The organism is Mesonia sp. K7 (genome assembly GCF_003233725.1).
Taxonomy (GTDB): domain Bacteria; phylum Bacteroidota; class Bacteroidia; order Flavobacteriales; family Flavobacteriaceae; genus Mesonia.
Genome location: NZ_QKQV01000008.1, coordinates 1 through 111,383 on the forward strand (window position 1 = coordinate 1; position 111,383 = coordinate 111,383).

At 35.1% G+C, this 111,383-nt stretch carries 109 protein-coding genes, 3 tRNA genes and 1 riboswitch; of the genes, 79 read left to right on the forward strand and 33 right to left on the reverse strand.

Going from position 1 to position 111,383, the window contains the following annotated elements:
- The first annotated feature begins 88 nt into the window (after positions 1-88).
- The 3 genes from DNG35_RS07015 to DNG35_RS07020 all read left to right on the forward strand — a co-directional run bounded on the left by DNG35_RS07015 (position 89) and on the right by DNG35_RS07020 (position 1,734).
- Positions 89-595, forward strand: a complete 507-nt coding sequence (locus DNG35_RS07015; RefSeq protein WP_111127309.1) for a hypothetical protein — start codon at positions 89-91, stop codon at positions 593-595.
- Positions 596-623: 28 nt separating this feature from the next.
- Entirely contained in the window at positions 624-800 is a 177-nt protein-coding gene (locus DNG35_RS12170; RefSeq protein WP_158524879.1) for a hypothetical protein, read from the forward strand.
- 421 nt (positions 801-1,221) lie between these two features.
- The gene (locus tag DNG35_RS07020; protein ID WP_111127311.1) at positions 1,222-1,734 is read left to right on the forward strand and encodes a hypothetical protein; all 513 of its coding nucleotides are present in this window, start codon (positions 1,222-1,224) and stop codon (positions 1,732-1,734) included.
- Between the two features lie 131 nt (positions 1,735-1,865).
- Here the strand turns inward: DNG35_RS07020 and DNG35_RS07025 are convergent, their stop codons facing one another.
- Complete coding sequence (locus DNG35_RS07025) at positions 1,866-3,218, reverse strand: T9SS type A sorting domain-containing protein (RefSeq protein WP_111127313.1); 1,353 nt, start codon at positions 3,216-3,218, stop codon at positions 1,866-1,868.
- A 160-nt stretch (positions 3,219-3,378) separates the two neighbouring features.
- On the opposite strand from DNG35_RS07025, the gene DNG35_RS07030 reads away from it, so the two are divergent.
- Complete coding sequence (locus tag DNG35_RS07030; RefSeq protein ID WP_111127315.1) at positions 3,379-4,083, forward strand: DUF2490 domain-containing protein; 705 nt, start codon at positions 3,379-3,381, stop codon at positions 4,081-4,083.
- Here DNG35_RS07030 and DNG35_RS07035 read toward each other — a convergent pair.
- Positions 4,080-4,652: a DUF922 domain-containing protein gene (locus DNG35_RS07035; RefSeq protein WP_111127317.1), complete on the reverse strand. Its 573-nt coding sequence runs from the start codon at positions 4,650-4,652 to the stop codon at positions 4,080-4,082. The genes DNG35_RS07030 and DNG35_RS07035 overlap by 4 nt on opposite strands.
- A gap of 65 nt (positions 4,653-4,717) precedes the next feature.
- Here DNG35_RS07035 and DNG35_RS07040 point away from each other — a divergent pair, with 65 nt between their 5' ends.
- The 12 genes from DNG35_RS07040 to DNG35_RS07095 all read left to right on the forward strand — a co-directional run bounded on the left by DNG35_RS07040 (position 4,718) and on the right by DNG35_RS07095 (position 14,526).
- Positions 4,718-6,019 (forward strand): deoxyribodipyrimidine photo-lyase, encoded by a 1,302-nt coding sequence (locus DNG35_RS07040; RefSeq protein ID WP_111127319.1) that lies wholly within the window; start codon positions 4,718-4,720, stop codon positions 6,017-6,019.
- Between the two features lie 34 nt (positions 6,020-6,053).
- The gene (locus DNG35_RS07045) at positions 6,054-6,644 is read left to right on the forward strand and encodes a Crp/Fnr family transcriptional regulator (RefSeq protein WP_111127321.1); all 591 of its coding nucleotides are present in this window, start codon (positions 6,054-6,056) and stop codon (positions 6,642-6,644) included.
- An 81-nt stretch (positions 6,645-6,725) separates the two neighbouring features.
- Complete coding sequence (locus DNG35_RS07050) at positions 6,726-7,082, forward strand: hypothetical protein (protein WP_111127323.1); 357 nt, start codon at positions 6,726-6,728, stop codon at positions 7,080-7,082.
- Positions 7,083-7,095: 13 nt separating this feature from the next.
- On the forward strand, positions 7,096-7,965 hold the full coding sequence (locus DNG35_RS07055; protein ID WP_111127324.1) for a pirin family protein: 870 nt from the start codon (positions 7,096-7,098) through the stop codon (positions 7,963-7,965).
- Positions 7,966-8,154: 189 nt separating this feature from the next.
- A complete protein-coding gene (gene katG / locus DNG35_RS07060; protein ID WP_111127326.1) occupies positions 8,155-10,350 on the forward strand; it encodes a catalase/peroxidase HPI in 2,196 nt (731 codons plus the stop codon).
- A gap of 91 nt (positions 10,351-10,441) precedes the next feature.
- Positions 10,442-10,750 (forward strand): phosphoribosylpyrophosphate synthetase, encoded by a 309-nt coding sequence (locus DNG35_RS07065; protein WP_111127479.1) that lies wholly within the window; start codon positions 10,442-10,444, stop codon positions 10,748-10,750.
- 3 nt (positions 10,751-10,753) lie between these two features.
- Positions 10,754-11,644, forward strand: a complete 891-nt coding sequence (locus tag DNG35_RS07070) for a pirin family protein (protein ID WP_111127328.1) — start codon at positions 10,754-10,756, stop codon at positions 11,642-11,644.
- Between the two features lie 5 nt (positions 11,645-11,649).
- Complete coding sequence (locus DNG35_RS07075; protein ID WP_111127330.1) at positions 11,650-12,633, forward strand: bestrophin family protein; 984 nt, start codon at positions 11,650-11,652, stop codon at positions 12,631-12,633.
- A 9-nt stretch (positions 12,634-12,642) separates the two neighbouring features.
- Positions 12,643-13,164, forward strand: a complete 522-nt coding sequence (locus tag DNG35_RS07080; protein WP_111127332.1) for a hypothetical protein — start codon at positions 12,643-12,645, stop codon at positions 13,162-13,164.
- Between the two features lie 14 nt (positions 13,165-13,178).
- A complete protein-coding gene (locus DNG35_RS07085; protein WP_158524880.1) occupies positions 13,179-13,493 on the forward strand; it encodes a GNAT family N-acetyltransferase in 315 nt (104 codons plus the stop codon).
- Between the two features lie 112 nt (positions 13,494-13,605).
- Positions 13,606-13,887, forward strand: a complete 282-nt coding sequence (locus tag DNG35_RS07090) for a bestrophin family ion channel (protein ID WP_199489104.1) — start codon at positions 13,606-13,608, stop codon at positions 13,885-13,887.
- A 66-nt stretch (positions 13,888-13,953) separates the two neighbouring features.
- Entirely contained in the window at positions 13,954-14,526 is a 573-nt protein-coding gene (locus DNG35_RS07095; protein ID WP_111127336.1) for a hypothetical protein, read from the forward strand.
- Between the two features lie 21 nt (positions 14,527-14,547).
- On the opposite strand, the gene DNG35_RS07100 is transcribed toward DNG35_RS07095, so the two are convergent.
- Positions 14,548-15,942, reverse strand: a complete 1,395-nt coding sequence (locus tag DNG35_RS07100; protein WP_111127338.1) for a fasciclin domain-containing protein — start codon at positions 15,940-15,942, stop codon at positions 14,548-14,550.
- 26 nt (positions 15,943-15,968) lie between these two features.
- Here DNG35_RS07100 and DNG35_RS07105 point away from each other — a divergent pair, with 26 nt between their 5' ends.
- Genes DNG35_RS07105 through DNG35_RS07115 form a run of 3 tightly spaced genes read left to right on the forward strand, consistent with a single transcriptional unit; the run spans position 15,969 to position 18,886 of the window.
- Positions 15,969-16,712 (forward strand): toxin-antitoxin system YwqK family antitoxin, encoded by a 744-nt coding sequence (locus DNG35_RS07105; protein ID WP_111127340.1) that lies wholly within the window; start codon positions 15,969-15,971, stop codon positions 16,710-16,712.
- 37 nt (positions 16,713-16,749) lie between these two features.
- A complete protein-coding gene (gene mnmA, locus DNG35_RS07110; protein WP_111127342.1) occupies positions 16,750-17,931 on the forward strand; it encodes a tRNA 2-thiouridine(34) synthase MnmA in 1,182 nt (393 codons plus the stop codon).
- A 10-nt stretch (positions 17,932-17,941) separates the two neighbouring features.
- Positions 17,942-18,886 (forward strand): nitronate monooxygenase family protein, encoded by a 945-nt coding sequence (locus DNG35_RS07115; protein ID WP_111127344.1) that lies wholly within the window; start codon positions 17,942-17,944, stop codon positions 18,884-18,886.
- A 91-nt stretch (positions 18,887-18,977) separates the two neighbouring features.
- On the opposite strand, the gene rpsA is transcribed toward DNG35_RS07115, so the two are convergent.
- The 5 genes from rpsA to DNG35_RS07140 form a co-directional block, all read right to left on the reverse strand.
- The gene (gene rpsA / locus DNG35_RS07120; protein ID WP_199489105.1) at positions 18,978-20,810 is read right to left on the reverse strand and encodes a 30S ribosomal protein S1; all 1,833 of its coding nucleotides are present in this window, start codon (positions 20,808-20,810) and stop codon (positions 18,978-18,980) included.
- 198 nt (positions 20,811-21,008) lie between these two features.
- Entirely contained in the window at positions 21,009-21,566 is a 558-nt protein-coding gene (locus DNG35_RS07125) for a DUF4256 domain-containing protein (RefSeq protein ID WP_111127346.1), read from the reverse strand.
- Entirely contained in the window at positions 21,559-22,257 is a 699-nt protein-coding gene (gene cmk / locus DNG35_RS07130) for a (d)CMP kinase (RefSeq protein WP_111127348.1), read from the reverse strand. The genes DNG35_RS07125 and cmk overlap by 8 nt, the downstream gene beginning before the upstream one ends.
- A 43-nt stretch (positions 22,258-22,300) precedes the next feature.
- Positions 22,301-23,320 (reverse strand): type IX secretion system protein PorQ, encoded by a 1,020-nt coding sequence (gene porQ, locus DNG35_RS07135; RefSeq protein WP_111127350.1) that lies wholly within the window; start codon positions 23,318-23,320, stop codon positions 22,301-22,303.
- Positions 23,321-23,380: 60 nt separating this feature from the next.
- Positions 23,381-24,334, reverse strand: coding sequence for an FKBP-type peptidyl-prolyl cis-trans isomerase (locus tag DNG35_RS07140; protein ID WP_233494466.1), 954 nt, complete (start codon positions 24,332-24,334; stop codon positions 23,381-23,383).
- 77 nt (positions 24,335-24,411) lie between these two features.
- Here DNG35_RS07140 and DNG35_RS07145 point away from each other — a divergent pair, with 77 nt between their 5' ends.
- Together DNG35_RS07145 and DNG35_RS07150 are read left to right on the forward strand one after the other, a co-directional pair.
- Entirely contained in the window at positions 24,412-24,792 is a 381-nt protein-coding gene (locus DNG35_RS07145; protein WP_111127354.1) for an RNA-binding S4 domain-containing protein, read from the forward strand.
- 1 nt (position 24,793) lies between these two features.
- Positions 24,794-25,291 carry a phosphoribosyltransferase family protein gene (locus DNG35_RS07150; protein ID WP_111127356.1) on the forward strand — a complete coding sequence of 166 codons (498 nt, stop codon included), beginning with the start codon at positions 24,794-24,796 and terminating at the stop codon, positions 25,289-25,291.
- Here DNG35_RS07150 and DNG35_RS07155 read toward each other — a convergent pair.
- Positions 25,283-25,813, reverse strand: a complete 531-nt coding sequence (locus tag DNG35_RS07155; protein ID WP_111127358.1) for a shikimate kinase — start codon at positions 25,811-25,813, stop codon at positions 25,283-25,285. The two genes, DNG35_RS07150 and DNG35_RS07155, sit on opposite strands and share 9 nt — an antisense overlap.
- Before the next feature lie 116 nt (positions 25,814-25,929).
- On the opposite strand from DNG35_RS07155, the gene DNG35_RS07160 reads away from it, so the two are divergent.
- The 8 genes from DNG35_RS07160 to DNG35_RS07195 all read left to right on the forward strand — a co-directional run bounded on the left by DNG35_RS07160 (position 25,930) and on the right by DNG35_RS07195 (position 31,201).
- Positions 25,930-26,002, forward strand: a tRNA-Lys gene (locus tag DNG35_RS07160).
- Positions 26,003-26,025: 23 nt separating this feature from the next.
- Positions 26,026-26,098, forward strand: a tRNA-Lys gene (locus DNG35_RS07165).
- Between the two features lie 9 nt (positions 26,099-26,107).
- Positions 26,108-26,191: transfer RNA gene (locus DNG35_RS07170), tRNA-Leu, on the forward strand.
- A 202-nt stretch (positions 26,192-26,393) separates the two neighbouring features.
- Positions 26,394-27,290: a MerR family transcriptional regulator gene (locus DNG35_RS07175; protein WP_111127360.1), complete on the forward strand. Its 897-nt coding sequence runs from the start codon at positions 26,394-26,396 to the stop codon at positions 27,288-27,290.
- Positions 27,287-28,753 (forward strand): NAD(P)/FAD-dependent oxidoreductase, encoded by a 1,467-nt coding sequence (locus DNG35_RS07180; RefSeq protein WP_111127362.1) that lies wholly within the window; start codon positions 27,287-27,289, stop codon positions 28,751-28,753. Before DNG35_RS07175 ends, DNG35_RS07180 begins: the two co-directional genes overlap by 4 nt.
- Positions 28,750-29,589 (forward strand): phytoene/squalene synthase family protein, encoded by an 840-nt coding sequence (locus tag DNG35_RS07185; protein ID WP_111127364.1) that lies wholly within the window; start codon positions 28,750-28,752, stop codon positions 29,587-29,589. The genes DNG35_RS07180 and DNG35_RS07185 overlap by 4 nt, the downstream gene beginning before the upstream one ends.
- Position 29,590: 1 nt before the next feature.
- Positions 29,591-30,040 (forward strand): sterol desaturase family protein, encoded by a 450-nt coding sequence (locus DNG35_RS07190; protein ID WP_111127366.1) that lies wholly within the window; start codon positions 29,591-29,593, stop codon positions 30,038-30,040.
- A 6-nt stretch (positions 30,041-30,046) separates the two neighbouring features.
- A complete protein-coding gene (locus tag DNG35_RS07195) occupies positions 30,047-31,201 on the forward strand; it encodes a lycopene cyclase family protein (RefSeq protein ID WP_111127368.1) in 1,155 nt (384 codons plus the stop codon).
- Between the two features lie 54 nt (positions 31,202-31,255).
- On the opposite strand, the gene DNG35_RS07200 is transcribed toward DNG35_RS07195, so the two are convergent.
- On the reverse strand, positions 31,256-33,523 hold the full coding sequence (locus DNG35_RS07200) for an aconitate hydratase (RefSeq protein WP_111127370.1): 2,268 nt from the start codon (positions 33,521-33,523) through the stop codon (positions 31,256-31,258).
- 465 nt (positions 33,524-33,988) lie between these two features.
- Positions 33,989-34,576 carry a TetR/AcrR family transcriptional regulator gene (locus DNG35_RS07205; protein ID WP_111127372.1) on the reverse strand — a complete coding sequence of 196 codons (588 nt, stop codon included), beginning with the start codon at positions 34,574-34,576 and terminating at the stop codon, positions 33,989-33,991.
- 72 nt (positions 34,577-34,648) lie between these two features.
- On the opposite strand from DNG35_RS07205, the gene DNG35_RS07210 reads away from it, so the two are divergent.
- Positions 34,649-35,083 carry a cupin domain-containing protein gene (locus tag DNG35_RS07210; protein ID WP_111127374.1) on the forward strand — a complete coding sequence of 145 codons (435 nt, stop codon included), beginning with the start codon at positions 34,649-34,651 and terminating at the stop codon, positions 35,081-35,083.
- A 3-nt stretch (positions 35,084-35,086) separates the two neighbouring features.
- On the opposite strand, the gene DNG35_RS07215 is transcribed toward DNG35_RS07210, so the two are convergent.
- The 6 genes from DNG35_RS07215 to DNG35_RS07240 form a co-directional block, all read right to left on the reverse strand.
- Positions 35,087-36,040, reverse strand: coding sequence for a MoxR family ATPase (locus DNG35_RS07215; protein ID WP_111127376.1), 954 nt, complete (start codon positions 36,038-36,040; stop codon positions 35,087-35,089).
- Between the two features lie 5 nt (positions 36,041-36,045).
- Positions 36,046-37,503, reverse strand: a complete 1,458-nt coding sequence (locus DNG35_RS07220) for a peptidylprolyl isomerase (protein WP_233494467.1) — start codon at positions 37,501-37,503, stop codon at positions 36,046-36,048.
- The gene (locus tag DNG35_RS07225) at positions 37,487-38,362 is read right to left on the reverse strand and encodes a peptidyl-prolyl cis-trans isomerase (protein WP_111127378.1); all 876 of its coding nucleotides are present in this window, start codon (positions 38,360-38,362) and stop codon (positions 37,487-37,489) included. Before DNG35_RS07225 ends, DNG35_RS07220 begins: the two co-directional genes overlap by 17 nt.
- Positions 38,349-40,292, reverse strand: a complete 1,944-nt coding sequence (locus tag DNG35_RS07230; protein ID WP_111127380.1) for a peptidylprolyl isomerase — start codon at positions 40,290-40,292, stop codon at positions 38,349-38,351. Before DNG35_RS07230 ends, DNG35_RS07225 begins: the two co-directional genes overlap by 14 nt.
- Positions 40,293-40,462: 170 nt before the next feature.
- Positions 40,463-41,500, reverse strand: coding sequence for a quinoprotein amine dehydrogenase (locus tag DNG35_RS07235; RefSeq protein ID WP_146228842.1), 1,038 nt, complete (start codon positions 41,498-41,500; stop codon positions 40,463-40,465).
- Positions 41,501-41,505: 5 nt separating this feature from the next.
- Entirely contained in the window at positions 41,506-43,332 is a 1,827-nt protein-coding gene (locus DNG35_RS07240; protein ID WP_111127384.1) for a TonB-dependent siderophore receptor, read from the reverse strand.
- A gap of 30 nt (positions 43,333-43,362) precedes the next feature.
- Positions 43,363-43,551, reverse strand: a riboswitch (cobalamin riboswitch).
- Between the two features lie 68 nt (positions 43,552-43,619).
- On the opposite strand from DNG35_RS07240, the gene DNG35_RS07245 reads away from it, so the two are divergent.
- The 13 genes from DNG35_RS07245 (at position 43,620) to DNG35_RS07305 (ending at position 53,004) form a co-directional block, all read left to right on the forward strand.
- Positions 43,620-44,759, forward strand: coding sequence for an ABC transporter substrate-binding protein (locus DNG35_RS07245; RefSeq protein WP_111127386.1), 1,140 nt, complete (start codon positions 43,620-43,622; stop codon positions 44,757-44,759).
- A complete protein-coding gene (locus DNG35_RS07250; protein ID WP_111127388.1) occupies positions 44,760-45,767 on the forward strand; it encodes an iron ABC transporter permease in 1,008 nt (335 codons plus the stop codon).
- A gap of 1 nt (position 45,768) precedes the next feature.
- The gene (locus tag DNG35_RS07255; RefSeq protein WP_111127390.1) at positions 45,769-46,548 is read left to right on the forward strand and encodes an ABC transporter ATP-binding protein; all 780 of its coding nucleotides are present in this window, start codon (positions 45,769-45,771) and stop codon (positions 46,546-46,548) included.
- Between the two features lie 39 nt (positions 46,549-46,587).
- Positions 46,588-47,964 carry a DNA recombination protein RmuC gene (gene rmuC / locus DNG35_RS07260; RefSeq protein WP_111127392.1) on the forward strand — a complete coding sequence of 459 codons (1,377 nt, stop codon included), beginning with the start codon at positions 46,588-46,590 and terminating at the stop codon, positions 47,962-47,964.
- A 4-nt stretch (positions 47,965-47,968) separates the two neighbouring features.
- The gene (locus tag DNG35_RS07265; protein ID WP_111127394.1) at positions 47,969-48,334 is read left to right on the forward strand and encodes a 6-phosphogluconate dehydrogenase; all 366 of its coding nucleotides are present in this window, start codon (positions 47,969-47,971) and stop codon (positions 48,332-48,334) included.
- 3 nt (positions 48,335-48,337) lie between these two features.
- Positions 48,338-48,880 carry an acyl-CoA thioesterase gene (locus DNG35_RS07270; RefSeq protein ID WP_111127396.1) on the forward strand — a complete coding sequence of 181 codons (543 nt, stop codon included), beginning with the start codon at positions 48,338-48,340 and terminating at the stop codon, positions 48,878-48,880.
- Between the two features lie 103 nt (positions 48,881-48,983).
- Positions 48,984-49,379, forward strand: coding sequence for a lipocalin family protein (locus tag DNG35_RS07275; RefSeq protein ID WP_111127398.1), 396 nt, complete (start codon positions 48,984-48,986; stop codon positions 49,377-49,379).
- A 105-nt stretch (positions 49,380-49,484) separates the two neighbouring features.
- The gene (locus DNG35_RS07280; protein WP_111127400.1) at positions 49,485-50,099 is read left to right on the forward strand and encodes a SatD family protein; all 615 of its coding nucleotides are present in this window, start codon (positions 49,485-49,487) and stop codon (positions 50,097-50,099) included.
- A 1-nt stretch (position 50,100) separates the two neighbouring features.
- Positions 50,101-50,817 (forward strand): DUF3307 domain-containing protein, encoded by a 717-nt coding sequence (locus DNG35_RS07285; RefSeq protein ID WP_111127402.1) that lies wholly within the window; start codon positions 50,101-50,103, stop codon positions 50,815-50,817.
- Positions 50,818-50,849: 32 nt separating this feature from the next.
- The gene (locus tag DNG35_RS07290) at positions 50,850-51,233 is read left to right on the forward strand and encodes a hypothetical protein (protein ID WP_111127404.1); all 384 of its coding nucleotides are present in this window, start codon (positions 50,850-50,852) and stop codon (positions 51,231-51,233) included.
- 3 nt (positions 51,234-51,236) lie between these two features.
- Positions 51,237-52,085, forward strand: a complete 849-nt coding sequence (locus tag DNG35_RS07295; RefSeq protein WP_111127406.1) for a DUF5777 family beta-barrel protein — start codon at positions 51,237-51,239, stop codon at positions 52,083-52,085.
- Positions 52,086-52,095: 10 nt separating this feature from the next.
- Positions 52,096-52,455 (forward strand): hypothetical protein, encoded by a 360-nt coding sequence (locus DNG35_RS07300; RefSeq protein WP_111127407.1) that lies wholly within the window; start codon positions 52,096-52,098, stop codon positions 52,453-52,455.
- A 12-nt stretch (positions 52,456-52,467) separates the two neighbouring features.
- Complete coding sequence (locus DNG35_RS07305) at positions 52,468-53,004, forward strand: YceI family protein (protein ID WP_111127409.1); 537 nt, start codon at positions 52,468-52,470, stop codon at positions 53,002-53,004.
- A 49-nt stretch (positions 53,005-53,053) separates the two neighbouring features.
- Here DNG35_RS07305 and DNG35_RS07310 read toward each other — a convergent pair whose 3' ends face one another.
- The 3 genes from DNG35_RS07310 to rpmH form a co-directional block, all read right to left on the reverse strand.
- A complete protein-coding gene (locus DNG35_RS07310) occupies positions 53,054-53,680 on the reverse strand; it encodes a T9SS type A sorting domain-containing protein (protein ID WP_111127410.1) in 627 nt (208 codons plus the stop codon).
- An 82-nt stretch (positions 53,681-53,762) separates the two neighbouring features.
- Positions 53,763-56,618, reverse strand: a complete 2,856-nt coding sequence (gene carB / locus DNG35_RS07315; protein ID WP_111127412.1) for a carbamoyl-phosphate synthase large subunit — start codon at positions 56,616-56,618, stop codon at positions 53,763-53,765.
- A 104-nt stretch (positions 56,619-56,722) separates the two neighbouring features.
- Positions 56,723-56,881, reverse strand: coding sequence for a 50S ribosomal protein L34 (gene rpmH / locus DNG35_RS07320; RefSeq protein WP_111127413.1), 159 nt, complete (start codon positions 56,879-56,881; stop codon positions 56,723-56,725).
- Between the two features lie 167 nt (positions 56,882-57,048).
- Here rpmH and DNG35_RS07325 point away from each other — a divergent pair, with 167 nt between their 5' ends.
- Both DNG35_RS07325 and DNG35_RS07330 read left to right on the forward strand, forming a co-directional pair.
- The gene (locus DNG35_RS07325; protein WP_111127415.1) at positions 57,049-57,564 is read left to right on the forward strand and encodes a type IV pilus biogenesis/stability protein PilW; all 516 of its coding nucleotides are present in this window, start codon (positions 57,049-57,051) and stop codon (positions 57,562-57,564) included.
- A gap of 391 nt (positions 57,565-57,955) precedes the next feature.
- Positions 57,956-58,318: a hypothetical protein gene (locus tag DNG35_RS07330; RefSeq protein ID WP_111127416.1), complete on the forward strand. Its 363-nt coding sequence runs from the start codon at positions 57,956-57,958 to the stop codon at positions 58,316-58,318.
- A 186-nt stretch (positions 58,319-58,504) separates the two neighbouring features.
- Here DNG35_RS07330 and cls read toward each other — a convergent pair whose 3' ends face one another.
- From cls to DNG35_RS07345, 3 genes are read right to left on the reverse strand one after another with little or no spacing between them, the layout of a single operon-like run.
- Positions 58,505-59,959: a cardiolipin synthase gene (cls, locus tag DNG35_RS07335; RefSeq protein WP_111127418.1), complete on the reverse strand. Its 1,455-nt coding sequence runs from the start codon at positions 59,957-59,959 to the stop codon at positions 58,505-58,507.
- A gap of 2 nt (positions 59,960-59,961) precedes the next feature.
- A complete protein-coding gene (locus DNG35_RS07340) occupies positions 59,962-60,921 on the reverse strand; it encodes a lytic transglycosylase domain-containing protein (RefSeq protein ID WP_111127419.1) in 960 nt (319 codons plus the stop codon).
- 33 nt (positions 60,922-60,954) lie between these two features.
- Positions 60,955-61,638, reverse strand: coding sequence for an alpha/beta hydrolase (locus DNG35_RS07345; RefSeq protein WP_199489106.1), 684 nt, complete (start codon positions 61,636-61,638; stop codon positions 60,955-60,957).
- 105 nt (positions 61,639-61,743) lie between these two features.
- Between DNG35_RS07345 and DNG35_RS07350 the strand changes: the two genes are divergently transcribed.
- Positions 61,744-62,049, forward strand: coding sequence for an N-acetyltransferase (locus DNG35_RS07350; RefSeq protein WP_111127421.1), 306 nt, complete (start codon positions 61,744-61,746; stop codon positions 62,047-62,049).
- Here the strand turns inward: DNG35_RS07350 and mtaB are convergent.
- Entirely contained in the window at positions 62,046-63,374 is a 1,329-nt protein-coding gene (mtaB, locus tag DNG35_RS07355; RefSeq protein WP_111127485.1) for a tRNA (N(6)-L-threonylcarbamoyladenosine(37)-C(2))-methylthiotransferase MtaB, read from the reverse strand. The genes DNG35_RS07350 and mtaB overlap by 4 nt on opposite strands.
- A 71-nt stretch (positions 63,375-63,445) precedes the next feature.
- Here mtaB and DNG35_RS07360 point away from each other — a divergent pair, with 71 nt between their 5' ends.
- Complete coding sequence (locus DNG35_RS07360) at positions 63,446-65,104, forward strand: ABC transporter substrate-binding protein (RefSeq protein WP_369908062.1); 1,659 nt, start codon at positions 63,446-63,448, stop codon at positions 65,102-65,104.
- Here the strand turns inward: DNG35_RS07360 and mltG are convergent.
- Genes mltG through dapF form a run of 3 tightly spaced genes read right to left on the reverse strand, consistent with a single transcriptional unit; the run spans position 65,094 to position 67,427 of the window.
- Complete coding sequence (mltG, locus tag DNG35_RS07365; RefSeq protein WP_111127424.1) at positions 65,094-66,137, reverse strand: endolytic transglycosylase MltG; 1,044 nt, start codon at positions 66,135-66,137, stop codon at positions 65,094-65,096. The genes DNG35_RS07360 and mltG overlap by 11 nt on opposite strands.
- Entirely contained in the window at positions 66,127-66,654 is a 528-nt protein-coding gene (locus DNG35_RS07370) for a GNAT family N-acetyltransferase (protein WP_111127425.1), read from the reverse strand. The genes mltG and DNG35_RS07370 overlap by 11 nt, the downstream gene beginning before the upstream one ends.
- Complete coding sequence (dapF, locus tag DNG35_RS07375) at positions 66,648-67,427, reverse strand: diaminopimelate epimerase (protein ID WP_111127427.1); 780 nt, start codon at positions 67,425-67,427, stop codon at positions 66,648-66,650. Before dapF ends, DNG35_RS07370 begins: the two co-directional genes overlap by 7 nt.
- Positions 67,428-67,522: 95 nt before the next feature.
- On the opposite strand from dapF, the gene DNG35_RS07380 reads away from it, so the two are divergent.
- The 6 genes from DNG35_RS07380 (at position 67,523) to DNG35_RS07405 (ending at position 74,720) form a co-directional block, all read left to right on the forward strand.
- Complete coding sequence (locus tag DNG35_RS07380) at positions 67,523-68,914, forward strand: S1C family serine protease (protein ID WP_111127428.1); 1,392 nt, start codon at positions 67,523-67,525, stop codon at positions 68,912-68,914.
- 125 nt (positions 68,915-69,039) lie between these two features.
- Positions 69,040-70,482, forward strand: a complete 1,443-nt coding sequence (locus tag DNG35_RS07385; RefSeq protein ID WP_111127430.1) for a glyceraldehyde-3-phosphate dehydrogenase — start codon at positions 69,040-69,042, stop codon at positions 70,480-70,482.
- A 135-nt stretch (positions 70,483-70,617) separates the two neighbouring features.
- Positions 70,618-71,208: a tRNA (guanine-N1)-methyltransferase gene (locus tag DNG35_RS07390; RefSeq protein WP_111127431.1), complete on the forward strand. Its 591-nt coding sequence runs from the start codon at positions 70,618-70,620 to the stop codon at positions 71,206-71,208.
- A gap of 7 nt (positions 71,209-71,215) precedes the next feature.
- Positions 71,216-71,893: a tRNA (guanosine(37)-N1)-methyltransferase TrmD gene (trmD, locus tag DNG35_RS07395; RefSeq protein ID WP_111127486.1), complete on the forward strand. Its 678-nt coding sequence runs from the start codon at positions 71,216-71,218 to the stop codon at positions 71,891-71,893.
- A 105-nt stretch (positions 71,894-71,998) separates the two neighbouring features.
- Complete coding sequence (gene rplS / locus DNG35_RS07400) at positions 71,999-72,352, forward strand: 50S ribosomal protein L19 (protein WP_111127432.1); 354 nt, start codon at positions 71,999-72,001, stop codon at positions 72,350-72,352.
- A gap of 151 nt (positions 72,353-72,503) precedes the next feature.
- The gene (locus DNG35_RS07405; protein WP_111127434.1) at positions 72,504-74,720 is read left to right on the forward strand and encodes an NADP-dependent isocitrate dehydrogenase; all 2,217 of its coding nucleotides are present in this window, start codon (positions 72,504-72,506) and stop codon (positions 74,718-74,720) included.
- A gap of 152 nt (positions 74,721-74,872) precedes the next feature.
- Here the strand turns inward: DNG35_RS07405 and DNG35_RS07410 are convergent, their stop codons facing one another.
- Entirely contained in the window at positions 74,873-75,124 is a 252-nt protein-coding gene (locus DNG35_RS07410) for a type B 50S ribosomal protein L31 (RefSeq protein ID WP_111127435.1), read from the reverse strand.
- Positions 75,125-75,296: 172 nt separating this feature from the next.
- Between DNG35_RS07410 and DNG35_RS07415 the strand changes: the two genes are divergently transcribed.
- Genes DNG35_RS07415 through DNG35_RS07445 form a run of 7 tightly spaced genes read left to right on the forward strand, consistent with a single transcriptional unit; the run spans position 75,297 to position 81,923 of the window.
- Entirely contained in the window at positions 75,297-75,824 is a 528-nt protein-coding gene (locus DNG35_RS07415) for a DUF4199 domain-containing protein (RefSeq protein ID WP_111127437.1), read from the forward strand.
- A gap of 10 nt (positions 75,825-75,834) precedes the next feature.
- Positions 75,835-76,788: a glycosyltransferase family 2 protein gene (locus DNG35_RS07420; RefSeq protein WP_111127438.1), complete on the forward strand. Its 954-nt coding sequence runs from the start codon at positions 75,835-75,837 to the stop codon at positions 76,786-76,788.
- 46 nt (positions 76,789-76,834) lie between these two features.
- Complete coding sequence (locus tag DNG35_RS07425; RefSeq protein WP_111127439.1) at positions 76,835-78,550, forward strand: phospho-sugar mutase; 1,716 nt, start codon at positions 76,835-76,837, stop codon at positions 78,548-78,550.
- A gap of 9 nt (positions 78,551-78,559) precedes the next feature.
- Entirely contained in the window at positions 78,560-80,386 is a 1,827-nt protein-coding gene (locus DNG35_RS07430; RefSeq protein WP_111127441.1) for an ABC transporter ATP-binding protein, read from the forward strand.
- A 1-nt stretch (position 80,387) separates the two neighbouring features.
- Positions 80,388-80,951, forward strand: coding sequence for an RNA polymerase sigma factor (locus DNG35_RS07435; RefSeq protein WP_111127442.1), 564 nt, complete (start codon positions 80,388-80,390; stop codon positions 80,949-80,951).
- 18 nt (positions 80,952-80,969) lie between these two features.
- Complete coding sequence (locus DNG35_RS07440; protein ID WP_111127444.1) at positions 80,970-81,473, forward strand: hypothetical protein; 504 nt, start codon at positions 80,970-80,972, stop codon at positions 81,471-81,473.
- Positions 81,474-81,476: 3 nt separating this feature from the next.
- The gene (locus DNG35_RS07445; RefSeq protein ID WP_111127445.1) at positions 81,477-81,923 is read left to right on the forward strand and encodes a sensor of ECF-type sigma factor; all 447 of its coding nucleotides are present in this window, start codon (positions 81,477-81,479) and stop codon (positions 81,921-81,923) included.
- On the opposite strand, the gene DNG35_RS07450 is transcribed toward DNG35_RS07445, so the two are convergent.
- Complete coding sequence (locus DNG35_RS07450; RefSeq protein ID WP_111127446.1) at positions 81,920-83,002, reverse strand: oxidoreductase; 1,083 nt, start codon at positions 83,000-83,002, stop codon at positions 81,920-81,922. The two genes, DNG35_RS07445 and DNG35_RS07450, sit on opposite strands and share 4 nt — an antisense overlap.
- Before the next feature lie 71 nt (positions 83,003-83,073).
- Here DNG35_RS07450 and DNG35_RS07455 point away from each other — a divergent pair, with 71 nt between their 5' ends.
- The 13 genes from DNG35_RS07455 to DNG35_RS07515 all read left to right on the forward strand — a co-directional run bounded on the left by DNG35_RS07455 (position 83,074) and on the right by DNG35_RS07515 (position 102,579).
- Entirely contained in the window at positions 83,074-84,285 is a 1,212-nt protein-coding gene (locus DNG35_RS07455; RefSeq protein ID WP_111127448.1) for an RsmB/NOP family class I SAM-dependent RNA methyltransferase, read from the forward strand.
- Position 84,286: 1 nt separating this feature from the next.
- On the forward strand, positions 84,287-85,384 hold the full coding sequence (locus DNG35_RS07460; protein ID WP_111127449.1) for an endonuclease: 1,098 nt from the start codon (positions 84,287-84,289) through the stop codon (positions 85,382-85,384).
- 102 nt (positions 85,385-85,486) lie between these two features.
- Positions 85,487-89,152, forward strand: coding sequence for a phosphoribosylformylglycinamidine synthase (gene purL, locus DNG35_RS07465; RefSeq protein WP_111127450.1), 3,666 nt, complete (start codon positions 85,487-85,489; stop codon positions 89,150-89,152).
- Positions 89,153-89,241: 89 nt separating this feature from the next.
- Positions 89,242-91,020, forward strand: a complete 1,779-nt coding sequence (locus DNG35_RS07470) for a long-chain fatty acid--CoA ligase (protein WP_111127452.1) — start codon at positions 89,242-89,244, stop codon at positions 91,018-91,020.
- A 113-nt stretch (positions 91,021-91,133) separates the two neighbouring features.
- Positions 91,134-92,570 carry a BspA family leucine-rich repeat surface protein gene (locus DNG35_RS07475; RefSeq protein ID WP_111127453.1) on the forward strand — a complete coding sequence of 479 codons (1,437 nt, stop codon included), beginning with the start codon at positions 91,134-91,136 and terminating at the stop codon, positions 92,568-92,570.
- 87 nt (positions 92,571-92,657) lie between these two features.
- Entirely contained in the window at positions 92,658-93,095 is a 438-nt protein-coding gene (locus DNG35_RS07480; RefSeq protein ID WP_111127454.1) for a MarR family winged helix-turn-helix transcriptional regulator, read from the forward strand.
- Between the two features lie 8 nt (positions 93,096-93,103).
- Positions 93,104-95,512, forward strand: coding sequence for a 3-hydroxyacyl-CoA dehydrogenase/enoyl-CoA hydratase family protein (locus DNG35_RS07485; RefSeq protein WP_111127456.1), 2,409 nt, complete (start codon positions 93,104-93,106; stop codon positions 95,510-95,512).
- Between the two features lie 49 nt (positions 95,513-95,561).
- Entirely contained in the window at positions 95,562-95,909 is a 348-nt protein-coding gene (locus DNG35_RS07490) for a four helix bundle protein (protein ID WP_111127457.1), read from the forward strand.
- Between the two features lie 41 nt (positions 95,910-95,950).
- Positions 95,951-97,138 (forward strand): acetyl-CoA C-acyltransferase, encoded by a 1,188-nt coding sequence (locus tag DNG35_RS07495; RefSeq protein ID WP_111127458.1) that lies wholly within the window; start codon positions 95,951-95,953, stop codon positions 97,136-97,138.
- A gap of 16 nt (positions 97,139-97,154) precedes the next feature.
- The gene (locus DNG35_RS07500; protein ID WP_111127460.1) at positions 97,155-98,966 is read left to right on the forward strand and encodes an acyl-CoA dehydrogenase family protein; all 1,812 of its coding nucleotides are present in this window, start codon (positions 97,155-97,157) and stop codon (positions 98,964-98,966) included.
- 124 nt (positions 98,967-99,090) lie between these two features.
- Complete coding sequence (locus DNG35_RS07505) at positions 99,091-100,824, forward strand: mechanosensitive ion channel family protein (RefSeq protein WP_111127461.1); 1,734 nt, start codon at positions 99,091-99,093, stop codon at positions 100,822-100,824.
- A gap of 5 nt (positions 100,825-100,829) precedes the next feature.
- Complete coding sequence (locus DNG35_RS07510; protein WP_111127463.1) at positions 100,830-102,176, forward strand: M28 family metallopeptidase; 1,347 nt, start codon at positions 100,830-100,832, stop codon at positions 102,174-102,176.
- 118 nt (positions 102,177-102,294) lie between these two features.
- Positions 102,295-102,579, forward strand: coding sequence for a YtxH domain-containing protein (locus tag DNG35_RS07515; RefSeq protein WP_111127488.1), 285 nt, complete (start codon positions 102,295-102,297; stop codon positions 102,577-102,579).
- Positions 102,580-102,622: 43 nt separating this feature from the next.
- On the opposite strand, the gene DNG35_RS07520 is transcribed toward DNG35_RS07515, so the two are convergent.
- On the reverse strand, positions 102,623-103,588 hold the full coding sequence (locus DNG35_RS07520; protein WP_111127464.1) for an App1 family protein: 966 nt from the start codon (positions 103,586-103,588) through the stop codon (positions 102,623-102,625).
- Between the two features lie 69 nt (positions 103,589-103,657).
- On the opposite strand from DNG35_RS07520, the gene DNG35_RS07525 reads away from it, so the two are divergent.
- The 5 genes from DNG35_RS07525 to DNG35_RS07545 all read left to right on the forward strand — a co-directional run bounded on the left by DNG35_RS07525 (position 103,658) and on the right by DNG35_RS07545 (position 108,171).
- Positions 103,658-104,509, forward strand: a complete 852-nt coding sequence (locus DNG35_RS07525; protein ID WP_111127466.1) for a diacylglycerol kinase family protein — start codon at positions 103,658-103,660, stop codon at positions 104,507-104,509.
- A gap of 67 nt (positions 104,510-104,576) precedes the next feature.
- Positions 104,577-105,395, forward strand: a complete 819-nt coding sequence (locus tag DNG35_RS07530; protein WP_111127467.1) for a hypothetical protein — start codon at positions 104,577-104,579, stop codon at positions 105,393-105,395.
- Between the two features lie 93 nt (positions 105,396-105,488).
- Positions 105,489-106,025, forward strand: a complete 537-nt coding sequence (locus tag DNG35_RS07535) for an RNA polymerase sigma factor (protein WP_111127469.1) — start codon at positions 105,489-105,491, stop codon at positions 106,023-106,025.
- Entirely contained in the window at positions 106,022-106,825 is an 804-nt protein-coding gene (locus DNG35_RS07540; protein WP_111127470.1) for an anti-sigma factor domain-containing protein, read from the forward strand. Before DNG35_RS07535 ends, DNG35_RS07540 begins: the two co-directional genes overlap by 4 nt.
- A 167-nt stretch (positions 106,826-106,992) precedes the next feature.
- Entirely contained in the window at positions 106,993-108,171 is a 1,179-nt protein-coding gene (locus tag DNG35_RS07545) for an LETM1-related biofilm-associated protein (RefSeq protein WP_111127472.1), read from the forward strand.
- Between the two features lies 1 nt (position 108,172).
- Here the strand turns inward: DNG35_RS07545 and DNG35_RS07550 are convergent, their stop codons facing one another.
- The 3 genes from DNG35_RS07550 to DNG35_RS07560 are packed head-to-tail and all read right to left on the reverse strand — an operon-like array spanning position 108,173 to position 110,587.
- Positions 108,173-108,916, reverse strand: a complete 744-nt coding sequence (locus tag DNG35_RS07550) for a LytTR family DNA-binding domain-containing protein (protein WP_111127473.1) — start codon at positions 108,914-108,916, stop codon at positions 108,173-108,175.
- 10 nt (positions 108,917-108,926) lie between these two features.
- A complete protein-coding gene (locus DNG35_RS07555) occupies positions 108,927-109,232 on the reverse strand; it encodes a 2TM domain-containing protein (protein ID WP_111127474.1) in 306 nt (101 codons plus the stop codon).
- A 2-nt stretch (positions 109,233-109,234) separates the two neighbouring features.
- Positions 109,235-110,587 carry a 2TM domain-containing protein gene (locus DNG35_RS07560; protein WP_111127476.1) on the reverse strand — a complete coding sequence of 451 codons (1,353 nt, stop codon included), beginning with the start codon at positions 110,585-110,587 and terminating at the stop codon, positions 109,235-109,237.
- Between the two features lie 301 nt (positions 110,588-110,888).
- On the opposite strand from DNG35_RS07560, the gene DNG35_RS07565 reads away from it, so the two are divergent.
- Entirely contained in the window at positions 110,889-111,311 is a 423-nt protein-coding gene (locus tag DNG35_RS07565; RefSeq protein ID WP_111127477.1) for a hypothetical protein, read from the forward strand.
- Positions 111,312-111,383: the final 72 nt, after the last annotated feature.

A 111,383-nucleotide genomic window follows, 5' to 3' on the forward strand; every position in this document is an offset into this window, starting at 1 on the left:
AATGTAAATTTACACCAACTCAACATCTAAATATTAAAATATAGCTATCAAAAAAGAGTCAACCTATATCAGTATAATACACTAACCAATGTCAGCAGATAAAACAAAGGACTTTTCCCATATTAAATTCGGATTTCGAGGAGAAGGAATTATATACAAACTGAATGGAAAAGAATATGAATTAAATTCTACGTGGATAAATGGAATTAGAATTCAGTTTGACGATTTGACAAATACGGACTTAAACGAAAAGCAGAAAACTAAAATGTTTGCGGAAATTATTCAGTTCGTTAACCAAAGTGATAATGAAAAACCAATAATCTGTTATAATTCGGACTACAAAGACGCGGAATTGTGGAAAAGACTCTCGACTGAATTTAGCTCTGAAATTAAAAATGTAGAGATAAGCGATGTTGAAAAAGACAATATTGCATTATATAAAACAATGTCCGAAGATTTAAAAACTGGAATGACAGAAATCAATATTAGAGGTCTGAAATTAAAAACAGTTAAGGACTTAGACAAACATTGGAACAAAACAAAGTTCACAAAAGATGGAGAATCTAACGAAAAAGTCATCTTTTGGGACAAATAAAAAACATTAACTTAAAACAACTGACTAAATGAAAAAAATTGGACTTATTAAACTTGCAGGAATTCTTCTTATGACATTTGGAATTACAGATTTGAATTTCGAAAACCTAAATATTGATGCTAATTATAAAGCATATGCTTCAATAATAAGTGGACTAATTATAGCTATAATATCATTTTTTATGCCTGAAAAGTTGAAAGATTAATTTCTGAAAGCTCATTTTTAGTTCATTTATTGAATTAGAAACTGAACTAAAAACCAAAAATGGAACTGTATGTGCAATTAAGGAAATTAAGGAAATGCTCATTCAATCAGAATTAAAAAAGCCTGAGAATAAAATGCTGATTGAGTTTACTCAAACTCTGAAAAAACAACGAAATAGCAACAATGTATAACCGCAATTACGGCGGAATTCCTTATCGGAATTCACACCTTTTTACTAACTTTAAACCGTCAGCGGAAAAATCACTGCTGATTTTCCCGTAACTGACGGTTATACCAGACCGTTGCCCACAATATGAAAAAAGAACTTTCCTGAAAATCCTCGCGGATTTTCTATTCGGTTTTTATTTGCTAAATTCCGTGCTTAAACACGCAACAAAATCTTACCGTTAGCTACAATATTTATGAAGAAATATATATTAACTATTATTACATTCATTCTATTTATTTCTTGTTCTACAACTAAGAAAAACAACTTCAGAAAAATTGGTTTTACTGAATTAAATTCTTATAAATCCAGCAGCTATGCAACTCCAAAAAGTATTAAATTTATTCTCGTTGGCAAATCTCAATATGAAGAATATTTCAATGATCTAAAAGAAAAAATTATTCAGACCTTTTCACATACCAACATAGAATTATCTTTTAAGAATTCGAAGTCAAGTATTGCGTATTATAGACAGCATCAGGAAAAAAATGAATATTTATTTTACATAGAAGTTTCTGGTATAAGAACTAAAAAAGTTGATGAGGATTCGAATGTTCGCCTGAGTTATTACTTAAAAGGTTACCTTCAAAAAGATGAAAAATCCGAATCAATCTTCTTTTTTAATGGTGAAGTATTTGCTATTAATGATGTAACTAGCCAAAACAATGAAGTCGTAAAATATCTATTCACAAAAATATTTTTAAACTAACTATTCAACAAATACAGTAGCCAACAACGTATATCGCAAATTACTGTCTTCGATTTACGCTGGAGCCCCAAAGTCAGGGCTCGTAATAAATTGCATTCCGAATACACATAAAGCTTACAATAGAACCCTTCTTAACGTTTTTGTACTTTTAGCGTCTGCTGAACCGTATTGCTAAAAAGTTTTATAAAATACAATCCAGCCTTTAAATGCGTAACATCAAGTGCTTGATTTGGTTGTAAATCTGTTTCTATCAAGAGTTTTGCTGATATATCATAAACCTTAAGTCTAACATCATCTTCTAAATGACTAAAATACAAATGTTGCTCCATCGGATTAGGGTAAGTCTCTACCCTATTATTATCTTTTTGATCCATTTTTAGACTTGTGCTCTTTTGATAAGCAATGGTATTTGCTGGTGAACACCAAATAAATTCTTTATCTGACTGATTATCAATATCCGCGACAGCGACATTATCTACAAACAAACTAGAGTTGTTATCCAAAATTATTTCTTGGGAAAAGTCAGAATTATTTCCTTGTATAAAAACTCTCGGGTTACCAGAAAAAGCGGTATAAATATCTTTAAGTCCATCGTTGTTTACCTCTATTACAGCAAGTCTTTTTATACTGTTTGGTGTTGCGCTAAACAGATCACTGTGATGAGTAAAGGATGTTCCTGTATTGTTGTTGTTAAGGTAAAGGCTTGCATCACCGGTCGCACTTGTAAAAATAAGATCTAACAAATTATCACCATCAATTTCTTCGAGTGCAAGGCTGGTAATGGTAGTATGATTGGTTTGGGTAACAGTATGTGGTGTAAAGTTACCGTTTCCATTATTAAGATAAACCACCGCACCTATGGTTTCCCCAGTTACAATATCCATATTTCCATCTGCATTTACGTCTGCTTTGGTAATGGTCCAACACTCTAAAATATTAGGAGAACCACTCGTCGTTAGAATGGCAGTTTTAGAGAAAGTACCAGTACCATCATTTTCGTAATAATTAATAGCATGTTGCCAAATCGCAACTATATCCTGATCTCCATCATTATCAAAGTCATCAATCACCAATCCTTTTCCAAAAGTACTTTCGGTATCAATAACTGTTCTTGTGACAAAACTTCCATTGTTATTCATTCGCAATATCAAATCGCCATTGCTTTGGGTCATAAGCAGTAAATCTTTAGCACCATCACCATTAATGTCTCGTGCGTCTACATAGATAGGGTCACTTTCTACGGCAATGATTTGTTGATCAAAGCTACCATTACCTTCATTAAAATAAATGGTAATGTTATCTGCTGCATATGCTTTGCTCACTAAGACATCAAGAAGTGCGTCATTGTTGATATCTGCAGTAGTAATGTAGGAAGTATCTCCTGAATCACTATCATTATCAATGTATTGAACAGGGCCAAACTGAGCATACATAAAGCTTTGGCAACACATGTAGATTAGAATTAGTATTTTTTTAATTTCCATCAACTACTAGTTATATGATTTTTAATACTTTAAATTTATCATTTACACTGGAATACAAAAAACTTTTAGCAAAGCATCTTGTATTCTTTTTAAAATTGAATTTTTTAAACCTTTAAAAATCCTTAAATTCGCAACTATTTTTAAATAAATCTAAATTTTAATGAAAATCCAATTTCGCTTTTTACTCCTCTTAGCCCTATTTTGTTCAATTTCATTTCAAGCTAAAGCCCAAGTTGACGAAGACAAATTAGGAGCTTGGTATATGTATTTTTTTGATACCACTTTTGGTGAAAGTAATTTTGGAGTTCAGGGTGATATTCAATACCGAAACTGGAATCTCATAGGCGATTTAGAACAACTTTTGCTTCGCGGTGGTTTTACTTACAAGCCTACAAATAGCAATATCAAATTTACATTGGGTTATGCTCATATCACCACAGGTGCTTTTGGTGAAGATAACTCAAACACTTCTAATGAAAGTAGAATTTACCAAGAGATACTTTTTCCTACTAAAGTTGGAAGTAGGTTTTATTTTAACCATCGTTTACGATACGAACAACGTTTTGTAGAAAACCAAGATTTCAGAACACGTTATCGCTATAATCTTTTTCTAAATATTCCGCTAAATAATAGCTCTTTATCTGCTAAAACTGTCTATTTGGCCTTATACGATGAGATTTTTATCAACGGGCAACGCGAAATTGGCAATGGTGCTGAAGTAGAAATTTTCGATAGAAATCGTTTTTATGCAGCTTTTGGCTACCTTATCAAAGACGGCTTAAAAGTGCAATTGGGTGTGATGCGACAATCTACCGATAATTGGAGCAAAAATCAGTTACAATTGAGCTTACACCACTCTTTTTAATTCTTTTGAAGTGTTGGATTATATTTAAAGTCGTCCAATTCGGTTAGTTCCTGAGCAATTTTAGCTGACCACCTTTCTTGTATCTCAATTAAAATACCGTGTTTGGTTTCTCGATCGTAAAGATTTTGATAGATTCTACTTTCAGAAAATAGCTTTTTCATTTCCTTAATATATACAGATATTTTTGTCTCATTAGTTGCCCTTAATTCATCAAAACGCTTTCTCATTTTTCGTGCAAAAAGTTCAGAAATATCAAAATGCAATTGCTCATGTGCTAAAAGTGATTCTGATTCAACACGGTTCCAAGATTCGAGTTTAGAAAAAATAGCGTAAGCTGTTAATCTTCCGTAATCTGTTGCATAAAAGTATTCCGGAAAAGTAAAAAACCGACTTGCCGTGATGGCTCCAGAACGTTTTCCTGCAGCTGGTTGGCCTTTAAAGTCATCCCATGATAGCTTTCTAGTTTCACTCCAAGTCAAAATACTATCATTATCGATGTAATCTAAATCAGCTTGAGAAAAACCAACCAAATAAAAACCGAAAATAATGAAGAAAAGAACTTTTTTCATGATAAACAATTGTAACAAATTTATAACATCAAAAACATAAATTTTATTATACCTTTAAGCAAAATATGGCTCAACCTATACATTTATTTTGGTTTCGCAGAGATTTACGCCTCGAAGATAATCATGGTCTTTACCAAGCGCTTTCGAGCGAAAATAGGGTTTTTCCCATTTTTATTTTTGATGAAAATATTCTCGAAAGTTTACCCAAAAATGATGCCCGAATAACTTTTATCTATCTACAATTAGAAGAAATAAAAAAACAGCTTCAAAAATTAGGTTCTAGTCTTGCCGTTTATCACGGAAAACCAATGACAATTTTTAAAAGCTTAGTGAAAGAATACAATATTCAAAAAGTTTTTACCAACCACGATTATGAACCCTATGCTAAAGAACGTGACAAACAGATCGAAGAATTTTTAACATCAAAAGAAATAGAATTCTTCACTTTTAAAGACCAAGTCATTTTCGAAAAAAACGAAATTACCAAAAAAGACGGAGATCCATACGTGGTGTTCACGCCTTACGCTAAAGTTTGGATGGAGGAATATGCTAATAGTAGGATAGAAAAATACGATTCCGCAGAATTACAGAAAAAATTTTTACAAGATAAAAAACTGCCTTTTTTAAGTCTTGAAGCTATTGGGTTTAAGAAATCGGACATCTTGATTGAAGCTTATGATTTAACTACAGACCTCATCAGCGATTATAAAAAAACTAGAGACTTTCCGGCTAAAAATGGCACCTCAAGACTGAGTCCGCACTTACGTTTTGGTACCATTAGCATAAGAGAAGTTGTAAAAAAAGCTAACCAATTTAAAGATAAAACTTTCCTAAAAGAACTCATTTGGCGGGAGTTTTTTATGCAGATTTTATGGCATTTTCCGGAAACGGTTACCAAAAGTTTTAAACCAAAATATGATAATATTAAATGGCGAAACAATCCTAAAGAATTTGAATTATGGTGTGAAGGAAAAACAGGTTATCCGTTGGTGGATGCAGGAATGCGACAGCTAAATAAAACGGGCTTTATGCACAATCGCGTGAGAATGTTAGTGGCCAGTTTTCTCTGTAAACACTTACTGGTAGATTGGCGATGGGGTGAAGCTTATTTCGCTGAAAAGCTTAACGATTACGAGATGTCTAGTAATATAGGAAACTGGCAATGGGCCGCAGGAAGTGGTGTTGATGCAGCTCCTTATTTTAGAATTTTTAATCCAACTACACAAATAGAGAAATTCGACAAAAATTACACTTATATCAAAAAATGGGTTCTTGAGTTTGAAAGCGATAGTTATTCTGAAAAAATGGTTGACCACAAAGAAGCAAGAGAGCGTTGCTTAAAAGTTTATAAAAAGGCTATTTCTTAAAAAAGAGTATATTTAATACTTGTGAAATTTTCCTATGAAAAATTTTAGACTGACTACTTTTCTCACTTCCAATGTTACTGGTATCGATAATGAGAGCCTAAACTTATTATTTGATAAATGCTCGCTAAAAAAATATAAAGGAGGAGAATATCTTATACAACCTGACGAGAATTGTCAACATTCTTTCTTTGTAGAAAAAGGACTTCTAAGACAATATGCTATCGATAAAAAAGGTAAAGAGCACACCATACAATTTGCTCCCGAAGGTTGGTTGATGACCGATAGGGAAAGTGTCTTTTTTAGTGAACCCTCAAAATATTACATTCAAGCTATTGAAGACAGTACTGTTTTGATGATAGAACCTAAAGTTTTTGAGGCTCTAGCAAAAGAAAATAAAAGTTTCCAGCGTTTTAACAACCGATTACTTCAAAACCACATCCGACAATTACAGTACCGCATCAATCTATTGTTGAGTGCTACAGCAGAAGAACGTTACTTAGATTTCATCAAAACCTATCCTGATATTTTACTACGTGTACCACAAACCATGGTGGCTACTTATTTGGGTATTGCTCCCGAAAGTTTAAGCCGTGTTCGTAAAAACTTAGCCAACAAAAGCAGCTAATTTTTCTTTCTTAACATACATCAATGCGCAACAATTCTTGAACACCTAATTTTGGCATGTAAAAAAGAAAGGAGTATAAAAATGAGAAAGTTAAGCGCAATGCTCGTAAGCACAAAACCAGTTACAAAAACTGTACTCAATTGGCAAATCGAAACCGTTGAAAACACCGAAAAAGCCATCAAAAAAATTATCTGTAAACCTTATAAAGTATTAGCCATTTCTTCAGAAGTTCCTGAAAGTGATTTCGCGAAAGCTAAAAAAATGATTGCTGTGCTACAACCAGAAACTGTAGTGATTAGCATCGCAGGTCAAGAAGATTTAGGAACTCAACTTAATACCGCTTTTTTCCAAAATAAGTATAGAAATAAAGCGTATAAAGTTCTTGATAACTCATTTGAAATCGCTTTGTCGAATGCTTTAAAAAATAGTAATAATTAAAAAATAAAATAAGATGAAAACAAAACATATAGAGAAAATCGTACAACCGGGAATTCCTCATTTTGTAGGAGACGGTTTTAGAGTGCACAATTTTATACCTGGCACTTCGACCATGCAACGTATGGATCCGTTTATCATGTTAGACTACAATTCGAAATATAATTTTCCGCCCAGTAAAATCCCAAAAGGGGTTGGCGTTCATCCGCACAAAGGTTTTGAGACAGTCACTATTGCCTACAAAGGTCGCGTAGAACATGCCGATAGTTCTGGCGGTGGTGGGATTATTGGAGAAGGCGATGTACAATGGATGACTGCTGCAAATGGAGTACTTCACAAAGAATTTCACGAAACCGAATGGAGTAAAAAAGGAGGTGAATTTCAGATGGTACAATTGTGGGTAAACTTGCCAGCAAAAGACAAAGTGAGTCCGCCAAAATACCAAGCAATTGCTCATAAAGATATCACTAAAGTGGAATTAGAAAACAAGGTTGGAATTATTGAAGTAATTGCTGGAGAGTTTCAAGGTAATAAAGGTCCAGCCTCTACTTTTTCACCCATAAATATGTATAATGTTAAACTGAAAAGTAAAGGAAAAACCGAATTGAGTTTTCCTGAAAATTATACCACAGCTTTAGTGGTGATCGAAGGAAGCGTGAAAGTGAATCAAGAAGAAATCTCACAAGATCACTTTGTGTTATTTAAAAATGAGGGTGAAAACTTTTCCTTAGAAGCCAATGAAAACGCAATCGTTTTAGTGTTAAGTGGTGAACCAATCAAAGAACCAATCGCTGCACACGGACCTTTTGTAATGAATACCCAACAAGAACTGATTGAAGCTTTTCAGGATTTTAATGCAGGGAAGTTTGGATATTTAGAAGATTAATTGTTTACCATTTACTATATAAAAAAGACTATCTTAATAGGTGGTCTTTTTTTATTACTAAAAATTATACAAATGGGTGTTTTCATAATTATTACCTATATCATAATTAAAAGTAATAATTAGGAAATAAAAAAATCATTATCTTTTATCTCTAAATTTGAGAAAGCAAACAAACTAAAACATAAAATTATGGATCATGACTCAAACGACATCAGCAAATGCCCATTTCACAATGGTAAAAACACAAAAAAATCAATGTTAGGAACCACCAATAAAGATTGGTGGCCAAACTCCTTAGATTTAGATATTCTTCATCAGCATGATAGAAAATCAAATCCATTGGATGAAGATTTTGATTACGTAAAAGAATTTGCCAAACTAGATTTAGAGGCTGTAAAAAGTGATTTAAGAAAACTGATGACAGATAGCCAAGATTGGTGGCCTGCAGACTGGGGTTATTATGGCGGACTCATGGTAAGAACCGCATGGCATTTGGCAGGAACCTACAGAAAAGCCGATGGCCGAGGTGGCTCTAACACGGGAAATCAACGATTTGCACCGCTCAATAGTTGGCCGGACAATATCAATACTGATAAAGGCCGCAGGTTACTTTGGCCCATCAAAAAGAAATACGGAAATAAAATTTCTTGGGGAGATTTAATCATCCTTGCAGGAAATATCGCTTATGAGGAAGCCGGGCTTAAAACTTTTGGTTTTGGTGGAGGTCGCGAAGATATTTGGCACCCAGAAAAAGATATTTATTGGGGCGAAGAGAAAGAGTGGTTAGCAGAAACCAAAAACAGATATGGTGATGTTGAAAACCGTGAAAGTCTAGATAATCCGTTGGCTGCGGTTCAAATGGGCTTGATCTACGTAAACCCAGAAGGTGTCGATGGAAATCCTGATCCGTTAAGAACAGCAAAAGATATTCGTACTACTTTCGAGAGAATGGCGATGAATGATGAAGAAACTGTTGCACTTACGGCTGGTGGTCACACTATTGGTAAATGCCACGGAAATGCACAAGCAGATAGTTTAGGCGGTGATCCCGAAGCAGCTCACCCAGAGTATCAAGGTTTAGGCTGGTTTAACTCAGAAGGAACAGGAAATGCTGGGCATTCTATGACCAGTGGGATTGAAGGAGCTTGGACGACCCAACCTACTAAATGGGATAACGGTTACTTTGATTTATTGCTTAATCATGATTGGGAACTCAAAAAAAGCCCTGCTGGAGCTTGGCAATACGAACCTATAAACATGGAGGAGTCTAAAAAACCATTGGATGCCCATGATCCAACCAAAAGAAGAAACCCTATTATGACCGATGCCGATATGGCAATGAAAATGGACCCTACCTATAGAAAGATTTCTGAAAAATTTTATAATGATTTTGATTATTTCTCTGAAGTATTTGCCAGAGCTTGGTTTAAATTAACACATCGTGATTTAGGTCCAAAATCCCGTTACTTAGGCGCTGATGTCCCTCAAGAAGATTTGTTATGGCAAGATCCGATACCACAAGTAGATTACACTTTAAGTGAAAGTGAAATTGAAGATTTAAAATCAAAATTACTAAATAGCGGACTTAGCCGACAAGAACTTATCAACACTGCTTGGGATAGCGCTAGAACTTACAGAGGTTCCGACTTTAGAGGTGGCGCAAATGGTGCTAGAATTCGTTTGGAACCGCAAAAAAATTGGGAAGGAAACGAACCAGAGCGTCTTCAAAGAGTTCTTAGTAAGCTAGAAGAAATTCAAAACACGCTCGACAAAAAAGTAAGCATAGCCGATTTGATTGTGCTTGGCGGAAGTGCTGCCGTTGAAGCTGCAATAAAAGATGCTGGTTACAACATTAAAGTACCTTTCTCTGCTGGAAGAGGTGATGCCACGCAAGAAGATACCGATATCGATTCTTTTAATGACTTAGAGCCTATTCATGACGGTTTTAGAAACTATTTAAAGCAAGACTATACAGTTAACGCAGAAGAATTACTCCTAGACAGAACTCAACTAATGGGTCTTACTGCTCCCGAAATGACTGTGCTCATAGGCGGAATGAGAGTTCTCGGAACTAACTATGGTAATTCCAAACAAGGTGTTTTTACCGATAACGTAGGTGTTTTAACCAACGATTTTTTTGTGAATATCACCGACATGAGTAACCAGTGGAAACCCACCGACAACAAAAATTATACGATTATTTTTCGTGAAAAAGGAACGGAGAAATGGACTGCCTCACGTGTAGATTTGGTTTTTGGTTCTAACTCTATTTTGCGTTCTTATGCCGAATTTTATGCACAAGATGACAATAAAGAAAAATTTATCAAAGATTTTGTAAAGGCTTGGACAAAAGTAATGAATGCAGATCGCTATGATTTAAAATAGTTTTAACGAGTTTAGTTCATAGTTTTTACTGAAAATGTTTAACTTTAAGGTTGTAGAGAATATTCTCCACAACCTTTTTAATTTTTTTATTATGAAATCATACGACAATCTCGTTGAAGCATTACAAGGCTTAAAAAAACAAGGCTATACCGAAGATTTTAACCTCAAAGAAAACTGTCTGGAATGCAGTAAAGGAAAATATAAGATTTTTCATAACGAATTTGAAATCGATAAAACATTTAGGTTTGAAGACGATACTTCCAGCCCAGAAGGTTCCTCTATTTTATACGCTATTTCATCAGATAAATTCAATATTAAAGGAACAATGGTCAATTCTTACGGAATCTATTCTGATGACATTGCCGATGAGATGCTTGATAAACTAAATTTCTCTGATTAATATATGTCGAACACTCAACTAATTATTGAAGAACGAGCTGCCAATATTGGTAATTTTCTGGTTGGTAGACTCCTACCCTTTCGTCAGAAAAGAATGGTGGGTCCTTTTATTTTTATCGATCATATGGGGCCAGTAGAGCTCAATGAAAATCAAAATTTAGATATCGCTATGCATCCGCATATCGGGCTTTCTACACTTACCTTTTTGTTTGAAGGTGCTATTTTCCACCGAGATAGTTTAGGCACTGCCGTGGAAATAAAACCTGGAGCGGTCAATTGGATGACTGCCGGAAAAGGGGTGGTTCACACCGAACGCACGCCTGAAAATATCCGCGGAAGCAAAAAAAAACTACACGGACTACAAATTTGGGTGGCACTTCCCAAAGTTCTTGAAGAATGCGAACCTTCTTTTACACACATTGAAGCAAAAGACATCCCGTCTTGGAAAGAAAAAGACGTAAGCTACAAACTTATTGCAGGTGAAGCTTTTGGAAAGAAATCACCAGTACCTGTAAATAGCAAACTTTATTTTATTGAAATAAAAAGCGACACAAAGACAACTATCGAAATCGGTAAAGATTTATATGGTGAAAGTGCTTTGTATATTTTAGAAGGTGAAATCAAAAACGATGGTCATTCTTACGGGCCAAAACAAATTTTAATTGCTAAAGATGCTACACTCTGTACTTTTGAAATAGAAGCCAATACGACCGTTTATATTTTTGGTGGTGAACCTTTTCCGGAAGAACGTTTTATCGAATGGAATTTTGTTTCTTCGGATAAAAAACTCATCGAAAAAGCTAAGCAAGGTTGGGAAGCAAATAAATTTCCTCAGGTTCCTGAAGAAACTGAACGTATTCCCTTACCTCAAAAGAACAATTTTAAGAAAAAATAAAATCTATGTATATAAAAAGACGCTATAGCTTCTGGATGGTTATCAATTGGTCAAAATGGCCATTTATTATTGGCGTAATTTATAGTTACCTTATTTGCACACTTTCCGTACTTCTGGAGGCAAAACTATCGCTGCCTTGGGGGCCGCTTACCGTAATTGGAATTGCGGTAGCTTTTTATTTGGGTTTTAAAAATAATAGCTCTTACGAGCGAACTTGGGAAGCCCGTAAAATTTGGGGAGCTATCGTAAACAACAGTAGAACTTTTGGAGCTGCAGTTTTGGCATTTGTACAGGGTGAAAATACAAAAGAAATTCAACAGGAATTGATCTACAGGCACATTGCTTGGATGACTGCCCTAAGACACCAACTTCGATTGCCTCGAACATGGGAACATCAAAAAAACCGAGTAAAACTTTATGCTCCATCGACTTCTGAAGACTTTCACCATAAAATGGAAAGTGAGTTAAAAGAATTGATATCCAACAACGAAGTCAATTATCTCAAAAAGAAAACGAATCAAGCTACACAAATTTTAAAAATACAATCCGAAAAATTACAGAAATACAGAGATCAAGGATATTTTGAAGATTTTAGGCATATGGAGCTTCATCAACTCATTAAATCTTTTTATGAAGATCAAGGCAAGGCAGAACGTATCAAAAACTTTCCGTTTCCGAGGCAATATGCTTCTGTTGCCTTTTGGATAACCTTAATATTCAGTATTTTTATTCCTTTTGGAATGAACGAAATTATGGACGGTAAACAAGATGGTTTACTTTGGTTTGCCCCGTTTATGAGCGGACTCATTATCTGGGTTTTCTTCTTGATGGAAAAAATAGGTGATTATTCTGAAAATCCTTTTGAAGGAACGTACAATGATGTACCTATTACCAATATTTCGCGAGGTATAGAAATTGATCTTCGCCAAATGCTGGACGAAGAAAATACGCCACCACCAACTTCTGACGAAAACGGTTTTTTGATGTAATTTTAACCTATGAAAAAAAGTATTTCCCTCCTACTCTTTGTTTTTTTACTCGTTGCTTGTGCCACAACAAAACAACAAACTTGCAGTAATGTTTATCAAAACAATTATTCCAGTGTAAGCTACACTAAATTCAAAAATACTAATGGTGAATCAGACTATTACGAAGTAAGTTTTAATTGTGTTGCTTCGTCATTTTATTCACGTAAAGTGCTTTTTGACAATTTCGGAATATGGGGAAGATCTTATTTTGTGGGCGACAACATCCATCCTATTTTGATTTGGGAAAACGTAAATTTGTTTGAAGACGGTAAAAAGTATTTTATTTATGCTGGCGGAACCGAAAAATACCAATACACCAATACTACTTTTATGGTTTTTGACGAAAACTACAAAGATATGCTAGCAGAAAAAACACCCGAAAGAGCTAAAATCATTCAATTCTTAGGTGATTTGATTAAAAAAAATAACCCTGAGAATAAAAAATTTCAAGAAAAATACAACAAGCTGTTCAACCGAGAAATAGCTTTGTAAAATCAATCATGCTTATGGAAAATTTAGCAGCAATACCTATCTTCAAAAATGAGGATAAAAAAAGATTTGAATTGAAAGTGGATAAGCATTTGGCTTTTATCGATTATAAAGAAACTCCAAATCAAGTTGCTTTAACACACACAGAAGTTCCTGAAGAGCTTTCAGGTAAAGGAGTCGCCTCTATGATGGCAAGAAAAGTGTTTGATGAAATCGCACCTACGAACAAAAAAATCATTCCGATATGCCCATTTATTATCACTTTTGTGAAAAGAAATAACGAGTTTAAACCTCAGATAGACGAAAGATTTGCAGGTTACAAATCACTTTAAAATTCAAATTTTATGATTTTTACCATTATGCACATGGGTAAAAGCGTTTCAGAAGCCGAATTATACAAAATTAAAAACGACTTATATACAGACATATTGCTTGAATGCTTATATGAATGTAATTTTCGTGCTAATATTTAATAGTATTATTCCCGAAATGATGAAACTTGGCAATTGGGGTTATTGGTTATCGGCTCCATTAACTGTTTTAATTGGTTGGGTTTATATTGTAATGGAACATATTGGTGATTATTCAGAAAATCCTTTTCAGGGAATGGCTCACGATATCCCAATGCTCTCGTTATGTAGAATAATAGAAATAGACTTACGCGAAATGCTCGGCGAAACCAATTTACCACCAAACATTGAAGCAGTCAACGGAGTTTTGATGTAAATGTTAAGAAATATATAATTTTAAACAATAAATTATTATATTAGCACCTATCAAAAAACAAATTTTATGAAAAAATTGCCCTTATTATTAGTTGCTTTTTTAAGTTTAGTTTTAACTACTTCTTGTGAAAATGAACCTTTAGATCCTAATATTGTTGCAGAAAACCCAAATACAAATCCTAACACAGATTTTCACGGAACATTAACTTATGAAAATGAAAGTTATGATATTCCTAGAATAACCATAGCCAAACAAACATTGGGTGAAGAAGAGTCTTTTATAAGTTATACGCTTTCTTCTGTAAGACAAGTATCAACATCAACTATCAACAATGTACAAATAATATTAATGACTGAAGATACAGAGTTAGATGCTCAGATGTACACACTTGCAAATTATGTAAATTATGGCGGGTCATTAACAACCATAACCGTAAACCCTGATCAAAGTGTAGACACTTCTCAAGAGTATATTTTTAATTTTATAGATGAAGATAAATATTTAGAGGTCGGAGATTTTGAAGTGATAAATATTACTGATAATAATGTAGAACTTGATTTTACATTTACTAATGTTAGTGGTGTTACCATAAGTGGTACTTATAGTGGGCCATATGACTATGTTGAACAAAATCTATAATTTGTCTTATTCAAAAATCATCTATTCAGGTAGTAAAACGGTATCTATTTTATGCATTACACCGTTTATTGCCTGAATATTTATTTTTGTAGATACACCTTGTCTTCCTAAAAAGTCTGTCGCTGTAAAGGTCATATTCTCTGTATCTTTTGTAATACTTATATTTCCCGAAGTATTTGTAATCGTAGCTGGTAAACTTTCGTAACGGTACTCATTATTTTCCATAAAATGATAGTTTAGAATATTGGTCATTTTTTGATCATCTACATCTTCTATCGTAGCAGTTTGATTAGGGAAAAGTTCTAAAATTAGATTATCAAAAGCTATATTATCTGGAGCAAAAACTGTGTAAGGCTCTTGTGAAAAAGGGCCAGTAGCTCCTAACCACAACATATAATTATTTGCAGCCTGACCATCGAGCTTAAAGGCCATTTCTAAAGTTTCAATTTCTGTGTCAGCAACAACAAAAGTAGCTAAAGTTGGTAACTCGAGTACGTCATTAAGAATATGAATGATTCCATTAGTAGTTACTATATCTTGTGAAGTAAGTGAAACTTCTCCATTAATAAAAAAGCCCAAATCTCGGTTAAAATAAGTATCTAAAGTTTGACCAGTGTTAGACAGTGCTAAGTTTTTCTCATAACCAGTCAAAATCTTCTCAGAATGTAAATTTTTATCAAACCAATGATTTTTTAAGATATTTTCTTCAAATCCTTGTTGCAAAGAAAGGTAGTTTTGCAGCGAATCTTTTTGTGCTACAAACAAGGTTTGCCATTCTTTTTCATTCAATTCTGTCGTGAGGTTTGCATTCGCTAATTCTTGATAAAAGGGCTCTGTTTCTGCACTTATCTGTAACATCGATGCCATTGTTGGCAATTCCATCACACGATCTATTTGGTGTATCAGTCCGTTATCGGCCTCAATATCTGGTGTAAGAATTCTGGTTGTTGCGTTAAAAGTAAGTTCAGTATCGTTAAAAACATACATATCCATCGTATAACTCAACGAATCGTTTACAGCAGCTTCTGCATAACTTTTTAGGTAACCCGTATTGAAGTTTTCTTCAAAAACAATATTCGGCAACAAGTGATAATCGATAAGCTGTTGTAAATTTTCTACAGGGATATCATTTACCGAAGCCAAGCTATTTTCTTGTAAATAAACATTCATTGCATCGTTATCTGGCGCAAAAAAAGTATACGAGCCCGAATTTCCGTCTAAACGAGAACTGTATTCTGCTCTTTCTATAGCACTTGCGATTATCGAGTAATTTTCATTTTTTTGTACAAAATCGGTAATCGAATTATTACCTTCAATCACATTACCGTTATCGTCATCATCAACACAGGAGGTGACAAAAAAGAAAATAAAAAGAATTGGCAATATTTTTGCAACGAATGAAATAAAATTTTTCATTTAAAGTTTTTAGATTAAAATTTGATATGAGCAATATACAAAAACCACTTTTTATGGTTATCAATAAAAACACAATATTTAGCATTTTTATTGTATTGGTTAGCATTTTTGGTTACAGTCAGAACGGTGTCAACCAACACGATGCTAATGGTAAAAAAAATGGAAAATGGATAAAGTATTTTGAAGAAGAAGAACCAAAGCAAGTACGTTACGAGGGTACTTTTGAGCACGGTCAAGAAATTGGTGTTTTCAAGTTTTATGAACCCAAAAGCGGGAAGCAGCCAGTTGCTACTAAAGAATATACCAAAGGTAGTAATAAAGTGCTAGTAACCTTTTACAACAAAGCTGGTAAAGTGGTGAGCAAAGGACATATGGTTGACAAAAAAAGAGAAGGAAAATGGGAAATATTTCATAAAAATGGAACACAGTTAATGCTTATCGAAACTTATAAAAATGATAAACTCCATGGTGAAAAAATCACCTATTTCCCAAACGGAAATGTAGCAATGAGCCAGCATTATAAAAACGGAGTACTTCACGGCCAAACCTTAATTTATGGTGATAACAAGACTATTATTCAAAAATATGCCTATGTCGATGGAAAAGTAGAAGGTCACGCTTCTTTCTACGACAGTGAAGGCAATTTACTTACCGAGGGAAACTACAAAAACGGTCTTAAAGATGGTATTTGGAAAATCTACGAAAATGGTGAACTCGTCGAGGAAGAACTTCACCCAAAACCAATTCCTACACCTAAGGCAAAACCCTAAAATATTTCGTATTTTTGCATTTTAAAATTTCTAAAACTTGAAGAACAAAAGAGTAGTTGTTGGCTTAAGTGGTGGCGTAGATTCTAGCGTTGCAGCCTATTTGCTCAAAGAGCAAGGCTATGACGTTATTGGGCTTTTTATGAAAAATTGGCACGACGACTCGGTTACCATTAGCGACGAATGTCCTTGGCTAGAAGATAGTAACGACGCGATGTTGGTGGCACAAAAACTCAACATTCCTTTCCAGACGATCGATCTAAGCAAAGAATATAAAGAACGCATTGTTGACTATATGTTCAACGAATATGAAAATGGTAGAACACCAAATCCAGACGTGTTGTGCAACCGCGAAATCAAGTTTGATACTTTTATGAAAATCGCCCTATCTTTAGGAGCAGATTATGTCGCTACAGGTCATTATTGCCGCAAAAACACTTTCGTGAAAAACGGTACAGAAACGCATCAGCTTCTCGCTGGAAAAGACAAAAATAAAGACCAATCCTATTTTTTGTGTCAGCTTTCACAAGAGCAATTAGCGAAGGCTTTGTTTCCTATTGGTGAATTACAAAAAAGCGAAGTACGAAAAATTGCTTCCGAACAAAACCTAATCACTGCCGAGAAGAAAGATTCACAAGGACTTTGTTTTATTGGTAAAGTGAGACTGCCAGATTTCCTTCAACAGCAGCTCAAGCCAAAATCAGGTGATATTGTGGTCATTTCTGAAAATGATGAAAAGTACGCTTTCGCGGAAACTCACAAAAGTGACTACCAACAACTTTCAGAAAAATTTGTCTACCATAAAAGTGAAGGCAAAGTTGTGGGACAACATAACGGTGCTCATTTTTTTACCAAAGGACAACGTAAAGGTTTAGGTGTTGGCGGTTTTAAAGAGCCTCTTTTTGTGATCGAAACCGATGTTGAGGACAATGTGATTTATGTAGGTGAAGGTAAACAACATCCTGGTTTATACCGTAAAGGTCTTTTTGTAAAGCCTCACGAAATCCATTGGTTACGTGAAGATTTAAAACTCAATTCAGGCGATTCTTTTGAGGTAAAAGCAAGAATTAGATACCGACAACCCCTAGAAAAAGCTACTTTGCACCAAACCGAAAATGGTATGTATGTGATTTTCGAAAATCCACAATCAGCCATCACCGAAGGACAGTTTGTCGCTTGGTATCAAGATGACGAATTACTAGGTTCCGGAGTAATTTCATAAAATACAAAGCATGTTTAAAAACAATAGAATTGTACAATTATTTGATATTAAATACCCTATAATCCAAGCGGGAATGATTTGGGCAAGTGGTTGGAGATTGGCAAGTACAGTAAGTAATGCTGGTGGACTCGGAATTATTGGTGCAGGGTCGATGTATCCTGAAGTTTTACGAGAACACATTCAAAAATGCCAAGCTGCTACTGACAAACCTTTTGGCGTTAATGTGCCGATGCTTTATCCAGATATCGATCAAATTATAGACATCATTATCAAAGAAGGCGTAAAAATTGTTTTTACTTCCGCAGGAAACCCAGCAACTTACACGTCAAAACTTAAAGCAAATGGAATAACAGTTGTGCATGTGGTAAGCAGCGTAAAATTTGCTTTAAAAGCAGAAAGTGCTGGTGTTGATGCCGTCGTGGCCGAAGGTTTTGAAGCAGGAGGACATAATGGTCGAGAGGAAACCACCACTTTTACTTTAATTCCGATGGTAAAAGAACAACTTTCTGTGCCACTAATTGCTGCAGGAGGAATTGCTACTGGTCACGGGATGCTCGCTGCTATGGTTTTAGGAGCTGATGGCGTACAAATTGGTAGTCGATTTGTAGCAAGCGACGAAGCTTCTTCGCACCAAAAATTTAAAGAAGAAGTAGTAAAAGCCAAAGAAGGTGATACCAAACTGACCTTAAAAGAATTAGCTCCCGTCCGATTGATTAAAAATAAATTCTACCAAGCGGTAGAAGAATTGTATAAAACCAATCCTACCAAAGAACAGCTTATCGAACTACTCGGCAGAGCACGTGCTAAACGTGGTATGTTTGAAGGCGATTTAGAAGAAGGAGAACTCGAAATCGGGCAAATAAGTGGATTGATTCACGAGATTAAACCCGCTGCTAAAATTGTAGAAGAGATTATTGCTGAGTTTGCAGTAGCAAAGAAAGAGATATCAATATAACCACTTTTATCATCCTATTTTTTTAAATTTATATAAATAAAAAAACCCTAGAAAATCTAGGGTTTTAATATATCAAAAGACAGGAAAGTGATTATTCTTTTCCTTCCATTCTGTCTTTTAAAGCTTGTAAATCTGCGTTAGCATCACCAAGAGTTGGCTTGTTCTCTTCTTGTGATTTTTTAGCTGCTTGCTTTACAATCTTCGCTTCTTCTTCTTTATGGATAGACATATGAGAAGCAACTACTCTCTTGAATTCTTTATTGAACTCAATGATTACAAATTCTGCCTCTTCACCTTTTCCTAACTTGCTACCGTCTTCTTTTTCTAAATGACGTGTAGGAACAAATGCAGTGATATCTTCGTTAAATTCTATCGTTGCACCTTTGTCTACCATCTCATCGATTGTAGCGGTATGCTTCGTACCTACAGCAAATTCAGTTTCGTATTTATCCCAAGGGTTATCTTCTGTTTGTTTGTGACCTAAACTTAGTTTACGACCTTCAACATCAAGTTCAAGAACGACTACGTCTAGTTTATCACCAACATTACAGAATTCTGATGGATGCTTGATTTTCTTTGTCCAAGAAAGGTCAGAGATATAAATCAAACCATCGATACCTTCTTCTAATTCTACAAATACACCAAAGTTGGTAAAGTTACGTACAACTCCTGTGTGACGTGAGCCAACTGGATATTTTGAAGTAATATCTGTCCAAGGATCTGGCGTTAATTGCTTGATACCTAAAGACATTTTACGCTCATCTCTATCTAAAGTTAAGATTTGTGCTTCTACTTCGTCACCAACGTTTACGAAATCCTGAGCCGAACGTAGGTGAGTAGACCAAGACATTTCAGAAACGTGAATCAAACCTTCTACTCCATCAGCAACTTCGATAAATGCACCGTAATCTGCAATCACAACTACTTTACCTTTTACTTTATCACCAACAGATAAGTTTTCTTCTAAAGCTTCCCAAGGATGCTTGCTTAACTGCTTAAGACCTAATTGGATTCTTGTTTTATCTTCATCAAAATCTAAGATAACCACGTTTAATTTTTGGTCTAATTCTACGATTTCGTTCGGATGATTGATTCTTGACCAAGAAAGATCGGTAATGTGAATTAATCCATCAACACCACCAAGGTCAACAAATACACCGTAAGAAGTGATGTTTTTCACCACACCTTCTAATACTTGACCTTTTTCTAACTGACCAATAATCTCTTTTTTCTGCTCTTCGATATCTGCTTCGATAAGCGCTTTGTGCGAAACCACAACGTTTTTGAATTCGTGGTTGATTTTCACCACTTTAAATTCCATAGTTTTGTTGACGTAAGCATCGTAATCTCTAATTGGCTTCACATCAATTTGTGAACCTGGTAAGAAAGCTTCGATACCAAAAACGTCTACAATCATACCACCTTTAGTACGGCATTTCACAAAACCGTTTACGATCGTACCTTCGTCGTGTGCCTTATTTACTCTATCCCAAGCTTTGATTACTCTAGCTTTACGGTGAGATAATACCAACTGACCTTCTGCATCTTCACGCTGGTCGATCAATACTTCTACTTTGTCACCAACTTTTAAGTCTGGGTTGTAACGGAACTCGTTTAAAGAGATTACCCCTTCACTTTTTGCGTTGATATCGATAATAGCATCACGATCAGTAATATTGATTACCTCTCCTTCTACTACTTCGTCATCTAAAGTGTCTACGAAATTGTCTTCAACAAGTTTTACAAATTCTTCTAATTTGTCTCCATCAATTGGGTCGATACCTTCTTCGTAATTGTGCCAATTGAATTCTTTTAAGAATTTTTCTGGATTTTGCTGTTGTTCAGAAACAGCAGGTTGAGAATCGTTTGCCATTCCAGCAACCTCCTGCACTTCAACCTCTTGTGTGTTTTTTTCTTCAGCCATAGCTGATATAAATATTTGTATTCTATATTCTTACGGAAGATTTAACAACTAAAATATAGAAGCGTTAAAATATAAATTGCCCTTTTCTCTTCCGATTCGCTGTAAAAAGGAGTGCAAAATTACAACTTATTTTTTGATTTTCAAATATTTATGAAGGAAATAAGAATACAGTTAATTTAGAGAAGTTATTAAGAAATATTAAACTTTCAAACAAGCTCTAAATCCGCGTGCAGCGTAATAAGACTCAGCTCCGTTATGGTAAATAAACGTTCGCCCAAAACGAAAATCACCAAAAATAGCTCCACCTAATTTTCTCACTTCTTCAGGAGTCGCGAGCCAACTTGAGGTTTTGGTGTCAAATTTGCCCAACTTTTGCAGTTCGTGATATTGTTCTTCGGTAAGTATTTCTAAACCCCTTTGCTGTGCATAATTTAGAGCACTATCTTTTGGCTTAAATTTCTTTCTAGATTCTAAAGCCTCTTGATCATAGCAAAGACTTCTCCTCTCTTTCGGACTTTCTTTTACACAATCGAAAAAGATATACTCTTTGGTTTTTTCATCATAACCCACCACATCAGGCTCGCCTCCTGTTTTTTCCATTTCGAAAAGTGACCACAATTTTTCTGGAGCAAGTTGGAGTTTTGCTTCTACTTTTTGCCAAGTTATATTGTCGTGACGAGACATATTCTCCTCAAAACGGGTTTTGAGAATTGCTAACATTTCGGTTTGTTGTGCTGAGGTTAGTTTTTTACTCATTTTCTTCTTTTATCTTTTCTTCCGCTAAAGCGATTATTTTTTCAAACTGTTCGTCTAAAGTCAAACTACTGTTGTCAATCTCAATAGCATCATCGGCTTTGCGAAGAGGTGAATCTTTACGCGAACTGTCTATCTGGTCTCGCATCACGACATTATCCAACACTTCATCGTAACTTACCTCTTCACCTCGCTCGAGCAATTCTTCATACCTTCTATGTGCCCTTTTTTCTGCAGAAGCCGTCATGTACAATTTGAGTTCGGCTTCGGGAAAAACCACAGTTCCAATATCACGGCCATCCATGACAACACCTTTTTCCTTGCCCATTTGCCGTTGTTGGTCTACCAGTATTTTTCTAACTGCAGAAATTGCCGCAATCGGACTCACATAATTAGAAACTTCTAAAGTTCTGATTTCGTCCTCTACATTTTCACCATTTAAATAAACTTCGGCAAAACCTTTTTCGGGATTTCGCTTAAAGCGGATTTCTATTTCGTGTAAACGCTGTTCTAATTTTTCCTGGTGTAAAAAATTTTCCCCGATTAAATTTTCGCGCAAAGCAAACAAAGTAACCGCTCGATACATCGCTCCCGTATCAATATAGACATAATGTAATGCTTTGGCAAGTTGTTTGGCAACGGTACTCTTACCAGTGGAGGAAAATCCGTCGATGGCAATGATGATTTTTTTCAAGAGATGGTGTTTTACACAAAACTACACATTTTGAATAAGATTGTTATTGAAGGTTAATATTTACTCCAAAAAAACTCGAGTTTGCTGCACTACTGTAACGTGCGTACGTGTAGCTTAATCGCACTTTATTAAATTTAATGGAAATTCCACCGCTAAGACCTGCAAAAGATCGCTGATCGACAATTCGTAACTCTTCGCTTTTTCTAAAATTATAACCCAATCTGATGTTAAAACCACTTTCAGGAAATAATTCTGCACCAATAATGGTATGTCGCAATACATTATTAAAAAAACCTGGATCATCGGCTTGTACATTTCCGCTAAGGTCAGTTTCGTCACGATTGGTGTTTCTAAAAGCGATATTCCACTCCTGTAGATTTTCGAGTGTGAGGTGCCAACGAATCGGCACGTTATCTGCTTGTTGAGAAATTCCGAGAATTACTTCGGTTGGAATTTTTTCGTAAAGATCATTATAAGGTGTAAACTGAGAGCCTAGATTTCTAACCGCTCCAGCAACAACCAAGTCCCAATCTTCATAAACATACGTCAAGCCTAAATCTACCGCACCTCCAAAAGAAGAATATTGTTCAAGTTTAGAACTAATGAGTTTAAGATTGGCTCCTACATAAAAGTCTGAAAAAGGAATGTTGTAGGCATAACCAAAAGAAAGTGCCGCTTCACCTCCAGTAAATTCACCTGTAGGATCACCGAGTTCGGTATAACCATCAAAGGTCCCGTAATTAATATAAGTAATACCCGTATGCAAAACCTGTGTTCTTCTATCGATAAGATAAGCATAAGAAGCGGTTCCGTAATTGACATCTGCCAGGTAGTTGACATAGTTCAGCGAAAGCTGATTATCCATCTCTGGATTGATTAAAGCCGGGTTATATATAGCTCCCGTTGGATCGTAATCGTAGGTCGTAATGTTTTTTCCACCAAGAGCCGCTTGTCGTGGTGATGCAGTTAAGTTAAGAAACTGATAAGTCGATTGCCCTCCTATTTGTGCATAAGAAGTATAGCTAAACAACATAGCAAAAAGCAATCGACCTATTTTTTGCATATACGCAAAAGATTTATTTAAAATTTAAACGAATGGATTTGCTTTTTATTTTCGGAATTTTTAAATCGTTGGATCTAGATAATCTGGAGTTCCGTCGTTGTTAGAGTCTATAAAGTTGATTTCGTCTAGCGTAATCACACCATCTTCATTTGCATCATTTACTTCAATTTCATCTTTGGTAGGAATACCGTCACCGTCATCATCACTGTCTGCGAAATTTGGCAATTTTGCAGTGGTTGGCTCACCATCTGTATCTGTGTTGTCATCTATAAGCAACTTATTATTATTTAAATCTTCTATATGAGATGGTATCCCATCATCATCATGATCTGTTTGCAGCCCTTTATACATTTGAAAAGTAAAAATAATAGGTTTATATTGTTCTATTTGTGTCCCTGATGGTGGAGCTGCAAAGTAAGCTAATCCTGATGGAATAAAAACTGCTCCGTACCCAAAGTCATCATTAAAGCTAACCGTTCCGTCAGGATTAGAAACAAATCCTGTTGCTCCTTTAAATTCAATGATTCCTTCAACAAACCCCTTTATAATACTATTACCATCACCGATATTTGCCAATCTAAATTTAACAAAGTTTATACCTTGGTCGAAAACTTCTTTTTGTAAGGTTTCTCCCCTATAAGTTAAAATCACATCATCTGCGAAAGTAGGCTGAAAAGAATCAGCTCCTTTTCTTAACTGTAAAAAGTAAAGTTTATATGTAACATCACCATCTACGACTTCTTTAGATTTTAAAAACCCTGAATCAAATACAGGTGTTTCATTACTATTTACACCTGCGATGGTATCAAAAACAATTTTTTTATAGTTTGGGTTTACTTCATTATCCTCCAATCTGTAAAAATGTGTTTTTAAATACTCTTCTATTTGTCCTTGGTTTTCTACAGCAACTTCTGCTCTATCTCTTAAAACAACACCTCCACTACTAATATCATCATCATCTTCACAAGAAACTAAAAAAGCAATTAATAATAAGGCTATAAATTTATATTTCATCATTTCTTTTTATTTGGGCTGCAAGATACAATTTTCTTCTATTTTTGTATCTATAATGTATTTTATCCTGATTTATTATGCGAGTTGATAAATTTTTATGGTGCGTACGGTATTATAAAACAAGAAGTATTGCTACTGAAGCCTGCAGAAAAGGTCAAGTTAAGATTGCAAGCGAAACGGTAAAACCATCAAGAGAAGTTTACCCGAGTGATGAAATTGAGATCAGAAAAAACCAAATCGATTATAAAATACAAGTGCTAGACATACCTGAATCTCGAGTTGGAGCAAAATTGGTTAATATTTATATAAACGATATCACCCCTAAAGAAAATTTAGAAAAACTCGATCTACTGAAATACTCTAAAGATTATTACCGAAAAAAAGGTGTAGGAAGACCTACCAAAAAAGACCGTAGAGAACTCGACGATTGGTTTGACCCAGAAAATAAAAACGATTGAAATGACAAAAAAAAATATCATTCTTACCAACGAGCAGATTGTTCAGAAAACAAGAAGAATTGCTTTTCAGATTTACGAAAACAATACCAGCGAAAAAGAAGTAATTCTTGCCGGAATCGAAAACAAAGGTTATCTCTTTGCTGAAAAAATAGCTCTACTATTAGAAGAGGTAAGTCCGTTAAAAGCAAAACTTTGTAAGGTAAAAATCGACAAGAAAACCCCCTTGAGTAAAATTTCTACCAGTCTGACTTCTGAAGAATACCAAAACAAATCTGTTATTGTGATTGATGATGTTCTCAATACAGGTTCTACCCTAATTTATGGCATCAAACATTTTTTAGAGGTTCCTATTAAAAAACTCCAAACCGCAGTTTTGGTTGATCGAAACCATAAAAATTACCCGGTAAAAGTAGATTATAAAGGCATCTCACTTTCTACTTCTTTAAGTGAAACCGTAAAAGTGAATTTCGGAAAAAACTCTAAGGGAGAGTTATTTTAGATTTTTGATGATTTCATCGGCAATTTCTTCTGGCAATAAAGAATTTGTTTCGATAATCAAATTACTTTGTAGGTAATAAAAATTTCGTTCAAACATATGTTTGCGAATGTATTCTTCTAAATCCTCTCGATGATTTAGAAAGCTTAAAAGAGGACGTTTATTTTTTTCATTCCACAATCTACCAGTCAAGATTTCAAGATTTACTTTCAGGTAAACTAAAATATTTTCCCTGTCAGATTTTATCAAACCGAGGTTATTTCCATAAACTGGAGTCCCACCACCAAGTGAAATAACCTTATCTTTTTCTTGTAAGATTTCTTTTAAAACTTCACTCTCTTTTTTTCGAAAGAAAATCTCACCCATTTCTTCAAATATTTCAGGAATTGGCAGCTGTATTTTTCTTTCAATTTCTTTATCTAAATCGATATATTTTAAATGTAATTTATCGGCTAACACCTTTCCAACGGTAGATTTTCCGCTAGCCATATAACCGCACAAAATGATATTTTTATTTTTTTTCATACTCAAAATTAACAATTTAGAAATATGTCAAAAATAGTTGTTTTATTTACTTGATAAATAAACAAAAGGTTTTATATTTGCACCCGCATTCGAGCAAGAATGTTTTTTATTGAAAAGATCTGGTAGCTCAGTTGGTAGAGCATCTCCCTTTTAAGGAGAGGGTCCTGGGTTCGAGCCCCAGCCAGATCACTTTTTTATTGAAAAAATACCACGATCTGGTAGCTCAGTTGGTAGAGCATCTCCCTTTTAAGGAGAGGGTCCTGGGTTCGAGCCCCAGCCAGATCACTTCCTTTTGCCCAGGTGCTGGAACTGGTAGACAGGCATGGTTGAGGGCCATGTGTCCGTTAGGGCGTATGGGTTCGACTCCCATCTTGGGCACTTCTTTTTAGAAAAATCCATTAATTATTTTTACTTTGGCTTTATTGTAACTCTTCAGTTACAATATTTATGCTTTTCGCTAAAAAAAACCAATTAGGATATACACATTTTAGCTACAAATTAATTTTGTTTAACTTTTTTGAATATACATTAAACACTTTTAAAATTAATTAATATATTTGGTCAATACGTAGGTAAATAAATGGCTAATATCAAACAACATTTTGGCATTAAAGAGTTAGAATTGCTTAGTGGCATCAAAGCACATACCATAAGAATATGGGAAAAGCGCTACAATATTCTTTCTCCTACCAGAACAGACACCAACATACGTATCTATGACAATATTGCTTTACAACGTTTATTAAATGTTGCTTTGCTTAATAAGCACGGTTATAAGATCTCATACATCTCTACTTTATCGACCAATGATATAAAAAATTTAATCCATCAAAAATTCACCCATCAACAAGTAGAGGAAGAAGCCATAAAGCAATTGAAGGTGGCGATGATTAATTATGATGAAACTCTGTTTACATCTATCTACCAAGATTTGAAATCAAAAAAATCGTTTAGAACTATTTTTTTAGATATTTTTTTACCTTTATTACATCAGACAGGGCTGCTTTGGCAAACAAAAGTGATTAATCCCGCGCAAGAACATTTTCTATCTCATCTTATTAGACAAAAACTCTATTTAGAAATAGAAAAAAATTCGGTTATAAACCTTCAAAATAATTCAAAAACTTTTGTACTTTTTCTTCCTGAAGAAGAGATTCATGATTTAGGTCTATTATACCTTAACTATGAATTATTAAACAACGGCTATAAAACTATTTTTTTAGGACATAGTATTCCTAAAGAAAACCTGATTACCTTAAAAAAACTTGATAAAAAACTTTGTTTTGTAAGTTATTTAACCATTAAGCCAGACGATATAAATGATTATACAAATGATTTTAGTCGCGATATTTGTGTGCCTTATCAACATGAGTATTGGCTTTTAGGCAACCAAACTCAAAAGTTGAATAAAAAGAAACTACCATACGGAATCAAAATTTTTGAAAATATCAACCAATTTATCCAGCAGATCTCATGAACAAAAAAGTAATTATTATCGGTGCTGGGTTTTCATCACTTTCGGCTGCTTGTTATCTAGCAAAATACGGGTATGAAGTAAAAGTTATTGAAAAAAACAACCATGCTGGCGGTCGCGCACAACAGCTTATAAAAGAAGGTTTTAAATTTGATATGGGACCAACTTGGTATTGGATGCCCGATGTTTTCGAAAAGTTTTTTGCAGATTTCAATAAAAGCCCAAAAGATTATTACCAATTAGAAAAGCTCAACCCTGCTTATCAAGTATATTTTGGAGAAAATGACAGCATTACCATTGGCGACAGTCTTGAAAAAATCAAGCTAACATTTGAAAGTATTGAAAAAGGAAGCGGTAAAATTTTAGAAGATTTTATCGCTAAAGCGGAAAAGAACTACGACATTTCAATCAATAAATTAGTACTAAAACCCGGTATTTCTCCACTCGAATTAATCACCTTAGAAACACTTACCAATTTAAACTTATTCTTTACGGATATTTCTACAGCCATTAGGAAAAAGTTTAACAACCCTAAGCTGATACAGATTTTAGAATTTCCCGTCTTATTTTTAGGGGCAAAACCCTCAAAAACTCCTGCTTTTTACAGTTTTATGAATTTTGCTGATTTTGGGCTTGGTACTTGGTATGTCAAAGGCGGAATGTTTGAAGTAGCTCAAGGCCTGCACCAACTAGCACAAGAACTAGGTGTGAAATTTTATTTTAATGAAAAAGTAGAACAAATCATCACCGAAAATAAAAAAGCAATAGGAATTAACACCCAAACTCAAATTCATAAAGCTGATATTATTTTAAGCGGAGCCGATTACCACTATACCGAAACCCTATTACCTCAAAAATTCCGTCAATATTCTGAAGGCTATTGGAACAAAAGAACTTTTGCTCCTTCTGCTCTACTTTTTTATGTAGGTTTTGATAAGAAACTAAGAAATGTTAATCACCATACTTTATTTTTTGACACCGATTTTCAAAATCATATAGAAACAATATACGATGACAAAAAATGGCCTAAAGAACCTTTGTTTTACGCTAGTTTCCCTTCGGTAACCGATAGCAGCGTTGCTCCAGAAGGTAACGAAGCAGGCGTTTTTCTAATTCCGTTGGCTATTGATATAGAAGATAACGAAGAAATTAGAAATAGATATTTTGATGAAATTGTTTCTCGGCTAGAAAGAATCACTCAACAAAACATCAAAAAACACATTTTATTCAAAGAAAGTTATTGTCTTAAGGATTTTAAAAAAGATTACAACTCCTATAAAGGTAATGCCTATGGCCTTGCTAACACCTTACTACAAACCGCTTTTTTACGCCCCAAACTAAAGAGTAAAAAACTTCGCAATCTATATTTTACAGGGCAACTTACAGTTCCTGGACCTGGAGTTCCGCCAGCCTTAATTTCTGGAAAACTCGTTGCCGATCTAATCACTAAAAACCACGTAGCATGAAAGAAATATTCGATACCGTATCGCAAAAATGCAGCTTTGAAGTAACCCAAAATTATAGCACTTCGTTTTCTATTGCTACCAAGCTATTAGGTGCCAGCATTCGGCAGGATATCCACAACATATACGGGTTTGTACGTTTTGCCGATGAGATTGTAGACACCTTTCATGCATATGAAAAAGAGAGGCTTTTCAATAAATTTGAAACAGATCTATATGAAGCTATTGAAGAAAAAATAAGTTTAAACCCGGTTCTTAATTCTTTTCAGATGACGGTGCACAAATACAAAATTCCCGAAGAGTTGTACCGTGATTTTCTAAAAAGTATGCGTGCAGATTTACATAAAAGCGTCTATAATTCAGTAGAAGAATACCAAGAGTACATCTACGGAAGTGCAGATGTTGTTGGGCTTATGTGTTTGATGGTTTTTGTAAAAGGAGACAAACAAAAGTATGATGACTTAAAGTACGAAGCCATGAAATTAGGCTCAGCATTTCAGAAAGTCAATTTTTTGCGGGACATCAAAGCCGATTATCAAGAGTTAGACCGTACTTATTTTCCGGGAGCTTCATATGAAAAAATGGATGAAACCATCAAAAATAAAATCATCCAAGAAATTGAAGAGGATTTTGCCATCGCTTATCACGGAATAAAAAAACTACCTAACGAAGCTCGACTAGGGGTTTTTACCGCTTATTTTTATTATAGAAAATTGCTTCAGAAGCTAAAGAAAACTTCTGCCTGCCAACTTATGAATACTCGAATTAGCGTTCCTAATTATCAAAAAGCGGCTATCTTAGCAAAAACTTATGTTGGTTATAAACTAAATCACTATTAAGATGCAGATATTTTTTTGGATCCTTATATTTTTAACCACTTTCTGTTTGATGGAATTTATGGCGTGGTTTACACATAAGTATGTCATGCATGGTTTTTTATGGAAAATACATAAAGACCACCACCAAAAAGACCACAGCAGTTGGTGGGAACGCAATGATCTCTTTTTTGTGTTTTATGCCTTGGTAAGCATTGGTTGCTTTCTACTATGGAAATATGAAGACGTTTGGTATACCCTGCCTATTGGTTTAGGCATTCTCGCCTATGGAATCGCTTACTTTACCGTCCATGATATTTTTATTCACCAGCGTTTTAAGCTTTTTAGAAATGCTAATAATTGGTACGCCAAAGGCATCAGGAGGGCTCATAAAATACACCATAAACACTTAGGAAAAGAAGATGGTGAAAATTTCGGGATGCTGTTCGTTCCTTTTAAATATTTTAAAAAATAAACTTGTGTGAGCAACACCAATTTTGATTATATCATTATAGGTTCTGGTCTTGCGGGACTCCAATTAGCTCTCGCTTTTGCGGAAGATCATTACTTTGCAAATTATAAAATTGCGCTCATCGACTTCGATAAAAAAAACAAAAACGACCGTACGTGGAGTTTCTGGGAAAAACATCCTTCGAAGTTTGAAGCAATTGTTTCTAAAACTTGGGGTAAAACACAATTTATTTCTTCCGAAAAAAAACTGGAAATACCTTTACAGGATTATCAATACAAAACCATCAAAGCGGTAGATTTTTACAATTACTGTAAGAATAGAATTTCTGAACAAGACAATATTCAAATTATAGAAGATTTTATAGAAGAAGTTCGCGAAAGTGACACTCTAGTGGAAGTCATGGGTAAAAACGGTCTGTATCATGCAAAACATGTTTTCGATAGTCGTATTCCAAAAGCTTTTTTTCAAAAACATAACTATATTTTACTCATCCAACATTTTAAAGGTTGGATGATTGAAAGTAAACAACCTGTTTTTGATGATAGCAATTTTACCATGATGGATTATCGCTACAAATATAAAAACACTACTAGTTTTATCTATGTTTTACCTTTTTCTGCCAATAAAGCCTTGATTGAATTTACTTTTTTCTCTCCACATACCGTTGAAAATTCAATTTATGAAAATCATTTAAAAAGCTATATTTCTAAGGAGTTACAGCTAAGCGAATACGACATTTTAGAAGAAGAATACGGTGAAATCCCAATGAGTGCATTTCCGTTTCAAGATTACCACACATCAAAAATCACCAAAATAGGAACCGCTGGCGGTTGGGTAAAAGCGAGCAGTGGTTATGCTTTTAAAAACTCACAGAAGAAAGTTAAAACACTTATAGAAAATATCAAAAAAGGAAATATGACAACCAGAAATTTATATATGAAAAAGTACCAATTTTACGACGACATATTTCTTGATGTACTTTACCATAATAATGATTTAGGCGAACAGTTATTTACCAAATTTTATAGTAATCCTATCCAAAACGGATTTCAATTTTTAGATGAAGCATCTTCACTTGCACAAGACATAAAAATTATCCGTTCGCTTTATCACCCTCAGTTTTTGGTTAGTTTTTTCAGGGTTTTAAAAAGAAAATTTTTTTAACCTAAAAGCAAAAAATCCGCTCGAAAGCGGATTTTTTTATTTAAAAAGAATTGATTAAGCGTTTTGCTTTTTGATTAAGTTCAACGCAGAACCTTCTTTATACCACTCTATTTGACTATCGTTATAGGTATGATTGGCTTTGATTACGTCTTTACTTCCATCTTTATGAACGATTTCTATCGTTAATGGTTGATCTGATGCAAAGTTTTCTAAATCGATAAAATTGAACGTGTCATCTTCCTGAATAAGGTCATAATCGTTTTCGTTGGCAAACGTAATTCCTAACATACCTTGTTTTTTCAAGTTGGTTTCGTGAATACGTGCAAACGATTTTACGAGCACTACTCTTACTCCTAAGTGTCTAGGTTCCATCGCGGCGTGTTCTCTAGAAGAACCTTCACCGTAATTGTGATCACCCACTACTACCGTAGGAATGTCTGCTGCTTTATAGGCTCTTTGCACATCAGGAACTCCACCGTATTCTCCAGTCAACTGGTTTTTAACGAAGTTCGTTTTCATGTTAAAAGCGTTTACCGCACCAATCAAACAGTTGTTTGAAATATTGTCTAAATGTCCTCTAAAACGCAACCAAGGTCCAGCCATAGAAATGTGATCTGTCGTACATTTTCCGTGCGCTTTGATTAATAATTTTGCTCCCATAAGGTTCTGACCGTCCCAAGGTTTGAAAGGCTCTAGCAGTTGTAATCTTTCGCTCGTTGGCGAAACTTTTACCTCTACTCCGCTTCCGTCTTCTCTTGGCGCAATATAACCCGGATCTTCTACATCAAATCCGTTGGTCGGTAACTCGATACCTTTAGGCTCTTCCAACATAACTTCTTCTCCATCTTCGTTGATGAGTTTATCTCTTGTCGGATCAAAGTCTAATCTACCCGAAATCGCAATTGCTGCTACCATTTCTGGTGAACCAACAAAAGCGTGGGTATTTGGGTTACCATCTGCTCTTTTAGAGAAGTTACGGTTAAACGAGTGAACAATCGTGTTTTTCTCATCTCCTTTTCGGTCACTTCTTTCCCACTGACCAATACATGGTCCGCAAGCATTGGTAAAAATAGTAGCGTCTAAATCTTCAAAAATCTTTAGGATACCATCTCTTTCTGCGGTATAACGAATCTGTTCAGAACCTGGATTGATACCAAAATCTGATTTCGATTTGATTTTTTTATCCACCGCTTGTTTGGCAATTGAAGCAGCTCTGGTCAAATCTTCGTAAGACGAGTTCGTACAAGAACCGATTAACCCCCAATCTACATTAATTGGCCAATCATTTTCTTTCGCTTTAGCACTCATTTCAGAAATAGGAGTCGCTAAATCTGGAGTAAATGGTCCGTTTAAATGAGGTCTTAGTTCTGAAAGGTTAATCTCAATCACCTCGTCAAAATACTGTTCTGGGTTTGCGTATACTTCGTCATCACCCGTTAAGTATTCTCTAATTTTATTGGCTTCGTCAGCAACTTCGGCTCTTCCGGTAGCTCTTAAGAAACGCTCCATCGAGTCGTCATAACCAAAGGTAGAAGTAGTTGCCCCCACTTCTGCTCCCATATTACAAATCGTTCCTTTACCTGTACATGACAGATTTTTGGCTCCTGGACCAAAATATTCGATAATTGCACCAGTTCCTCCTTTTACGGTTAAAATACCAGCAACTTTAAGAATTACATCTTTCGAAGCCGTCCAACCGTTAAGTTCACCTGTAAGTTTTACTCCAATAAGTTTAGGAAATTTAAGTTCCCAAGGCATTCCTGCCATTACATCAACAGCGTCTGCTCCACCAACACCTACAGCAACCATTCCTAAACCACCGGCATTTACGGTATGCGAATCAGTACCTATCATCATTCCTCCAGGAAAGGCATAATTCTCTAATACCACTTGATGAATAATTCCCGCTCCTGGCTTCCAGAAACCGATACCATATTTATTAGAAACAGACTCTAAGAAATCGAAAACTTCGTTACTTACTTGATTGGCATGCAATAAATCGGGCTTTGCTCCTTGCTTCGCCAAAATCAAGTGATCGCAATGAACCGTTGTGGGCACCGCACATTTTGATTTTCCTGCTTGCATAAACTGTAACAGCGCCATTTGTGCTGTTGCATCCTGACAAGCAATTCTGTCGGGCGCAAAATCTACATAATCTTTTCCGCGTTCGTACTTTTGGTTGGGTGTTCCGTCCCACAAATGGGTGTATAGTATTTTTTCTGCCAAAGTAAGAGGTTTTCCAACAACTTTACGAGCTTGGTCTACTCTCTCTGGCATTTGGCTATACACCTTTTTTATCATATCGATATCAAATAATGCCATAGTTTTATTTTTTAAGAGCGTAAATTTACAAAATTTTAATGGATTTTAAAAATCGTCATCAATTAGGCTTTTTTAATAAAAATAAAGCAATCAATTGTGATATTTACTGATTATAATGAATCTAAATAACGGTTTTTATCAATAAATTTATGAATATGATAATTTAAAACTTTTAAAATAAGATATTCATAAAAAAAGGCTGAAAATTTTGAGAGATACAAACTTATCGGAATTTATAAATCCATATTTCAGTTTATTCTTTTGAAGAAATTAAAGTTAATTTTAGGGTTTCTCCACCTTAATTTTAACTAAAAAATAACTTTTATCATACTAAACTCCTCTTGACTTTATTTTTCGTAGCAACAATACTAAATAAGTACTTATAGTTAGAATGTTCCATACGATTACTGAGCACCTACTGTTAAATTGAATTATTTTATAGTTTTTTTTATCCAAGATAAAAATCTAATGATGAAAATATCCTTTTAAAAAAATCTCCAAACCCCACGTTAATAGTTCTGAAGATTGTGCATTATCAAGCCCACAAACATCTTTGGTGACAATAAATGGTTCTATACCCATTAGAACTGTTAAAAAGTTTGCTAGTTTTACTTTATCTTCTCTAGGTATTGATGTTTCCTCCAGTGCTAATTCGATTGCTTTAATTCTTCTAGCTCCTCTTTTTTTTCTTACTTCTTCCGAAGTTAAGACCACACTGATATATTTTCTAAAAGCAGTTTCATTATCAATGGTAAGTTGATTAAAATAGTGTTGTATCTTTTGAAGTTTTATTTCGATCTGATCGGTCTTAAAAGTTTCTATCAACCTTTCTGGTTTCATAACTTGAATATCCAACCCAGCTTCACTCGATAATATTTCTGTGTTTGAGAAATAACGGTAAACAGTAGCTCTAGAAATTCCTATTTGTCTAGCAACTTCTTCTAAGGTAAAGTCCTTACCTTGACTTAAAAAATACTTGGCTCCTTCTAAAATTTTTTGCCGAGTTTCTAGCTTCTGTTTTTTTCTTCCTTTATCAACATAATTTTCTTTCATAAGACAAATATCTCATAAAAATTGCATATTAAAAAATCTTCTTTTAAATTTGTGAGACAAAAATCTCATAAAATGAAAGATACAACTACCAAATGGGTCTTAGGCCATAGAGTTACTCCGCATAATACAATAGGGGATTATGATTTATTAACAGGAGAAACACCAGGAAAAACTGACGGTCCTCCTCCGCATTCACACCAAACCTATAAAGAAGTTTTTTTAATTACTGAGGGAGAAATGGTATTTATCGCCGATGGGAAAAGCATCACTTTAAAGGCTGGTGAATCAATAGATATCGCACCAAATACCGTGCATACTTTCACCAACAAAAGTGACAAAGCTTGTAAATGGGTTAATATACACAGTCCAAAAGGGTTTAGACAATTTTTTGAAAGCCTTGGCGTGCCTGAAAAGATAGACAATGCAGCACAGTTATCACTAGCTCCAGAAATTATACAGAAAGTAATTGAAACAGCTTCTAATTATGATATGTACTTAAAGATGTAGTTTTTACAACAACTCCTTAATAATTTGCGCTTCGGTATAACCTTCAGCTTCAGCTTTGTAGTTTTTAATGATACGATGACGTAACACGCCTTCAGAAACCGCTTTGACATCTTCGATATCAGGTGAAAATTTACCTTTGGTTGCTGCGTTGGCTTTGGCGGCCAAGATCAGGTTTTGTGAAGCTCTTGGTCCAGCACCCCAATCGATAAACTCGTTGACCAACTGATGTGATTTATCACTTTTCGGTCTGGTTTGCGCTACTAAATTTACAGCATATTCCACCACATTATCGGCTACGGGAATACGTCTGATCAATTGTTGGAAATGGATGATTTCCTGCGCGGTAAAAAGTGATTTTATATTTACTTCAATATTTGAAGTAGTGTTTTTTACAATATCAATTTCTTCTTGAAAGCTCGGATAATCCAAATATATAGAAAACATAAAACGGTCTAATTGCGCTTCCGGTAACGGATATGTTCCTTCTTGCTCAATCGGGTTTTGAGTTGCCAACACAAAATAAGGCTGTGGTAGTTGGTAACGTGTTCCGGCAACGGTCACAATTTTCTCTTGCATCGCTTCCAATAAAGCGGCTTGGGTTTTGGGTGGTGTCCTATTGATCTCGTCTGCTAACAAAATATTTGTGAAAACCGGCCCTTTTATAAACTTGAAATTTCGGGTTTCGTCTAAAATTTCCGAACCTAAAATATCACTTGGCATCAAGTCTGGTGTAAACTGAATACGTTTAAAATCTAAACCTAAAGCTTGAGCAATCGTGTTTACCATTAAGGTTTTTGCTAAACCGGGAACCCCAATTAACAACGTGTGCCCCCCTGCAAAAACCGATAAAAGTATCTCGTGAATGACTTTATCTTGACCAACAATTTGGTTTTTGATTTCCGATTTTAAAGAATGTATTTTTTCTTGAAACTGTTGAATTGCCGCAGCGTCTGACATATTTTTTAAGATTTAGTTTTTAACCAATTACCTGTAAACTTACAATCTTGGTAATCTTCACTTACTTTTACATAAGTGTCTAAAATATTCTTTTTTTGCCACTTTTCAACCTCTTTTATTTGCTTTTCGCGTAAAGCAAGCTGTTTTATTTTGGTATAATCTTGAGAATAATTGGCCAAATGCTCTGGGTGTTTTTTATTAACGGTAATGATTTTAAAGAACTTTTGTCCCGTTCTCGTCTGATCGGCAAGCACCAAAGAGATTTCACCTTCATCTAAATTGTTGACTTGCTCATAGATAGTTGGATCGATATCGGTCAATTCGAATCGGGTATCGCCTGTTTTAGGATTGATGAGCTGACCACCATCTTCACGGGTTTCCTTTTCATCAGAATATTTACGAGCCACCTCGTCAAAGGTATATTTTCCGTTAAGGATATTGGTACGAAGGGTATCAATGGTATTTTTAGCAATTTCTTCGGTTTCTATTGTATACTTAGGAATGATAATGATATGCCTAATGTCTAACTTCTGTCCTTTTATTTTATCTAATTGTACAATATGGTAACCAAACTCCGATTTAAACGGCTTACTTACTTCCCCTTCTTGCAAGCTAAAAGCCACTTGTTTAAAATCTTTGTCTAAAGGATCTTTTCTGGAAATCGTCATTTGTCCGCCACGAGTACTCGTAGCATCTTGCGAGTACAATACTGCTTTGGTAGCAAAACTAGCGCCATTATTTACAATATCATCACGCATCTGGTTAAGTTGGTCGATTACTTTTTGTTCCTCTTCTTTCGGGACTTTGGGTTTGATGACCAACTGTGAAATCTCTACTTCATCGCCAAACATGGGTAATTCGTCTTCGGGTATTTTATCAAAAAACTGACGAACCTCTTCTGGAGTCACTTCCACATCTTTTACGATTTTTTCCTGCATCATCGAACTCAATTGGCTCTCTCTGTTGATGGCGTTGAGTTCGTCTCTCAACTCTTTTTCAGAATCTTTTCGGTAAAAAGCTACTACTTTATCGATATCGCCCACTTGTGCCACCATTCGGTCTAACTGCTGTTGGGTAATGTCTTCTACACGAGATTGGGTAATCGAAATAAGTGTATCTAATTCGGCGTGATGAGCATATAATTTGTTTTCCATCAGACGACCAACAATCTGACAGTCGGTAATTTCTCCTGTATCCATCCCTTGTGCTTTGATGTCTTCGCGCATTTTGATAATATCGGAATCTAAAATCACAAATTCACCCACAACTGCGGCTACACCATCAGCTTTAAATTTTTTAAAAGGCTTTTTTACTGTATCTTTTTCCACTAATGTTGTCGCTGCCATCAGCGTGTCTGATTTTACTAGCATACTTGAGTTAACAAGTGTGTCTTGCTGTGCTTTCGCGAAAGCGGATAAGTGAACAATAAGTATAAGTAGGAATAGTTTAGTCGTAGGTTTCAAAATTTTTATTTTGGATTGCATCATCTAGTATATCTTTTTCTAGTTTTTTTGAAATTTGTATTTTTTGCTGATTCAAAAGTACTTGTTTGATTGTTGGTCGCACAAATTCTAATGGTGATTGGTCATTTCTTTTTAAATAATCCTTGACGTATATCAAATATACTCCTAAAGAGTCTTTAAGTTGCAAGAAGTTTTCCTTTTTTAGTAACTCCTCTTTATTTTGGGAAGACAACGGACCGATTTTATCGTAAATTTCTATCGTGCTTACCCAAACCGAATCGTTAAAACTAAAAGATTTGAATTTGATGGACTCATCATTGAGATCTTCGATATCTTCTTCGTCAAAATCAATTAGTTTTTGTTGTAAACGCCTATTGTTATCGCTTGCGTAGTTCAAATCTATATTGATGTAACGCAGTTTCACCAAGTCTTGGTTAAGCTTAAAGTTCTCTTTATTCTTATTGTAATAATTTCTTAATACCGAATCTGCAATTAGGGTATCGAGGTTTTTAGAAATCATGGCTTCTTTGTAGGCTTCGGTGTAAAGTTCGGTTTTATAATCTTTGATAAGCCGCTCAAACTGTTTTTGCTTTTCTTCGCTTAAATTGTATTTTGCCTTGTGCATTAACAGTTGTTTATTAGCCCATTGGTTGATATAGTTACTCACAAACAAAATACTGTCGTTACCCGAAATATCTTTTGGTATAATGCTGTCGATATCACTTTTATAAAGGTAATGGTCGTGTACACGAGCTACCGGATTATCTTTTTTGGCGTTGGTTTTCGAAACAAAAAAATCGCAACTCGCAAAAGAAACAATCAATACAAGGTAAAGAAATATAATACTATAGGTTCTCAAACTTCGTTTTTACTTTTTTTAATACATCTTGGTTGACTTCTACTCGATGTTGTTGCCTGAGGTTTTCTAACCAAGATTTTTCTATTTCTTCTTGGTAATCTGCAATCACTTTTCCGGTAGCGTCTTCAAAATTTATAGGTTGACTCGGCTGGATAGCGTTGATGTCCAAAACCACAAAAACACCGTTGTTTTCATATACTTTAGAAACGCCTTTTTTAGCCTTAAAATTGTGTGGCAATGACGAATCTTCTTCTGTAAACGTACCCGATTTAAAAATCACCGATTTGTTTTCTGCTTTTAGCTTGTCTTCTATCGTAGAAACTTCCAACTGTTTTTTCATCATTTTTCGTACTTTCTTCGCCAATTTTTTATCACTCGTCGAGGCAATCACCAACTCATAAGTAGCATTAGAAAAATATTCTTTTTGATGTTGGTCATAATATTTCTTCAGCGCAAGGGTATCTTCCTTGGCTTTGCTCCAGACTTTTTTGTTCATCAAATCATACAACAACAAACCATTTCTGTATTCTTCCAACACATATTTATAATCTTCGTTTACCTCGGCAAGATTATTTTTGTAATAGGTTTTATAAAAATCATCTTTGTAATTTTGGTAAAAACGCTCAATGTTTTCAGCAATACTTTGGTTTTTGTTAGAAAAACTTTGCGAACCCACCAAGTAATTGGCAAAATCGGCATAGGTTTTACCTTCTCCATTAATTTCAATCACATTTTTCTCTGGAAGGTCTAACTTGTTTGGTTCCCAATTGTTGGTAAAAAAGCGCTCGTCTACATTTTTCTGAAAATACTTCAAAGCAGATTGATCTTCTTTAAGCGTAAAATACGCTTTTGCTTTTGCCAGAATATCTTCCTCGATGACTTGGGCTCTCGAATCGGTTTTCATCTGGTTTTCCAAGACTCTCTTTTCTTCTTCGTAGGATTGAATAGGATTTTTTTCCAGTAATTTCACCACGTGCCAACCAAAATCGGTTTTAAAAGGTTCCGAAACATCACCTATATTTTTTAGTGCAAAAGCTTGATTTTCGAAAGGCTCTGATTTTAGTTTTCCTTTCGAAAAACTATTCATTTTACCACCTAATCTTGCGGTATTCTTATCGTCACTATATTGTTTCGCTAAAGCGGAAAAATCTGCTCCCTCATCCAATTGTTTTTTGATTTGCTCAATTTGTGTTTTTGCCGTAGAACTATCTTCATTTTCCTTAATCATAATGTGAGCCACTTTTACCGTTCCTTCAGCTTTTCTTCTATCATTTACCTTGATAAGGTGATACCCAAATCGTGTACGAACCGGCATCGAAACCTCCCCTTTTTTGGTCTCGTAAGCTCCACTCTCAAAAGGATAAACCATGTTAAAAACTGTAAACCAGCCCAATTCGCCTCCGTTTTGTCGTACCGAAGGGTCTTCAGAATATTTACGGGCAACTTCTGCAAAGTCTTTACCGGAAAGGATTTCTTTTCTAGCTTCCAAAGCTTTTTGGTAAGCTTTTAGGGTGTCTGCTGGAGCGTCGTTAAATCTTGCGTTAATGAGAATATGACTCGCGTTGATGTCTTCCAACTTTCGTTGATAAGCTTCCTGCAAAATCTTTTCTGTCACTTCGCTGTTTTTGATGTATTTACTTGCCAACTGACTTTTATACATCTGAAACTCACCTGTAAAACTGGGTAAAGTGTCTAGTTGTTCTTCTTCAGCCTGTAAAACTTTGAGCTTGTAATCGATAAACAAATCGAGGTAATCGTCGATATCTTTTTCGTCTTGCTCGATGATATCCAGGTTTTTAGAAAACACGCGGATAAATTCATCTGCATAAACGGGTTTTCCATCAATACTCAATAATCTTTCTTTAGAAAAATCTTGTGCTGATAAACCTACGGATACCAATAAAATAGCAATTCCTAAAAACTTTTTCATGGGCTTGAAATTTAAGGTGCTCAAAATTAAAAAAATATTCAAGTTTGACAAGATTTTGTGCTTGAAAGTGGATAAGTAAATACACAAAAAAACACAACAATTAAGTTGTGCTTTTTTTTTAATATAGATTGCGTCAACACAAAAGTGTTTCGCAATGACATTTCTATTACCTACTCATTAAAATAAAACCCATTAGGAGCAACACCAACGTTGATATTGGTCACTAAATTGCCTTCTAAATCATAGATATAAGCTTTACTATTAGAAGCAAAGTCTCCGCCATCTGCAATAAAAATATGACCATCTTCTACTTCAAAACCATACATCACCCCAAACTCCGAAGTAGTCTCATAAGTCAAAATTGGGTTGTTGGGCTGTACAGAAGCAGCAGTCGTCATCGTATAAACACTTGCCCCAATCGTAAAATAAATATCACCTTCTTCTACATCGATGTTACTTGGTGAACCTGTAAAGTAGTCTAAGACAACTGTTTTTTCTAATGCTGCGGTTTCTAAGTTATAAACCTCTAACTGAGTAGTCGTTAATGCATAAATCTTATCATTGTCTATGCTAAAACTATCTAAGTCACCTGTAGTGGTAATTGTACTTTCGATGGTATTTGTAGCGGGATTGATCACCGAAATTTTATTTCCAAAACCAAAAGCTGCGTTTTGCACATATATTTTATCATTGGCTTCATAAATATGCTCCACAATTTCATCTGGAATAATTTTCGTTTCAAAAGTCAAGGTTTCAACATCATAAACAGCAATATAATCATCTGCTGTTGTACTGAAATCTGCTTGGTTGGTTACATAGAGCTTACCATTATGAGCAACACCATAACGCGGAGCATTTACCTCTGTCGTAATCACATTTTTATAGGCAAAAGAATAGCGATCTACTACTGTGATGTTATTGGTTCCTGCAATGATATAGGCATTTTCTTCGTCAAAAAAGATATTTTGTAAGTAGTTTCCAATGTCTTCACCCGGATTTACAGTGGCAAATATTTCCTGCTCTAAAGTCTGGAAATCATTACTTAAAAAAGAAACAGAACCAACGGTTTGTCCTTCATTCAAAATAAATATCCCGTTATCATAATCACCTTGTGGCACATCATCGCCTACAAAATCATCGTCAGAGCTACACGAGGCTAAAGTCAATAAGGCTACAAAAGCCCATAAAAATACAGTTGTTGTTTTCATCATTGTTAAATATTTAGGTTAAAATAAAAATTATAATTCCGTAGAGGCATATAGCGCAGCTCTACCACTTGATATTCTTTTTCAAAAATGTTGTTCACCCTTGTTCCTATTTCATAGGTTTTGTTTTTTCCAAACGTGTAGCTTAAAGCGAAATTAGACACCCAATAAGCATCAAGATTGTAACGCGCATCATTGTCGGTTCGGGTATAGACTTCGCTGGTATGTAAACTTTGCCATGAAATTTCCCAGTTTTTAAATTCATAATTCAGTCCAAAAACCAATTTGTGTTCAGGCACATATATGAGAAAGGTTTCTTCTGCTTTGTTTTTTGAAATCGTGTAAGCGTAATCGGCTTTCAGTTGCCACTGATGTTTAGCCATTTCTATGTGCTTTTGCAACGAAATTTCTACGCCGTAGGTGTAAATCTCATCTATATTTTGTGGTCGCCAAATACCTTGATTGGCGGGCAACCACCTTATCATGTCTTTAATGTCGTTATAAAAACCCGTTACCGAAATATAATCTTGTTTTATATAAAATCGATTTCCTAGTTCGTATTGGTAAGAAGTTTCGGGCTTTAAATCTAAGTTGCCACTTTGCTCCCAAAACAAATCGTTAAAAGTGGGTATCCTATAGCTTTTAGAAAAATGAGCGGAAAGCAAATAAAAATCGGTGGGTTTGATTTCTGTCCCTAAGGCATATAACAACGGACTCTCGTATAAACTCGTCCATTCTTTTCTGAATGAAGCCTCATAAGATAACTTTTTATTGACTTGGTGTTTACCAACCAATAAAGCAATAAAACTATCTCGTTCGTTTTCTTCTAAGTTGCTTCCTTCTGCCCGATCATTTCTAAATTTCACAACAGGATTAAGCAAAATACCTTTGTTTAATTTATATTGAAAATCGTAATTCGTCAGCCAAGTTTTTACTTTCCCAAAAGTGTAATTCCCGGTTTCGATATTTTCAAAATATTGATAGTTTTCCAGTAAATAACCCACATTAAAATTAGATACCCATTGCTTGTTTTTCCATTCCCACTCCAATAAACTTCGCGTGTTGAAGTCTTGGTATTTGGTTTTGGTTTCTGTAGGTCTGATAAGCGAAAAATGTCGCTCGCTATCGGTAAGCAAATTATATAACCGAAAAACATGCTTCTGCAAACGAATTGCTGCATTTGCAGTTAAACTATTGTGATAAAAAGCACCGTTGAGATTGTTTTTCCCGTTGGGTAATTCATAATCATTATTCGATTGGTTTCTATTTACGCCAATATTCAAACTCCAATTTTCTTGGCTGATATGGTTTTTATAACGAACATCATAACTATTAAAACTTCCGTAGGAAGCATAGATCTGATGTTGGTCTTCTTGATTAAAAGCCAAATGATTTTCTAAATGTATGGTTCCCCCAATTGCACTGGTTCCGTATAGGTTACTTCCACCGCCAGCTTTGATGTTTACTTGGTCAAAACTGGCAATACTCAAGGTATTAAAATCGGTTTGTCCTGTGGTTTGTGAGTTAATGTTTATGCCATTCCAAATGACAGCGGTATGTTGAGCAGTTGTACCTCTAAAAGAAGGCGAAGAAACCATTCCGAAACCGTTTTCCTTAAAGTAAATCGAAGAATTAAAATGGAGTAAGTTCGTGAGTTGCGGCTGAGATTTCACGAAAGTGCTATCTGAAATCTCTTGAACTTGCTGCCCAACAGAAAACGTCTGTAACTTCGATTTTTTAATCAAAACCGTATCGAGTTGTTCTCTGTTTTCTTGACCAAAAGCGGCAAAAACAGAAGCAAAAAAGACCGTAAAAAATAGACGTATAGCTTTCATAAAATACCGACTTTTTACCCGAAAGTCTTCATTTTTAGTTACCAAATAGGCAGGTCTCCTGGCTTGCGTCTATTTTACCACCTTCCCAACAAAACGTTAGTGGTTTGAAGCTTGTAAAATAGCTTTTTTAGCTTACAGTTGCGGGAACAGCTTAGGTTTTACACCTAATTCCCTTTTCATGCTTTCTCAACAAAAGCAACCTATTTTTGGCAAAAATAAAGAATTTTATAGATAAGACAGCTTAAAGCGAAATAATATTAACTTTGTACTCCACAGAATTTAACAAAATGCGTTTAAAACTATTGCTTTTACTAGTGTTCTCTTTCCTTTTGGCTTGTAAAGAAGAATCAAAAAATAAGGAAGAAAAAGAAGAGAAAAATATCGTTTTTACGGAAATTAAATACGCAACGGGTTTTGAAATTGCCAATTACGAGGGTTATAAAATTCTAAAAGTGAATTCGCCTTGGGCAAATGCCGAACAAACTTTTACTTATTTATTGATAGAAGACCAAAATGCTGTCCCTGAAAACATAACCTACGACGAAAAAATAACCTTACCTATTGATAAATTGGTGGTAACCTCGACAACGCATATTCCATCATTAGAAAGTTTGGGGCAGCTAAACACACTTGTCGGTTTTCCTCATACCGATTATATTTCTTCTGAAAAAGCACGACAGCTCATTAGAGAAAATAAAATCAAAGAAATTGGAGCCGGACAAACCATCAATACCGAAGTTTTATTGGCTTTACAACCGCAAGCCGTAATTGCATCTGCGGTAAACGGTGACGAAAAATCTTACAAAACCGTTCAGAAAAGTGGTATCCCGATTATTTACAATGGCGATTGGACCGAAGAGCATCCGCTCGGAAAAGCTGAATGGATCAAGTTTTTTGGAACTTTATACAACCAAGAAAAACTCGCCGATTCTATTTTTAAAAAGATCGAAACCAATTATAGGATTGCAAAAGCAACCGCAAAAAACACTGAAGATAATCCAAGTGTTTTAAGTGGTGGATTGTACCAAAACACTTGGTATTGTCCGCAAGGCAACTCGTGGCAAGCCCAATTTATTGCCGATGCCAGTGGCGATTATATATTTAAACATACCGAAGGAACTGGAAGTCTTTCGCTTTCGTTCGAAAATGTATTTGAAAATGGAAAAACTGCCGATATTTGGATTTCTCCTGGTGTTTATGCCAGTTATGACGAAATGAAAACGGCTTCGCAGCATTACCAAAAGTTCGATGCTTTTCAAAACAAAAATGTGTATACCGTAACCGAAACTAAAGGAGAAACGGGTGGTTTACTTTTTTATGAACTCGCTCCTAACCGACCCGATTTGGTATTGATAGATTTGATTAAAATCTTTCATCCAGAGTTGTATCAAGACCAACCACTTACCTTTTTTAAACCTTTAGAATAATTGAAAAATCACGATTTATATATCGTTTTCAGCTTACTCATTTTAGTTGTTTTTACATTGACTAATATTAGTTTGGGTTCGGTTTATATTCCTGTAAAAGAAGTCTTTAAAATACTCTTTCAACAATCAGAAAATGAGACTTGGCAATACATTATTTTAGATTACCGATTGCCTAAAGCCATTACTTCTATTTTTGTGGGTTCTGGTCTCGCACTCAGCGGTTTGTTGATGCAAAATTTGTTTCGAAACCCGTTAGCCGGACCTTATATTTTAGGGATTAGTAGTGGTGCGAGTTTAGGTGTGGCATTAGTGATTCTAGGTAGTAGTTTTCTCGGTAGCTTCCTTCTCGGAAACACCTCTATCGTCATCGCCAGTAGTCTCGGAAGTTGTTTGGTTTTATTAGCCGTTTTGGGTGTGGCTTCCAAAATAAAAGACACGATGGCTATTCTTATCATCGGATTGATGTTTGCCAGCTTTACATCTGCGATGGTAAGTGTATTATCTTTTTTTAGTTCGGCAGAGAGTTTACAAAAATATATTTTTTGGTCATTCGGAAATCTCGGAAACATCTCTTGGCAAGAAGTACAAGTCTTTTTTATTTGTTGGTTTATTGGCTTGTTGCTGACGCTTTTTTGTATCAAAAACCTCAATTCTTTATTGTTGGGTGAAGCTTATGCCAAAAGTTTGGGCGTCAATCTTAAGCAAAATAAATTTTTGGTGATTGTTGCTACAGGCATTCTTGCCGGAAGCACCACCGCTTTTGTCGGGCCAATTGCTTTTGTAGGTTTGGCAGTTCCACACTTAACGCGATTGGTCATCAAGTCGAGTAATCATTATATTTTGATTCCGTTTAATCTGATTTTTGGAGCCTTGATTATGCTTGTTTGTGACAGCATTTCACAATTACCAGGTTCGGTTTATACTTTGCCTATCAATGCGGTAACTTCGGCTTTTGGAGCTCCTATTGTGATTTGGTTGTTGCTACGAAAAAAGAAACTGATGTTTTGATATGGAAACCAAAAAACACATCCTAACGACCAAAAACCTAAGCATTGGCTATGAAAAAAAGCAACTTGCCCAAGACGTTTGCTTGCAACTGGAAACCGGAAAACTTATTGCCGTCATTGGAAAAAATGGTGAAGGAAAATCTACTTTCCTTAAAACCATAATGCGGGAAATTTCCGCTTTAAGCGGAAAAATATACCTCGAAAGCAAAAATCTAGACGATTATGATGTCAAGGATTTGGCAACACAAATGGCAATTGTGCTTACCAAAACCTCATTTTCCAAAAACCTATCGGTATTTGAGTTTATAGCTTTCGCAAGACAACCTTATACCAATTGGATTGGAAAACTCACCCCAACAGATCAACAAAAAATTGAAGAAGCGATTTCGTTATTGGAAATTGAAGATATTGTTCAAAAACATTTGTTTGAATTGAGCGACGGACAGTTACAAAAAACCCAACTTGCCCGAGCGGTAGCACAAGACACGCCTATCATTTTGTTAGACGAACCTACTTCGCATCTCGATATTTACCACAAAGCTTTTGTGTTTAAATTACTTAAAAAATTGACTTCTAAGTTTAACAAAACCATCGTGTTTGCCACGCACGAAATTGAATTGGCTTTACAAATTTGTGACCAGATTCTCTTGGTCGACCATCAAAAAATAGAAGCCTTTTCACCTGAAAACCTTATTGCTTCACACCAATTAGAGACTTTATTTCCAAAAAACTTTGTCGTTTTTGATCCTGTTGAAAAAAGATTTAAGATACAACCCGAATAATTTTTTGGTTGGTAGTATATTTGGGTAATTCTTATTCCTATGGACATCAACCTTATTTCTATCATTATTATTTTGGCGGTTTTTACCGTGGCTTTTCTGCTAGCTTGGTTTATTTCAAAAAGTAAATCACAACAAGCGCAAAAACTGCTCAACGAAAAAAGCATCGAGCAACAATCGGCCATCGAAAATTATAAATTGCAGATTGAGCGTTTGGAAATTCAAATGGAAAACAATAAAAAAGAATATCAGACAGGAATTCAAAAAATTATATCTGAAAGAGAAGAAATTCGTAAAGAAAAAGATTTACTGAAAAATTCGCTCACCCAGAAAAATGTAGAGTACGCCAACCTGGAAGAAAAACTTAGCCTCCAAAAAGAAGAGGTTGAAAAGCTGCAAGAAAAGTTCACCAAAGAGTTTGAAAATCTTGCCAATAAAATTTTAGATCAGAAATCAGAAAAGTTTACCACACAGAACAAAGAAAACATCAAAAACATCTTAGAGCCTTTACAGGAAAAAATAAAAGGTTTTGAAGAAAAAGTTACGCAAAATAGAGAAGAATCCATCAAAATGCACGTAGCTTTAGGTGAACAACTTAAACACCTCAACGAACAAAACCTCAAAATAAGTGAAGAAGCCAACAACTTGACCAAAGCCTTAAAAGGCGATACCAAAACCCAAGGAAATTGGGGCGAAATGATTTTGAAAACAGTTCTCGAAAAAAGTGGGCTCGAAAAAGACCGTGAATTTTTTCTGCAAGAAAATCATTATACCGAACAAGGCAAACGCGTGATGCCCGATGTAGTCATCAAACTTCCCGGAAACAAAAAAATGATTATCGATTCTAAAGTTTCGCTAAATGCGTATGAAAAATACATGAACGAAACTGATGATAAAGAACGAGAAGGTTTTCTCAAAAGTCATTTGCTGTCGGTTAAAAATCGGGTTGATGAACTCAGCAAAAAAGAGTATCACAAAATCTACCAGATGGAAAGTCCAGATTTTGTCTTGCTGTTCATCCCAATAGAAGCAGCTTTTGCAGTGGCTTCTAATTACAACCCAAATTTGTATAACGAGGCTTTCGATAAAAACATTATCTTAGTAACACCAACCACTTTGCTGGCGGTTTTAAAAACCATCGACAGTATGTGGCAAAACGAAAAACAAAAACAAAACGCACTCGATATTGCCAATCAAGCCGGAGCTTTGTACGATTCTTTTGTTAACCTTACGGAGGAATTGATTAAAGTAGGAAAGCAAATTGGCACCGTACAAAATAGTTACGAATCGGCGATGAAAAAACTTACCGGAAAGGGGAATTTAATTCGCCGGGTCGAAAAATTAAAGAAATTAGGAGCCAAAGCGAGCAAGCAAATCAATACGAACTTGTTGGCGAGAGCTCAAGACGAAGAAGAATAATCTTATGAAAAAAATCCTTATTTATATTTTATTGAGCATCACGCTCATTGCCTGCCTGTATTTTGCATTTATTTACTACGTGCCTTACAGTGAAGGAACTCGCGCTGGCGAACTCATCAAATTTAGCAACAAAGGCGTGATTGTAAAAACTTGGGAAGGCGAAATTAGCCAAGGTATTAGCGGGGCTCAGATTTTTAGCTTTTCGGTGTTGGATAAAGACGAAGAAGTCATTCAAAAACTGCAAGATTACCAAGGCGAATACGTTAAGCTCACTTATAAAGAACGTTTCGGAACTTTTATCATTTGGGGTGACACCAAATATTTTGTAACCGATGTAGAACTGGCCAACTCACCTCATTTTAGAAGATAATTTATGGATAATTTTAAAACCGTAAGAGCTTCGCAAGTTGTTATTTCAGAACTCATGCTTCCTTCCCACTCCAATTTTAACGGGAAAATTCACGGAGGTTATATTTTATCGTTGTTAGACCAAATTGCTTTTGCCTGTGCTTCTAAACACAGCAGACAATATTGCGTGACCGCTAGTGTAGATACGGTAGATTTTTTGGCACCTATAGAAATTGGCGAACTGGTAACCATGAAAGCCTCGGTAAATTATACCGGCAACAGCTCAATGGTCATCGGTATACGTGTAGAAGCAGAAAATATACAAACGGGCAAGAAAAAGCATTGCAACTCTTCTTACATTACGATGGTTGCTGTAGATAATTCTGGTAAACCGATAAAAATACCAGGTCTAATTCTCAAAACCGATGACGATTTAAGACGCTTTCTAAAAAGCTTAACGCGAAAAGAAATGAAAAGCGAACGCTACGAAAATTTCAATGAGCTCGATTTCTCGAAAGAAAAACATGAGTTAGAGCTAAAAGACCAAAATATTCGTCTTGAGTTATAACTTTCTTTAGCTTTTGTAAAAAAATGTGCATTTCGTCTATATTCCTACTTCTAAGTTGATTTCAATTTATTTTTTTCATACTTTAAATAAAAAATTCAATCGTATGAAAACAAAATTATTACTCATTTTACCCACTCTTTTCTTATTGATAAGTTGCGGTTCTGGTCTTACAGGAACTTGGAATATCGATCGCTACGAAATTGTTCGTGAAAATGGTCAAAACACTTCTGCCGAAAACATAGGTGTAATTAGCTTTCAGAAAAACGGAAAAGGCACTAAAAACATTCACTACAATATCTTTGATAACGAATATGAAGATAAAAGCAGTTTTACCTATGAGGTAAATAAAGAAAAAGCTTCTGTCACTATTAAAGGTGAAAAAGGTGATGAATCTTCCTTTAACAAAACTTGGATTATGATAGAAGACAAAGGTAAAAAGCAAATTTGGAAATCTACCGATGGTGCCAATATCGTACAAACCATAGAACTGAGTAAATAAATTTATTTTAGTTTTCCTAAATATCGTCTTATCAAGCGATTTTTAAAATTATCGTTTTTTAAGACGATATTTGTTTTTATCGTTTTTTTAAACGATATTTGAGTTATGATTGGAGTGATTACAGGAGATATTATCAATTCGCGAGCGGCAAAACAACCTTCAGATTATCTAGAAGTGTTGCAAAGCCTTTTGCCCAAAATAAATGCTCACCCTAAGAGCTGGGAGATTTATAGGGGTGATAGTTTTCAGGTAGAAATAGAGGATGTTGAAAACGCTTTTTGGTACTGTGTTTACCTCAAGAGTGCTATAAAATGCATTAAAAATATAGATGTACGCCTAGCAATTGGTTTAGGAAATAAAGATTTTGAAGCCAAAAGTGTTTCTAAATCCAGCGGAAGCGCTTTTATACGTTCCGGCGAAACTTTAGAGAACCTCAAAAAACAGAAAATACATTTGGGTATTGATACTGGAAAAAAAACTTTAGATCAAGAACTTAATGCTAGTATTCAGTTGACACTTATCGCGATGAACCATTGGACCACTAATTCTGCTGAAATTATAAAACTCAGTATCGAAAATCCCGATAAAAGCCAGCAAGAACTAGGTGAACTTATTGGCATCAAACAAAACACCGTAAGTGAAAGACAGAAACGAGCTTTTTTAGATGAACTAAAAAATTTTAATTTAGTATTTCAGCAAAAAGTAAAACAACTCCAATAAAATGGAAATTCTCATCAAACTCATATTGGCACATCTCATTGGCGACTTCATTTTACAGCCGTATGCTTGGGTAAAAGAAAAAGAGAAGAAAAAACTAAAATCACCTAAACTTTATCTTCATGTTTTAATACATCTCGTTGTGACAGCTCTATTGCTTTGGGATTTGTCGCTTTGGCCAATTATTTTGATCATTACAGGTTCACACCTTGTTATCGATGCCATAAAAATTTCACTCAAAAAGAAAAAAAACAAGCGTTTACTTTTCTTTATCGATCAATTGCTGCATTTGGCTGTTATTTTTTGGGTGAGTTACGCTTTCGCGGATTTGAATGTAGAAACTTCTTTTTTTGATACAAATAAAACACTGCTGGTCATTACTTCGGTTTTGTTTCTTACTTATCCAGTAGCAACCATGATGAAAGTCATTTTCTCAAAATGGAATGTCAAGCAAATTACGGAAGCCAATAACCAATCGTTAGAAAATGCCGGTAAAATCATCGGAATGCTCGAAAGAGTTTTGGTTTTTATTTTTATTATCATGAACCATTGGGAAGCCGTTGGTTTTCTGATTACGGCAAAATCGGTCTTTCGATTTGGAGACTTAAAAGAAGCCAAGCAACGTAAACTCACCGAATATGTACTCATTGGGACACTTATAAGTTTTGGTGTTACTATACTTACGGCAATTGCTTGTCAACAATTTTTATATATTTTATAGACATCTAGACAAAATGAGTTATCTTTAAAATTATGAAAAGCAAATACATCATACTTATAATCATTTTATTAGCCATAGGTTATTTAGGCTATCAGTACCTATATCAAGACCACAGAGATATAGCAGAAGAAGTCGCAGCATATAGTATTGCTTCAGATCAAGTAAACCAAGAATTTGTGACAAATGCAGAAGTAGCAGAAACAAAATACCTCAACAAAACCATCGAAATAACAGGTACTGTTTCTAAAATAGAAGACAATTCGATTACGCTAGATGATGTTATTTACTGCCAATTTACAGCGCCTCTAGAAACAGACATACAACAAAATCAAAATGTGACTATAAAAGGACGCTTTATTGGTTATGACGATTTGTTAGAGTATGTCAATTTAGATCAATGTTCCATCAAAAATTAGCCTATGCGATTATTTTTACTTTTATTTTTAGTTGGTTGTCTCACTGGGTTTGCCCAACAAGATTTATTAGACGAGATTGATCAAGACACCGTAATCAATAGTTATGCAACTGCAGCTTTTAAAGGCCTTAAAATTGTTAATTTTGAATCGACTAAACTCACTGCAAAAAAAGAATTTACCTTTGTGGTAGCACACCGTTTTGGAAGTATAGAAAACGGTTTTGAAACTTTTTTTGGACTCGATGAAGCGGTTACCAAACTCAATTTTATCTACGGAATTTCTGATGCTGTAAATATTGGTATTTCGAGAAGTTCATACCAAAAAACTTACGAAGGCTCACTAAAATACAGATTGGTTCAACAACAAGAAAATGGTTTTCCTTTTACTATTGTGGGCTTTAATGCTATCATGGTTAATTCTGCTCTAGAAGAAGAAAACCTCCCGCTCTTAGAATTTAAGCATCGTTTAGGATATTTGGCACAAGCACTTGTTTCCCGTAAAGTTTCTGAAAAGCTTTCATTAGAAATAGCTCCAACATTTTTTCATGATAATTATGTTTTTTACAACGAACAAGAAAATTCGCAGTATGCTGTTGGTATTGGAGGAAGATATAAGTTAGGAAAAAGATGGTCGCTCAATGCAGACTACGGTTATCACCTGAACCGTGCTGAAAACTCTCCTTTCAAAAATCCACTTTCTATTGGCATAGATTTAGAAACTGGAGGTCACGTTTTTCAGATGCACTTTACCAACGCACAACCTATGAATACTAACGGATTTTTAGGACAAGCCACTGGCGATTGGTCTGATGGAGACATTTATTTTGGGTTTAATTTAAGTCGAGTTTTTTAAAATAGTAATTATGAGATTTTTTATAAGCTTTTTATTAACGGTATGTTTTTTGTTCAGTTGTACTAACGCAAGTGAAGAAGATTTAATAAATATAGAAAACCCAGAGGTCATTACTTACGTGGAACATATAAAACCGATTATAGATAATAATTGTATAATTTGTCACGGAAACCCTCCAGCAAGTGGAGCAAGTATAAGTTTAACAACTTATGATGAAGTGGTATCTGCAATAAATAGTAATGAACTCATCGATAGGATTTCTAGACAACCTGGTGAAGCTGGCGCAATGCCTTTAGGTGGCCCGAGGTTACCTCAACACCTAATAGACCTGATGATACAATGGGAAGAAGAAGGCTTTGTAAACGAATAAATTTTTTAAAAAATGAAGAAGTTAACTCTACTATTATCGTTTATCCTAACAACTACATTTCTTCAGGCACAGAAGTATTACACTAAAGAAGGTTTTGTGGGTTTTGAGGCTTCCGTTCCTTCTTTTGAGGAAGTAAAAGCCAAAAACAATTCCGCGACAGCGATATTAAATACCGAAAATGGAGAGTTTGCAGCTTTAGTGTTTGTAAATGGCTTTCGGTTTAAAAACGCCTTGATGGAAGAGCATTTTAATGAAAATTATGCTGAATCCAGCAAATACCCTAAGGCAACTTTTAAAGGCAACATTTCTAACTTTAGTCCAGAAGAAGATAAAAACTACAGCCTAAAAGGTAGTTTAACCTTTCATGGGGAAACAAAAGAATTCAACAACGTACCTGTTCAAGTCACTTATCGAGACGGCAAATACTTTCTAAAAGGAAAATTCATGACCAAAGCTTCAGATTTTAACATTGATATTCCTAGTGTGGTAAAAAGTAAAATTGCAGAAGATATTGAAGTTGGTTTTAGTTTTGAATTAGAAAAAAAATAAGAGCCTAAATTTAGACTCTTATTCATAAAATTTATTTAATATTTTTCTTTTATTGCTTGATAAACCTCTTCGTAATAGTACTTTCTGAGGAAGAAAGTTTTATAAGGTACATTCCAGCATTCAAATCATTGAGTTCTAATTCTGCACGTTTGATATTTGTGTAAGAATAAGTCTTTATTCTTTTACCTAATACATTATAAACCTCTACTGTTAACTCACTGTAACTCTGTGGTAATTCTACATTTAAAACAGAAACCACATGGGTAGGATAAATACTCGTATTAATTAACGAGTTAGCTCCTTCTATACCTAGCGAACCATCTGGCACAACTGTAATCGTTCCAAACATATTGTTTGCGTGAGGATCACATTGGTAAGGATTATCACCCACTACTGTAAAAGTGTATGAATAAGTTTGCCCAACGCCTGTCTTAAATCCACTATCAAATGATTCTACAGCTCCTGATTTGTTGTGTACATTATGAGTCATCCCGTCTGTCCACGTCCAAATAACCGTATCTCCGTCTTCAATAGTTTTATTGGGATACCTAGGATCACTTTCTGGAAGGCTAGGTGCTGAACCAATTTCCCAGTCTATATGGACTGTCTCCGTACTTTGTGCTAATAAATTTGCACTACATAAAATGATTGATAATAATAGTAAAGTTTTTTTCATAAGGATTATTATTTGATTTACTTATAAAAATAAACCATAACCACCTATATATTAACGAATTAATAATATTTTAACAGTTTTACTATTTGCTTAAATACATTTTTCTACGCGCATACAACTCATAAAAATCATCGTCTTTTAAGCTATCGATAAACAAGATGCTTTCGCCTGTACTCTTCATTTCTGGTCCTAATTGTTTGTTGACATTCGGGAATTTATTGAAAGAGAATACCGGTTGCTTAATCGCATAACCGTCTAATTTAGGGTTAAAATCAAAGTCGGTCACTTTTTTCTCACCCAACATGACTTTGGTCGCATAATTTACATAAGGTTCACCATAAGCTTTTGCGATAAATGGTACGGTTCTAGATGCTCTTGGATTCGCCTCAATGATATAAACTTTTTCATCTTTTATCGCAAACTGAATATTGATTAAGCCTACCGTTTTTAGTGCTAAAGCAATTTTGTGCGTGTGATCTTTTATTTGCTGAAGTACTAAATCTCCTAAATTAAAAGGAGGAAGCAACGCATTGGAATCTCCAGAATGGATTCCGCAAGGTTCGATATGCTCCATTATTCCAATGATGTAAACATTTTCACCGTCACAGATTGCATCTGCTTCAGCTTCTATCGCACCGTCTAAATAATGGTCTAACAACAATTTGTTATTCGGAATGTGACGTAATAAATCTACGACGTGCGCTTCCAAATCTTTTTTGTTGATGACAATTTTCATTCCTTGTCCTCCTAAAACATACGAAGGGCGAACTAAAATTGGGAAATCCAACTGATCTGCCATTTTTAGAGCTTCATCTGCGTTTTCTGCCGTTCCGAATTCTGGATAAGGAATATTGTTTTCTTGAAGAAGTTTAGAGAAACTGCCACGATCTTCGGCTAAATCTAAAGCTTCGTAACTGGTTCCCATAATTTTGATACCGTAACGACTCAGTTTTTCTGCCAATTTTAAAGCTGTTTGGCCTCCAAGCTGTACAATAACACCTTCTGGTTTTTCGTGACGAATAATGTCGTAAATGTGCTCCCAGAAAACAGGCTCAAAATAAAGTTTATCGGCAATATCAAAATCGGTAGAAACAGTTTCCGGATTACAGTTGATCATTATTGTCTCGTAACCACATTCCGCGGCAGCGAGCACACCGTGAACACAACAGTAATCAAACTCGATTCCCTGACCTATACGGTTTGGCCCTGAACCCAGCACAATAATTTTCTTCTTGTCGCCGCTTACTTTACTTTCGTTTTCGGTTGTTAAAGTACCGTCTGCCTTTTCAACTTGATTTTCAAAAGTTGAGTAATAGTAAGGAGTTTCGGCTTTAAATTCTGCTGCACAAGTATCTACCAATTTATAAACTCTATTGATATTCAACTCATCTCGTTTGTTATAAACTTGGCTCTCTAAACACTTGAGCATATGTGCAATCTGTCGGTCACCATAACCTTTTTGCTTGGCTTCCAACAATAAATCTTTCGGTAAAGTATCTATGGTATAAGTAGAAATTTCCTTTTCTAAGTGGTAAAGTTCTTCATACTGCTTTAAGAACCACATATCAATCTTGGTAATCTCGTGAATTCTACTCAACGGAATTCCTAATTGAATGGCATCGTAAATCACAAAGACACGGTCCCAACTCGCATATTTCAATTTTTCGATAATCACATCATAATCGGTATATCCTTTTCCGTCGGCACCAATTCCGTTGCGTTTTATCTCTAAAGATTGTGTAGCTTTATGTAATGCTTCTTGGAAAGAACGTCCAATTCCCATTACTTCTCCTACCGATTTCATCTGCAAACCTAAAGTTCTATCGGCACCTTCAAATTTATCGAAATTCCAACGTGGTATTTTTACAATCACATAATCTAATGTAGGCTCGAATAAAGCTGAAGTAGACTTCGTAATCTGGTTTTCCAGTTCGTCAAGTGTATAGCCTATCGCTAGTTTAGCAGCAATTTTTGCAATCGGGTAACCTGTTGCTTTAGATGCTAAAGCAGAAGAACGAGAAACACGTGGATTGATTTCGATGGCAATGATTTCTTCTTCATCATCTGGACTTACCGCAAACTGCACATTACAACCTCCGGCAAAATCACCAATGCTACGCATCATTTTGATGGCCATATCACGCATTTTCTGGAACGTACGATCGCTTAAAGTCATTGCTGGCGCTACGGTAATCGAATCTCCTGTATGAATTCCCATCGGATCCATATTTTCGATGGTACAGATAATTACCACGTTGTCATTATCATCACGTAATAATTCCAGTTCATATTCCTTCCAACCGATCAAAGCTTTATCGATCATTACTTCGTGAATTGGAGAAATTTCCAATCCATACGTAAGCATCTCGTCAAAATCCTCTTCCTTGTGCACAAAAGACGCTCCTGCTCCACCCAAGGTAAAAGATGCTCTAATGACCAAAGGAAAACCAAATTCCTGTGCTACTTCTTTCCCTTTGAGGTAAGAAGTAGCCGTAGCTTGAGGAGCCATCGGAATACCAATCTTAAGCATCAATTCTCTAAACTTCTCTCTGTCTTCGGTAATATTGATAGCATCGATGTCCACTCCAATAATTTCTACATCAAAATCATCCCAAATACCTTTTTCATCTGCTTCGATACATAAATTTAAAGCGGTCTGCCCACCCATGGTTGGTAAAACAGCATCAATCTGCGGATGTTTTTTTAAAATTTCTATGATCGATTTGGTGGTCAATGGTCGTAAATAAACGTGATCGGCCATCGACGGATCGGTCATAATTGTGGCTGGATTAGAATTGATCAAAATAGTTTCTATACCGTCTTCGCGTAACGAACGTAAGGCTTGTGTTCCCGAATAATCAAACTCACATGCTTGACCGATGATAATTGGTCCTGAACCAATGATTAAGATACTTTTTAAATCTTTATTTTTAGGCATTCTCTTGAATAATATTTAGATTGAAAAAATTTGATGAATTGATATAAAAAAAGGCGTTACCCTTACAAAGTAACACCTTTTATATTTTTACGACCATAACCGCATTAGTGCTTATGTCTATTTTCCGAAGAAACAGAAAGCTTCTTTCTACCTTTAGCTCTTCTTCTTGCTAAAACTTTTCTACCATTTACGGTAGCCATTCTTTCTCTAAAACCGTGTTTGTTTTTTCTTTTTCTCTTTGATGGTTGAAACGTTCTTTTCATCGTAAATATCTTTTTTCTTCTTTTGTATCTTCTTTAGGATGTTTAAAAACGACCTGTTTTTTAAACTGCGTGCAAATATACGATATCTTTTTTGTATTACAAGTAAAACATAAATATTTTTTAGTTTGTTTTTTATACCTTTGTATCGCTAAAAAATAATACCTCGTATGTTCAACAAAAATATCAAATTAGTTCTCGCTATTTTAGTTTTCGCTTTTGCCATATACCAGTTTATCGAAGGAAACATTGGTAATGGTATTGCACTTATTTTCCTTGCGGGAATTTTTATTTTCCTGTATTTCAAAAACGAAATGATTCTTTTGGCTTTTTTACAGCTGAGAAAACAAAATTTTGATGGTGCTAAAAAATGGTTAGATAAAATTAAAAACCCTGAAACGGCATTAGTACAAAAACAACAAGGGTATTATTGGTATTTACACGGTCTGATGAACACACAAACCAACATTACCCAAGCCGAAAAATATTTTAAGAAAGCCGTAAAACTTGGTTTGTCGATGAGTCAAGATATGGCGATGGCAAAACTTAACCTTGCGGGTATTGCTATGACCAAAAGACGTAAGCGTGAAGCACAAATGTTACTAAAAGAAGCGCAACAGCTTGACAAACACAATATGCTAAAAGATCAGATAAAAATGATGAAGCAGCAAATGAAGCGTGTTTAAATATTAGTTGACAATAATTTGAAAAAAACACTTTACATACCATTTTCATTGACATTAATTGTGTTTTGCTCTTGTGGACAAAATTCATCTGAAAAAAAAAACTAAATGGCAAATGGTACGAAACAGAAAACGATAAAATCGTTTGGGAATTTTACCCAGACAGTCTTGTTTTTATTGACGATGATAACGCAAAAGTTGAATGGACCGCAACTGAATCAAAAATTAAATTTGATTATCCAACTTTTTATTGGGATTCATTGGGCAGACCTATAGATATTAAAGACAAAATTGTAATTGACTATAAACTAAATGACAATAACGACAGCTTAACAGGAACATTAACGAATCGATATGGAAAACATCAGTTTAGTTTAATAAGAATTAAAGAATAATGAATGAAGCTCAGTTACTGACTTTTGAAAAATTATTTGACTTGATCAAAGAAAATCAAATTGTAAACGAAGCTGACAGAAAAATAGTAGAAAAGATACTCGAAGCAGAAAATGATTGGGGAGATTGGAAAACTTCTGTTAAGGATTTGAATGAGTTTGTTATAGTATTAGAAAAAGAAGTTGGCGGAACTATAACTAAAACAAGTCTGAACAAACTCTTGAAAAGATATAATCAAAATATTGCGCAAAATGCTTGGAAAGTAGAAAGTGTTTATTCTCTTTTAGAAATATTTGAATTCACGAAAGAAGTTGACTTGAGAATAATATTTAATGAATTAATAAAAAGAATATCAAAGCAGTAGAAAACTATTCCAACAACTTATATCGCAAATTGCTACGGTTTTTTATCCAGAAAAATCTCGCGTCTATGAAATTTTGTAGTTTTTAACTATCTTACGCAACTTGGAGCTGTATACCAAACCGTTCTCGATACAAATTTTACTCGTTGTAACTCGTAAAATCCACTCGAACTGACTAGCTCTATAACTTTAGAGTAAAGGAGCCCAAAGCCTACAAAAAGATTCTTTGAGTTTTTTAGACAATGGTCTTTCTATCCATTGTTTATAAACTACTTCTTCGCAATCTTTGATGTCATCTTCAAAAATTTGGATCATTTGTTGGCTAACACTTTTGTTATATACCAAAACAATTACTTCAAAATTAATTTCGAAACTACGGTAATCCATATTTGAGGTTCCTACAATAGACAAATCATTATCGATCACCATGGTTTTTGCGTGTACCATTCCTTTGGTGTAAAAATAAAACTGGATACCAGCTTCCAACAAACTTTCAATATAAGAAGTCGAGGCGTATTTTGCCGCCCAAGAGTCATTCTCTTTAGGGATGATAATTTTCACCTCAACCCCTCTTCTCGCAGCTGTAATGAGCGCTGTATATATTTCTTCGTTAGGAATAAAATAAGGCGTGGTAATCAAAATGCTTTCTTCTGCAGTGGTAATTGCCGTGAAAATAGCTTGCATAATATGCGGATAGTTAGAATCTGGTCCGCTCACCGCAACCTGAGCGGCAACTTCCCCACAATTTTCCATTTCAGGAAAGAACTCATCGATAATTTCTATTTCTTGTTCCGAAACAAAATTCCACATGAGTAAAAAATGTGATTGTAAAGATTTTACGGTATTTCCACGAATGCGTAAATGTGTATCTCGCCAAAAATGATTATTGATTGAGTTCACATATTCATCACAAATATTTATACCGCCAACATAACCAATTTCTCCGTCGATAATTACTATTTTTCTATGGTCACGGTAATTGAGCTTTCGAGTTAGATTAGGAAACCAAACCTGCATAAACGCATAAATTTCTATACCATGTTGCTCTAATTTCTGTCTCCCTTTTTTCTTAATTTGACTACCTACATAATCATAAATAATACGAACTTTTACACCTTCCTTTGCTTTTTCGCAAAGTAAATCGATAAGCTTCTCTCCTATTTTTTCAAACTTTAAAATATAATATTCTAAATGGATATGCTTTTTGGCGTTCTTAATATCTTCAAAAAGAGCTTCAAATTTCTCGTCACCATTCAGTAAAATTTTGATGTCGTTACCAAACATCAGCGGCTTTTTCTGATTGTTTTGCAGTATTTTAACCACATTTACATTAGCATCTAGAAAAGCGGCTTCGTATTCGTCTAGCTTTTCTTCGGGTATCAACAGTTTTCTTTCCCATTTTTTGATGATCTGGCTGTCAAAAACTTTTTTTCGCTGAAACATTTTATCTTTTCGGTACTCCTGACCAAAAAAGAAATATATCAGTAAACCAACAAATGGCAACAACACCAACGACAAAATATAGGAAAGTGTGGTGGTTGGGTTCCGGTTGTGCAGAATGATAAATATGGCTGTTATAAAAGCGATGATGTAATTTAAAATCATCAACGACTGAAACCAGTTTGCCTTGAGGTATTCCAGCATTTTTATGGCTTATATTTATAATAACCTGTTTTTGGAATTTTTATTTGGTATTTTTTACCACTTCTATTTTCCAGGTTTTTTTCTCTCAACCAAGGGTTGTGAATCTTGAGTATCTTATAGTTGATGCCGTATTCTTTCGCAAATTTAGCAAAATCGGTTACAGCGGTATCTACCTCGACTTCGTAGGTAGGAACCTCGGTATATAAATCGCTTTCGCTAAAGTTAAAACCATAGTTCAACGGATCGCTTAGAATTGTTTTTAAAGCCAAAATTCTAAAGACATATCTTCCTGTTTCGGCATTCAACAACAAATCGTAATAATCCGTCACTTCTTGACGGCTTTGTTGATTGGATATACCATAATTACCAGCATTATAAGCAGCAGCAGCCAAGGTCCAACTACCAAATTTTTCTTTAGATTCTAATAAATATTTACAAGCAGCCTCGGTAGATTTCTCGATATGGTAACGTTCATCTACATTGTCATTTACCTCCAAACCTTTTTCTTTGGCCGTTGCTTCCATGATTTGCCAAAAACCAGTTGCTCCGGCTGGCGATACAATCTGTTGCAAACCACTTTCCGCAATAGCGAGGTATTTAAAATCGTCTGGAACACCGTGCTTTTTTAAGATGGGTTCTATCATCGGGAAATACTTGTTGGCCCTTTTGATAAGCAACAAACCGTTCGATTGCCAATAGGTATTTACCAGCATTTCACGATCGATACGTTCTTTGATATCTGGATCATCAACTGGAACTTTTTCACCAGCAAAATTTAGGTTTTCAGGAACAGGAAGTGCATAAATGTTATAATCTCTTGTAACTTTTTGATAAGTATTTGACTCATTTTTCGCTTTAAGCGGATTTTGAACTTGCACCAAAGGCAAATTTACTGCTTGTATCAAAAAACCGGCGATTGCTACTATTCCAACTCCTGCCAATATATTTTTAAAAAGTCTCATCTCAATGTGTTTAGGTTTCTTCAAATTTAGCAATTATTCTGCCAACTTCCCGTGTAAAATTAAATTAGGTAAATTTTCATTAAACCACTTAAATCTATTGATGATCATCACGTGTGTTCCGCCTTTTACCTCAATACAATCTTCGATATATTTTCGTGGAAAAACCAAATCGTTGCTTCCGTGAATGTGAATAATACTTTCTATAACATCACTTTGTTGCCACCGTAAAATTTGCAAAATCGCCCAATCTAAATACTCTTTTTTATTCATATCGAGGTATTGTTGGTACAGTTTTGCTCTTTTTTTTACCAAATTTCCCACAGGTAATTTTTCTATACTAGATACTTTACCCACTAAACTGGTAGGTAACATTCTGTAAAAACCTGTTTTACGCATAAAGTTCATCCTTCTCGGAAATTCTTTGTTGGTCTTGATACTCGAAATGATAATAAGTCTTTGCACGTCTATTTTTTTACTCATTTCCTGTACAATCACACCGCCAAAAGATACCCCAACTAAAACCGGATTTTTATGTTTTACTTCTTTAAGTAACCTATCGACATAATCACTTAAACTTTCGTTCTTTGTAGGAATTTTCCAATACAACCAATGAATTTTAAATTGATCTTCAGGTAATTTGATACGCTCAAAGATAGAAGGATTAGCAGCCATTCCTGGCATAAAATAAACATGTATTTTTTTTTCTAAATCACTCATTTTAACAACGGTATAACAGGAAAAGTCGTTTAAAAGTATTAATTTTATAGGTATAAATGTAAGGGTATTCGTGTTCGTTACAAAACGGAAAAATAAAATTTGAATATGAAAAATGAAGAAATTAACATTAAAAACAATGAGTTTTTAAGGCAGTTTGAGGCAATGGTCGATGACGATTTTATTAAACTAGAATATTCTGAACAAGAAAGAAAAATTTTTTTATCGAAATTTATCATCGATGATAAAAACACAAAAAATGGTGTTTCTGAAAAATTTTTGACTGCCGTTTTTGACTACGTTTTAGACAAAGGTCGCACACGAATTGTACCCACAAGTAAAGAAGTACGTAAGTTTTTTAAAGCCAATAAACACAAATACGAAGAACTTTTACCTATCGGGATGAGTATCTAAGCTTCTACCATTTCATTAACAAAATCAAACCTTACCAACCCATCTGTGTCGATTTCTGTTAGTTCAACTTCGTGTAAAGTATTAACCAATTCAGGATTCCAAGGGTATTTTACCTTGATATAATTTTCCGTAAAACCGTGAATGTAACCTTCTTTGTTTTCACCTTCAAAAAGCACGGTAAACGTTTCGCCTAAATGTTGTTCATAAAATGCTCGACGTTTTTTTACTGATAAAGCACGTAACATTTTGCTGCGTTTTTTACGGGTTCTAATCGGCACAACACCATCCATTTCTGCAGCTGGTGTATTGTCTCTTTCAGAATAAGTAAAGACATGTAAGTATGAAATATCTAGTTCTTGCAAAAAATGATAGGTGTCGAGAAAACGTTCTTCGGTTTCTCCCGGAAACCCAACAATTACGTCAACCCCAATACAAGCTTGCGGCATGATCCGCTTGATTTGTTCAACACGATCTACATACAGCTCTCGCATGTAACGTCTTCGCATCAATTTCAGCAAATCATTGCTTCCGCTCTGTAAGGGAATATGAAAATGCGGCACAAAAGTATCACTTTGCGCTACGAAATTGATAGTTTCGTTTTTCAGCAAATTAGGCTCGATAGACGAAATACGTAGCCTTTCGATGCCGTCTATTTTATCTAAGGCTTGTACCAATTCTAAAAAAGTATGCTCGTGTTTTTTGTTGCCGAACTCTCCTTTTCCGTAATCACCAATATTTACTCCTGTTAAGACAATTTCTTTGATATCTTGTTCCGAAATTTCCTTGGCATTTGTTAGCACATTTTCTAAAGTATCACTTCTTGAAATACCTCGAGCTAAAGGAATTGTACAATAAGTACATTTGTAATCGCAACCATCTTGCACTTTTAAGAAAGCACGGGTTCGATCACCAATAGAATATGAACCTACATAAAAATTGGCTTCATCAATCTCACATGAATGCACTTCACCTAAACCTTTCTTAGTGAGATCGTCGAGATATTCGGTAATATTGAATTTTTCTGTAGCTCCCAAAACCAAATCAACCCCTAGGGTTTCGGCCAATTCTTCTGGTTTTAGCTGCGCATAACAACCTATTGCTATAATAAATCCGTCTGGGTTTGCTTTTGTGGCTTGTTTTACAATACTTTTAAAACGTTTGTCGGCGTTCTCTGTTACACTACACGTGTTGATGACATAAACATCAGCTTCTTCGCTGAACTCGACCTTATCATAACCTTCATCTCTAAAAGATCGAGCAATTGTCGAAGTTTCCGAAAAATTGAGTTTACACCCTAGAGTGTAAAATGCAACGCTTTTATTGATGTTTTCTATTGGCACAACTAAATTTACTTTCTTTTTAGTATTATTGCTATACGTTTATGATTCCTTAAAAAATGGGTGCAAATATACAACCTATAAATGTTTTTTTAAAATTGTCACGCAGTAGTAAATTGATATTCATCAAGATATTTACATTTTCAGGAATGTTTTTCTTCATTTTTGGTTGTCAAAGTTCTTTAGAAGAAAATCGAAACCATTTAGTTTTTCGTTATAACGAACACGCCAACATCACTTCACTAGATCCCGCTTTCGCGAAAGACCAACGCAACATTTGGCCTTGTAATCAGCTCTATAATAGCTTAGTAAGATTAGACGACCAACTTAACATTCAACCAGATTTGGCTAAAAATTGGACCATTAGTGAAGATGCCAAAACCTACGAGTTTATTTTGCGCAACGATGTGTTATTTCACGAAAGTGAAATTTTCACAAATAAAACACGAAACGTAAATAGCAGCGATGTGGTTTATAGTCTCAATAGGTTGTTAGATCCTAAAATTGCTTCGCCCGGAAGTTGGGTGTTACAATCGGTAAAGAATATTATTGCGGTAAACGACACCATCGTAAAAATAGAGCTGGAAAAACCCTTTCCTGCATTTTTAGGCTTGCTTTCGATGAAATATTGTTCAGTAATCCCAGTAGAAATGGAAAATCACGATTTTAGGGAAAACCCTGTCGGAACTGGGCCTTTTTATTTTAAACGTTGGGAAGCAAACGAAAAATTGGTTTTTCGTAAGAACAAAAATTATTTTGAAAAAGATAGTTTAGGAAACTCTTTACCGCATTTGGAGGCTGTGGCTATAACTTTTTTACCCGACAAACAGAGTGAATTTTTACAATTTGCGCAAGGAAAAATAGATTTTATAAGCGGTTTAGACCCTTCTTACAAAGACGAATTATTGACTAACAAAGGCGAACTGAGGGAAAAATACTCCTCTTCAGTAAATATGTTTCAGCATCCGTATTTAAACACCGAATATATTGGTATTTATTTAGAGCATCCAACTGATGAAGTAAATTCGCTGGCACTTCGCCAGGCCATCAATTACGGTTTTAACCGAAAAGCAATGATCACCTACCTTAGAAACGGAATGGGAACCGAAGCAACACACGGTTTTATCCCTAAAGGTTTGCCTGGTTTTTCTGAGAAAGAATATTACCCATACAACCCATCTAAAGCTGAAGAACTCGTAAATCAGTACAGGCAAGAAACGGGCATTCAAAATCCGGAAATCAACATTAGTACTAATGCTTCATATTTGGATTTGTGTGAATATATGCAACGTGAACTTTTAAAAATTGGCATTACTGTAAATGTAGATGTGATGCCGCCTTCGACTTTGCGTCAACAACGTTCTGCAGGAAAACTGCAAATGTTTCGCGCCAGTTGGATTGCCGATTACCCCGATGCCGAAAATTATTTGTCACTTTTTTACAGTAAGAACTTTGCCCCAAACGGACCGAATTATACGCATTTTAAATCAGAAAAGTTTGATGAGTTTTACGAAAAAGCGACCAAAACTGCCGGTGTAAACGAGCGACTTCTACTCTACCAACAAATGGATTCGATCATAACTACACAAGCTGCTGTTGTTCCTTTGTATTATGATAAAGTGGTACGTTTTACACAAAAAAACGTACAAGATTTAGGCATTAACCCAATTAATTTATTGGATTTACGATATGTAAAAAAGAAGATGCTTAACGATTAATACCCATTTTATTTATCCAAGCTACATATTTCTGTTTGTTGACATTATGTTGTGCTAAAGTATTGGCAAACATATGATAACCAGGTTTTTCGGGATTGGCAACAAAATAGAAATAATTATGGTTCTCGTAATCTAAAACCGCGTTTATCGAAGAAATATCAGGCATCGCGATAGGACCTGGTGGCAAATCTTTATACAAATAAGTATTATAAGGCGAATTAATTGTTAAATCTTTATACAACACTCTTTTAATAATGGTGTCGAAGTTGTTTAGATTTCGCTTTAAAGCGTAAATTACTGTTGGGTCTGCATCGAGTTTCCAACCATTTTTATAGCGATTCATATACACTCCAGCCACACGTTTACGTTCGTCAACTTTGGCTGTTTCTTTTTGAACAATCGAAGCCACAACACTTACTTCTTGTGGTGTTAAATTGTGCTTTTTAGCTTTTGCTTTTCTATTTTCTGTCCAGAAGCGCTGATATTCAGTTAGCATTCGTTCGCGAAACTCTTCTGCAGAAGTATTCCAATAAAACTCATATTGATTGGGGATATACATCGCCAGAGCTGTTTCTTGCTCAAAACCATTTTCAGCTAAAAAAGCCCCGTCTTTAAACGCCTGTAGTAAGCTTAAACTATCGGCTTCGATTTGTGTAGCAATTCTTCCTGCCAGATTTTCCAAACGTTCTTGGTTGTTGAAAACTACTTTTACAGGAATATTTTCACTTCGCAAGGTATTGATGATTTCGTTATTGTTCATTCCTTTCTGAAGCACATAATGACCTGGTTTGATATAATTGTGGTAGCCTTTTTTCTGAGCAATCATATCAAAATTCTTTAGATCTTTGATATGCGGTTGTAATTCTTTCAGTACGTCGTTGTATGTACTTTCAGTTTTGATATAAACCGATTGTGTCTCGGCATCAAAACTGGTATTTGGCCCAAAAATAGTATTGTAGATGTAGTATGAGAAAATACCCAAACCAACAATTCCCAATAAAGAAATGACCAATAAAATCTTCTTAATATACATGATTTATCAACTGATATAATAATTCGTTTTTAAATTTTCCGTCTTCCAAAACCCAATCTTTTTTGGTAGAATAACAATTAAACCCCGCTTTTTCAAACAATTTTATACTTGCCAAATTATCTTCCAAGACATTGGCATAAACTTGATGCAACTTTAAGTGTTTAAAACAATATTTACAGATAAGCTCGATTGATTCTGATGCAAAACCTCGCTTCCGCTGATTTTCTTGAGCGATGAGAATACCGATTCCTGCTTTTCTGTGCGACGGGTCAAACTCAAACACATCTATAAAACCCAGCTTTTCTTCACCAGAACATATTACCAAACGCAATTGTTTGGCTTGGTAAATATCTTGTTGGGCATTTTCGAGGTAGTTTTTTAAAATATAGGTAGAAAACGGAATTTGCGTCTCACTAATCGCCCAAAAATCTTCGTTATTTTCTACTTCTTGCAAAAAATGAAGGTCTTCTGGCTCAAGTGCTCGCAATTGTATATTTTCTCCTTTTAAAGTTAACATGAGATTTCGCCTTGATATACTTGTTTTGCTGGACCAGTAAGCCAAATATTTTGGTAGCCCGAATCATTTTTTTCAAAAGAAACACTCAAGTTTCCACCTTGAGTAATCACTTCAATAGTTTTTCGATTGATTTTCCCTTTTTCATAAGCTGCCAAAGCGGCAGCAGTAACGCCTGTTCCACAAGAGAAAGTTTCATCTTCTACCCCACGTTCAAAAGTTCGCATAACAATTTTATCACCTACCATTTCTACAAAGTTTACATTGGTTCCGCCTGGCTGATAAATTTTGTCATGTCTAATTTTTGCGCCTAAAGTTTTAACATCTAAACTTTCTACATCGCTTTTAAAAGCTATATGGTGTGGCGAACCTGTATTAACAAAAGTACCAATCGCATTGTCACGGACTTCAGTAACATCCTGCATTTTCAGACTGACACTTTCGCCATCAATTTTAGCCTCATGAACGCCATCAACTGCTGTAAAAATAGTTTCCTTGCCAAAAATCCCAAGAAATTTAGCAAAACTTACAATGCATCTTCCGCCATTTCCGCACATCGAACTTTCTTTACCGTCGGCGTTAAAATAAACCATGGTAAAATCATCTTCTTCTCGTTCTGGCGGATTTAAAAGTATCAAACCGTCGGCACCAATGCCAAAACGTCGGTCACACAAAAAATTGATGATTTTGGTATCATTTTTGAAAGTCAAATCACGGTTATCGATCATCACAAAATCGTTGCCCGTGCCTTGATATTTATAAAATTTAAGGTTCATTTTTTGTAGAATAAGTGAGCAAAGATACAATTTATTCCTACAAAAAGGAGTTATAACATCAAGAGGAAAATAATTAAAAAATAAATGCTATTTCTATGAAAAAAATATCAGTTTTATTTTTGGTTGCCCTATTCGGCGGATTTACTTCTCTCGGAATCTATAAATACTTTATTGAAGAAAACCAACCTGAATATATCGTCGAAGAAACCGACGAGCAACCGCAACAAAGTAACCATTTTAAAACACAACAAGTATCTTACGGTACGGCCTTTGCCAATCCAGATTTTACCACAGCAGCCAATAAAACAGTTCACGCTGTAGTTCACGTAAAAAATGTAAGTATTGGCCCACGTTCCATACAAGAATATATGCATGGCATTCAAGGTAAAGCCATTCGTGGTGCTGGCTCTGGAGTAATTATCACACAAGACGGTTATATTGTGACTAACAATCATGTCATACAAGGAGCAAGTGAAATTCAGGTAACTTTAAACAACAACATCACTTATAAAGCAAAAGTAATTGGTACGGCACCAAAAGCCGATATCGCTTTGATAAAAATAGACGCTAACGATCTCAATTATTTACCTTTCGGAAATAGCGACCAAGTACAATTGGGCGAATGGGTTTTGGCAGTGGGCAACCCGTTGAACTTAACTTCTACCGTTACCGCTGGAATTGTAAGTGCCAAAGGTCGCGACCTAAATGAAGGTGACACTTCTTTGCCTTCTTACATTCAGACAGATGCGGCAATCAACCCTGGAAATAGTGGTGGAGCTTTGGTAAACACTAATGGTGAACTTATCGGAATAAACACAGCAATCACATCACAAACAGGAAGTTACATTGGTTATGGTTTTGCTGTACCAAGCAACAATGCTCGAAAAATTGTGGAAGACTTGTTAGAATATGGTGACATCCAACAAGCGATTATCGGAATTACCGGGGGAACCTTAAATCCAGAAGCCGCTAAAAAATATGATCTAAGTGTATCGCAAGGAGTTTATGTAAGCTCAGTAAATGATAACGCGGAAAGAAGTGGTCTACGAAAAGGTGATTTAATCATCAAAATAGATGGTATTAGGGTAAGAAAAATGTCTGACCTTACCGCATATATCAACACTAAAAGACCAGGTGATGATGTTCAAGTAAATTTTATTAGAGATGATGAAGAGAAAATCACCAAAGTACGCCTTTCTAAATATGAAACCATTATTATTGAAAAAGCAGGTTTAGAAGTCACCAATGCCGATGATGATTATTTAGCTTATTTTGACGCTACTTACGGAGTGAAAATTGTTAAACCTATTTCTGAGCATATCAACATTCCGCAAGACCAGTTTATCATCACCAAAATAGACGACATCAAAGTAAATAGTGTAGATGATGTCAAAAGAATTTTGAACAAAACACACAAAAATCAAGCCTTACAAGTTACTTTTAAAAACAGAAGAGGTTATGAAGACACCTATACGTTTAGGTCCTAATTCCCAAGAAACGAAAAATAAAAAATCCTTCATCAAAAAAGTGAAGGATTTTTTATTTTCTGCACTTTAAATAATTTAAAATAACTATTTTTGCAGCACCTTAAATCCTAACACAATATTTCATCATGAACCAACATGAAAATTACGAGAAAGAACTTGCTTTTCAAGCAGATAGAAGGAAAGCAACTGTAGAATTTATCAAAACCGCAAACGACCTATGGTATGATAAATCTATCGAATTAGTTCTTTTTAAAAATCAATTAATCGACAAAAGCGTAAGCGAAATTTTAAACCTTCACGAATACGCTGGAGAATTTGTAGAGAAGCCTATCTCTATTTTTGATTCGGTAGAAATCGCACAAGCTATCAAAGCTTTAGATTTGCCGCCTGCAAAATTAGACATCGGTAAACTTACTTACGAATACCACAAAGAAGGTTCTGATAATGTAACTGCTTTTGTAACCAATAAATTAAGTGATTCTAAAGATTACCAAGAAATCAAACCAAAAGATGTTGTTTTATATGGTTTTGGTAGAATTGGTAGATTGCTCGCTAGAGAATTGATGGTAAAAGCCGGAAAAGGAAACCAATTAAGACTTAGAGCGATTGTTGTAAGAGGAACGGTTGACAAAACGGTTTTAGAAAAAAGAGCTTCTTTACTAAAGAGCGATTCTGTTCACGGTGATTTTTCAGGTACTGTTGGTATCAATGAAGAGAAAAAAGCTTTAATCATCAACGGCACAACCGTACATATCATCTCGGCAAACCAACCAGAAGATATCGATTATACCACTTACGGAATCAATAATGCTTTGATTATTGACAACACGGGAGCTTTTAGAGACGACGAAGCTTTAAAAAGACATTTATCTTCTAAAGGAGCAAGCAAAGTTTTATTAACTGCTCCAGGAAAAGGAGTTCCGAATATTGTTCACGGTGTGAACCATACAGAATACAACCCAGAAGAAGTTTCTATTTTTTCAGCGGCTTCTTGTACCACTAATGCAATTACGCCAGTTTTAAAAGCAATTGAAGATTCTTTAGGAATCAATAACGGGCATTTAGAAACCATTCATGCCTACACCAACGACCAAAACTTGGTAGATAACATGCATAAAAAATACCGTCGTGGTCGTGCAGCAGCTTTAAACATGGTTATTACCGAAACTGGAGCTGGAAGTGCTGTAGCAAAAGCTTTACCTGCATTGGCTGGAAAACTTACGTCAAACGCCATTCGTGTTCCTGTACCAAACGGTTCGTTAGCGATTTTAAACTTAAACCTTAAAAAAGTGGTAAGTTTAGACGAACTCAATAGTATTTTAAAGAAATATGCTTTAGAAGGAGACTTGGTAGAGCAAATTAAGTATTCTATCGATAACGAATTGGTGTCTTCAGATATTATTGGTTGTTCTGCACCTTCTATTTATGACAGCAAAGCAACTATAGTTACCGAAGACGGGAATAACATTGTGCTTTATGTTTGGTACGATAACGAGTATGGTTACAGCCACCAAGTTATTCGTTTAGCAAAATATATCGCCCAAGTAAGACGTTATACTTACTATTAATATAGTATTCGCTTAAAGCGGAAATATAAACCTACCGAAATTCGGTAGGTTTTTTTATAACATAATTTTATAATTTTAGCCATGTTATTCCGTTATCTTTGCAAAATAAATTTCAAGAGACAAAAAACCCTAAAAATGAGAAAAGTACTATTCTTTTTTTTATTAATCACAACTACTTTTATAACCTACGCTCAAGAAGAAATAGAGCTCAACACCCAAAACCAGAGTATAGAATATCAGTTTCATCAACTGATGGAAGATGCTAATAATTATAAAGGCTACGAAGTCATTTCTCGTCAGAGTATTCTTGAACTAAAAGATAATATTTTAGATAGTGTACAAGATCTAAAAACAAAAATTGCTAAATCCCACGATAGCATCCAAAACCAACAAACGGAAATAGCTTCGCTCAACCAAAGTATCGAAAGCTTAAAAACCAATTTAGCTTCTGCGGAAAAAGAAAAACGAACGTATAAATTTTTTGGTTTAGAACTCAACACCGTTACTTACACCAGAACACTTTGGTTTATCATTCTTATTTTTGCTTTGCTTTTTGGCTATTTCTTATACAAATATAGAAGCAGTAATGAAGTGACAAAAGAAGCGCAAAAAAACCTTAAAGAAACCGAAGCCGAATTCGAAGAATACCGCAAAACTTCTTTAGAAAACCAACAGAAGTTAGGCCGAATGCTGCAAGACGAAAGAAATAAAAATGCAAAAAGCTAAACAGCTTATGCGAATTGACATCATTAGTGTAGTTCCCGATTTACTCAGAAGCCCGTTTGAAGCCTCTATCCTTAAAAGAGCAATCGATAAAGGCTTGGTAGAAATACACATCCACAATCTTCGGGATTATACCAACAGTAGCTACAAACAAGTAGACGATTACCAATTTGGTGGTGGTTCTGGCATGGTACTGATGGTAGAACCTATCGATAAGTGTATTTCTCAACTTAAAGCGGAAAGAGATTACGACGAAGTGATTTATATGACTCCCGATGGAAAAACCCTCAACCAACCAACTGCCAACCAGCTTTCGCTAAATAAAAACATCATTATTCTTTGCGGACATTATAAAGGTGTTGATCAACGCGTGAGGGATCATTTCATCACCAAAGAAATTTCTATTGGCGATTATGTTTTGTCGGGTGGCGAATTAGGAGCTGCCGTTTTGTGTGATGCTGTTATTCGGTTAATCCCTGGTGTTCTCGGCAACGAAACTTCCGCTTTGACGGATTCTTTTCAAGACAATTTACTTGCACCACCCATTTATACCAGACCTGCAGATTATAAAGGCTGGAAAGTTCCAGAAATACTTACCAGCGGCAACACCCCAAAAATTGAAGAGTGGCGTGAGCAAAAAGCCTACGAAAGCACTCAAAAAAGAAGACCTGATCTTCTAAAAGATTAATTTTTTATTGCTGGAAACAAAAAAAGTATTAATTTTGCAACCTATTTCAACCTCTGGCGAAAATCGTGAACGTTGTCTTAGTTTTACTTTTTAATTTTTACAATTATGGAATCGTTAGTTAAATTTGTTCAAGACGAATTCGTTACAAAAAAAGACTTCCCAGAATTTAGCGCTGGTGATACAATTACTGTTTATTACGAGATCAAAGAAGGTCAGAAAACACGTACGCAGTTTTTTAGAGGTGTTGTGATCCAGAAGAAAGGAGCAGGGTCTTCACAAACTTTTACCATTAGAAAAATGAGTGGTACGGTTGGTGTAGAGCGTATTTTCCCTGTAAATTTACCTGCTTTACAAAAAATTGAAATCAACAAAAGAGGTAAAGTTCGTAGAGCTAGAATTTACTACTTTAGAGAACTTACCGGTAAAAAAGCTAGAATTAAAGAAAAAAGAACTAAATAATTTTAGTGATTTAATAGCATTCGAAAAGCCTTCTATTCCAGAAGGCTTTTTTGTTTTTCATAACCTACAAATCACACAAATCTAACTTTTATCAACCAGTAAAATTCTGTATATTTGTACGTCAAAAAAATAAATTAAAAACACCTTATCCATGGCAAACCAAGCTAAAATTATATACACCAAAACAGACGAAGCTCCTGCTTTAGCAACGCATTCGTTTTTACCGATTATCAAATCGTTTACTGCTCCGGCAAATATCCATATCGAAACCAAAGATATTTCACTTGCTGGGAGAATTTTAGCCGTTTTTCCTGAATATTTAAAACCAGAACAGCAAATTGGCGATGCTTTAAAAGAGCTTGGCGAATTAGCTAAAAAACCGGAAGCCAACATCATCAAACTTCCTAATATCAGTGCTTCTATTCCACAGTTAAAAGAAGCCATCAAAGAATTACAATATAAAGGTTACGATTTACCCAATTACCCAGACGAACCAAAAACCGACGAAGAGAAAAAAATCAAAGCTACTTACGACAAAGTAAAAGGAAGTGCCGTAAACCCTGTTCTTCGTGAGGGAAATTCTGACCGTAGAGCTCCAAAATCCGTAAAAAATTACGCTAAAAACAATCCCCACCGTATGGGCGAATGGAGCAAAGACTCAAAATCACATGTAGCAACAATGAGCTCAGGTGATTTTCGTTCGAACGAAAAATCATTAACGATTGAAAACGCAGGAAGTGTTTCTATCGAATTAGTGAAAGACAATGGCGAAACCCAAGTTTTAAAGGAAAGCGTTGCGGTACAAAAAGGCGAAATTATCGACGCAACTGTGATGAGTAAAAGCGCTTTATTGAAATTCTTGGAAGAGCAAGTAAAAGATGCGAATGAAAAAGGGGTGCTTTTTTCTTTACACATGAAAGCTACAATGATGAAGGTTTCAGACCCTATTATTTTTGGTCACGCCGTAGAAGTTTTCTTTAAGGACGTTTTCACGAAATACGGAAAACAACTCAAAGCAGCTGGAGCTGATACAACGAGTGGTTTTGGCGATGTGCTGGAAGCCATCAACAGTTTAGATGAGGCGACCAAAAAAGAGATCAACACAGCTATTCAAGATACATTAAATAACGGCCCCGATTTGGCAATGGTCAATTCTGATAAGGGAATCACCAATCTACACGTGCCAAGCGATGTGATTATCGATGCTTCTATGCCAGCGATGATTAGAACATCCGGACAAATGTGGAATAAAGACGGAAAACAACAAGACACCAAAGCGGTTATTCCAGATAGCAGTTATGCCGATTTGTACGAAGAAACGATCGCTTTCTGTAAAGAAAATGGCGCTTTCGACCCAACCACGATGGGAACAGTTCCCAATGTTGGTTTGATGGCACAAAAAGCAGAAGAATATGGTTCGCACGACAAAACTTTTGAAATTCCGTCAAGCGGAAAAGTTCAAGTAAAACAAAACGGAGAAGTCATTATCGAACACAGCGTTGAAGAAGGTGATATCTGGAGAATGTGCCAAGTAAAAGACGCTCCGATTCAAGATTGGGTAAAACTTGCCATTTCGAGAGCAAAAGACACGGGTTGGCCAGCCGTTTTCTGGTTAGACAAAAACAGAGCTCACGATGCAGAAATCATCAAAAAAGTAAATACTTATTTAAAAGATTATGATACTTCTGGATTAGAAATTCATATCCTAAGCGTAAAAGAAGCGACGAAATTCACTTTAGAAAGAGTAAAGAAAGGTGAAAACACGATTTCGGTTACGGGTAATGTTTTACGTGATTACTTAACCGATTTGTTCCCGATTTTAGAATTGGGAACAAGTGCCAAAATGCTTTCGATTGTACCTTTAATGAATGGCGGCGGATTGTTTGAAACCGGTGCCGGAGGTTCTGCCCCGAAACACGTCGACCAATTTGTAGAAGAAAATCATTTACGTTGGGATAGTTTAGGCGAGTTTTTGGCTTTAGCCGCTTCCTTAGAACATTTAGGCAAAAACCACAACAACCCAAAAGCTTTGGTACTTGCAGAAGCTTTAGATGATGCTACCGATAAATTCTTAATGAACGATCGTTCGCCATCGCGCAGAGTGATGGAAATCGATAATAGAGGAAGTCATTTTTACTTGGCAATGTATTGGGCAGAAATGTTGGCAAAACAAAATCAAGACACAGACTTGAAAAATCATTTTGAAAAAGTGGCCGCGCAAATGCAAGCCAAAGAAAATGAGATCATGAGTGATTTAATCAACTGTCAAGGACAACCAGTAAATATCGATGGTTATTATATGCCAGACGACAAACTCACTTCTGAAGCGATGCGACCAAGTGCAAATCTAAATGAGATTATAGGATAATCAATTTTTCACATCCACCGAAGCGGAATGTGAAAGAAGGTAAAAACTAAAAAGCCAAGTTGTTTAACTTGGCTTTTTTATTCACTTAAAAATCAAAATATAAAAAAACCTCATCATACGATGAGGCTTTATCTCTTATCGTAAATTTAGAATTACTTCTTAAACTTAGCGTATTTGTTTTTGAATTTATCGATACGACCAGCAGTATCAACAAGTTTTGTCTTACCAGTGTAAAAAGGGTGTGAAGATCTTGAAATTTCTAATTTCACCAACGGATATTCAGTACCTTCAACCTCAATCGTTTCTTTTGTATTTACTGTAGATTTAGTAATAAAAACCTCGTCGTTAGACATGTCTTTAAAAGCAACTAATCTATAATTTTCTGGGTGTATACCTTGTTTCATCTTCTTTAAACTTTAAATCTTATGATTTTTTAGAGGTGCAAATTTAAGTATTTTTATTTAAAACACAACAACTAAAACCAAAAAATATTGAAATTTAATTTTAGCTAAAATGATGTAACCTTTTTCTATATTTGTGTACTAACTCTAATAAACCAAAAATACACAAAATATCATGGAAAATTCGCCTTCTATTAAACCGATTGCCTATAAGTATGGAATTGGATTAGCTCTATATAGCATATTAGTATTAATCGTTAGTTATGTTCTAAATCTTTCTCCTGAAAATAAACTGAATTACCTTATTGGAGGTATCAACCTGATTGTGAGCATTGCTGTTTTTACTTATGCTATCAAAGAATATAAAAACCAAAATAGAGGCTACCTTTCTTTATCTGAAGCACTAAAAACTGGTTTAGCTGTTGCTGTTGTTTCTGGTGTAATTACAGCTATTTACTCTTATTTTCACTACAGTTATATCTTTCCAGAGTTTATAGAAATGACGATGGAGCAACAAAGAGCTGGAATGCTTGAAGCTGGAATGCCTGAAGAACAAATTGAACAATCGATGAACATGATGAGTTTTATGCGCGCTCCCTGGTTTTACGGCACCATTACTTTAATATACTCTTTGTTCTTTGGTTTTATTCTATCTTTGATTATTGGTTTAATCATGAAGAAGAAAGATCCAGCTTTAGCATAAACAAACCCCTATGCAAATTTCCGTTGTCATTCCGTTATTAAACGAAGAACAATCTTTACCAGAACTCCACAGATGGATAAAAGAAGTGATGCAAAAACATCACTTTTCTTACGAAATCATCTTTGTGGATGACGGAAGCACAGACAACTCTTGGCAAGAGATCCAAAAGCTCAAGGCGGAAAATGACGGAGTAAAAGCAATAAAATTTCATAAAAATTACGGAAAATCACAAGCTTTGCATGCGGGTTTTAAAGAAGCGCAAGGTGAAGTAATTATCACGATGGATGCCGATTTACAAGACAGTCCGGAAGAAATACCAGAATTATACGAACTCATTCAACAACAGAATTTCGATTTGGTCTCGGGTTGGAAAAAAGTACGTTACGATAACAAAATCACCAAAAATTTACCTTCAAAAATTTTTAATGCTGCAGCAAGAAAAGTTTCCGGTATTCAGTTACATGACTTCAATTGCGGTTTGAAAGCTTATAAAAATGAAGTGGTGAAAAACATAGAAGTCAATGGTGAAATGCATCGTTACATTCCGCTTTTAGCCAAAAATGCAGGATTTTCTAATATTGTTGAAAAAGTAGTGATTCACCAACCTCGAAAATACGGTGAAACCAAATTTGGAGCCAATCGCTTTATTCACGGCTTTTTAGACTTGATCACACTTTGGTTTTTATCTAAATTTGGAAAAAGACCGATGCACTTTTTTGGAGCACTCGGCGCCTTGATGTTTTTTATTGGTTTTGTAGCCACTTTATGGATTGGCATAAGCAAACTCATTAAACTCTATCATAACACACCCGATATTCTCATTACCCAAAACCCTTGGTTTTTTATTGCACTTACGGTAATGATTCTGGGTACTTTACTTTTTATCGCTGGATTTTTGGGAGAAATTATCTTACGAACCAATAAAAATCAGGAGCGCTATAAAATCAGTAAGAGGATAAAGTGATATAAATCACCTATTTTCATTACTTTTGCATGACAATAAAAAAGCAATGACCGACATTTTAGAGAAAGCAAACTATTGGTTGTCTCATCATTTTGATGCCCAAACCCAAAAAGAAGTTCAAGCTTTAATCGACCAAAACCCCGAAGAACTCAACGAAAGTTTTTACAAAAACCTTTCTTTCGGAACTGGTGGAATGCGAGGGATTATGGGCGTTGGCACCAATCGCATCAATAAATATACTTTAGGAAAAAACACACAAGGTTTATCAAATTACCTCAAAAAAAATTTTTCTAATCAACCCATAAAAGTGGCGATTGCTTACGATTGCCGTCACAATAGTAAAGAACTAGCAAAAGTAGTTGCCAATGTTTTTTCGGCTAACGGAATAAAAGTCTTTCTTTTCTCTGATCTAAGACCTACTCCAGAGCTTTCTTTTGCCGTAAAATACCTCGATTGCCAATGTGGGATTGTGCTTACGGCGAGTCATAATCCACCAGAGTACAACGGTTACAAAGTATATTGGCAAGATGGCGGTCAGTTGGTTCCGCCGCAAGACAAGGAAATCATCCAAGTGATTGAAAATTTGGAATATAGCGACATTCATTTCGATGCAAACCCAGATTTAATCGAATTAATTGATGAAAAAATCGATAAAGCTTTTATAGAGGCTTCGGTAAAAAATGGTAGCGGTTTTGCTTCCGCGGAAGCGAAAAAAGACCTGAAAATCGTTTTTACTTCCCTTCACGGAACATCCATCACGCTCGTACCAAAAGTTTTAGAAAAAGCTGGTTTCACACAATTACAAATCGTTCCTGAACAAAGCGAACCCAATGGAAATTTCCCAACGGTAAAATCACCTAACCCAGAAGAGCCTGAAGCCTTAAAAATGGCATTAGAGTTGGCAGAAAAAACTACTGCCGATATCGTCATTGGAACAGATCCTGATAGCGATAGATTAGGAATTGCTGTGAGAAATCTCGATGGAAATATGGAAATCTTAAACGGCAACCAGACAATGGTCGTGATGACTGAGTTTCTCTTAAAGAATCACCAAGAAAACATTGGTTTTGAGGGAAATGAATTTATTGCTTCCACCATTGTTTCTACGCCGATGATGCAAGCCATTGCAGGCCGTTATAATGTAGAGTGTAAATTGGGCTTGACTGGTTTTAAGTGGATTGCTAAAATGATAAAAGATTTCCCTAATCAGCAATTTATTGGTGGCGGCGAAGAAAGTTTTGGGTTTATGGTAGGCGATTTTGTACGTGATAAAGATGCGGTAACTTCTACCCTACTTATCTGTGAAATTGCTGCTTTCTTAAAGTATCAAAACAGTTCGGTTTACGAATACCTCATCGAATTATATCAGAAATATGGTTTGTACCAAGAAAAGTTGGTTTCGCTTGTTAAAAAAGGGAGGAAAGGTGCAGAAGAAATCAGCCAGATGATGAGCGATTTACGAGCAAATCCCCCAAAGGAAATAAACGGAATAAAAGTGGTGAAGCAAGAAGATTACCAGACGCTAGAAAGTCACGACTTTGTAAATAATATTAGTTCTAAACTTGATTTTCCAACTTCCAATGTCTTGAAATTTCACTTAGAAGACAGAACAGAAATCGCAGCTAGACCTAGCGGTACCGAACCTAAAATAAAGTTTTACATCAGTGTAAATTCTGCTTTAAGCAATAAAGAAAATTTCGCCGAAAGGCAAAAAGAATTAGACCAAAAAGCCGAAAGCTATCTGACTTTTTTTCAGAAATAAACCCATAGAATGAAATATATCAAAAAAATATATCCTTTTTTACTTCCTTATAAAAAGTACGCTTTTTTAAATATTTTCTTTAATGTTTTCTACGCGCTTTTTAGCACACTTTCTTTTATTTCGCTTGTCCCGATGCTGAAGGTAATGTTTGAAGAAACGGAAACCACATACGAAAAACCAGCCTATCAAGGACTCTTGAAAATCGGTGATTTTCTTGAAGCCTACTCAAATTACTATATAACCTACCTCAACGAAAGTCAAGGTCCAGTTTATACGCTTACCGTTTTAGTCATTATGATTATCTCACTGTTTTTATTGAAAAACTTATGTGGTTATCTCGGTTTATACTATATCGCATATCTGAGAAATGGTATTTTAAAAGATCTACGCAACAAACTGTATCACAAAATTGTAGAATTACCACTCTCCTATTTTTCTGAAAAGAAAAAAGGAGATGTGATTTCCAGAATGACATCAGATATCCAAGAAGTGCAATCGAGTTTTTTATCGGTATTGGAATTGGTCGTAAAAGAACCTTTAACCATTATTTTTACAATTGGTGGTATGTTGGTCTTTAGCCCAAAGCTCACTTTATTTGTATTTATTTTTATTCCGATTTCTGGTTATATCATCTCTATTATTGGTAAAAACTTAAAGCGAAAATCAACACGCGTACAAAATGAACAAGGTCATATTCTTTCTAACCTTGAGGAAACATTAACGGGATTAAAAATCATCAAAGCTTTTAACAGCGAAAAGATTTTTGGTAACAAATTCGAAAACTCAACAAGTCGTCATTTTAGATTTGCCAATAGTTTGATGCATCGTCAGAATCTTGCTTCTCCCGTAAGTGAATTATTAGGCATCATTGTGATTGCTGTGATTCTTTGGTACGGTGGTAAAATGGTATTGATAGACGGCACTTTAACCGGAGCAAGCTTTATTGGTTTTATGGGTCTTGCATACCAGATTTTAACCCCTGCAAAAGCAATAAGTAAAGCCTCTTATAGTGTTAAAAAAGGTAATGCAGCCGCAGAAAGGGTACTCGATATTCTAGAAACCGATAATAACATCAAAGACCAACCTAATGCGATAATTAAAACCGATTTTGATAATCAAATTAACTTTAAAGATATCTCTTTTAAGTACGAAGATCAATATGTCGTGAACAATCTAAGTTTTGAGGTACAAAAAGGGCAAACGGTTGCGCTTGTTGGTCAATCTGGTAGCGGAAAAAGTACAATGGCAAATTTAGCCATTCGCTTTTATGACGTTAACGAAGGTGAAATTTTAATAGACGGTGAAAATATCAAAAACATCAAAAAAAGCTCATTGAGAAACCTGATGGGCTTAGTTACCCAAGACTCTATTTTGTTTAATGATACCGTGCGCAATAATGTTGCTTTAGGAAAAATAGACGCTACCGACGAAGAAATAATTGATGCCTTAAAAGTTGCCAATGCTTGGGAATTTGTCAAAGATTTACCAAAAGGCATCGGAACCAATGTTGGCGATGGTGGCGGAAAGTTAAGTGGCGGTCAAAAACAACGTATTTCTATTGCGAGAGCCGTTCTCAAAAATCCACCGATTATGATTCTCGACGAGGCGACTTCTGCTTTAGATACCGAAAGCGAAAAATTGGTGCAAGAAGCTTTAGAAAATATGATGAAAAACAGAACTTCTATTGTCATCGCACATCGACTTTCTACTATACAAAATGCCGATAAAATCATTGTAATGCGTAAAGGTGAAATTGTAGAAGAAGGCAAACACCAAGAACTTTTAAACAAAAAAGGTATTTACAAGAATTTAGTAGAAATGCAAACCATACAATAAAATGCTTACTCCAGAAGAGGCACATATTGTATCACAACTCAAGCAAGGGAAAAACAAAGAAAAGGCTTTTCAAGAGCTAGTCAATTTATACAAAGAGCCGCTTTACTGGCATATCAGAAATATTGTAAAAAATCACGACGATACTGATGATGTTTTGCAAAATACGTTTATCAAAGTTTTTCGTTACATCGATAATTTTAAAGAAGAATCTAAACTTTACAGCTGGCTCTATCGTATTGCTTCCAACGAAAGTTTTACCTTTCTCTCAAAAAAAGCAAAACGCCTAAAAATATCTGATGAAGAACTACAAGAAAGTCTTATCGAAAATTTAACTTCAGATACTTATTTTGAAGGAAAAACAATCCAGATTGCTTTACAAAAAGCAATTAACACTTTACCAGAAAAGCAAAAAGTAGTTTTTCAGATGAAGTATTTTGAAGATTTAAAATACCAAGAAATTGCTGAGATTTTAGAAGTAACCGAAGGTACTGCAAAATCTAACTATCATCACGCAGTACAAAAGATAAAAAATAATTTAGAAGACCATTCAACCTTTGATTTTTAAAAAAGTCTAACTATTGATATGAAAAAGAAAAGTAACATCCATCAACAACATAGCGGCTTTAAGGTTCCGGAGAACTACTTTGCGAACTTTAAGGTTGCTATAGATGGTGTTATGCAAGAAAAAATCCGCGAAAACAAAAAACAACAAAAAGCTGGTTTTACAGTACCAGACAACTATTTTGAGAACTTTAGTGTTGAAACTCCTAAAAAGCAACCTAAAGTTGTGCAGTTATTTACCAATAAGCATTTCAGGAAAGTAGCAGCTATTGCAGCTATTTTTATAGGAATTTTTGTTGCAGTAAATACTATACATTTCACTTCCATTGAAAATAAAAGTATAAGCGGACTTGCCATCGAAAATTATTTGAACAAAGACTTGTTGCAAAACGATAGTAACGAATGGGATTTGGATTATCCGATTGATGAAACTTATATTTCTGACGAACTCAACCAAGTAAATGAAGAAGCGATTTTAGAATATTTATCGCAAAATGCCGAACTTACAACCCTTATAAATCCGTAGAAAATGAAAATTGCTGTCTATTTTTCCTTTATATTTTTACTTGCTTTTTCTGCTCAAGCACAAAAAATGCACGATAAAGACGACGAAAAAATAAAATCCTTAAAAGTTGCTCATATTACCAAATCACTTGATCTCACCGAAAGTGAAGCAGCAAAATTTTGGGTGATTTATAACAAGTATGAGAAAAAAAATGACGAGTTATATTCCAGTCAATGGTGTGATGTAAAAAACGGTCTCGAAACGGTTGAAAATGTTGATGAAAAAACAGCTAAAACATTGGTAGAGCAATACATCAATATCAAAAAGGAAAGTGCACAGCTTAAAGCGGAATTTGTCAAAGAATTAGAAAAAGTGATTTCGTACAGAAAGATTTTAGCCTTAAAAAAGGCTGAAAACGATTTCCATCGGATTTTAATCAAACAATACAAAGACGACCAAACGAACAATTAATCTTCTGAGCTTGTTTCCAGCAAATCTTTTTCGGTAAAGGTAAGTTTAGCAATTCTACCTTTTCCAGCAGCGTAAGCGGTAAAATCGTTTAAAAATCGAATCGTATAAAAAGCTTCGTCACTTAAAGTTTTCCAGGTTTTTCCGTAATCAGAAGAATAATCGATACCTGTAAAACCAACAGCTACGATTTCTCTTCCGTCGCTATTGGGCACAAAACGAATGCTGCTTTTATAGCCTGGCAGTTCACCATTAGCTACCACTTGCCACGTCTTACCACCATCGTTAGTAATGGCTTTATTATTGGTTTTTCCGTTTGGGTTGGTATAATCACCACCAATTGCTGCTCCAATTTTATCGTTGTAAAAGTCGATGCTGTAAATTCCTGTCGAACTTGAATTATGAATAAACGGTGTTTCAAATACTTGCCAATTTTCTCCTCGATCTTCCGAAAAATAAATACGAGAAGCCTTACCGCCAGTTGCAAACCAAACTTTATCACCTTTTATGGCAATATTACTATTACTTGCCGCAAAAGCTGCTTCCCCATCCATAATTGGCACTAAGTTTTCACAAGGGACTTTTTTCCAAGTTTCTCCACCGTTTTGGGTAATAATCACAGACATACAGTTTTCTGTCGGATCGCCTATTGCTATGCCGTTTTGGGTATCAAAAAAAGCCATTGCGTCATAAAAAACTTTTTCACCTGCTTCTTGATAAACCAACTTTCGTTTTCCGAAATAATTTACTTTATACAACAAAGCTGGATTTCCTGCAGAAAGAATAAAATCATCTTCTTTATTTTTTGCTAAAGCCCTAAAATCTATATTATTGGTATTATTATCGATTTCTCCGATGTAAGCGACAGAATGATCGGCAGTATTTAAATAGCCAAATTCGCTATTGGTTCCACTATAAAAAATATAATCTTTACAAACATGCAAAGCTCTAATGCTTACTGGTCTTTCTAAAATGGTTTCTACTTTAACAGTGGCAAATTCTTTAATTCTGTTTTCGTTTTGAGCAACGTTGATGCACCCCAACAACACAAAACATAAAGCCGCTGTAAATAGTCTTTGCATAAGTTAGTTTTAATTCAAATATAACATTATCCCATTTAAAAATGTTTAACTTTGTAGGCTAATTTTTTACTATGCGATTACACCGAAACCTCGTTTTTGCTTCTATAGATACGTTACATCTCATTTTTAACGAAAATAAATATGCCGATAAAGAGCTGGCAAAAACCTTAAAAAGAGATAAAAGATGGGGTTCGCGTGACCGCGGATTTATCGCTGAAACAGTTTATGACATCGTACGTTGGAAAAGATTATATGCAAAAATTGCTGATGTAAAATCACCTTTTTCGAGAGAAGATCTATTCAGGATTTTTGCAGTTTGGGCAACACTCCGAGGTATTCAATTACCCGATTGGAAACAATTAGAAGGAACACCTACACGTAGAATTAAAGGACGTTTTGATGAACTAAGTAAGATAAGGGTTTACCGAGAATCGATTCCCGATTGGTTAGACGAATTGGGTATAAAAGAACTGAGTGAAAAAACATGGGAAAAAGAAATAGCTGCACTCAATCAGACAGCTCAGGTAATTTTAAGAGTAAACACTTTAAAAACCAATGTAAAAGACTTGCGAACGGCTTTATTGCACGAAGATATTGTGACGCAACCTCATAAAAACTATCCAGACGCTTTGATTTTAGAAGAAAGAACCAATGTTTTTTCTACCAAAGCCTTTAAAGACGGAATGTTTGAAGTGCAAGATGCTTCTTCACAATTGGTAGCTCCTTTTTTACAAGTAGAACCAGGCATGAAAGTGGTTGACACTTGTGCTGGAGCTGGTGGAAAGTCACTACACATTGCTGCTTTAATGAAAAACAAAGGGCAGGTTATTTCGCTGGATATCTACGAGAATAAGCTCAAAGAACTCAAACGTAGAGCAAAAAGAGCTGGTGCTCATAATATCGAAACGCGATTTATCGAAAATAATAAAGTAATTAAAAAGCTTTACGGAAAAGCAGACCGTGTGTTGATAGACGCACCTTGTTCTGGTCTGGGTGTTTTGAGTAGAAATCCAGACGCTAAATGGAAACTGCAACCAGAATTTATCGAAGAAATCAAGCAAACACAACTAGATATCCTTCAAAATTATTCTAAAATAGTCAAGTCTACCGGAAAAATGGTTTATGCAACTTGCTCTATTCTACCATCTGAAAACCAAAAACAAGTACAGACTTTTTTAAATTCCCCAGAAGGAAAAGAATTTACACTCGAAGAAGAAAAAATAATACTAAGTCATAAATCAGGTTTCGACGGGTTTTATATGGCCCGATTATCAAAAAAATAAGATGAAATATTTCGCTAGTTTACTATTAGTTTTTACCACTCTGATAGCTTGTGCACAAGCACCAACAGGTTATTACAACTCGGTTCAAGGTAAAACAGGTTATGCCCTAAAAACCGAATTGAAAAATATTATTACCAATGGACATAACACACAATCATATGGCGATTTATGGAATGCCTATTATACCTCAGATATCGATAATTATTACGAAAATGACGGTACCATTCTCGATATCTATTCTGAAAACCCTACAGGAAACGATCCTTATGAATATACACCAGGAAACAACGATCAATGCGGAAACTACAACAGCGAAGGTGACTGTTACAACCGTGAGCATTTGATGCCGCAAAGTTGGTTCAACGAAAATCTACCAATGAAAACCGATATTCACCATGTGGTTCCAACAGATGGTTACGTAAATGGTCATCGTGGGCATTTACCTTTTGGGGAAGTAAATAATGCCAGTTATACCTCTAACAACGGTTCAAAAAAAGGGAATAACGTTTATAATTATCCGACTACTTATAACGGTGAAGTTTTTGAACCGATAGACGAATTTAAAGGCGATATTGCCAGAGCTTATTTTTATATGGCAACCCGCTACGAAAACGAGATTGGCAGTTGGGAAGGTGAAAACGATGGAAGCCAAAATACCCTTAACGGAAGTTCTGATCAGGTTTTTGAAGATTGGATGTTGAGTATGTTGATCGAGTGGCACATTGATGATCCTGTTTCTCAAAAAGAAATCGACCGCAATAACGAAGCTTACCTTTTTCAAGGAAATAGAAATCCGTATGTCGATCATCCAGAATGGGTAGAAGATGTTTGGGAAAGCTTTATATCGGTCCCAACAAACAAAAGAGAGCAATTTAGCATTTACCCAAACCCAATCATCAACAACGAAGTTTTTATCAACACACCATACCAATCTGGTTTTGAGGTGCAGATTTTCGCTTTAAACGGAAAGAAAATGATGCAGAAAAACTTCTCAAAAAGCAACAATAAAATCAGATTAAACAACTTGAATTCGGGAATATATTTTATTAAAATAAATACTCAAAACCAAAGTTTTATCCAAAAGCTCATCATCCCATAAAATCATAAATTCAAGTTGTTTTTGTCACTACTTTTATATGGTAAATTAACCAGAAAGAAGTAAATTTGCATTTTCAAAAAGCACAATACAAACAACCCACTTATGATTCTATTTTTTGGTCATCCTTCACAAAAAATTTATGCTGTTCAAATCAGTAAAAGCTTAGCTCAAGACGAAATTAAAAAACTCAACTGGCTTTTCGGAAACGCAGAACAGATAGAAAAATCAGAAATTTCAGAGAATTTTGTTGGCCCAAGAGCCGCTATGATTACACCTTGGAGTACCAATGCGGTGGAAATCACCCAAAATATGGGTGTCGAAGGCATCATCAGAATAGAAGAATTTACTCCAGAAGACAAACTTGAAGTCGAGTTTGACCCCATGATTTCTCAGAAATATCAAGGTTTACATCAAGATATTTTTAAGATTGATATTCAACCGGATACCATCAAAGAAATAGACGATATTCAAGCCTACAACGAACAAGAAGGATTGGCGTTGAGTACAGAAGAAGTAACCTATCTCGAAAAACTTTCTAAAAAAATAGGTAGAAAACTGACTGATTCTGAAGTTTTCGGTTTTTCGCAAGTCAACTCAGAGCATTGTCGTCATAAAATTTTCAACGGTACGTTTATCATCGATGGCGAAGAGCAACCCTCTTCCCTATTCAAACTAATCAAGAAAACTTCTCAAGAAAACCCAAACACGATTGTTTCGGCATATAAAGATAACGTGGCTTTTGTTAAAGGTCCGCGGGTAGAGCAATTTGCTCCTAAAAGAGCTGATGTTCCAGAGTTTTACCAAAATACAGATTTCGATAGTGTGATTTCGCTTAAAGCGGAAACCCATAATTTCCCAACCACCGTAGAACCCTTTAACGGTGCCGCAACTGGAACAGGCGGAGAAATCAGAGATCGTTTGGCGGGTGGAAAAGGCTCCTTACCGTTAGCAGGAACAGCAGTTTATATGACGGCATATAGTCGTTTGAACGAAGAGAAACCTTGGGAGAAAAATATCGAACTAAGAGCGTGGCTTTACCAAACACCATTGGATATTCTTATTAAAGCTTCTAATGGAGCCTCAGATTTCGGAAATAAGTTTGGGCAACCACTTATTACCGGTTCTGTTTTGACGTTTGAGCACCAAGAGGGCAACAAAAACCTAGGTTATGACAAAGTGATTATGCTCGCTGGTGGTATTGGTTACGGAAAAGAAAATCAATCTTTGAAAGACACACCCGAAAAAGATGATAAAATTGTGATTCTAGGAGGTGAGAATTACCGTATCGGAATGGGTGGAGCAGCCGTTTCTTCTGCCGATACTGGTGAATTTAGCAGCGGAATAGAACTGAACGCCATCCAACGTTCTAACCCAGAAATGCAGAAAAGAGCAGCCAACGCTATTCGCGGAATGGTAGAAAGTGAAGAAAATACAATTGTTTCTATTCACGATCACGGAGCTGGCGGACATCTTAACTGCCTTAGTGAATTGGTTGAAGAAACAGGCGGAAATATCGATTTAGATCAACTTCCTGTGGGAGACCCAACTCTCTCGGCAAAAGAAATTATTGGTAACGAATCGCAAGAACGAATGGGATTGGTGATTGGCAAAAAAGATATTGATACTTTAAAGAAAATTGCAGAACGAGAACGTTCACCCATGTACGAAGTTGGTGAGGTGACCAATGATGAGCGATTTACTATTTCAGGTAAGAAATCACAACAAACTCCAATGAATTTAGCTTTAGGCGACATGTTCGGAAGTTCACCAAAAACAGTGATGAACGATGTGACCGTCGAAGCAAATTATGATGACATTTCTTTTGAAAAAGGAAAAATATACAATTACACCAAGCAAGTTTTACAATTAGAAGCCGTAGCTTGTAAAGACTGGTTGACCAATAAAGTAGACCGTTGTGTATCGGGTAGAATTGCCAAACAACAATGTGTAGGCGAATTGCAAATTCCTTTAAATAACGTTGGTGTTGCTGCTTTAGACTACAACAGCAAACAAGGTGTCGCAACCGCTATTGGTCACGCTCCTATTTCAGCATTGATCGATCCTGTGGCGGGTTCTAAAAACTCAGTGGCAGAATCATTAACCAACATTATTTGGGCTCCGCTAGAAAACGGATTGAAATCGGTCACGCTTTCTGCCAATTGGATGTGGCCTTGTAACAACAAAGGTGAAGACGCAAGATTATATAAAGCTGTAAAAGGACTTTCTGATTTTGCCATCAATTTAGGGATCAATGTTCCAACAGGAAAAGATTCGTTGTCTATGAAACAAAAATACAAAGACAAAGAAGTACTTTCCCCAGGAACGGTGATTGTTTCGGCTGCAGGTCATTGTAATGATATCAAAAAAGTAATAGAACCTGTTTTACAGCCTAATGAAGGTTCTATTTATTACATCAATTTATCACAAGATGATTTCAAATTGGGAGGTTCTTCTTTTGCACAGATTTTAAATAAAATTGGAAAAGAAACACCAAGCATTCAAGATGATAAGCAGTTTGCCAAGACTTTTGATGTGATTCAGGATTTAATTAAAAACGATCAAATCGTAGCAGGTCACGACATCGGTTCAGGTGGTTTGATTACAAACTTACTTGAGATGTGTTTTGCCAATAAAAATCTAGGTGCAAACCTTGATTTATCTTCTATTCAATCTAAAAGTTTAGAGCATTTATTATTTAGCGAAAATATCGGAATTGTTTTCCAAGCTGCTGATGATAACGCATTAGAATCCGCTTTAAGCGAAAATAACATCAACTTCCATAAAATAGGAAAGGCAAACACTTCAGAAAAATTAACGATTGCTTTTGGCGAAGAAAATCTATCGTTTGATATTCCGGAATACCGTGATGCGTGGTTTGAAACTTCTTATTTGTTAGACCAGAAACAAAGCGGAAAAGTGAAAGCGAAGGAGCGTTTTGACAATTATAAAAACCAACCGCTTCAATATCAATTTCCTGAGAATTTTACGGGAAAACTTCCTGTTTACTCGGACGAAAAAATAAAAGTGGCGATTATTCGAGAGAAAGGTTCAAACTCTGAACGTGAAATGGCCCGTGCATTACATCTTGCAGGTTTTGAGGTAAAAGACGTGCACATGACCGATTTAATTTCTGGTCGTGAAACTTTAGAAGACATTCGAATGATTGCAGCCGTAGGTGGTTTCTCTAACTCAGATGTTTTAGGAAGTGCCAAAGGTTGGGCCGGAGCTTTTTTATACAACCAAAAGGCTAACAAAGCCTTGAAAAATTTCTTCGAAAGAAAAGACACACTTTCGCTGGGCGTTTGTAACGGTTGCCAATTATTTATCGAACTTGGCTTAATCAATCAAGATCACGCTGAAAAGCCAAAAATGTTGCACAACGATTCGCATAAATTTGAATGTACTTTCACTTCTGTGGAAATACAACCCAACAACTCGGTAATGCTATCGAGTTTGGCAGGAAGTAAATTAGGAATCTGGTCTGCTCATGGTGAAGGAAAGTTTAGTTTTCCTTACGGTGAAGAAAAATACAATATCGTTGGTAAATATGGTTATGATACTTATCCTGCCAATCCCAACGGTTCTGATTATAATACTGCTATCTTGACCGACGACTCGGGAAGACATTTGGTGATGATGCCACACTTAGAGCGTTCTACTTTCCCTTGGAATTGGGCTTATTATCCAAAAGAGAGAAAAACAGACGAAGTAAGTCCGTGGATAGAAGCCTGTTTAAATGCTAGAAAATGGTTAGAAAAAAATAGCTAATCGGTTATTTTATTTCACGAAAGCAAAAAAATTTAGAATTATAAAGGAGTTATTTTTATATTTATCATAATTATAACTCCTTTTTATTTATGGAACCTGTAAAACGACTCTTCGATATACCCTATCACCAATTAGAAAAATTCAACTTAAAGGATGCTTTAGTAACCAAATATGATGGAAATTGGGTAGCTACAAGTACCGAAGAATATATAGACAAAGCTAACAAAATAAGTAGGGCTTTGGTAAAAATGGGTGTACAGCCCAATGACAAAATTGCTATTATTTCTACCAATAACCGCACCGAATGGAACATTGTAGATATTGGCATTTTGCAAACTGGAGCTCAAGATGTACCGATTTACCCTTCGATTTCTGAAGAAGAATATGCTTATGTGCTTAACCATAGCGAAGCAAAATATTGCTTTGTTTCCGACAAGGAGGTTTTAGACAAGGTTAGTCGTATCAAAAACCAAGTTCCGAGCTTACAAGAAGTATATACGTTCGATAAAATTTCTAGAGCAAAAAACTGGGAAGAACTTTTAGAATCAGGAAAAGATACTGCTAACCAAGATGTGGTTGAAGATCGTAAAAAAAACATCAAAGAAACCGATATCGCAACACTTATTTACACCTCTGGAACAACCGGAAAACCAAAAGGAGTGATGCTTTCACACAAAAATATTGTAAGTAATGCAGTCCATAGTTCTTCAAGGTTTCCTGTAGAATATGGCAATAGTAAGGCGCTGAGTTTTTTACCTGTTTGTCACATTTTTGAGCGCATGCTTTTATATATGTACCAACTCAACGGTATTTCTATCTATTTTGCAGAATCGTTAGAAACCATAAGCGATAACCTAAAAGAGGTAAAACCAGAAGTAATGACAGCTGTTCCTAGACTTCTCGAAAAAGTGTATGACAAAATTATTGCCAAAGGAACAGATTTGACGGGTATTAAGAAAAAGTTATTTTTCTGGGCGGTAGATTTAGGTTTAGAATACGAACCCTACGAACAAAATGGATGGTGGTACGAGACCAAACTTAAGTTGGCACGAAAACTTATTTTCAGCAAATGGAAAGAAGCTCTCGGCGGAAATTTAGAAATAATCGCTTCCGGAAGTGCCGCTTTACAACCAAGGTTAGCACGTATTTTTAATGCCGCAGGAATCAAAGTGATGGAAGGTTACGGACTTACGGAAACCTCTCCTGTAATTTCGGTAAATGATGTAAGAGATAGAGGTTTTAAAATAGGTACGGTTGGTCGTGCTATACCAGAAACTGAAGTGAAAATTGCTGAAGATGGCGAAATACTAATCGCGGGACCACAAGTGATGCAAGGCTACTACAAAGACGAAGAAAAAACCAAAGAAGTACTTTACGATGGTTATTTTCATACGGGTGATATCGGCGAAGTAGATAACGATGGTTTCTTAAAAATAACCGATCGTAAAAAAGAAATGTTTAAAACTTCTGGCGGTAAATATATCGCACCTCAAATCATAGAAAATACGTTAAAACAATCACGCTTTATAGAGCAGGTAATGGTTATTGGTGAAGGCGAGAAAATGCCTGCAGCTATTATTCAACCTAACTTTGAGTTTGTAGAGGATTGGGCTAAACGTAAAAAAATAGATATTGGGAATTCGCCCAGAGATTATGTAAATAATACTTCCGTCAAGGATAGAATTCAGCAAGAGGTTGATTTTTACAACGAGAAATTCGGAAAGTGGGAAAAAATTAAAAAATTTGAGTTAACTCCTGATGTTTGGTCGGTTGAAGAAGGCCACCTTACACCAACCATGAAAATGAAACGAAAAATCATCCTTGAAAAGTACAAAGATATTTATGATAATATCTACAGATTTCAGTAGCGGTAATACTCACTTATAAAAAGAAAGCCTTGTTAAAACAAGGCTTTCTTTTTATTAAATAATTGAAAAACAAAACAATATGATGTATCTTTAGAAAAACTAAAATCCAGCCTATGAAATATCTCTACCTATTTGTTTTATTTTTTTCAGGAATTACGCTTCAAGCACAAAATGAGTTTATCACCACTTGGCAAGTAACTTCATCAGACCTCAGTATCACTATTCCTACAAATGGCAGTGGTTATAATTATACGGTAAATTTTGGAGACGGAACAATACTGAACAACCAACAAGGGGATGTTTCACATACCTATAACCAGAATGGAACTTATACCGTAAGCATTTCTGGTAATTTTCCTAGAATAAATTTTCAAGGTGTAGCCAACTCAAAAAAAATCATGAGCATTGAACAATGGGGCAATATACAATGGCAGTCTATGCAAGCCGCTTTTAATGGTTGTATTAATTTAGTAATAAATGCTACCGATGCTCCAGATTTAAGTCAGGTTACTGATATGTCAGGAATGTTTAGTTTATGCACCAGCTTAAATCAACCTATCAATCATTGGGATGTTTCCACAATAACCAATATGAATAGCCTTTTTAATGGTGCAAGCTCCTTCAACCAGCCATTAGATAGTTGGGATGTTTCTAATGTTACAAAAATGGCTTATACCTTTGCTTCTGCAAATTCTTTTAATCAACCTCTAGGTAGTTGGGATGTTTCCAATGTAAACAATATGAAATGGATGTTTGTAAGCACTTTTAGCTTTAATCAACCACTTGATAATTGGGACGTTTCTACTGTTACTACTATGGAAAAAATGTTTGGTTTTTCCAGCTTTAATTCCCCTATTGATAATTGGAATGTGTCTAGTGTTACCAATATGGGGTTTATGTTTCAATCATCTGATTTTAATCAATCTCTGAATAGTTGGGATGTCTCTAATGTCTCCGATATGGATCTTATGTTTGCTCAAAGTCCTTTTAACCAACCTCTAGATAATTGGGATGTTTCTAATGTTTCAACCATGTTTAGCATATTTTTTAATGCACAAGATTTCAATCAAGATCTTTCTTCCTGGAACTTCCATCCAAATGTAAATTTCCATGAGATGTTTTACAGCAGCGGTTTAGATGTAGATAATTATGACAAATTATTGGCTCACCTTACTACATTTGGATATACCAATAAAACAATGATTGCTAAAAATTTGAAATACTGTGATATTACCTCTAGAGACTTTCTCACAAACAACCTCAACTGGTCCATTACTAACGATGAACTTGCTCAAAATTGCAATGTTTCTGCCGAGGAAAGTATTTTAGATGCCTTTACCCCTACTCCAAACCCAACCATGGGAATGATACACCTTGACTTACAAAACATACATATAGAAGAAATTTTGCTTTACAACACCATCGGACAAAGAATAAAAACTTTTCCTTATGTCGATAAAATCGATATAAGCGAATTTCACAGTGGTCTATACTTTTTACAACTTCGAACACAAGAAACTCAAAAAACCTACCCTATTGTTAAAAATTAAGCCTTCTTGGTTTATTTATAAATTTTCAATCAATTGCTATGCGCGCATAATATATTTTTCATATATTTGAACATAGCTTAACAATCAATGAAAGAAAAAACTTTAGATTACATCTTGAGAGCCACATGGATAGCAGTAGCAAAGATGTATAACGAAGAGGCCAGCAAAAAAGGAAGCACGATGGCAATTGGGTTTGCATTGCTCAATATCGATCCAGAAACAGGTACACCATCAACTTCTTTGGGACCAAAAATGGGCATGGAAGCCACAAGTTTGTCACGCACGCTAAAAAACATGGAAGACAAAGGGCTTATTTGCCGTAAGCAAAACCCCGAAGATGGTAGAAGTGTTTTGATACAGCTTACTTCCTTTGGGAAAGAAATGCGAGATTTCTCTAAAAACGTAGTCTTAACTTTTGATGAAGCCATTCATGATGAAGTGACAAAAGAAGAAATCAAAACTTTTAAAAAAGTGGCCGAAGCCATTTTAGACATTGTAAATAATAAAAAAATATTCAAAAAGTAAACAATACAATGAATAGAAAAATAAATAAGGTAGCAGTCATAGGTTCAGGAATAATGGGTAGCGGTATCGCTTGTCATTTTGCAAATGTTGGCGTAGAAGTTTTATTGCTAGACATAGTTCCTAGAGAACTTAATGAGAAAGAAAAAAACAAAGGGCTTACGCTAGATAACCCGATAGTGAGAAATAGAATTGTAAACGATTCACTGCAAAGTGCAATCAAATCTTCACCTTCTCCTATTTACGACAAAAGCTTTGTAAATAGAATCACTACCGGAAATCTTGAAGACGATATTGCCAAGGTAAAAGACGTTGACTGGATTATAGAAGTTGTAATCGAACGACTTGATATAAAAAAGCAAGTCTTTGAAAATTTAGAGAAACACAGAACACCTGGCACACTTATCACAACTAATACTTCAGGAATTCCAATAAAGTTTATGAATGAAGGTAGAAGTGAAGATTTCCAACAACACTTCTGTGGAACCCACTTTTTTAATCCAGCAAGATATTTACAATTATTCGAAATAATTCCTGGACCAAATACAAAACCAGAAGTAATAGATTTTCTTAAAGAGTATGGTGAAAAACACTTAGGAAAAAAATCTGTCATTGCTAAAGACACACCAGCTTTTATTGGTAACCGAGTTGGTATTTTTAGCATTATGAGCCTATTTCATACCGTAAAAAAAATGGGACTATCTGTAGAAGAAGTAGACAAACTTACAGGTCCTGTTATAGGTCGTCAAAAATCTGCAACTTTTAGAACAGTAGATGTTGTAGGTTTAGATACATTGGTACACGTTGCTAATGGTTTATATGAAAATGTACCAAAAGATGAAAGGCATGAACTTTTTAAAATTCCAGACTACATCCAAAAAATGATGGATAATAAGTGGCTTGGTAGTAAAACAGGTCAAGGTTTTTATAAAAAAGTAAAAGATAAAGAAGGAAACAGCAATATTTTATCATTAGACTTAGAAACATTAGAATATAAAAAGCAAGGAAAAACCAACTTCCCTACTTTAGAACTTACAAAAACCATCGATAATGTTGCAGACCGATTTGAAGTACTAATAAATGGGAAAGACAAAGCAGGCGAATTTTACCGCAAAAGTTTTGCTGCTCTTTTTGCCTACGCTTCTCACAGAATCCCAGAAATAGCAGACGATTTATATAAGATAGACGATGCTATGCGAGCTGGTTTTGGTTGGGAACACGGGCCTTTTCAGATATGGGATGCTGTTGGTATAAAAAAAGGAATAGAGCTTGTTGAGCAAGAAAATTTAGCTGTCGCGGAATGGGTTAATGAAATGATAAATGCAGGGCAAGAATCTTTTTACTCCATCAAAGACGGAAACAAATATTACTATAATCAACAATCTAAAAAACACGAAATTATACCTGGTCAAGACGCCTTTATAATTTTAGACAACATACGTAAAAGCAACGAAGTTTTTTCGAATAGTGGTGTAAACGTACAAGATTTAGGCGACGGCATATTAAATGTAGAATTCACCAGTAAAATGAATTCTATCGGTGGTGATGTTTTAGGAGGTCTCAATAAAGCAATAGACCTTGCAGAAAAAGAATATCAAGGCTTAGTAGTTTCAAACAATGGTAAAAACTTTTCTGTAGGAGCAAATATCGGGATGATTTTTATGCTTGCCGTAGAACAAGAATACGACGAATTGAATATGGCTATCAAGTATTTTCAAGACACCATGATGCGTATGCGATATTCATCAATACCTACAGTTGCCTGTCCTCATAATATGACTTTAGGTGGTGGTTGCGAACTTTCGCTTCACGCCGATAAAGTAGTTGCACATGCAGAAAGCTACATAGGTTTAGTTGAGTTTGGAGTCGGAGTAATTCCTGGCGGAGGCGGCTCAAAAGAAATGACGCTTCGTGCATCAGATACTTATGAAAAAGATGATGTTCAACTCAACCGTCTTAGAGAAAACTTTTTAGCAATAGGAATGGCAAAAGTATCTACTTCTGCCTATGAAGCCTACCATACAAACATCCTTCAAAAAGGCAAAGATATTGTGGTTATAAACAAAGAGAGACAGCTCACTATTGCACAAAAACATGCACAACTCATGGCCGAGAACGGCTATACAAAACCTCAGCAAAGACAAGACATAAAAGTTCTTGGTCAACAAGCATTAGGTGCATTTTATGTTGGAACAGATCAAATGTATGCTGGTAAATACATTAGTGAACACGATAAAAAAATTGCAAACAAACTAGCATATGTTATGGCTGGTGGAGATATCTCTATGCCAAACACCCTAGTAAGTGAACAATATTTGCTAGACCTAGAAAGAGAAGCGTTTTTATCACTCACAGGCGAAAGAAAAACACTAGAACGCTTACAGCATATGTTAAAGAAAGGTAAGCCACTTAGAAATTAAGAGGTGAAAAATAGAAAGTATCATTAACTGTATAAATGTAGATTGTATAATGAATTATTTTAGAGATTTAAAGGTGTGGCAAAAATCTATTGCTTTAGCAAATAGCATTTATGATAGTAGCCAACGATTTCCAAAAGAAGAAATCTATACTTTAACTTCACAAATTAGAAGATCTGCAGTATCCATCCCTTCAAATATTGCTGAAGGTTGCGGAAGAAATACTAATAAAGATTTTAATAAGTTTTTGGGGATTGCCTTAGGATCTTCCTTTGAGTTAGAAACTCAATTAATCATTGCTTTACAACAAAGTTATATGGAAGAAGCTCAATTCAAAGACATTGAAAGTGAATTACAGCATATCCAAAATATGATTATCAAATTACAATCTACTTTATAACTATATACATTATACAAAAAACAATATACAAACACATAAAAATGAACAAAACAGCATATATCGTAAAAGCATACAGAACTGCAGTAGGGAAATCATCACGTGGTGTATTTCGATTCAAACGTCCAGACGATTTAGCAGCAGAAACGATTAATTATATGATGAACGAGTTGCCAGAATTTGACAAATCTAGAATAGATGATGTCATCGTTGGTAATGCAATGCCAGAAGCAGAACAAGGACTAAATGTTGGGCGGCTTATCTCACTTATGGGTCTTAACACTGTAGATGTTGCCGGAATGACCGTAAACAGATATTGTGCCTCTGGGTTAGAAACTATTGCTATTGCCAGTGCAAAAATACAAAGCGGAATGGCAGATTGTATTATTGCTGGCGGTGCAGAAAGTATGAGCTACATCCCAATGGGAGGTTATAAACCAGCACCCAATTATGATTTAGCAAAAGAAGGTAAAGAAGATTATTATTGGGGAATGGGTTTAACAGCTGAAGCTGTTGCCAATAAGTATAAAGTTACCCGAGAAGATCAAGACGAGTTTGCATTTCAATCGCATCAAAAAGCTTTAAAAGCTCAAGCAGAAAATAGATTTAAAGACCAGATTGTCCCTATTGATATAGAAGAAATCTATTTTGAAAATGGTAAAAAGCAAACTAGAAATTATACTGTAAACCAAGATGAAGGGCCAAGAGCAGATACATCTCTAGATGCTTTAGCAAGACTAAGACCCGTTTTTGCTCAAGGCGGAAGTGTCACCGCAGGAAACTCTTCACAAACCAGTGATGGAGCTGCTTTTGTAATGGTAATGAGTGAGAAAATGGTAAAAGAACTAAACTTAGAACCCATCGCACGACTAGTTAGTTTTACAGCCGTTGGTGTTGAACCTAAAATTATGGGAATTGGACCTGTAAAAGCTATACCAAAAGCTATAAAACAAGCTGGTTTACAACAAAAAGATATTGAATTGATAGAGCTTAACGAAGCTTTTGCTTCACAATCATTAGCTGTAATTAGAGAATTAGATTTAGACAAAGAAAAACTAAATGTAAATGGTGGTGCAATCTCATTAGGGCATCCTTTAGGTTGCACAGGAGCAAAATTATCCGTTCAAATTTTTGATGAAATGAAAAAAAGAAAACTAAATAATAAATATGCTATGGTAACCATGTGTGTAGGAACAGGACAAGGTGCTGCGGGTGTTTACGAAGTATATTAAAAAATAAAGTTAAACAATGGAAACTCAAGACAAAGAAAATTTATTAAGAGGCGGGCAATTTTTAGTCAAAGAAACTGCCTGTGAAGACATTTTTACTCCAGAAGATTTCAATGAAGAGCAAAAAATGATGAAAGAAACGGTACAAGAATTTGTAGACCGTGAAATATGGCCTCATAAAGAACGTATCGAACATAAAGATTACGAACTCACCGAAGAAATCATGAAAAAAGCTGCAGAGCTTGGCTTTCTAGGCGTTGCTGTACCAGAAAAATACGAAGGTCTTGGTATGGGCTTTGTCTCTACTATGCTTGTTTGTGATTATATTTCTGGAGCGACAGGCTCTATTGCTACTGCTTTTGGAGCCCATACAGGTATCGGAACAATGCCGATTGTACTGTATGGTACTGATGAACAAAAAGCCAAATACGTACCAGATTTAGCTACTGGAAAAAAATTCGGAGCATATTGCCTTACAGAACCTGGAGCAGGAAGTGATGCCAATTCAGGGAAAACTAAAGCAGTTTTGTCTGACGACGGAAAACATTACCATATTTCTGGACAAAAAATGTGGATTTCTAACGCAGGCTTTGCAAGCATATTTATTGTTTTTGCAAGAATTGAAGATGATAAAAACATAACTGGTTTTATTGTAGAATTTGACAAAGAAAACCCAAATGGTATCACCTTTGGAGAAGAAGAAAAAAAATTAGGTATCCACTCCTCTTCTACTCGACAAGTATTTTTTAATGAAACAAAAGTACCTGTTGAAAATATGCTCTCTGAAAGAGGAAACGGATTTAAAATTGCTATGAATGCCTTAAACGTAGGTAGAATAAAATTAGCTGCAGCTTGCTTAGATGCACAACGTAGAGTGATTGACGGTTCTGTAAAATATGCAAACGACAGGGTTCAATTTAAACAACCTATTTCTAGTTTTGGTGCAATTAAATCAAAATTAGCCGAAATGGCTACTTCTGCTTATGCAGGAGAGTCAGCTTCGTACAGAGCTGCAAAAAATATTGAAGATCGTATCACAATTCGACTTGAAGAAGGCAACTCACATGCCGAAGCAGAATTAAAAAGTGTTGAAGAATATGCTATTGAATGTTCGCTTCTTAAAGTAGCTTGTTCAGAAGATATTCAAAATTGTAGTGATGAAGGAATACAAATTTTTGGAGGAATGGGTTTCTCTGCAGATACACCTATGGAAGCTGCTTGGAGAGACGCTAGAATTTCTAGAATATACGAAGGTACAAACGAAATAAACCGTATGCTTTCTGTAGGAATGCTCGTGAAAAAAGCAATGAAAGGTCATGTAGATTTACTTGGTCCTGCTACAAAAGTAGCCGATGAACTCACAGGAATTCCTTCATTTGAAACACCAGATTATTCAGAACCACTTTCTGAGGAAAAAGATATGATTAAAAAGCTGAAAAAAGTCTTTTTGATGGTGGCTGGAAGTGCAGTACAAAAGTATGGTCCTGAGCTAGAAGAACACCAGCAACTCTTATTAGCTGCTGCAGATATTTTACTTGAAATTTATATGTCTGAATCGACCATTTTAAGAACAGAAAAAAATGTAAAGCGATTTGGTGAGGAAGCTCAAAAAGAGCAAATCGCTATGGCAAAATTATATTTATACCACGCAGTTGACACAATCAACCAGAAAGCAAAAGAAGGTATTGTTTCTTTTGCCAGTGGTGATGAGCAACGTATGATGCTTTTAGGTTTAAAGCGATTTACAAAATATCAAAATCTTCCTAATGTAGTTGAGCTCAGAAATACAATTGCTAAAAAACTAATCGCCGAAAATGGTTTTGTTTACTAAGCGACACGTAGTTTGATTAAGTTTAGTTGTTTGAAGAGCTCCACTTTCGTGGAGCTTTTCATTTATAGTCTTCAAGTTTTCTAAATTGAAGAGAAAAATGTAATTTAACCTCAAATAAGCCGTTATGAAAAACCATATTCTTTCAATTCTTCTTTTATGCTTTTTATTTTCAAATTCATACGGATTTCAACAAGATTCTATACCAAAGAAAGAGCAAAAACTTCCTACAAAGAAAAGAGTGATTGATACGCTAAGCGATGAATTCAAAGAAAATCCTCTTAAAGAATATAACGAGGCATATTACATCGTCAATCGCCTGAACAAAGCTTTAGGTTTTCCACCAAATCAAATCAATTTACAAACACCACAAGCAACCTTAGAGCATTTTATCATTCAGTCACGGAACAATAATTTTGAAAATGCAGCCTACGCACTTAATGTTAATTTATTGCCTGATGATATCACAAGTGAAGAAATTTCCACTTTAGCGGAGAAGCTATATTTTGTACTCAACCAACGCATTAAAATCGATTGGCATGATATTTCTGATAGACCAGACGGGCAAGTAGATATTACGACAACAACCAACCAAAGTGTCGCCGGAAAACCAAGAAAAAGCATCACTTTTGGGGTTATTACGGTAGATGGCCGCGATATAGAGTTTCGCTTACAGCGAATTAAGTACCAAAACGAAGGGCCTATTTGGTTGATTTCTTCAAATACGGTCGAAAATATAGAGGAGCTTTACGAAATCTATGGTCCTCGAAAACTAGACTTAATGATACCCAGTTGGGCAAGTTTTGACATTCTAAATGTACCCGCTTGGAAGATTTTTGGTACACTCGTTTTACTTTTTCTAGCATTTGTTATAGGTAGATTGACCAACTTTATCATCAATCGTACAACACGAAATTCAGAAAAAAAATGGGTGACTAATTTTGCTAAAAAGCTTGCCAAACCTGCAGGAATTGCTATAGGAATATTGTTTTTCTATATTTTACTCAACGAACTTATTTCCTTTACAGGAAAATTTGCAGTGGCGCTCTACACGACAATTCTTATTGCAGTTATTGCTTCGATCACTTGGTTTGTGATGCGACTTATCGACTATTTACTTATTCACACCATCGAAGAAAATATTGGTGATACCAATCCCGAGGGAAACGATGAAGCGAGAATGAAACTCACTTATATTTCTGTCGCTCGAAGAATTACTACTTTCATCGTTACTATTATTGGTATTATTGTAATTTTATCACAGTTTGAATCTTTTGAAAAACTAGGTATTTCGCTTTTAGCTTCCGCTGGATTAGCTACCGTAATTTTAGGAATCGCGGCTCAAAACACTCTAGGAAATATTATCGCGGGAATACAGATTGCGATGACAAGACCGGCAAAAATTGGAGACACTATTATTGTAGATGATGATTGGGGTTATGTCGAAGATATTAAGTTTACCTATATGGTTGTGCGAACTTGGGACTTACGTCGATTAGTTGTTCCTCTGCAATATCTAATTTCTAATGTTTTTGAAAACTGGTCGATGACAAGTCCACACCAAATACGCTCTATCTTTTTACATGCCGATTATCGCATCGATGTAAAAAAGCTAAGACAAAAATTTAAAGAGTTAGTAGAGGCTGAAGATCTCTGGGATGGTGAAAACGACCCGATATTACAAGTAGTAGATGTAACCGAAAAAACCATCAAAATCAGAGCTTTATGTAGCTCAAAAGATGCTACACATACTTGGGATTTACACTGTATCTTACGCGAAAAAATGGTAGCATATATTTGCGAACTTGAGGAAGGAATCCATTTACCAACTGTCAGAGCAAAAATTCAGGAAAATAATTAAAAATCATGAAGAATAAATTTTACACTTGTATTGTGGTATTATTCTTTTTGTTAACGAATAAGAATTATTCACAACAACAAACAAATCTTTATAAAATTGTTGATGAAGTGTCCAGCAAAAGAATTGAAAGCGATGTTAGGAAACTAGCTGGTTTTGGTACTCGAAACACTTTTAGCGACACTACCTCTAGAACTCGAGGGATTGGAGCTGCTCGAAGGTGGATAAAAGCAGAGTTTGAGCAAATTGCTGCAAACTGTAACAATTGTCTAGATGTTTTCTATCAATCGATTACAGTTACACCAGAAGACGGAAATAGAATTCCACATAATGCTAAAATTGTAAATGTAGTAGCGATACAGAAAGGAACTCGCTTCCCAAACAATTATATTATTATGAGTGGTGATATAGATTCTAGAGCAAGTAACACCACAAATTTTACAATCGATGCGCCAGGTGCAAACGACAATGCAAGCGGAATGGCTGGAACTATCGAAGCTGCACGAGTTCTTTCTAAGTATGATTTCGAAAATAGCATTGTATATGTTGGTCTTTCAGGGGAAGAGCAAGGTCTTTTTGGAGGCAAAGGCTTAGCTGAATATGCTCAGAAAAATAATTGGAATATAATTGGTGTCCTCAATAACGATATGATTGGTAATATTGAAGGTGTGGATGGTGTTATTGATAACAGAAGCTTTAGAATATTTTCTGAACCTGTTCCTCCTACAGAAACTGAAAGAGAAAGAACTATGCGACGATATTATGGTGGTGAAGTAGATGGAATTTCTAGACAATTAGCTCGTTATATTTACTCAACTACAAAAAACATTATGCCCGAAATGAACCCGATGATGATATATCGATTAGATAGATTTGGTCGCGGTGGGCATCACAAACCTTTTAACGACTTAGGTTTTGCAGGTGTTAGAATTATGGAGGCTCATGAAAACTACAATAGACAACATCAAGATGTTAGAACAGAAAACGGAATTAAATATGGCGATGTCATAGAAGGTGTTAATTTTGAATATGCAAAAAAAATCACAGCTGTAAATGCTATAACTTTAGCAAGTTTGGCGTGGGCTCCAGAGGCTCCTAAAAATGTTTCTATTGGAGGTGTTGTAGAACCTTCAGCCAAATTAAAATGGGTAAAATCTAAAAATCCTAATATTTTGGGTTACAAAATTTATTGGCGTAAAACCACTTCTCCTACTTGGGATTATTCTAGGTATGTTGGAAATGTTTCAGAATTCACTTTAGATGGTGTTGTTATCGATAATTTTTACTTTGGTGTGGTTGCTGTCGGAAAAAATGGTTACGAAAGTTTAGTGAGCTTTCCCTCTTCTGTTTTTTAACTGTTAAAACCTTAAGAATTCAGCTGTAAAATTTAAATCAAGATTAACGTTAGCAGCTTTATAATCACTAACTTATTGTTTATTTTTATTGAAAATTAATACTAAAAAAACAATGAAAATGAAAAAAGGAAATTTATTAGCAGGAATCGCTTCAGGAGCAGTTCTAGGAGCAATCGCAGGAATTTTATTCGCACCAAAAAAAGGGGCTGATACCAGAAAGCAAATTGTAGATACCACTAACGATTATGCCGACAACGCAAAAGAAAGAATAAATCGTGCGAAAAGTTCTATCGAAAACAAAATTGAAGCTTTAAAAGCAAAAAAAGATGCAGCTATGGCTGACACAAAAATTGAAGAGCTTGCTCACAATGGCAAAGCAAAATTACACGACGAGTTAGCTTAATCTTAAGCACCAAATAATTAGCCGCTATTTATAGCGGTTTTTTTTATCCCAAATTTTCTCTAGAGTGCTTAATGGCTTCTTCACTATTTCTAAAATAGCAAGTTTTTACGCCTAAACCATCAAGGTTTTTAATAATTTGATTTACTTTTTTTAATGGGTGTTTTCTGGTTTGTCTGATATAAACCGTACTGATATTATTCGGAAAAATTATAGAAATATCTTGATATATGTAAGGATCCTGTTGTGAGTCGTCACCCAAAAGCACAAATCTAAGCTCTGGATAAAATTCGACAATATGTCTTATCTTATAATATTTATGTTGGTGATCACCTCGACCAGTGGCAATAAAATCTCGAAGTCCCGATTTGATGGTTTTTAGTTGTAAAACAGCTTTAGGAAAATTATGAATTTTAGTAAACTCCACAATAAAATTATACAAATTCCACTCACTGCTACTTACATAGAAAAAAGCATTATTGGTATCATTATCTTTTCTGCCTAAGCTATTTAGAAATCGGTAATGCTCCACCACATTTTCAAAAACCTTTCGCTTATTAACATTTCGCGTAAGCATTACATAAAGTTTTTTAAAAAAACTTTTTGAATGTGACACTAAAAAAGTATCGTCTATATCAGAAATAATACCGTATTCTCCAGGATAGGGTTTTACAAATTCTCCTGTTTCTGTTTTTATTTCACCATCTAATTTTACTTCTATTTCAAATTGATGCCAACCCGCATCAATGTCTATATTTTTATAAGGAATCATCAATCTAAAATGCCCATCATCCAAGGTTTTACTTTGCACTTCCAGATCTTTATACCGAAAAACAATCACTGCTTTATTTTCGGTTTTTATCCGAAACATCCTAATGACTTGCCAGATGTGCTTGTACCAGGGTTTGTCTAACTTAAAAACATCGGGGGCATTCTTTTTAAATACATGACCGAGAATTAGTATTTTTCGTTCATTGGCATAACCTCGGTAAATCTTGATATCGAAACTCATTTTTTATAAAAAGTATAACACTCAAATTCGTCAAAAAAAGATAATTTTCAAAACAAATAAGCTATTCTTATGAAAATTTTAATGGTAATCAACCCTATTAGTGGTGACGAAGATAAAGATCACCTCATCGATTTGGTAAAATCTAAAACCGATAAAGAAATAGATATTTTTAAAACTTCTGGTGAAGAAGACTGTAAAAAAATTAGTCAACAGCTAGAACAAAACGATTACGAAAGAATTTTGGTGGCTGGTGGTGACGGAACTATAAAATTGGTTGCCGAATCGATGGATTCCCATCAAATTCCTATTGGCATTATTCCTTTAGGTTCTGCCAACGGTTTAGCTACCGATCTCAATATTCCGCTAGAAGAAGAAGCATACATCAATATCGCTCTTGGCGAAAACAAACGAACAATTGATGCAATCAACATCAACGATGAGCTTTGCCTACACATTAGTGATTTAGGCTTGAATGCCGAATTGATAAAAGAATACCAAAACGGAAAAGTTAGAGGAAAATTAGGTTATGCCCTAAAAACCATTCCAACGTTATTTAAAAATCAAGGGGCTTTTAATTTTACAATCATCACAGACGAGAAAGAAATTCACCGTTACGGAATTATGTTGGCGATTGCTAACAGTAGAAAATTTGGTACCGGAGCCATCGTTAATAAAAACGGAAAAATAGACGATGGTATTTTTGAACTACTCATTTTCAAGAGCTTAGACGTTATTGAGATTTTAAAAACATTAGACGAAGAAGCAGAAATCTCTCCCGAATTTCTTGAGATTATTCCTTCAAAAAAAGTAAAAATCAAGACAGTAAAAAAAATTGATTTTCAGATAGATGGCGAATATTTAGAGAGCACTAACGAAATTAATGCCGAGATTTTACCAAATCGTCTCACCGTTTTTTGTTAAGGTTTTATAAAAACAATTCACTAAGACTAAATAACTTTTTACTTTTATCGAAAAGAAAAACAACTTTATGAAAAGAATCAATTTAATTCTGGTTTTATCGATTTTATTTGCCTTCACAGCGTGTAAAAACGACACTAAAAAAGACGAAAACATCGACGAAGCCGAACAAACAGACAGCCTTCTACAAGAAGAAGTAAAAGAAGAAAAAATCGTTTTGACTAAACTTTCTGGTTCTCCAGCATACGCAGAAGCAAGTTTAGCGATGAACATGCCCAAAGACAAAGTTAAGGCAGGCGAAGTAGATTTCGATTTTGCGGTCAACAATTATGAACTTGGTGCACAAACACAACCTAAATCTCCAAATGGCTTAGCAGCTTCAGATAAAGGGCAACATATTCATCTAATTATAGACAACGAACCTTACTCTGCTCATTATGACCCAAAATTTAAAAAAGAAATGAGCGAAGGTGATCACGTTGTTTTAGCCTTCTTATCTAGATCTTATCACGAAGCCGTAAAAAACGCCAATTCTTATGTAGTTAAAAAGATTTCGGTAGGAAATGTTACTGATGCTAATAAAATGGATTTCGATCCAAAAGGCGAGCACTTATTTTACAGCAGACCAAAAGGAAGCTATAAAGGAAAAGATACCGAAAAAGTATTATTGGATTTCTTCTTGGTAAATTCAAATTTAGCTGTAGATGGCAACAAAGTTAGAGCTCACATAAACGGACAAGAGTTCATTTTAGACAGCTGGGAACCTTATGTGATGGAAAATTTACCTATGGGTGAAAATACCGTTAGATTAGAACTTTTAGACAAAGATGGAAATCTAGTTAAAGGACCTTTTAACGCTGTTACAAGAACATTTATGTTAGAAGAGTAATTTCTTAAAGCAAAAAAAGATAAAAGCTTCTCGCTTTGAGAAGCTTTTTTTGTACAAAATATTTTACTACCTTAGAAAAACTTTTTTTCCTATATGAAACAACCCGACTTGCTCATTTCAAAACTTCAAGAGAAAGACCCTCAGGCTTTCACAAAGATTTACGAACGTTATTCTGAAAGTACTTATGGCATCATCTACAGTATTGTGAGAGATAAAGAAATTGCCGAAGAAGTTTTGCAAGATGTTTTTATTAAAGTGTGGGAAAATATAGAAAGCTACAATCCTTCAAAAGGTAGGTTTTTTACCTGGCTTCTAAATATCGCTCGAAATACTGCAATCGACAAGACCCGTTCTAAAAGTTTTAAAAACCAAAAGAAAAACTTAAATGCCGATTATTTCGTAAGTATTATTGAACAAAAAACCAGTTTTTCTACAGCTGTAAACGCTATTGGCATCAAGAAATATATAAAAATGGTAGAACCTTACTGTAAAGATATTATCAACTTATTATTCTTTCAAGGCTATACTCAAAAAGAAACCGCAGAAGAACTGCAAACACCTATAGGAACCATTAAAACAAGAAGTAGAAATTGTATAAAATCTTTAAGAAAACTTCTGATTAACGAATGAGTGAAATAAATGATATCATAGAATCTGGCAGTTTAGAACTGTATGTAGTTGGTGCGCTCTCCGAAAAACAAAACGCAGAGATTACTGCTGTTTTAAAACAATACCCTGAAATCGAACAGGAAGTTAACGAGATAGAAAATGCTTTGCTACAACTTTCAGCAGCAGCTTCACCCTATAACCCAGAACAACTTCTTGATCGAATAAAAGCAAAGTTAAACATTGGTGATTCCACGAAAGTGATACCTATACAAAAAGAAGACAACAAGACAAAAGTATTGATGTGGTTAGGTTGGGTTGCTTCTATTGCTTTACTAATAGGTATTTTCTCTTTATGGAACAAAAACAAAGAATTAGAACAACAAATTGAAGTAGTAGCTACCGAAAATAAAGATTTAGAAACCCAAATCTCAGAAAGTAGAGCTTCGGAAGAAAAAACAAAAGAGTTATTGGCTGTCTTAAGAGACAGAAATATACAAACGGTAGAATTACAAGGGCAACAAATTGCTCCAGAAGCTTTTGCCGCAGTACATTGGGATAAAGAAAACAACAGAGTCTATATAGATGCCAAGCATTTACCAACACCTCCTGAAGGTAAAGAATACCAAGTTTGGTCGTTAACACTAGAACCGCTAACACCTACGAGCATTGGTCTTTTATCTAACTTTGAAAGTGATGAAAACAAAATATTTATTTTAGAAAACATCAATTTATCTGAAGGTTTTGGAATCACATTAGAACCTAAAGGCGGAAGCGCAACACCTACTTTAGAGCAACTATATACTTTAGGGACAGTAGGCTAAAAAAATAAGGTATAAAAAAGAAAAAGGGTTGTTTATAATAAACAGCCCTTTTTCATACTAACAAAAAAACAAAAACCAAAATTGCATTTGTGAAAAGTAATTACCTTACTTTCTAATACATACGAAAATATAAGTGGTTTGGTTTTTTAAAATTTCGATATTAAAAAATGAATCCTTCAGCTACAGGTTGGCTTAAAAAACATCTTCACCAATTAGAAAAAGATCATGCTATATTTTTTCAGCAACCACAGGCTTTTTACACCTATTTATTAGATTCGGGCTTTATCTATGCCAACAGTATTTCTAGCTTTACCCATCAAAAAAACAGTCGCTGGACAATAGAGGAACTTACCAAAGTAAATCTAATCGATGCACTTATCTATATTGCTCTTCGACGGAATAACACTTTTGAAGTTACTGCAATCGTCACGGATATTTTAGACTTTTATCAGCAAGTAGAGAAAAAAAGCCCCTGGAGTTTTAACTTTCTGCATTTTAAAACCGCGCCTACCGAGAAGTTAGAAAGCATTATTCACCAGCGTATCCAGACCAATGTCACTAAAGTGAAAAAACAATTTAGTCATATCGTAACCAATGCGCTTATTTTTGTAGATGTTTTAGCTTTCGAAAATTACTTGGAAACTAAAGAAAATCCTGCAAAAGCTATTAAAAGACTCGAAGCTGATATCTCGACCTTAGTTTTACAATCGTTAGAATCACGGGCAAAACAAGGCAAATATGATGTTTTGGTAGAAAACCTATTAAAAAATTCACTTCGCTACGACTCGCTGGAAAAGCAACCTAAAGAGGATTTTTTCGAAAAAGAACTTTCTTATTTTACCAAGAGGTACTTTCTCGATTTGGCTTGTGTAACTTTATATAACGACCAAAAAATAGACAGTAAAGAGTTGAAGTTTCTGTTTACTTTCGGAAAAAAATTAGGCTTTGACGGCCAAATCGTCAAGCAGTCTTTGTCTAGAATGCTTTCTTTTTTCGAAAAAAATCAACAAAACATTGCTTATTTTAAGTACAGTAATGCTCTGGGACATTTTTACAACAATACTCAAAGAATGGTCAAGCTTCTGATTATCCGTAACAAAACACGTTTGTTGCAAGAGTTATCAGAAAGTAAAGAACTTGTGGTGTTGCTCACCAAATCTACACACCAAAACCTCAGCAAAGAAGAAAGAAAAAAAGTAAAAAGTCAGTTGTTGGATATTTGTAAATCAATTCCATCTTTAGGAATTTTTATTTTACCAGGCGGAAGTATTTTGTTGCCAATTCTCATTAAATTTATTCCACAGCTTTTGCCTTCTGCCTTTGATGAAAACAAATTAGAAGAATAAATTATTGCGCCAACCAGTCTTTAAAGTCTTTAACACGTTCTCTGCTTACAATTACCTCATTATCTTTTAAGTTGGTTATTTTTAACTGCAAACGACTATTGGAATAGTTTATCATATCTTCGATGGCCTTGATCTGTATAATATATTTTCTACTAATTCTAAAAAAAATATTGGGGTTAAGTTCTCCTTCCAATTTTTCTAACGGCTGATCCAGTAAATAATTCCTACCCTCAAAAGTGTGTAGGTAAGTTCCTTTATTTTCACTATAAAAACATGAGATTTCCTCTATCGGAAACATTTTTAAATGCTGTCCAACTTTTGTCACAAAACGTTTTTTATAACTTTTTTGTTGATGAACCAACATGTTTTTTAACTCTGTTATGGGCAAATCGGCTAAGCGTTGTTGTTTAAACTTAGATAAGGCCTGAGATAACTCATCTTCATCGATAGGTTTTAAAAGATAGTCAACACTATTAAGTTTAAAAGCCTTTAAAGCATACTGATCGTAAGCCGTTGTAAAAATAATGGCGCTTTTTAGCGGAACCTCTTCAAAAATCTCAAAGGAAATACCGTCACTCAACTGAATATCCAAAAAAATCAAATCTGGATGAGGATGCTCCAGCAGCCAAGCAATCGATTCGTTTACAGAATGTAACACAGTACCTACTTCTACTCCTATTTCGCTTAGCATTCGCTGCAGTCTTCTCGCCGAAGGCTTTTCGTCCTCAATAATAATTGCTTTCATACACTTGATATTACTCCCATCGTTGTTGAGCCATTTCCTCTTCCTCTTTCATATACTTTTCTATTTTCTTTTTTTCCCAATTTTTATCAAAAAAAGGATTGATTCTAAATGCACTAGCCGCATTAAAAGCTATACCTATTCCCCAACCCAATGCTGGCCAAAGTACCCACGGATAGGTATCAAAACCGTGTTTAAAATTTAAAAATGCCAAAAAACCGATGACTAAGCCGTAAGCAATAAAATGCATATAAAAGTCTTTGATGTCTTTTACCCGTTGTTTTGCTTCTAAGTAGCGTCTTTCTTGATTAGTGTCCATAATTATTCGTTTTTAAAGTTATTATCTTCCATAAATTGTTTCATCTTTCTTTTTTCCCATTCTTTTCCAAAGAGAAAATTACGATCAAAAGCTTCCATATAATGAAAAAACAAGCCTATTCCCCAACCACCGGCAGCAAATAAAAACCAAGGAATACCAAAACCAGTGCTCAACCAATTGATGAAAAACAAAAACGGGATGACGATACAATAGGCTGTTAAATTTCCGTAAAAGGCTTTTTCTTCTTTTACACGTTCTTGAGCTCGTTCTAATTTTTCTTTTGTGGTCATATCTAACTCATTTATAGAATTTTTAATGTAATGTACTTGCTTTGTTAGAATGGGTAGTTTTACCAAAAAAGCATCTTTGGATTTTTCAATAATCATTTTTCGTGACGTAAGTAAATGGTAGCGTTGCTGGATGTTCTGCAATCCAAAACCCGCACTTTTACCTATAATATTTTTCTGCTGAAGATTGTTTTTGACCACTAGAAATCCTTTTTCTTCGTAGATGGAGATACTGAGTGGTTGCTCAGGAGAGACCGTGTTGTGCTTGACGGCATTTTCTAAAAGTAATTGTAAGGATAGGGGAACTATCTTAGCTTCTGTATTCGAAATTTTGTTTGGCATAGAAAACCGAATGCTGTTTTCAAATCGCATTTCCAACAAACCAATATACCTTTTGGCAAACTGTAATTCCTCTTCTACTTCGACCAATTCTTTATTTTTTTGTTCTAAAACATAACGGTAGACTTTAGATAAAGAAGTGGTAAATCGTTGGGCAGCATCAGGATTTTCTTCAATCAATGAAGTAAGTACATTGAGGCTGTTAAATAAAAAATGCGGATCTAATTGATTTTTAAGCGCATCAAATTTTGCCGAAGCTGTTCCTGCAATAAGTTTTTGTTCGGTTACTTTTTCTTCCTGAATTGCTTTGTAAAAGTAAAATGCATGTAAAAATAAGCTTACAACCAAAGCAATTAAAAAAGGAAATAAATAATAACGTATGCTCTCTTCTCCGTAAAACTGCTCTAGGCTTTTCGACTGCTCTATCACCACCAAATGAAAAAAGCGACAGACATGAAAAGCTAATAAAGTAACAATCGTCGAACCTATTACCCCTATTGTAAATCGCTTTCTACTTTCGGTCTGCCAATCGTATTTTTTTTCTAACCATACGAAATAGACAAAATTGAATAAGGTAATGGTAAAACAATAGGAGAACTGAATCAATAACATTTTACCATCCAATAAAAGCTTCCAATTAAAATTATTAAAAATAACCTCTAAGCCTACGATAAGCAAAGTGACTGCTATCGATATTTTAAATAATAATATGAAATGTTGTGCTTTCATGAGTTCGTAATTTCAGAACAAATATCTTCTAAGTTTAGATTACTCCAAAATAGAGATGACCCAATTGTAGAATTTAAGGTACGAAATGTAAATTATTCAGAAGTTAATGTTTATGAGCCTTAAAAATCATTTTATACTTTGATGTGTTAATTTAAAGAAAATTTTAGGTTTTTCTTTTGTAACAAACACCATAATTAGCCTTCCTTCTTGAGATATTGTAATTTTTAGATAACCTTAATTTGAACTTCACTTTAGGCTTAAAAACTAATTTTGCTGCAAACTAAAAATACACATTATACTTATGAAAAAAACTTACTTCAGTATTTTAATAGCTTTAGTCTCAATGACAACTTTTGCACAACAAGCTTTAATTACAGGTTATGTAGATTCGCCTTGTAGCGGAGCTGCAGGAAGAGTATTAGAAATTTATGCAGACGGAACCATCGATTTTACAGGCTGGAATATACAAAGACAAGCCAATGGTGGTGGTTATACTACCACAATCGATTTATCTTCACTTGGTACAATCACCGATGATTTTATTTATATTACCAACGACCAAACCACTTTTGAAGCTGAGTTTGGTGTACAGACAAACCTTATAGAAAACTCGGTGATCAGTTCAAACGGTGACGATGCTTTTCAAATCATAGATCAAAACACAACGGTTATCGATAGGTTTGGTGTAGATATGCAAGACGGTTCTGGAGAAGCTTGGGAATGAACTTTCCTGAAATAGGTTGACTAAAAATTAGACCATTAATTATAGTCACTTATGAAAACAAAAAATGAACAC

Excerpts from the sequence above, each read along its gene's own strand:
- DNG35_RS07015 (WP_111127309.1), top strand. The coding sequence starts at position 89 with ATGTCAGCAGATAAAACAAAGGACTTTTCCCATATTAAATTCGGATTT.
- DNG35_RS12170 (WP_158524879.1), top strand. The coding sequence starts at position 624 with ATGAAAAAAATTGGACTTATTAAACTTGCAGGAATTCTTCTTATGACA.
- DNG35_RS07020 (WP_111127311.1), top strand. The coding sequence starts at position 1,222 with ATGAAGAAATATATATTAACTATTATTACATTCATTCTATTTATTTCT.
- DNG35_RS07025 (WP_111127313.1), bottom strand. The coding sequence starts at position 3,218 with ATGGAAATTAAAAAAATACTAATTCTAATCTACATGTGTTGCCAAAGC.
- DNG35_RS07030 (WP_111127315.1), top strand. The coding sequence starts at position 3,379 with ATGAAAATCCAATTTCGCTTTTTACTCCTCTTAGCCCTATTTTGTTCA.
- DNG35_RS07035 (WP_111127317.1), bottom strand. The coding sequence starts at position 4,652 with ATGAAAAAAGTTCTTTTCTTCATTATTTTCGGTTTTTATTTGGTTGGT.
- DNG35_RS07040 (WP_111127319.1), top strand. The coding sequence starts at position 4,718 with ATGGCTCAACCTATACATTTATTTTGGTTTCGCAGAGATTTACGCCTC.
- DNG35_RS07045 (WP_111127321.1), top strand. The coding sequence starts at position 6,054 with ATGAAAAATTTTAGACTGACTACTTTTCTCACTTCCAATGTTACTGGT.
- DNG35_RS07050 (WP_111127323.1), top strand. The coding sequence starts at position 6,726 with ATGAGAAAGTTAAGCGCAATGCTCGTAAGCACAAAACCAGTTACAAAA.
- DNG35_RS07055 (WP_111127324.1), top strand. The coding sequence starts at position 7,096 with ATGAAAACAAAACATATAGAGAAAATCGTACAACCGGGAATTCCTCAT.
- katG (WP_111127326.1), top strand. The coding sequence starts at position 8,155 with ATGGATCATGACTCAAACGACATCAGCAAATGCCCATTTCACAATGGT.
- DNG35_RS07065 (WP_111127479.1), top strand. The coding sequence starts at position 10,442 with ATGAAATCATACGACAATCTCGTTGAAGCATTACAAGGCTTAAAAAAA.
- DNG35_RS07070 (WP_111127328.1), top strand. The coding sequence starts at position 10,754 with ATGTCGAACACTCAACTAATTATTGAAGAACGAGCTGCCAATATTGGT.
- DNG35_RS07075 (WP_111127330.1), top strand. The coding sequence starts at position 11,650 with ATGTATATAAAAAGACGCTATAGCTTCTGGATGGTTATCAATTGGTCA.
- DNG35_RS07080 (WP_111127332.1), top strand. The coding sequence starts at position 12,643 with ATGAAAAAAAGTATTTCCCTCCTACTCTTTGTTTTTTTACTCGTTGCT.
- DNG35_RS07085 (WP_158524880.1), top strand. The coding sequence starts at position 13,179 with ATGGAAAATTTAGCAGCAATACCTATCTTCAAAAATGAGGATAAAAAA.
- DNG35_RS07090 (WP_199489104.1), top strand. The coding sequence starts at position 13,606 with ATGAATGTAATTTTCGTGCTAATATTTAATAGTATTATTCCCGAAATG.
- DNG35_RS07095 (WP_111127336.1), top strand. The coding sequence starts at position 13,954 with ATGAAAAAATTGCCCTTATTATTAGTTGCTTTTTTAAGTTTAGTTTTA.
- DNG35_RS07100 (WP_111127338.1), bottom strand. The coding sequence starts at position 15,942 with ATGAAAAATTTTATTTCATTCGTTGCAAAAATATTGCCAATTCTTTTT.
- DNG35_RS07105 (WP_111127340.1), top strand. The coding sequence starts at position 15,969 with ATGAGCAATATACAAAAACCACTTTTTATGGTTATCAATAAAAACACA.
- DNG35_RS07115 (WP_111127344.1), top strand. The coding sequence starts at position 17,942 with ATGTTTAAAAACAATAGAATTGTACAATTATTTGATATTAAATACCCT.
- rpsA (WP_199489105.1), bottom strand. The coding sequence starts at position 20,810 with ATGGCTGAAGAAAAAAACACACAAGAGGTTGAAGTGCAGGAGGTTGCT.
- DNG35_RS07125 (WP_111127346.1), bottom strand. The coding sequence starts at position 21,566 with ATGAGTAAAAAACTAACCTCAGCACAACAAACCGAAATGTTAGCAATT.
- porQ (WP_111127350.1), bottom strand. The coding sequence starts at position 23,320 with ATGCAAAAAATAGGTCGATTGCTTTTTGCTATGTTGTTTAGCTATACT.
- DNG35_RS07140 (WP_233494466.1), bottom strand. The coding sequence starts at position 24,334 with ATGAAATATAAATTTATAGCCTTATTATTAATTGCTTTTTTAGTTTCT.
- DNG35_RS07145 (WP_111127354.1), top strand. The coding sequence starts at position 24,412 with ATGCGAGTTGATAAATTTTTATGGTGCGTACGGTATTATAAAACAAGA.
- DNG35_RS07150 (WP_111127356.1), top strand. The coding sequence starts at position 24,794 with ATGACAAAAAAAAATATCATTCTTACCAACGAGCAGATTGTTCAGAAA.
- DNG35_RS07155 (WP_111127358.1), bottom strand. The coding sequence starts at position 25,813 with ATGAAAAAAAATAAAAATATCATTTTGTGCGGTTATATGGCTAGCGGA.
- DNG35_RS07175 (WP_111127360.1), top strand. The coding sequence starts at position 26,394 with ATGGCTAATATCAAACAACATTTTGGCATTAAAGAGTTAGAATTGCTT.
- DNG35_RS07180 (WP_111127362.1), top strand. The coding sequence starts at position 27,287 with ATGAACAAAAAAGTAATTATTATCGGTGCTGGGTTTTCATCACTTTCG.
- DNG35_RS07185 (WP_111127364.1), top strand. The coding sequence starts at position 28,750 with ATGAAAGAAATATTCGATACCGTATCGCAAAAATGCAGCTTTGAAGTA.
- DNG35_RS07190 (WP_111127366.1), top strand. The coding sequence starts at position 29,591 with ATGCAGATATTTTTTTGGATCCTTATATTTTTAACCACTTTCTGTTTG.
- DNG35_RS07200 (WP_111127370.1), bottom strand. The coding sequence starts at position 33,523 with ATGGCATTATTTGATATCGATATGATAAAAAAGGTGTATAGCCAAATG.
- DNG35_RS07205 (WP_111127372.1), bottom strand. The coding sequence starts at position 34,576 with ATGAAAGAAAATTATGTTGATAAAGGAAGAAAAAAACAGAAGCTAGAA.
- DNG35_RS07210 (WP_111127374.1), top strand. The coding sequence starts at position 34,649 with ATGAAAGATACAACTACCAAATGGGTCTTAGGCCATAGAGTTACTCCG.
- DNG35_RS07215 (WP_111127376.1), bottom strand. The coding sequence starts at position 36,040 with ATGTCAGACGCTGCGGCAATTCAACAGTTTCAAGAAAAAATACATTCT.
- DNG35_RS07230 (WP_111127380.1), bottom strand. The coding sequence starts at position 40,292 with ATGAAAAAGTTTTTAGGAATTGCTATTTTATTGGTATCCGTAGGTTTA.
- DNG35_RS07235 (WP_146228842.1), bottom strand. The coding sequence starts at position 41,500 with ATGAAAACAACAACTGTATTTTTATGGGCTTTTGTAGCCTTATTGACT.
- DNG35_RS07240 (WP_111127384.1), bottom strand. The coding sequence starts at position 43,332 with ATGAAAGCTATACGTCTATTTTTTACGGTCTTTTTTGCTTCTGTTTTT.
- DNG35_RS07245 (WP_111127386.1), top strand. The coding sequence starts at position 43,620 with ATGCGTTTAAAACTATTGCTTTTACTAGTGTTCTCTTTCCTTTTGGCT.
- DNG35_RS07255 (WP_111127390.1), top strand. The coding sequence starts at position 45,769 with ATGGAAACCAAAAAACACATCCTAACGACCAAAAACCTAAGCATTGGC.
- rmuC (WP_111127392.1), top strand. The coding sequence starts at position 46,588 with ATGGACATCAACCTTATTTCTATCATTATTATTTTGGCGGTTTTTACC.
- DNG35_RS07265 (WP_111127394.1), top strand. The coding sequence starts at position 47,969 with ATGAAAAAAATCCTTATTTATATTTTATTGAGCATCACGCTCATTGCC.
- DNG35_RS07270 (WP_111127396.1), top strand. The coding sequence starts at position 48,338 with ATGGATAATTTTAAAACCGTAAGAGCTTCGCAAGTTGTTATTTCAGAA.
- DNG35_RS07275 (WP_111127398.1), top strand. The coding sequence starts at position 48,984 with ATGAAAACAAAATTATTACTCATTTTACCCACTCTTTTCTTATTGATA.
- DNG35_RS07280 (WP_111127400.1), top strand. The coding sequence starts at position 49,485 with ATGATTGGAGTGATTACAGGAGATATTATCAATTCGCGAGCGGCAAAA.
- DNG35_RS07285 (WP_111127402.1), top strand. The coding sequence starts at position 50,101 with ATGGAAATTCTCATCAAACTCATATTGGCACATCTCATTGGCGACTTC.
- DNG35_RS07290 (WP_111127404.1), top strand. The coding sequence starts at position 50,850 with ATGAAAAGCAAATACATCATACTTATAATCATTTTATTAGCCATAGGT.
- DNG35_RS07295 (WP_111127406.1), top strand. The coding sequence starts at position 51,237 with ATGCGATTATTTTTACTTTTATTTTTAGTTGGTTGTCTCACTGGGTTT.
- DNG35_RS07300 (WP_111127407.1), top strand. The coding sequence starts at position 52,096 with ATGAGATTTTTTATAAGCTTTTTATTAACGGTATGTTTTTTGTTCAGT.
- DNG35_RS07305 (WP_111127409.1), top strand. The coding sequence starts at position 52,468 with ATGAAGAAGTTAACTCTACTATTATCGTTTATCCTAACAACTACATTT.
- DNG35_RS07310 (WP_111127410.1), bottom strand. The coding sequence starts at position 53,680 with ATGAAAAAAACTTTACTATTATTATCAATCATTTTATGTAGTGCAAAT.
- carB (WP_111127412.1), bottom strand. The coding sequence starts at position 56,618 with ATGCCTAAAAATAAAGATTTAAAAAGTATCTTAATCATTGGTTCAGGA.
- rpmH (WP_111127413.1), bottom strand. The coding sequence starts at position 56,881 with ATGAAAAGAACGTTTCAACCATCAAAGAGAAAAAGAAAAAACAAACAC.
- DNG35_RS07325 (WP_111127415.1), top strand. The coding sequence starts at position 57,049 with ATGTTCAACAAAAATATCAAATTAGTTCTCGCTATTTTAGTTTTCGCT.
- DNG35_RS07330 (WP_111127416.1), top strand. The coding sequence starts at position 57,956 with ATGAATGAAGCTCAGTTACTGACTTTTGAAAAATTATTTGACTTGATC.
- cls (WP_111127418.1), bottom strand. The coding sequence starts at position 59,959 with ATGCTGGAATACCTCAAGGCAAACTGGTTTCAGTCGTTGATGATTTTA.
- DNG35_RS07340 (WP_111127419.1), bottom strand. The coding sequence starts at position 60,921 with ATGAGACTTTTTAAAAATATATTGGCAGGAGTTGGAATAGTAGCAATC.
- DNG35_RS07345 (WP_199489106.1), bottom strand. The coding sequence starts at position 61,638 with ATGAGTGATTTAGAAAAAAAAATACATGTTTATTTTATGCCAGGAATG.
- DNG35_RS07350 (WP_111127421.1), top strand. The coding sequence starts at position 61,744 with ATGAAAAATGAAGAAATTAACATTAAAAACAATGAGTTTTTAAGGCAG.
- DNG35_RS07360 (WP_369908062.1), top strand. The coding sequence starts at position 63,446 with ATGGGTGCAAATATACAACCTATAAATGTTTTTTTAAAATTGTCACGC.
- mltG (WP_111127424.1), bottom strand. The coding sequence starts at position 66,137 with ATGTATATTAAGAAGATTTTATTGGTCATTTCTTTATTGGGAATTGTT.
- DNG35_RS07370 (WP_111127425.1), bottom strand. The coding sequence starts at position 66,654 with ATGTTAACTTTAAAAGGAGAAAATATACAATTGCGAGCACTTGAGCCA.
- dapF (WP_111127427.1), bottom strand. The coding sequence starts at position 67,427 with ATGAACCTTAAATTTTATAAATATCAAGGCACGGGCAACGATTTTGTG.
- DNG35_RS07380 (WP_111127428.1), top strand. The coding sequence starts at position 67,523 with ATGAAAAAAATATCAGTTTTATTTTTGGTTGCCCTATTCGGCGGATTT.
- DNG35_RS07385 (WP_111127430.1), top strand. The coding sequence starts at position 69,040 with ATGAACCAACATGAAAATTACGAGAAAGAACTTGCTTTTCAAGCAGAT.
- DNG35_RS07390 (WP_111127431.1), top strand. The coding sequence starts at position 70,618 with ATGAGAAAAGTACTATTCTTTTTTTTATTAATCACAACTACTTTTATA.
- trmD (WP_111127486.1), top strand. The coding sequence starts at position 71,216 with ATGCGAATTGACATCATTAGTGTAGTTCCCGATTTACTCAGAAGCCCG.
- rplS (WP_111127432.1), top strand. The coding sequence starts at position 71,999 with ATGGAATCGTTAGTTAAATTTGTTCAAGACGAATTCGTTACAAAAAAA.
- DNG35_RS07405 (WP_111127434.1), top strand. The coding sequence starts at position 72,504 with ATGGCAAACCAAGCTAAAATTATATACACCAAAACAGACGAAGCTCCT.
- DNG35_RS07410 (WP_111127435.1), bottom strand. The coding sequence starts at position 75,124 with ATGAAACAAGGTATACACCCAGAAAATTATAGATTAGTTGCTTTTAAA.
- DNG35_RS07415 (WP_111127437.1), top strand. The coding sequence starts at position 75,297 with ATGGAAAATTCGCCTTCTATTAAACCGATTGCCTATAAGTATGGAATT.
- DNG35_RS07420 (WP_111127438.1), top strand. The coding sequence starts at position 75,835 with ATGCAAATTTCCGTTGTCATTCCGTTATTAAACGAAGAACAATCTTTA.
- DNG35_RS07425 (WP_111127439.1), top strand. The coding sequence starts at position 76,835 with ATGACCGACATTTTAGAGAAAGCAAACTATTGGTTGTCTCATCATTTT.
- DNG35_RS07430 (WP_111127441.1), top strand. The coding sequence starts at position 78,560 with ATGAAATATATCAAAAAAATATATCCTTTTTTACTTCCTTATAAAAAG.
- DNG35_RS07435 (WP_111127442.1), top strand. The coding sequence starts at position 80,388 with ATGCTTACTCCAGAAGAGGCACATATTGTATCACAACTCAAGCAAGGG.
- DNG35_RS07440 (WP_111127444.1), top strand. The coding sequence starts at position 80,970 with ATGAAAAAGAAAAGTAACATCCATCAACAACATAGCGGCTTTAAGGTT.
- DNG35_RS07445 (WP_111127445.1), top strand. The coding sequence starts at position 81,477 with ATGAAAATTGCTGTCTATTTTTCCTTTATATTTTTACTTGCTTTTTCT.
- DNG35_RS07450 (WP_111127446.1), bottom strand. The coding sequence starts at position 83,002 with ATGCAAAGACTATTTACAGCGGCTTTATGTTTTGTGTTGTTGGGGTGC.
- DNG35_RS07455 (WP_111127448.1), top strand. The coding sequence starts at position 83,074 with ATGCGATTACACCGAAACCTCGTTTTTGCTTCTATAGATACGTTACAT.
- DNG35_RS07460 (WP_111127449.1), top strand. The coding sequence starts at position 84,287 with ATGAAATATTTCGCTAGTTTACTATTAGTTTTTACCACTCTGATAGCT.
- purL (WP_111127450.1), top strand. The coding sequence starts at position 85,487 with ATGATTCTATTTTTTGGTCATCCTTCACAAAAAATTTATGCTGTTCAA.
- DNG35_RS07470 (WP_111127452.1), top strand. The coding sequence starts at position 89,242 with ATGGAACCTGTAAAACGACTCTTCGATATACCCTATCACCAATTAGAA.
- DNG35_RS07475 (WP_111127453.1), top strand. The coding sequence starts at position 91,134 with ATGAAATATCTCTACCTATTTGTTTTATTTTTTTCAGGAATTACGCTT.
- DNG35_RS07480 (WP_111127454.1), top strand. The coding sequence starts at position 92,658 with ATGAAAGAAAAAACTTTAGATTACATCTTGAGAGCCACATGGATAGCA.
- DNG35_RS07485 (WP_111127456.1), top strand. The coding sequence starts at position 93,104 with ATGAATAGAAAAATAAATAAGGTAGCAGTCATAGGTTCAGGAATAATG.
- DNG35_RS07490 (WP_111127457.1), top strand. The coding sequence starts at position 95,562 with ATGAATTATTTTAGAGATTTAAAGGTGTGGCAAAAATCTATTGCTTTA.
- DNG35_RS07495 (WP_111127458.1), top strand. The coding sequence starts at position 95,951 with ATGAACAAAACAGCATATATCGTAAAAGCATACAGAACTGCAGTAGGG.
- DNG35_RS07500 (WP_111127460.1), top strand. The coding sequence starts at position 97,155 with ATGGAAACTCAAGACAAAGAAAATTTATTAAGAGGCGGGCAATTTTTA.
- DNG35_RS07505 (WP_111127461.1), top strand. The coding sequence starts at position 99,091 with ATGAAAAACCATATTCTTTCAATTCTTCTTTTATGCTTTTTATTTTCA.
- DNG35_RS07510 (WP_111127463.1), top strand. The coding sequence starts at position 100,830 with ATGAAGAATAAATTTTACACTTGTATTGTGGTATTATTCTTTTTGTTA.
- DNG35_RS07515 (WP_111127488.1), top strand. The coding sequence starts at position 102,295 with ATGAAAAAAGGAAATTTATTAGCAGGAATCGCTTCAGGAGCAGTTCTA.
- DNG35_RS07520 (WP_111127464.1), bottom strand. The coding sequence starts at position 103,588 with ATGAGTTTCGATATCAAGATTTACCGAGGTTATGCCAATGAACGAAAA.
- DNG35_RS07525 (WP_111127466.1), top strand. The coding sequence starts at position 103,658 with ATGAAAATTTTAATGGTAATCAACCCTATTAGTGGTGACGAAGATAAA.
- DNG35_RS07530 (WP_111127467.1), top strand. The coding sequence starts at position 104,577 with ATGAAAAGAATCAATTTAATTCTGGTTTTATCGATTTTATTTGCCTTC.
- DNG35_RS07535 (WP_111127469.1), top strand. The coding sequence starts at position 105,489 with ATGAAACAACCCGACTTGCTCATTTCAAAACTTCAAGAGAAAGACCCT.
- DNG35_RS07540 (WP_111127470.1), top strand. The coding sequence starts at position 106,022 with ATGAGTGAAATAAATGATATCATAGAATCTGGCAGTTTAGAACTGTAT.
- DNG35_RS07545 (WP_111127472.1), top strand. The coding sequence starts at position 106,993 with ATGAATCCTTCAGCTACAGGTTGGCTTAAAAAACATCTTCACCAATTA.
- DNG35_RS07550 (WP_111127473.1), bottom strand. The coding sequence starts at position 108,916 with ATGAAAGCAATTATTATTGAGGACGAAAAGCCTTCGGCGAGAAGACTG.
- DNG35_RS07555 (WP_111127474.1), bottom strand. The coding sequence starts at position 109,232 with ATGGACACTAATCAAGAAAGACGCTACTTAGAAGCAAAACAACGGGTA.
- DNG35_RS07560 (WP_111127476.1), bottom strand. The coding sequence starts at position 110,587 with ATGAAAGCACAACATTTCATATTATTATTTAAAATATCGATAGCAGTC.
- DNG35_RS07565 (WP_111127477.1), top strand. The coding sequence starts at position 110,889 with ATGAAAAAAACTTACTTCAGTATTTTAATAGCTTTAGTCTCAATGACA.